Source organism: Tractidigestivibacter scatoligenes, assembly GCF_001494635.1.
GTDB classification, from domain to species: Bacteria; Actinomycetota; Coriobacteriia; order Coriobacteriales; family Atopobiaceae; genus Tractidigestivibacter; species Tractidigestivibacter scatoligenes.
This window is the reverse complement of record NZ_LOJF01000001.1, coordinates 805280-920622: the sequence shown is the minus strand read 5'-3', so window position 1 is coordinate 920622 and position 115343 is coordinate 805280. Positions and strand designations below refer to the sequence as shown.

At 62.8% G+C, this 115343-nt stretch carries 101 protein-coding genes and 2 pseudogenes (2 of these 103 running past the window's edge); 37 read left to right on the top strand and 66 right to left on the bottom strand.

The features are described from left to right. Nucleotides 1–460, bottom strand: the beginning of a protein-coding gene (gene pepT, locus AUL39_RS04050; RefSeq protein WP_059053835.1) for a peptidase T. 824 nt of this gene lie to the left of the window's left edge; only the first 460 of its 1284 coding nucleotides appear in the window; it begins with the start codon at nt 458–460; its stop codon lies beyond the left edge, outside the window. Between the two features lie 972 nt (nt 461–1432). On the opposite strand from pepT, the gene sufC reads away from it, so the two are divergent. Genes sufC through AUL39_RS04020 form a run of 6 tightly spaced genes read left to right on the top strand, consistent with a single transcriptional unit; the run spans nt 1433 to nt 6928 of the window. Then, nucleotides 1433–2203, top strand: a complete 771-nt coding sequence (gene sufC, locus AUL39_RS04045; RefSeq protein WP_059053833.1) for a Fe-S cluster assembly ATPase SufC — start codon at nt 1433–1435, stop codon at nt 2201–2203. Then, complete coding sequence (gene sufB / locus AUL39_RS04040) at nt 2200–3615, top strand: Fe-S cluster assembly protein SufB (protein WP_059053831.1); 1416 nt, start codon at nt 2200–2202, stop codon at nt 3613–3615. The genes sufC and sufB overlap by 4 nt, the downstream gene beginning before the upstream one ends. After that, complete coding sequence (locus AUL39_RS04035; protein WP_059053829.1) at nt 3615–4712, top strand: SufB/SufD family protein; 1098 nt, start codon at nt 3615–3617, stop codon at nt 4710–4712. Before sufB ends, AUL39_RS04035 begins: the two co-directional genes overlap by 1 nt. Nucleotides 4713–4720: 8 nt before the next feature. After that, nucleotides 4721–5992: an aminotransferase class V-fold PLP-dependent enzyme gene (locus tag AUL39_RS04030; RefSeq protein WP_059053827.1), complete on the top strand. Its 1272-nt coding sequence runs from the start codon at nt 4721–4723 to the stop codon at nt 5990–5992. Beyond that, entirely contained in the window at nt 5979–6476 is a 498-nt protein-coding gene (gene sufU, locus AUL39_RS04025; protein ID WP_059053825.1) for a Fe-S cluster assembly sulfur transfer protein SufU, read from the top strand. The genes AUL39_RS04030 and sufU overlap by 14 nt, the downstream gene beginning before the upstream one ends. A gap of 2 nt (nt 6477–6478) precedes the next feature. Beyond that, nucleotides 6479–6928, top strand: coding sequence for an RrF2 family transcriptional regulator (locus AUL39_RS04020; protein ID WP_032110981.1), 450 nt, complete (start codon nt 6479–6481; stop codon nt 6926–6928). Between the two features lie 362 nt (nt 6929–7290). On the opposite strand, the gene fba is transcribed toward AUL39_RS04020, so the two are convergent. After that, the gene (fba, locus tag AUL39_RS04015) at nt 7291–8163 is read right to left on the bottom strand and encodes a class II fructose-1,6-bisphosphate aldolase (protein WP_059053822.1); all 873 of its coding nucleotides are present in this window, start codon (nt 8161–8163) and stop codon (nt 7291–7293) included. Between the two features lie 275 nt (nt 8164–8438). Here fba and AUL39_RS04010 point away from each other — a divergent pair, with 275 nt between their 5' ends. Further along, nucleotides 8439–9506 carry a hypothetical protein gene (locus AUL39_RS04010; protein WP_059053820.1) on the top strand — a complete coding sequence of 356 codons (1068 nt, stop codon included), beginning with the start codon at nt 8439–8441 and terminating at the stop codon, nt 9504–9506. Nucleotides 9507–9590: 84 nt separating this feature from the next. On the opposite strand, the gene AUL39_RS04005 is transcribed toward AUL39_RS04010, so the two are convergent. From AUL39_RS04005 to AUL39_RS03985, 5 genes are all read right to left on the bottom strand, one after another. Further along, the gene (locus AUL39_RS04005; RefSeq protein ID WP_059053818.1) at nt 9591–10397 is read right to left on the bottom strand and encodes an ABC transporter ATP-binding protein; all 807 of its coding nucleotides are present in this window, start codon (nt 10395–10397) and stop codon (nt 9591–9593) included. Between the two features lie 2 nt (nt 10398–10399). Beyond that, nucleotides 10400–11482 carry an ABC transporter substrate-binding protein gene (locus AUL39_RS04000; protein ID WP_059053816.1) on the bottom strand — a complete coding sequence of 361 codons (1083 nt, stop codon included), beginning with the start codon at nt 11480–11482 and terminating at the stop codon, nt 10400–10402. Further along, nucleotides 11482–12237, bottom strand: a complete 756-nt coding sequence (locus tag AUL39_RS03995) for an ABC transporter permease (protein WP_059054131.1) — start codon at nt 12235–12237, stop codon at nt 11482–11484. Before AUL39_RS03995 ends, AUL39_RS04000 begins: the two co-directional genes overlap by 1 nt. Before the next feature lie 105 nt (nt 12238–12342). After that, entirely contained in the window at nt 12343–12681 is a 339-nt protein-coding gene (locus AUL39_RS03990) for a thiamine-binding protein (protein WP_032110984.1), read from the bottom strand. Between the two features lie 370 nt (nt 12682–13051). Continuing rightward, nucleotides 13052–16138: a CAP domain-containing protein gene (locus tag AUL39_RS03985; protein WP_160327023.1), complete on the bottom strand. Its 3087-nt coding sequence runs from the start codon at nt 16136–16138 to the stop codon at nt 13052–13054. A gap of 444 nt (nt 16139–16582) precedes the next feature. On the opposite strand from AUL39_RS03985, the gene AUL39_RS03980 reads away from it, so the two are divergent. The 3 genes from AUL39_RS03980 to AUL39_RS03970 all read left to right on the top strand — a co-directional run bounded on the left by AUL39_RS03980 (nt 16583) and on the right by AUL39_RS03970 (nt 17854). Further along, nucleotides 16583–16918: a hypothetical protein gene (locus AUL39_RS03980; protein ID WP_059053812.1), complete on the top strand. Its 336-nt coding sequence runs from the start codon at nt 16583–16585 to the stop codon at nt 16916–16918. A gap of 39 nt (nt 16919–16957) precedes the next feature. After that, nucleotides 16958–17461: a DUF4256 domain-containing protein gene (locus AUL39_RS03975; RefSeq protein WP_059053809.1), complete on the top strand. Its 504-nt coding sequence runs from the start codon at nt 16958–16960 to the stop codon at nt 17459–17461. A gap of 180 nt (nt 17462–17641) precedes the next feature. Continuing rightward, a complete protein-coding gene (locus tag AUL39_RS03970; RefSeq protein WP_059053807.1) occupies nt 17642–17854 on the top strand; it encodes a hypothetical protein in 213 nt (70 codons plus the stop codon). A gap of 42 nt (nt 17855–17896) precedes the next feature. Here the strand turns inward: AUL39_RS03970 and AUL39_RS03965 are convergent, their stop codons facing one another. The 6 genes from AUL39_RS03965 to AUL39_RS03940 form a co-directional block, all read right to left on the bottom strand. Further along, nucleotides 17897–19987 carry a DUF2075 domain-containing protein gene (locus AUL39_RS03965; protein ID WP_059053805.1) on the bottom strand — a complete coding sequence of 697 codons (2091 nt, stop codon included), beginning with the start codon at nt 19985–19987 and terminating at the stop codon, nt 17897–17899. A gap of 50 nt (nt 19988–20037) precedes the next feature. Then, nucleotides 20038–20442: a nucleotide pyrophosphohydrolase gene (locus AUL39_RS03960; protein ID WP_235810747.1), complete on the bottom strand. Its 405-nt coding sequence runs from the start codon at nt 20440–20442 to the stop codon at nt 20038–20040. A 76-nt stretch (nt 20443–20518) separates the two neighbouring features. Then, nucleotides 20519–21412 carry an AbaSI family restriction endonuclease gene (locus AUL39_RS03955; RefSeq protein ID WP_059053803.1) on the bottom strand — a complete coding sequence of 298 codons (894 nt, stop codon included), beginning with the start codon at nt 21410–21412 and terminating at the stop codon, nt 20519–20521. A gap of 104 nt (nt 21413–21516) precedes the next feature. Next, complete coding sequence (locus AUL39_RS03950) at nt 21517–21855, bottom strand: type II toxin-antitoxin system PemK/MazF family toxin (RefSeq protein ID WP_059053801.1); 339 nt, start codon at nt 21853–21855, stop codon at nt 21517–21519. Next, nucleotides 21848–22126: a type II toxin-antitoxin system RelB/DinJ family antitoxin gene (locus AUL39_RS03945; RefSeq protein WP_059053798.1), complete on the bottom strand. Its 279-nt coding sequence runs from the start codon at nt 22124–22126 to the stop codon at nt 21848–21850. Before AUL39_RS03945 ends, AUL39_RS03950 begins: the two co-directional genes overlap by 8 nt. 150 nt (nt 22127–22276) lie before the next feature. Further along, nucleotides 22277–23761, bottom strand: a complete 1485-nt coding sequence (locus AUL39_RS03940) for an aminotransferase class I/II-fold pyridoxal phosphate-dependent enzyme (RefSeq protein WP_082667250.1) — start codon at nt 23759–23761, stop codon at nt 22277–22279. A 627-nt stretch (nt 23762–24388) separates the two neighbouring features. On the opposite strand from AUL39_RS03940, the gene AUL39_RS03935 reads away from it, so the two are divergent. Then, nucleotides 24389–24745, top strand: coding sequence for a phage holin family protein (locus AUL39_RS03935; protein WP_059053796.1), 357 nt, complete (start codon nt 24389–24391; stop codon nt 24743–24745). A gap of 69 nt (nt 24746–24814) precedes the next feature. Here AUL39_RS03935 and AUL39_RS03930 read toward each other — a convergent pair whose 3' ends face one another. Then, on the bottom strand, nt 24815–25165 hold the full coding sequence (locus AUL39_RS03930) for a winged helix-turn-helix transcriptional regulator (protein WP_059053794.1): 351 nt from the start codon (nt 25163–25165) through the stop codon (nt 24815–24817). 155 nt (nt 25166–25320) lie between these two features. Between AUL39_RS03930 and AUL39_RS03925 the strand changes: the two genes are divergently transcribed. Then, nucleotides 25321–25875 carry an NADPH-dependent FMN reductase gene (locus AUL39_RS03925; RefSeq protein ID WP_059053792.1) on the top strand — a complete coding sequence of 185 codons (555 nt, stop codon included), beginning with the start codon at nt 25321–25323 and terminating at the stop codon, nt 25873–25875. A gap of 112 nt (nt 25876–25987) precedes the next feature. On the opposite strand, the gene AUL39_RS03920 is transcribed toward AUL39_RS03925, so the two are convergent. Then, nucleotides 25988–27505: an ATP-binding cassette domain-containing protein gene (locus tag AUL39_RS03920; RefSeq protein ID WP_070807542.1), complete on the bottom strand. Its 1518-nt coding sequence runs from the start codon at nt 27503–27505 to the stop codon at nt 25988–25990. Nucleotides 27506–27721: 216 nt separating this feature from the next. Continuing rightward, nucleotides 27722–28174 (bottom strand): annotated as a pseudogene (locus AUL39_RS03915) (Spy0128 family protein); the annotation flags it as partial. Between the two features lie 937 nt (nt 28175–29111). On the opposite strand from AUL39_RS03915, the gene AUL39_RS11210 reads away from it, so the two are divergent. The 6 genes from AUL39_RS11210 to AUL39_RS03885 all read left to right on the top strand — a co-directional run bounded on the left by AUL39_RS11210 (nt 29112) and on the right by AUL39_RS03885 (nt 35161). Continuing rightward, nucleotides 29112–29579 carry a LytTR family DNA-binding domain-containing protein gene (locus AUL39_RS11210; RefSeq protein WP_160327022.1) on the top strand — a complete coding sequence of 156 codons (468 nt, stop codon included), beginning with the start codon at nt 29112–29114 and terminating at the stop codon, nt 29577–29579. 350 nt (nt 29580–29929) lie between these two features. Next, nucleotides 29930–31297, top strand: a complete 1368-nt coding sequence (locus AUL39_RS03905) for a M18 family aminopeptidase (protein ID WP_059053785.1) — start codon at nt 29930–29932, stop codon at nt 31295–31297. A gap of 75 nt (nt 31298–31372) precedes the next feature. Beyond that, a complete protein-coding gene (gene bsh / locus AUL39_RS03900) occupies nt 31373–32335 on the top strand; it encodes a choloylglycine hydrolase (RefSeq protein WP_059053783.1) in 963 nt (320 codons plus the stop codon). A 551-nt stretch (nt 32336–32886) separates the two neighbouring features. Next, on the top strand, nt 32887–33447 hold the full coding sequence (locus AUL39_RS03895) for a glutathione peroxidase (RefSeq protein WP_059053781.1): 561 nt from the start codon (nt 32887–32889) through the stop codon (nt 33445–33447). Beyond that, nucleotides 33447–33992, top strand: a complete 546-nt coding sequence (locus AUL39_RS03890) for a MarR family winged helix-turn-helix transcriptional regulator (protein WP_174519238.1) — start codon at nt 33447–33449, stop codon at nt 33990–33992. The genes AUL39_RS03895 and AUL39_RS03890 overlap by 1 nt, the downstream gene beginning before the upstream one ends. Then, nucleotides 33992–35161, top strand: coding sequence for a cation diffusion facilitator family transporter (locus tag AUL39_RS03885; protein ID WP_235810746.1), 1170 nt, complete (start codon nt 33992–33994; stop codon nt 35159–35161). The genes AUL39_RS03890 and AUL39_RS03885 overlap by 1 nt, the downstream gene beginning before the upstream one ends. A gap of 63 nt (nt 35162–35224) precedes the next feature. On the opposite strand, the gene eno is transcribed toward AUL39_RS03885, so the two are convergent. The 3 genes from eno to AUL39_RS03870 form a co-directional block, all read right to left on the bottom strand. Then, complete coding sequence (gene eno, locus AUL39_RS03880) at nt 35225–36517, bottom strand: phosphopyruvate hydratase (RefSeq protein ID WP_059053779.1); 1293 nt, start codon at nt 36515–36517, stop codon at nt 35225–35227. A 454-nt stretch (nt 36518–36971) separates the two neighbouring features. Next, the gene (locus tag AUL39_RS03875; RefSeq protein ID WP_059053777.1) at nt 36972–38099 is read right to left on the bottom strand and encodes a 5-methyltetrahydropteroyltriglutamate--homocysteine S-methyltransferase; all 1128 of its coding nucleotides are present in this window, start codon (nt 38097–38099) and stop codon (nt 36972–36974) included. A 73-nt stretch (nt 38100–38172) separates the two neighbouring features. Beyond that, the gene (locus tag AUL39_RS03870; protein ID WP_059053776.1) at nt 38173–39102 is read right to left on the bottom strand and encodes a LysR family transcriptional regulator; all 930 of its coding nucleotides are present in this window, start codon (nt 39100–39102) and stop codon (nt 38173–38175) included. 738 nt (nt 39103–39840) lie between these two features. On the opposite strand from AUL39_RS03870, the gene AUL39_RS03865 reads away from it, so the two are divergent. The 3 genes from AUL39_RS03865 to AUL39_RS03855 are packed head-to-tail and all read left to right on the top strand — an operon-like array spanning nt 39841 to nt 42192. Beyond that, entirely contained in the window at nt 39841–41100 is a 1260-nt protein-coding gene (locus AUL39_RS03865) for an Nramp family divalent metal transporter (protein ID WP_059053774.1), read from the top strand. An 8-nt stretch (nt 41101–41108) separates the two neighbouring features. Further along, complete coding sequence (locus AUL39_RS11045; RefSeq protein WP_059053771.1) at nt 41109–41876, top strand: YdcF family protein; 768 nt, start codon at nt 41109–41111, stop codon at nt 41874–41876. After that, nucleotides 41851–42192, top strand: a complete 342-nt coding sequence (locus AUL39_RS03855) for a YdcF family protein (protein WP_059053770.1) — start codon at nt 41851–41853, stop codon at nt 42190–42192. Before AUL39_RS11045 ends, AUL39_RS03855 begins: the two co-directional genes overlap by 26 nt. A gap of 316 nt (nt 42193–42508) precedes the next feature. On the opposite strand, the gene AUL39_RS03850 is transcribed toward AUL39_RS03855, so the two are convergent. From AUL39_RS03850 to ahpC, 6 genes are all read right to left on the bottom strand, one after another. Beyond that, the gene (locus AUL39_RS03850) at nt 42509–43372 is read right to left on the bottom strand and encodes a class C sortase (protein WP_059053768.1); all 864 of its coding nucleotides are present in this window, start codon (nt 43370–43372) and stop codon (nt 42509–42511) included. 81 nt (nt 43373–43453) lie between these two features. Beyond that, entirely contained in the window at nt 43454–45133 is a 1680-nt protein-coding gene (locus AUL39_RS03845) for an isopeptide-forming domain-containing fimbrial protein (RefSeq protein WP_059053765.1), read from the bottom strand. 87 nt (nt 45134–45220) lie between these two features. Beyond that, nucleotides 45221–46894: an isopeptide-forming domain-containing fimbrial protein gene (locus AUL39_RS03840; protein ID WP_059053763.1), complete on the bottom strand. Its 1674-nt coding sequence runs from the start codon at nt 46892–46894 to the stop codon at nt 45221–45223. Further along, on the bottom strand, nt 46881–49565 hold the full coding sequence (locus AUL39_RS03835; protein ID WP_160327021.1) for a DUF7601 domain-containing protein: 2685 nt from the start codon (nt 49563–49565) through the stop codon (nt 46881–46883). Before AUL39_RS03835 ends, AUL39_RS03840 begins: the two co-directional genes overlap by 14 nt. 213 nt (nt 49566–49778) lie before the next feature. Next, the gene (locus tag AUL39_RS03830; RefSeq protein ID WP_059053760.1) at nt 49779–51443 is read right to left on the bottom strand and encodes an FAD-dependent oxidoreductase; all 1665 of its coding nucleotides are present in this window, start codon (nt 51441–51443) and stop codon (nt 49779–49781) included. A gap of 101 nt (nt 51444–51544) precedes the next feature. Next, on the bottom strand, nt 51545–52108 hold the full coding sequence (gene ahpC / locus AUL39_RS03825; protein ID WP_059053758.1) for an alkyl hydroperoxide reductase subunit C: 564 nt from the start codon (nt 52106–52108) through the stop codon (nt 51545–51547). 703 nt (nt 52109–52811) lie between these two features. On the opposite strand from ahpC, the gene AUL39_RS03820 reads away from it, so the two are divergent. Beyond that, nucleotides 52812–53216, top strand: coding sequence for a Fur family transcriptional regulator (locus AUL39_RS03820; RefSeq protein WP_059053756.1), 405 nt, complete (start codon nt 52812–52814; stop codon nt 53214–53216). Nucleotides 53217–53299: 83 nt separating this feature from the next. Here AUL39_RS03820 and feoB read toward each other — a convergent pair whose 3' ends face one another. The 3 genes from feoB to AUL39_RS03805 form a co-directional block, all read right to left on the bottom strand. Beyond that, nucleotides 53300–55963, bottom strand: coding sequence for a ferrous iron transporter B (gene feoB / locus AUL39_RS03815; RefSeq protein WP_059053754.1), 2664 nt, complete (start codon nt 55961–55963; stop codon nt 53300–53302). Nucleotides 55964–56173: 210 nt separating this feature from the next. After that, nucleotides 56174–56428: a FeoA family protein gene (locus AUL39_RS03810; protein WP_059053752.1), complete on the bottom strand. Its 255-nt coding sequence runs from the start codon at nt 56426–56428 to the stop codon at nt 56174–56176. Nucleotides 56429–56523: 95 nt separating this feature from the next. Beyond that, nucleotides 56524–56835, bottom strand: a complete 312-nt coding sequence (locus AUL39_RS03805; RefSeq protein ID WP_235810745.1) for a FeoA family protein — start codon at nt 56833–56835, stop codon at nt 56524–56526. A 587-nt stretch (nt 56836–57422) separates the two neighbouring features. Between AUL39_RS03805 and AUL39_RS03800 the strand changes: the two genes are divergently transcribed. Together AUL39_RS03800 and AUL39_RS03795 are read left to right on the top strand one after the other, a co-directional pair. Beyond that, complete coding sequence (locus AUL39_RS03800) at nt 57423–57707, top strand: type II toxin-antitoxin system RelB/DinJ family antitoxin (RefSeq protein ID WP_059053750.1); 285 nt, start codon at nt 57423–57425, stop codon at nt 57705–57707. Continuing rightward, complete coding sequence (locus AUL39_RS03795) at nt 57688–58065, top strand: type II toxin-antitoxin system PemK/MazF family toxin (RefSeq protein ID WP_160327020.1); 378 nt, start codon at nt 57688–57690, stop codon at nt 58063–58065. Before AUL39_RS03800 ends, AUL39_RS03795 begins: the two co-directional genes overlap by 20 nt. Before the next feature lie 221 nt (nt 58066–58286). Here the strand turns inward: AUL39_RS03795 and AUL39_RS03790 are convergent, their stop codons facing one another. The 7 genes from AUL39_RS03790 to AUL39_RS03760 all read right to left on the bottom strand — a co-directional run bounded on the left by AUL39_RS03790 (nt 58287) and on the right by AUL39_RS03760 (nt 65714). Further along, a complete protein-coding gene (locus tag AUL39_RS03790; RefSeq protein ID WP_059053746.1) occupies nt 58287–58613 on the bottom strand; it encodes an MFS transporter in 327 nt (108 codons plus the stop codon). 33 nt (nt 58614–58646) lie between these two features. Next, nucleotides 58647–61208 carry a DNA topoisomerase I gene (locus AUL39_RS03785; protein ID WP_059053744.1) on the bottom strand — a complete coding sequence of 854 codons (2562 nt, stop codon included), beginning with the start codon at nt 61206–61208 and terminating at the stop codon, nt 58647–58649. Nucleotides 61209–61252: 44 nt separating this feature from the next. Then, nucleotides 61253–62041, bottom strand: coding sequence for a twin-arginine translocase subunit TatC (gene tatC, locus AUL39_RS03780; protein WP_059053742.1), 789 nt, complete (start codon nt 62039–62041; stop codon nt 61253–61255). A 20-nt stretch (nt 62042–62061) separates the two neighbouring features. Next, a complete protein-coding gene (locus AUL39_RS11540) occupies nt 62062–62772 on the bottom strand; it encodes a Sec-independent protein translocase subunit TatA/TatB (RefSeq protein ID WP_059053740.1) in 711 nt (236 codons plus the stop codon). A gap of 67 nt (nt 62773–62839) precedes the next feature. Further along, nucleotides 62840–63160, bottom strand: coding sequence for an STAS domain-containing protein (locus AUL39_RS03770; protein ID WP_059053738.1), 321 nt, complete (start codon nt 63158–63160; stop codon nt 62840–62842). A gap of 15 nt (nt 63161–63175) precedes the next feature. Next, nucleotides 63176–64102, bottom strand: a complete 927-nt coding sequence (locus AUL39_RS03765; RefSeq protein ID WP_059053736.1) for a tetratricopeptide repeat protein — start codon at nt 64100–64102, stop codon at nt 63176–63178. A gap of 313 nt (nt 64103–64415) precedes the next feature. Further along, on the bottom strand, nt 64416–65714 hold the full coding sequence (locus tag AUL39_RS03760; protein ID WP_059053734.1) for a PLP-dependent aminotransferase family protein: 1299 nt from the start codon (nt 65712–65714) through the stop codon (nt 64416–64418). 160 nt (nt 65715–65874) lie between these two features. Here AUL39_RS03760 and AUL39_RS03755 point away from each other — a divergent pair, with 160 nt between their 5' ends. After that, the gene (locus AUL39_RS03755; RefSeq protein WP_286130292.1) at nt 65875–66180 is read left to right on the top strand and encodes a hypothetical protein; all 306 of its coding nucleotides are present in this window, start codon (nt 65875–65877) and stop codon (nt 66178–66180) included. Nucleotides 66181–66362: 182 nt separating this feature from the next. On the opposite strand, the gene AUL39_RS03750 is transcribed toward AUL39_RS03755, so the two are convergent. From AUL39_RS03750 to AUL39_RS03740, 3 genes are all read right to left on the bottom strand, one after another. Continuing rightward, nucleotides 66363–66680, bottom strand: a complete 318-nt coding sequence (locus tag AUL39_RS03750; RefSeq protein WP_059053732.1) for a glutaredoxin family protein — start codon at nt 66678–66680, stop codon at nt 66363–66365. Between the two features lie 534 nt (nt 66681–67214). Next, a complete protein-coding gene (gene aspS, locus AUL39_RS03745; protein WP_059053730.1) occupies nt 67215–68981 on the bottom strand; it encodes an aspartate--tRNA ligase in 1767 nt (588 codons plus the stop codon). Nucleotides 68982–69204: 223 nt separating this feature from the next. Further along, on the bottom strand, nt 69205–70581 hold the full coding sequence (locus AUL39_RS03740) for a CapA family protein (RefSeq protein ID WP_160327019.1): 1377 nt from the start codon (nt 70579–70581) through the stop codon (nt 69205–69207). A 215-nt stretch (nt 70582–70796) separates the two neighbouring features. On the opposite strand from AUL39_RS03740, the gene AUL39_RS03735 reads away from it, so the two are divergent. After that, on the top strand, nt 70797–71447 hold the full coding sequence (locus tag AUL39_RS03735; RefSeq protein ID WP_059053726.1) for an HAD family hydrolase: 651 nt from the start codon (nt 70797–70799) through the stop codon (nt 71445–71447). 42 nt (nt 71448–71489) lie between these two features. Here AUL39_RS03735 and AUL39_RS03730 read toward each other — a convergent pair whose 3' ends face one another. The 5 genes from AUL39_RS03730 to AUL39_RS11205 are packed head-to-tail and all read right to left on the bottom strand — an operon-like array spanning nt 71490 to nt 77961. Then, nucleotides 71490–72539: a glycosyltransferase family 2 protein gene (locus AUL39_RS03730; protein WP_059053722.1), complete on the bottom strand. Its 1050-nt coding sequence runs from the start codon at nt 72537–72539 to the stop codon at nt 71490–71492. After that, nucleotides 72536–73672, bottom strand: coding sequence for a glycosyltransferase family 2 protein (locus AUL39_RS03725; protein WP_059053720.1), 1137 nt, complete (start codon nt 73670–73672; stop codon nt 72536–72538). Before AUL39_RS03725 ends, AUL39_RS03730 begins: the two co-directional genes overlap by 4 nt. Next, nucleotides 73669–74820, bottom strand: coding sequence for a glycosyltransferase family 2 protein (locus AUL39_RS03720; RefSeq protein ID WP_059053718.1), 1152 nt, complete (start codon nt 74818–74820; stop codon nt 73669–73671). Before AUL39_RS03720 ends, AUL39_RS03725 begins: the two co-directional genes overlap by 4 nt. Nucleotides 74821–74843: 23 nt before the next feature. Continuing rightward, nucleotides 74844–75947, bottom strand: a complete 1104-nt coding sequence (locus AUL39_RS03715) for an acyltransferase family protein (RefSeq protein ID WP_059053716.1) — start codon at nt 75945–75947, stop codon at nt 74844–74846. 1 nt (nt 75948) lies between these two features. Further along, nucleotides 75949–77961 carry a DUF6541 family protein gene (locus tag AUL39_RS11205; RefSeq protein WP_160327018.1) on the bottom strand — a complete coding sequence of 671 codons (2013 nt, stop codon included), beginning with the start codon at nt 77959–77961 and terminating at the stop codon, nt 75949–75951. A 150-nt stretch (nt 77962–78111) separates the two neighbouring features. Between AUL39_RS11205 and AUL39_RS03705 the strand changes: the two genes are divergently transcribed. Continuing rightward, nucleotides 78112–80235, top strand: a complete 2124-nt coding sequence (locus AUL39_RS03705) for a DUF6541 family protein (protein WP_160327017.1) — start codon at nt 78112–78114, stop codon at nt 80233–80235. A 66-nt stretch (nt 80236–80301) separates the two neighbouring features. On the opposite strand, the gene AUL39_RS03700 is transcribed toward AUL39_RS03705, so the two are convergent. The 11 genes from AUL39_RS03700 to AUL39_RS03650 all read right to left on the bottom strand — a co-directional run bounded on the left by AUL39_RS03700 (nt 80302) and on the right by AUL39_RS03650 (nt 90249). Next, entirely contained in the window at nt 80302–81213 is a 912-nt protein-coding gene (locus tag AUL39_RS03700; RefSeq protein WP_059053710.1) for a ribokinase, read from the bottom strand. Nucleotides 81214–81274: 61 nt separating this feature from the next. Next, nucleotides 81275–82054, bottom strand: coding sequence for a type 1 glutamine amidotransferase (locus AUL39_RS03695; protein ID WP_059054115.1), 780 nt, complete (start codon nt 82052–82054; stop codon nt 81275–81277). Further along, nucleotides 82047–83396, bottom strand: coding sequence for a Mur ligase family protein (locus AUL39_RS03690; RefSeq protein ID WP_059053708.1), 1350 nt, complete (start codon nt 83394–83396; stop codon nt 82047–82049). The genes AUL39_RS03695 and AUL39_RS03690 overlap by 8 nt, the downstream gene beginning before the upstream one ends. Before the next feature lie 3 nt (nt 83397–83399). Beyond that, on the bottom strand, nt 83400–83972 hold the full coding sequence (locus AUL39_RS03685; RefSeq protein ID WP_082667209.1) for an Asp23/Gls24 family envelope stress response protein: 573 nt from the start codon (nt 83970–83972) through the stop codon (nt 83400–83402). 58 nt (nt 83973–84030) lie between these two features. Next, nucleotides 84031–84441, bottom strand: a complete 411-nt coding sequence (locus tag AUL39_RS10880) for a DUF2273 domain-containing protein (protein WP_082667208.1) — start codon at nt 84439–84441, stop codon at nt 84031–84033. 2 nt (nt 84442–84443) lie between these two features. Next, nucleotides 84444–85190, bottom strand: coding sequence for an alkaline shock response membrane anchor protein AmaP (gene amaP, locus AUL39_RS03675; RefSeq protein ID WP_059053707.1), 747 nt, complete (start codon nt 85188–85190; stop codon nt 84444–84446). Nucleotides 85191–85317: 127 nt separating this feature from the next. Next, nucleotides 85318–87285, bottom strand: a complete 1968-nt coding sequence (locus AUL39_RS03670) for a DUF4012 domain-containing protein (protein ID WP_059053705.1) — start codon at nt 87283–87285, stop codon at nt 85318–85320. Nucleotides 87286–87473: 188 nt separating this feature from the next. Then, nucleotides 87474–88076: a pentapeptide repeat-containing protein gene (locus AUL39_RS03665; RefSeq protein ID WP_059053703.1), complete on the bottom strand. Its 603-nt coding sequence runs from the start codon at nt 88074–88076 to the stop codon at nt 87474–87476. Nucleotides 88077–88082: 6 nt separating this feature from the next. Continuing rightward, nucleotides 88083–88817, bottom strand: coding sequence for an SDR family NAD(P)-dependent oxidoreductase (locus tag AUL39_RS03660; RefSeq protein ID WP_235810744.1), 735 nt, complete (start codon nt 88815–88817; stop codon nt 88083–88085). After that, on the bottom strand, nt 88814–89545 hold the full coding sequence (locus tag AUL39_RS03655; RefSeq protein WP_059053701.1) for a VUT family protein: 732 nt from the start codon (nt 89543–89545) through the stop codon (nt 88814–88816). The genes AUL39_RS03660 and AUL39_RS03655 overlap by 4 nt, the downstream gene beginning before the upstream one ends. Nucleotides 89546–89727: 182 nt before the next feature. Beyond that, nucleotides 89728–90249: a helix-turn-helix domain-containing protein gene (locus AUL39_RS03650; RefSeq protein WP_059053699.1), complete on the bottom strand. Its 522-nt coding sequence runs from the start codon at nt 90247–90249 to the stop codon at nt 89728–89730. Nucleotides 90250–90468: 219 nt separating this feature from the next. On the opposite strand from AUL39_RS03650, the gene AUL39_RS03645 reads away from it, so the two are divergent. The 5 genes from AUL39_RS03645 (at nt 90469) to AUL39_RS03625 (ending at nt 98701) form a co-directional block, all read left to right on the top strand. Further along, the gene (locus AUL39_RS03645; RefSeq protein ID WP_082667207.1) at nt 90469–92001 is read left to right on the top strand and encodes a DEAD/DEAH box helicase; all 1533 of its coding nucleotides are present in this window, start codon (nt 90469–90471) and stop codon (nt 91999–92001) included. A 423-nt stretch (nt 92002–92424) separates the two neighbouring features. Next, nucleotides 92425–93984 carry a DUF438 domain-containing protein gene (locus AUL39_RS03640; protein ID WP_059053698.1) on the top strand — a complete coding sequence of 520 codons (1560 nt, stop codon included), beginning with the start codon at nt 92425–92427 and terminating at the stop codon, nt 93982–93984. A gap of 64 nt (nt 93985–94048) precedes the next feature. After that, complete coding sequence (locus AUL39_RS03635) at nt 94049–94477, top strand: hypothetical protein (RefSeq protein ID WP_059053696.1); 429 nt, start codon at nt 94049–94051, stop codon at nt 94475–94477. A gap of 518 nt (nt 94478–94995) precedes the next feature. Further along, nucleotides 94996–97572, top strand: coding sequence for a ribonucleoside-diphosphate reductase subunit alpha (locus tag AUL39_RS03630; protein WP_059053694.1), 2577 nt, complete (start codon nt 94996–94998; stop codon nt 97570–97572). Nucleotides 97573–97642: 70 nt separating this feature from the next. After that, entirely contained in the window at nt 97643–98701 is a 1059-nt protein-coding gene (locus AUL39_RS03625) for a ribonucleotide-diphosphate reductase subunit beta (RefSeq protein WP_059053693.1), read from the top strand. A gap of 215 nt (nt 98702–98916) precedes the next feature. On the opposite strand, the gene AUL39_RS03620 is transcribed toward AUL39_RS03625, so the two are convergent. Together AUL39_RS03620 and AUL39_RS03615 are read right to left on the bottom strand one after the other, a co-directional pair. After that, on the bottom strand, nt 98917–100260 hold the full coding sequence (locus AUL39_RS03620; RefSeq protein ID WP_059053691.1) for an ATP-binding protein: 1344 nt from the start codon (nt 100258–100260) through the stop codon (nt 98917–98919). A 292-nt stretch (nt 100261–100552) separates the two neighbouring features. Next, nucleotides 100553–100828, bottom strand: coding sequence for a hypothetical protein (locus tag AUL39_RS03615; protein WP_059053688.1), 276 nt, complete (start codon nt 100826–100828; stop codon nt 100553–100555). Between the two features lie 153 nt (nt 100829–100981). Between AUL39_RS03615 and AUL39_RS03610 the strand changes: the two genes are divergently transcribed. Beyond that, complete coding sequence (locus AUL39_RS03610; protein ID WP_059053686.1) at nt 100982–101737, top strand: alpha/beta fold hydrolase; 756 nt, start codon at nt 100982–100984, stop codon at nt 101735–101737. A 24-nt stretch (nt 101738–101761) separates the two neighbouring features. On the opposite strand, the gene AUL39_RS03605 is transcribed toward AUL39_RS03610, so the two are convergent. Further along, nucleotides 101762–103009 (bottom strand): MFS transporter, encoded by a 1248-nt coding sequence (locus AUL39_RS03605; protein WP_082667206.1) that lies wholly within the window; start codon nt 103007–103009, stop codon nt 101762–101764. Between the two features lie 156 nt (nt 103010–103165). Between AUL39_RS03605 and AUL39_RS03600 the strand changes: the two genes are divergently transcribed. Continuing rightward, nucleotides 103166–103741 (top strand): DUF5714 domain-containing protein, encoded by a 576-nt coding sequence (locus AUL39_RS03600; protein ID WP_059054100.1) that lies wholly within the window; start codon nt 103166–103168, stop codon nt 103739–103741. 174 nt (nt 103742–103915) lie between these two features. Beyond that, on the top strand, nt 103916–105121 hold the full coding sequence (locus AUL39_RS03595) for an iron-containing alcohol dehydrogenase (protein WP_059053683.1): 1206 nt from the start codon (nt 103916–103918) through the stop codon (nt 105119–105121). Nucleotides 105122–105708: 587 nt separating this feature from the next. On the opposite strand, the gene AUL39_RS03590 is transcribed toward AUL39_RS03595, so the two are convergent. The 5 genes and pseudogenes from AUL39_RS03590 to AUL39_RS03565 form a co-directional block, all read right to left on the bottom strand. Beyond that, nucleotides 105709–106731 carry a hypothetical protein gene (locus tag AUL39_RS03590; protein ID WP_059053681.1) on the bottom strand — a complete coding sequence of 341 codons (1023 nt, stop codon included), beginning with the start codon at nt 106729–106731 and terminating at the stop codon, nt 105709–105711. Further along, nucleotides 106728–107285: a hypothetical protein gene (locus AUL39_RS03585; protein ID WP_059053679.1), complete on the bottom strand. Its 558-nt coding sequence runs from the start codon at nt 107283–107285 to the stop codon at nt 106728–106730. The genes AUL39_RS03590 and AUL39_RS03585 overlap by 4 nt, the downstream gene beginning before the upstream one ends. 782 nt (nt 107286–108067) lie before the next feature. Then, on the bottom strand, nt 108068–108703 hold the full coding sequence (gene fic, locus AUL39_RS03575; protein WP_059053675.1) for a protein adenylyltransferase Fic: 636 nt from the start codon (nt 108701–108703) through the stop codon (nt 108068–108070). Between the two features lie 206 nt (nt 108704–108909). After that, a pseudogene (locus AUL39_RS03570) lies at nt 108910–109239 on the bottom strand (EFR1 family ferrodoxin); the annotation flags it as partial. Between the two features lie 532 nt (nt 109240–109771). Further along, nucleotides 109772–110356, bottom strand: a complete 585-nt coding sequence (locus AUL39_RS03565) for a hypothetical protein (RefSeq protein WP_059053671.1) — start codon at nt 110354–110356, stop codon at nt 109772–109774. Nucleotides 110357–110440: 84 nt separating this feature from the next. On the opposite strand from AUL39_RS03565, the gene AUL39_RS03560 reads away from it, so the two are divergent. Next, complete coding sequence (locus AUL39_RS03560) at nt 110441–111304, top strand: hypothetical protein (RefSeq protein WP_059053669.1); 864 nt, start codon at nt 110441–110443, stop codon at nt 111302–111304. Between the two features lie 665 nt (nt 111305–111969). On the opposite strand, the gene AUL39_RS03550 is transcribed toward AUL39_RS03560, so the two are convergent. The 3 genes from AUL39_RS03550 to AUL39_RS03545 form a co-directional block, all read right to left on the bottom strand. Next, on the bottom strand, nt 111970–112905 hold the full coding sequence (locus tag AUL39_RS03550; protein WP_059053664.1) for a DUF4268 domain-containing protein: 936 nt from the start codon (nt 112903–112905) through the stop codon (nt 111970–111972). Nucleotides 112906–113065: 160 nt separating this feature from the next. Further along, complete coding sequence (locus AUL39_RS11535) at nt 113066–113188, bottom strand: hypothetical protein (RefSeq protein WP_268873217.1); 123 nt, start codon at nt 113186–113188, stop codon at nt 113066–113068. 101 nt (nt 113189–113289) lie between these two features. Further along, the gene (locus tag AUL39_RS03545; protein ID WP_059053662.1) at nt 113290–113505 is read right to left on the bottom strand and encodes a hypothetical protein; all 216 of its coding nucleotides are present in this window, start codon (nt 113503–113505) and stop codon (nt 113290–113292) included. Nucleotides 113506–113658: 153 nt separating this feature from the next. On the opposite strand from AUL39_RS03545, the gene AUL39_RS03540 reads away from it, so the two are divergent. After that, complete coding sequence (locus tag AUL39_RS03540; RefSeq protein ID WP_059053659.1) at nt 113659–114987, top strand: hypothetical protein; 1329 nt, start codon at nt 113659–113661, stop codon at nt 114985–114987. 54 nt (nt 114988–115041) lie between these two features. Here the strand turns inward: AUL39_RS03540 and AUL39_RS03535 are convergent, their stop codons facing one another. Further along, on the bottom strand, nt 115042–115343 hold the end of the coding sequence (locus AUL39_RS03535; protein ID WP_235810743.1) for a hypothetical protein. 514 nt of this gene lie beyond the right edge of the window; 302 of the gene's 816 nt are visible here — the last part of the coding sequence; its start codon lies off the right edge, out of view; it ends in the stop codon at nt 115042–115044.

Below are 115343 nucleotides of genomic sequence, written 5' to 3'. Positions count from 1 at the left end.
CCGCCTTGTCGTCTCCGCCGAGAAGCGACGTGCCGTCCGAGGTCACAAGATCCTCGCCAATGAGGTCTTTGAGCTCCGGGTTTGTGGCGGGGTCGAGGGCGACTTCGGCGCCGTCGCGGCCGCTGCCCAGGACAAGCCGTCCACCCTCGTAGCGCTTGACCTGCGGGTGGACCGGGCTGCCATATGTCTGCCACGCGGTGTCGAGGTGGCAGCAGAACGCGAGCGCGGGGCGCTTCTCGGCGCCGACGCTTGCGGGCCAGTGGGCCGTGACGTAGGCGTGCTCGTCGAGCGTGACGTCTTGGGCGCCAAGGTCACGCAGGTCAGCGGCAACAACGCGCGCCATGTCGAATTGGGCCGGGGTCGAGGGCACCGTTTGCGCGGTGCGCGGATCCGACTGCGAGGGAACCTCGCAATACCTCACGAACCTCTCGAGCACGTCACTTGTCGCCTTGCGTCCCATGCGGTGGTACCTCTCCCCTAGCGCTTACGGCAGGCCGCGGCTGCTGTGGCCGCGCGCACGCCCTTCCCGGATGACTACCCTAGCGCAATGCGTGCGGCACTTCTCGGCACACGTCTCGCGGCGCGCGATAACTGCGCCGCTGGAACGCCACGCGGCAATGGTGTCGCCGAAATGGCGCACGGCAACGATGTCGCCAAGATGCCGCACCATTTCGCCGGTTAGGAAAAATCCGAACGTTTAGGGGGGTCTAAACGTTCGGAATCCGCGACACCTCCCGCGATGCCGCGCATTCCCGACGGTTAGAAGGCCTTAACCGTTCGGAAAAATCCTAAACGGCGAAATGGCGCGGCATTGAAGAAAGAGCTGGCAACGATGCCCGGAAGGACAGGACCAAAATCTTCGCTCGGGCGAGATTCTGGCGCCCGAGGGCGCGTTACCGATGCAATCGCGTACGAAAGGGGCCTTCCGGCGCCGTTTTCTCGCCGGAGGGCGAGTTTCCGCAGCATCGGCGAGAGCTGCCGCCAGCCGTGCGTCGATAAGGGCCACCGGTCGCACGCCGGCGCGCCGAGAAGCGCCGACCGCGGCCACCCCGCCGCGCCACAAGCCGCCGACCCCTACAAAATGCCCCCTTAGCCGTAGGAATTTGTGAAACCGCCGAGAAACCCGTCCCTCACCCTTGCCTTCTATTTCCTACAAACTAGTATGAATTAGGTCGCAAGGGGTACCCTCGAATTAGGTCGCGTGGGGCACTCCCCACAGGTGGCCCAAAGCACTCTCGCGAGCAACCCAAGGCACCTTCGCGGGCAGACCAATTTGTCCCCCGCAGGCAGCCCCAGGCACCCCACGAGTGCCCAACCGCCAAACGCGACTAGGAAGGAACGCACGCGCGCCGGCTCGCCGACCCCGTGCGGTGAGAGGAAACCTGCGTCGGCAGCCAGACAGCCGCAGGCGCATTCGAGCTAGGAGAACAGCATGGCAGACACGCTTCTCGACGTGAGCGGCATCTCCGCAGGTACGGAGGACAAGCCCATCCTCCACGACGTCAACCTCAAGGTTGGCGCAGGCGAGACCCACGTCCTCATGGGCCCCAACGGCGCCGGCAAGTCGACGCTCGGCCACGTGATCATGGGCGACCCCACCTACAAGGTCACCACGGGCACCATCACTTTCGACGGTCAGGACATCACCGAGCTCTCGCCCGACAAGCGCTCGCTCGCAGGCGTCTTCCTGTCCTATCAGGCCCCCGTCGAGGTCCCCGGCGTGCCCCTCTACAGCTTCCTGCGCTCCATCTCGCAGATGCGCCCCGAGCTCAAGTGCACCGCGCGCGAGTTCCGTCGTCGCGTGGGCGCCATCGCCGACGAGCTCAACCTCGACCAGAGCTTCCTCATGCGCGAGCTCAACGTAGGCTTCTCGGGCGGCGAGAAGAAGAAGATCGAGATGCTCCAGCTGCTGCTTCTCCAGCCCAAGCTGGCAATTCTCGACGAGACGGACTCCGGCCTCGACGTCGACGCGCTGGCCACCGTCTCGCACGGCATCCAGCGCTACCGCGAGACCGTGGGTGGTGCGCTCATCATGATCACGCACAACACGCGCATCCTCGAGCGCCTCACCGTGGACCGCACGCACGTGATGGTCAAGGGCCACCTGGTTGCCGAGGGCCCCGCAAGCCTCATCGACGACATCGACAAGAACGGCTTCGAGCGCTTCGAGAGCCAGGCCGCGGGCGAGGGTGATGCAAGGTGACAAAGGAGAGGACGCAGGTCGCAGACGTCGACCGCTCCCTCTACGACTTCACCAAGTCCGAGGAGGGATACGAGCGCTACGCCGACGGCCTCACGCCGGACATCGTGCGCGCAATCTCGGCCAAGAAGGACGAGCCCCAGTGGATGCTCGACCTGCGCCTGAAGGCGCTCGACGAGTACCACCGCCGTCCCATGGCCACCAACTGGGGCCCCTCGATCGCAGGCCTTGACCTCGACCACATCTCCACGTATGTCTCGCCCAAGACCAAGCAGGCCTCGAGCTGGGACGACGTGCCGGCAGACATCAAGGACACCTTCGAGCGCCTAGGCATCCCCGAGGCGGAGCGCGAGAGCCTCGCCGGCGTGGGCGCCCAGTACGACTCGGAGATTGTCTACCACAACATGCGCGAGGAGGTCGCCAAGCAGGGCGTGGTCTACACCACGATCGAGGACGCGCTCCACGACCCCAAGTGGGAGCCCGTGGTGCACGAGTACTTTGGCACCCTCATCCCCATGACCGACCACAAGTTTGCGGCGCTCCACTACGCCGTGTGGTCGGGCGGCTCGTTTGTCTACGTGCCCGCAGACGTCAGCCTCGACTACCCGCTGCAGAGCTACTTCCGCCTCAACGCCCAGGGCGCAGGCCAGTTCGAGCACACGCTCATCATCGTTGAGCCCGGCGCCAACCTGCACTTCATCGAGGGCTGCTCGGCGCCCAAGTACTACGAGGCCAACCTCCACGCCGGCGCCGTGGAGCTCTTCGTGAAGGACGGCGCGCGCCTGCGCTACTCCACGATCGAGAACTGGTCCAAGAACATGTACAACCTCAACACCAAGCGCGCCACCGTGGGCGCAGACGCCAAGATGGAGTGGGTCTCGGGCAGCTTTGGCAGCCACGTCTCCTACCTCTACCCCACCACGATCCTCGCGGGTGACCGCTCCAGCTGCGAGTTCACCGGCATCACGTTCTCCGGCGCCACGCAGGACCTCGACACCGGCTGCAAGGTCATCCTGAATGGCCGTGACACCACCGCCTCGGTGAGCACCAAGTCCATCTCCAAGGACGGCGGCATCAATACCTTCAGGAGCTCGGTGGTTGTGGGCCGCCACGCGGACAACGCGCGCTGCACCGTGAGCTGCCAGTCGCTCATGCTCGACAACATCAGCCGTTCCGACACCATCCCGGCGATGGACGTGCGCAACCCTACCGCCTCGGTTGGCCACGAGGCCACCATCGGCCGCATCTCGGACGACACGATCCTCTACCTCATGAGCCGCGGCTGCTCCGAGCAGGAGGCGCGCACGCTCGTGGTGAACGGCTTTGCCAACCCGGTCTCGAAGGAGCTCCCCATGGAGTACGCCGTCGAGATGAACAACCTCATCAAGCTCGAGATGGAAGGGGCGATCGGCTAATGGCAGACGAGAACACCTCCGTCGTGCTCGACCGCGTGAACGAGCCCCCCGCGCAGACCTGGAACCGCCTGCGCGCCAATGACATCACGCTCACGGTGCCCAAGATCTCTCGCAAGGGCGACGTGTACTTTGCGCTCCCCCAGCTCTTCTCGCGCGTTGAGTGCGGCATGGGCGAGAAAGTCACCAACTGGGTGACCTCGCAGGCCGCCGACGCCCGCTACGTGGAGGTTCGCGCGGGCGAGAAGCGCGAGGAGCCCATCGTGGTAGCCATCGACACCGACAAAGGCGAGGTCGCGGACACCGGCGTCATGGTACGCGCGGGCGCCACGGTCTCGATCGTGGTTGCCGCGGGCGGCACGGGCGCCGCTGACACCACCTCGGCCTCGCTCCTGCGCGTGGTTGCCGAGGAGGGCGCACACGTCACGATCACCGAGGTCGTGGGCGTTGGCTCCACTCAGCAGCACCTCGAGAGCGTGGGCGTGGACGCAGACGACGACGCCCGCGTGGAGGTTCGCCAGTACGCGCTGGGCGGCGGCACCGTGGCCTTTGGCACGGCGGTCTCGCTCTCCGGCGACCGTGCACGCGCCAACATTGGGCTGCGCTACTTCGCAGACGGCAAGGACCGCCTGGACGTGAACCACGTGGTGCGCCAGCGCGGCAAGAACACCATCTCCCACGTGCGCGAGAACGGCATCCTGGACGACGCTGCTGAGAAGGCCCTGCGCGCCACCATCGACCTTGTCCACGGCGCCCGCGGCTCCAAGGGCGACGAGGCCGAGAACGTGCTGGTCTTTGGCGATGACGTGGTCAACAAGACCGTGCCCGTGATTCTCTGCGACGAGGACGACGTCCAGGGCAACCACGGCGCCACCATTGGCACCGTTGGCCCCGAGCAGATGGACTACCTGGCCGATCGCGGCCTCTCTCGCAAGGATGCCGAGGCGCTCTTCGTGCGCGCCCTCTTCGAGGACGCCATCATCAATGCGCCCGAGTCGCACGCGCACGACGTCGCCGTGCGCCAGGCCGAGCTCGTGCTGGGCGCCGAGGTGGCACACGACTTCGACGCGAGCGCGCAGCTCGCAGAAGGCGAGGAGTGAAGTCACCCATGCTGACACAAGACGAGCTCTCCACCATCGAGCAGAGCCCCTACAAGGCGGACTTCCCGCTGCTTGCAGGCAACCCTGACCTGGCCTTTCTCGACAGCGCCGCCACCGCGCAGCGCCCGGCCGCGGTTCTCGACGCGCAGCGCCGCTTCTACGAGACCATGAACGCCAACCCGCTGCGTGGCCTCTATCGCCTCTCGGTCGAGGCCACCGAGGCCATCGCGCAGACGCGCGACAAGGTCGCCACCTTTCTGGGCGCCGTCGACGAGGGCGGCAAGCCCTGCGGCAACCAGGTGGTCTTCACGAGAAACGCCAGCGAGTCCTTGAACCTTGTGGCCCGCACGCTGGGGCGCTCTGTGCTCAAGCCCGGCGACGACGTGGTCATCTCCATCATGGAGCACCACTCCAACCTCATCCCGTGGCAGCAGATCTGCCGCGAGACCGGCGCCAACCTGGTCTACCTGCGCATGGACGAGAACTACCGCATCACGCCCGAGGAGGTTGCCGCAAAGGTTGGCCCGCGCGCCAAAATCGTCTCGGTGACGCAGGTCTCCAACGTCCTGGGCGTCGAGAATGACATCCCCATGATCGCCAAGCGCGCGCACGAGATGGGCGCCTACATGGTGGTCGACGGCGCGCAGTCCGTGCCGCACGTGCGCGTAGACGTGCGCGAGCTTGGCTGCGACCTTCTCGCCTTCTCGGCACACAAGATGGGTGGCCCCATGGGCATTGGCGTGCTTTGGGGCAAGCCCGAGGTGCTCGACGCCATGCCGCCATTCCTCACCGGCGGAGAGATGATCGACTCCGTGACCGAGACGGACGCCGTCTGGGCGCCGGTGCCGCAGAAGTTCGAGGCCGGCACGCAGGACGCCGCTGGCGCGTACGCGTTTGGCGCCTGCCTGGACTACCTCAACGAGAAGGGCTTCGATGCCCTTGAGGCCCGCGAGCGCCTGCTTGCTCGCTACCTCACGGACTCGCTGGCCGCTCTCCCCTACGTGGACGTGATTGGTCCCGCCGAGGGCGAGCGCCACGTGGGATCCGTGGCCTTCAACGTGCGAGGAATCCACCCGCACGACGTGGCGTCGATCCTCGACATGAGCAACGTGTGCATCCGTGCCGGCCACCACTGCGCGCAGCCGCTTCTCGCCTACCTGGGCGTGGAGAACGGTGCCACGTGCCGTGCGAGCATCGCCTTCTACAACGACAAGTCCGACGTCGACGCCCTTGTCGACGGCCTGGGGAAGGTCTGGGAGGTCTTCCATGGACGTGACTAGCCTCTACAACGCCGAGTTCATGGACCACGTGGCCCATCCCGACTACAAGTACCAGATGGAGAATCCCACCTGCACGCACGAGGGCGTGAACCCCTCCTGCGGCGACGAGCTGAAGTTCTCCGTGCGCCTGGCGGACGATGGCACCATCGACGAGGCCGCATTCACCGGGCACGGCTGCGCCATCTCGCAGGCGTCTGCGGACATCATGAGCGACCTTATGGTGGGCAGGACCCCAGAGGAGGCCATCAAGCTGTGCGACCTCTTCGAGCGCATGGTGCGCGGCGAGGTCACCGACGAGGCCGAGCTCGAGCCGCTGGAGGACGCCGAGATGCTCAAGGACATCTCGCACATGCCGGCGCGCGTGAAGTGCGCCGAGCTTGCGTGGCGCACGCTCAAGGAGATGCTCGAGGCGCGCGAGGGCGACGGCGCGGCCGGTGCTGGCGCAGCTGGCGCGACCGCTGCCAAGGACGAGAAGGGGGCCTAGCCATGGCCGGGATGTTCTCGACAAAGGGCATGTACGCCCTGCGCGCGATGGCCGACCTCGCATCCCACGACGGGTGGGTGTCCCTGGGCGACGTCTCGAAGCGGCAGAACATCTCGCGCAAGTACCTTGAGCAGGTCATCTCTCTTATGCACAAGGCAGGCTACGTGGAGAGCCAGCGCGGGAAGGGCGGCGGCTACCGCCTCACGCGCAAGCCCGAGGAGTACACGCTGGGCGAACTCTTGCGTGCGGCCGAGGGGTCGCTTGCGCCCGTGGCCTGCCTGCAGTGCACCAACGACACGTTCTGCTCGCAGATGGACACTTGCACCACCGTGGGCGTGTGGCGCGACCTTGGCCGCGTGACCTCGGCATACCTTGACAGCAAGACCCTGGCGGACCTTCTCGAGCCCACCGACGTGAACGAAGACGCCGCCCGCCTCAACCGCGACGAATGAGACAAAGGGAGTTTCCCTTTGTCTCATTCTTCTCAGCAATGCCGCATCCCCGGCCACCTTAAACGTTCGGATTTTTCCTAAACGGCGAAATAACGCGCGTTCTCAAGGCGATTGCGGGAGACGCCACGGTACCATCACGGCCGCCACGGAGACCTGCGGCTTAGTAGCAGTCCTCAAGAGCCGCTGCCGAGAAGAACCGCAGGTAGCAGGCCTGCAGCTATTCTCGGCACTGCTATTAAGCCGCAGGTTTGCTCGGATCAGCCAGCCCCAGCACCCGCTGCGCACACAAAAAGGCCCGTCCGGACATGCCGGACGGGCCTCATCAACGCTATGCGGCGAGAAACTCTCGCAACACGTAGACGCTAGTTCCAGCCCTTGCCGTCGGAGCCAAACTCCTTGATGAGCTCCTCGGTACGAGCCTTGATGGCCTCGCGACCAGGCTTGAGGAGCTTGCGGGGATCGTAGCCCTTGCCCTCCTTGTCGAGGCCCTCCTCGATGTACTTGCGGGTAGCGGCCGCAAAGACCAGCTGCAGGTCGGTGTTGACGTTGATCTTGGAGATGCCCAGCGAGATGGCCTTCTTCACCTGGTCAACGGGGATGCCGGTGCCGCCGTGGAGGACGAGCGGCAGATCGCCCGTCTTATCCTTGATCTCCTGCAGGCGGTCGAAGGACAGGCCCTCCCAGTTGGCAGGATAGATGCCGTGAATGTTGCCAATGCCACAGGCAAGGAAGTCAACGCCCAGGTCGGCGATGGCCTTGCACTGCTCGGGGTCGGCCAGCTCGCCCTTGGCGGTAACGCCGTCCTCGGTGCCGCCAATGCCGCCGACCTCGGCCTCGACGGAGATGCCCTTGCTGTGGGCAAGCTTCACGATCTCGGCAGTGTGGGCAAGGTTGGTCTCGAAGTCCTTCTCGTGCGAGCCGTCGTACATGACGGAGGTGAAGCCGGCGTCGATGCACTCAAGAGCGGCCTCGTAGGAGCCGTGATCGAGGTGAAGGGCAACGGGCACGGTGATGTTCTTGGCCTCGACGAGGTCCTTCACCATGTCGGCGACGAGCTTGAAGGAAGTCTGCCACTTGGCGGCACCGCTGGTGCACTGGATGATGAGCGGCGACTGCAGCTCCTCGCCAGCGTCCAGAATGGAAGAAGCCCACTCGAGGTTGTTGGTGTTGAAGGCACCAATACCATAGTGGCCCTTCTCGGCGCTCTGAAGCATTGCGGTTGCATTGACGAGCATAGTGTGACCTCCATCTGTTGGAAGCTGAACGATGTGGTACTCCGACAATCATACCCGATGTGAGAACCTTCACACCCTAGAAGGGCTGCAAGAACGCTGATTCCCAAAGGCCTTACAAACCCTGCCAGGCCACCCTGCACGAGAAAGGCCGTGCTTTCAAGAAGGCTTGTCTCTTATTCGTGAGGATGGGTGCGACGCGTTGGCCGCAGCCTATACTCGGGTATCCCAAAAGTGGAGTGGCCGCGCGGGAGACGCGACCGAAGGAGGGATGGGTCTTGGCGCAGGAATCCAAGACGTATGGTAACGATAAGGATGACGAGAGGAACGAGCAGGACGAACGCGCCGGAGGCGTGTTTGGCGACCTCTCGTTTGCGCAGATACTCGCCAGCGCGCTTGCCGCAGGCGTGTCGTTCTCGCTCTCGTCGCAGATAGGCGTGGCAGGCTCGCTCATTGGAGCCATCGTGGGCGCTGCCGCGGCAACGGTGTCGTCCTCGGTGCTCAACAACCTCTTCTCGAAGTCTGCCGAGGCGATCAGGGGCGCCGTTGGCCCCGACGACAGCGGCGAGCCAGAAGCCGAGAAGCCCGCAGGCGCCTCTGCCGCAGGGCAGACAAAGCTCATGCCCCACCCGGTTGACGCAGACAAGACCGTAGCCGCCGCGCCAGCCGCGGCCGCAACCCAGAGCGCGGCGGCCGCCTCCGCCGACGACACCGAGGTCAAGTTCGCACCCTCCGGAACGCGCATCGCGCCTGCCAGCCTGCGCCGCGCCGTGCACGAGAGCCAGCGTCGCGACACAAGAAAGCGCCTCGTTGTGGCGTCCGTGATTGCTGGCGTGGCAGCCGTTCTCATCTCGGCCCTTCTCGTCAACACGCTCACCCAGGGCAAGGGCATTGGCACCACCCCCGGCCGCACGCAGGAGCCGGTAAGCACCGAGCAGACCCAGACCACCCAGGAGCAGAGCGAGGCAGAGAAGCCCGAGGAAAAGGCCCAGCCCGAGAAGACCACGGAGTCCGAGTCCGCCCAGACCACAGACACGAACTCCAACACGACAAGCGGCACCACCGACTCGACCGCAACCAACTCCGGCTCGTCGTCCTCGAGCACCGGCAACGGCAGCTCGAGCAGCACCTCCAGCTCGACTACCAGCAACAACTCCGGCACCAGCAACTCGGGCACAGGCTCCACGACCAACTCGACGGGGTCTGGCTCAGGCACCAACGGCGACTCGTCGAACAGCTCGAGTAGCAACGACGCCACCAAGAACAACAGCTCCACGTCCACCACATCTGGAACGGGCAGCTCGAACGGCTCCGGCGCCACCACAAGCAGCGCCGGCAACAAATAAGAAGCGGCCACAAGCCCCGCAACGGGAGCCTGCGGCACATCGCGTACGCGGCGCGCGGCCTCGATCGGCTGCGCGCCGCTTTTTCTATCCCAGGAGCGCGAGCACCTCTCGCTTTGCGGCGAGAAACTCCGGCGTCAGGGCAAAGTCGCCCTTTCCGGTACCGTGATCAACGCGCACCTCGCCGGCAATGTGGCTTGGCTCGCCTTCGGAGGGGCGTCCGGCCAGCACGTATACGCGGCTTGCCATAGAGACCGCCTCGTCCACGTCGTGCGTGATCACCAGCGCGGAAAGGCCCAGCTCGCGGGCCATATCGCAGAACCAGCGACGCACCTCGACGCGCGTGATGGCATCAAGCGCCGAGAAGGGCTCGTCCAGCAGCGTGACGTCTGCCCCCATGAGGTAGGTGCGCATGAACGCGGCGCGCTGGCGCATTCCGCCGGAGAGCTCGGCCGGCCACTTCTCCTCCGTGCCCGCAAGGCCAAAGCGCTCGAAGAGCGGCTCGGCCTTGGCGCGGGCCTCGGCGCGCGGGACGCCCGCCAGGAGCATGGGCAGGCACACGTTGTCGATGATGCGACGGCTGGGCAGCAGCAGGTCCTTCTGCAGCATGTAGCTCACGTGGCCGGGCGTGCCAGTAATGTCCTCGCCGTGGAGCAGCACCTGGCCGGAGAGCGGCCGCGTGAGGCCGGAGAGCGCGTGCAGGATGGTGGTCTTGCCACAGCCAGAGCGCCCCACCAGGCACACGACCTCGCCCGCAGCCACGGCAAGCGAGATCCGGTCGACGACCGTGGTCTGGCCATCCCACGAGAGCGTGAGCGATCGCGCCTCGAGCGCTGGCGCGTGGCCGGTGCCCGAGGCCGCGTTCTTCTCGGCAGCTGTAACGCCTGCGCCCAACGCTACGCCTCCAGGTACGAGAGGTCGTAGCCCTTGTTCACGTCGAGCTTGTTCTCGACCAAGTTCTGGTCGTTCAGCCACTGGTAGAACTTGGACCAGCGGTTGGCGTCGATGACGCCCCAGGCAGAGGCGTCGGCAACGTACTGGTCCTTGAGGTAGTCCTGGCTTGCGTGGACGAGGTCCGAGTCAAGCTCGGGCACGGCGTCGCAGAGGATGTCGGCGGCGTCGCTGGGATTCTCGACGCAGAACTCGTAGCCCCTCTTGGCGGCACGCAGGAAGGCCTTGACCTGGTCGGGGTTCTCCTTGGCAAAGTCGTCGTTAGCGGCGATGACCGGCGTGTAGTAGTCAAAGACGTCGTCGATCGAGATGAACGAGAAGTAGTTCACGTCGTAATTCTGGACCTTGGCGTTCTGGACAGCCCAGCCCTCGTAGACCCACACGGTGTCGAACATGTTGGCCCTGAGGCCCGAGACCTCGTCGTCCACGTTGTAGGGCACCAGGCTGATCTTGGAGTAGTCGCCGCCGTCGGCCTCGACCACGTCCTTGATGGTGGCCTGCTCGACGGGCTGGTCCCACGTGGCGTAGGTGTGGTTCTCCATGAGCTTGGGGCGCGTGATGCCGTCGGCCTGGCGGCTCATGATGCCGGAGGTGTTGTGCTGGATGATGGCGGCAACGGCAGTGTAGGGCATGGGCTGGTCGGACGAGAAGCTGTTGGCCATAACGTCCTGGTACGAGACGCCCATCTGGGCGCCGCCCGCGCCGATGAGGGCGTCCGCACCGTCCTCGGGCGGCTGGACAATCTCGACGTCCAGGCCCTCGTCGGCGAAGTAGCCCTTGGACTGGGCCACGTAGATGCCCGTGTGGTTGGTGTTGGGGGTGTAGTCAAGCACGAAGGAGATCTTGGCGAGGTCGCTGGAGCTGGAGCTGCTCGCGCTGGACGAGTCGCTCGACGCGGCGGCGTTAGACGATCCGGACTGGGACGCCTGGCCGCAGCCGGCAAGCGCCAGGGCGGCGGAGGCGGCAACGGAGCCACGGAGGAACGAGCGGCGAGAGACGCCGCCGGAAAACACGGAGTTGGAAGCCATTATCGTTTGTTCCCTTCTGCCCTCTTCCAGGGCATACAGACGCGCTGCAGCAGGTCAACAAGCTTCATGAGACCAAGCGACAGTGCAGAGATGACAATGATGACCGCGAACATGCGGTCGTACGAGAAGGACTTGCGCACGCGCGTCATGTAGACGCCCAGGCCGGAGTTGCCTCCGAGCCACTCGGCAATCACCGCGCCCACGATGGCGTAGGTCGCGCTGATGCGCAGGCCGCTGAAGAACTGGTCGGCCGCGGCGGGCAGCTTGGCGTAGCGAAAGATCTGCCAGCGCGAGGCGTTCATGGTGCGCATGAGGTCGATGACGTCGGGGTCAACCGAACGGAAGCCCGAAATCAGCGACACCGTGATGGGGAAGAACGTGGTGATCACGATGAGAATCACCTTGGGTGCCAGGCCGTAGCCAAACCACAGCACCAGAAGCGGAGCGATGGCGATGGTGGGGATGGTCTGCGAGATGGTCACGAGCGGCTGGAGGGCCAGGTAGAAGCCCTCGAAGCGGTCCATGAGCACCGCGATGGCAAAGCCGAGTGCCACGCCGATGAGAAGGCCTATGGCCGTCTCTACCAGCGTGGTTGCCGCGTGGCCCACGATGAGCGAGATATCGGCCACGAGGGCCTGGACCACCTGGACGGGCGTGGGGAGCAGGAAGTTGGGAATGATTCCCAGGTCAACGACAAGCTCCCACACCACGAGAAGGCCTACCACCGTGAGGAGCGGCGTGAGCACGCGGCGCATGCGGGATGCCCCGGCGCGCGGGGCGGGGGCGGCGTGCGGCGCGGGGGCGGCGCTGCTCGCCGGCTCGGCGGCGTTTCTCGGCGTGTCTTGCTGGCGCGACACCGGCTACGCGACCTCCTCGGCCTTCTGGGCAAACTCGGTGTCGGTGGGGTGGTACTTGCCCACCTTGTGCTCGGTGGTCATCACGTCGCCGTTGGGGCGGTAGTCGATCTTCACGTAGGTGGCCATCTTCTTGCAGCCCGCCTTGGCACCCACGAGCTGGCAGTTCTTGACAATCTCCATGCAGGTGTCGTAGTCCGCCTCGATGGCGGTCTCGAACGGGCCAACAAAGTAGTCGACGCCCGTCGAGTCGATGTAGGCGATCACCGCGTCAACCACGCGGCAGACCTCCTCGTCGGTCTGGGCGTCCATGGGCAGGAACTGTATCGCGACGGAGCAGTCCATGCACCCTCCCTTCCGGGTGCCAAAAAAGGCACCCACGTCTTCCGTAGGTGCCCGAACTGTGCGCTCTGGTCCCTACGCCGGCATTACCCGGACAGGTTCTATGGGTCGCGGCATTGGTGTCGCCTCTCAGCCGGGCCGATATCCCAGCTCCCCTTTGCGCGGTCTAGTATAGCGCCCTGCGGGATTATTTTGCCGGGCAACGGAATTCCGTTACCGGGCAGTGGGATTCCGTTGCCCGGCAAATGAATCCCATTCCGGGGCATGGCGAGAAGGTCGCAACGCATTCGCAGCCAAGAGCCGCCAGGCACAAAAAGGGGCGGGACGCTGCAATTCGCGTCCCGCCCACAGACCTCGATAGCACGCCGGTGTACTAGTCCTCGCGACGGCGGCGCCTTCCGCCGGCAAACACGGCAAGAGAGCCCACGCCGGCAACACCAAGCGGCAGATAGGGGTTCCGCTCATCGCCGGTGCTCGGGGTTCCAAGCGTCGCCATGTGCTCGGGCACATAGGTCGCACGCCCAACCCGCACGGAATTTGCCTGTCCCGCACTCGACTCGCGGGCGGCAGCTGCCTGACGGAGCTGTTCCTCAATCTGCTGCTGCAGCTCGCAGTCCGCCTTCGCGGAGGCAAGCTGGGCATCCGCCGCGTTGGCGGCCTCCTGGTCAAGCTGAATCACAGGATCAAGGGCACTGGCTTCGGTGGCAAGCCTGTACGCGTCATCGAGAAGCTGCTCGTAGCGAGAAAGAGCATCCTTCGTCGCTTGGGTAAGGCCATCGGACGCGCCATATGCGACAAGCTCATCCTTCGCGGCGAGGAGCACATCGGGGTTCGCAAGGTACTCGTCCGCGCCCAGGAGCTTGGCGAGAATGGCAGCGACATCGCCGTACTGCTCGGCCTGCCTCTCAAGGCCAGGAACCGCAGCCTCGGCGGATGCAAGGTCTGCCTCTGCCTGCTTCAGCGCAGCCTTGGCATCCGCGAGCGCCTTGTTTGCCGCATCGCGAGTGTCGGCACGAGACTTAAGGTCGGTGTAGGCGTTCTTCGCCTGCTCGAGCTTTGCATTGGCGGCACCCGCCTTCTGCTTGGCTGCGGAAGCGGCGGACTGAGCAGAGGCGAGCCTTTCGGTTGCCGCCTCATATGCGGCCTTCGCATCGGCGGACTTCTCCTGTGCCGCCGACAGGACCTCCGCCGCCTGCGTTGCCTTGGACTTTGCGACAGAAAGCGCGCTGTTCGCGGCATCCACGGCCTTCTGAGCATCCTCGATTTCTGTACCGCGCTGAATGGACGCGAGCTTCTTGGTTGCTGCGTCGACATCCGCCTGCCTTGCGGAGACGTTCGCATCGGCGGTGTCCTTTGTCTGCTTTGCCCGGTCAAACTCGGCGTTTTTCACCGTGAGCGCATCACGTGCGGCGGAGAGGGAGTCCTGCGCGGACGTCACCGCAGCATCGGCATCCGACTTCTCGCTGTTGGCGGAAGCGAGCGCCTGCTGAGCCGCAGACACCTTTGCCGCGGCATCGGACTCGTATGCCTGCTTGGCGGAAGCGTAGGCGTCCTGCGCAGATGTGGCGGCTGCCTTCTTGGCGGTGACGTTGGCGTTTGCCATGGACAGGGCAGTTGTCGCCGTGGTGACGGCAGCCTTGGCATCCGTTACGGCCTGCTTGGCGGCAGCAAGCTCATCGGCGCTCGGCGTGGTGCAGAGGGCCAGGTACTCTTGGAGCTTGGCGCGAAGGTCGCTGGTGGTGTAAAGCACGCGTTCTGAAGCATTCGCGCCATATGCATAGCCACCATAAAAGTTTTGCACAGCAACATACATTCCGTTTGCGTTTCCGGATGTGTTGCACCCAAATCCGGTGAAGTCAACTGCTCGATTTCTAATGTTGTAGTAGTGGCCGCCACCGCCCTCTGCCTCTTCATCGTCATACCAGTATTGGAACGGCTCATAAGGGTTCTTGTCAGGATCGTATCGGCCATATCCGGCCAAGTTCTCATTCGCGGCGATATACCTCGTCCGCTCCCCTAGATCCTCGTCGTAGTATTCGTAATACGCTTTCTCGCCCAAATTAACGGCATGATTATCAGTATCCACGTATGAATAGTTGGCATTAATCTCAGCAAGGGCCATGAGGATAAGGTCAACTTTCAATGCCGATGTCTTAACGCGCTCAGTGCGAATCTTGTTGCACTCGTCGATGTAGTTCAGAGCCCTAGCGAAGTTCTTCAGAGAAGTCGCATCCTCAGAGCTAATCAAATCCGTGTATGACAGGAATGTATGCCCGTTGATGTCTGTACCGGTGTACTTCGAATCGGTCAGCAGCTTGGCCGCCGTCTCGTTCCCCATCCACTTGAAGAAGCCAAGGGTGTTCTGCTCGTACTGAGCCGCATCCTCGCTTGCCTTCAGGAGCTTCTGCAGGTTTTCCTCGGCTGCAGAAAGGGTGGCATTCGCGTCAGAGAGGTTCTTCTGCGCCGCGGCCTGCTGTGCCTGCGCGTCTGCAAGCTCTGCCCTCGCGGCGTCAAACGCGCCCTGGGCCTGCTTTCCGGCGTCCGTGGTAGCGAAGTCAACGCCAGCGTTGGCCCTAGCGGCATCGAGGGCATTCTGAGCAGCGGTTACGGCATCGGCCGCCTTCTTCTGACGCTCGGTTGCCGCGTCAAGGGCGCTCTTCGCGGAGTCCACGGCACTCTGGGCATTGCCGGCGGCGGTAATGGCATTCGTGTACTTCGAGCTTGCATTGGATGCGTCGGCCTGCGCCTTGGCAAGCGCGTCATTTGCAGCGTCAAGCGCTTTCTGAGCATTGTCGATAGCTGCGGCAGTATCCGTAGCGTTCTTCTTCGCTTCGTCCAGCTTAGCGTTTGCAGAATCCAGGGCGGACTGCGCCTTCGTCACATCGGTGTCGGCAGCGTTTTTCTCGTCCTGCTTTGCCTCAACGTCTGCAGTAGCGGAATCCTGCCGTTCCTTCGCGACGTCAGCGTCAGACTGTGCTTTTTGGGCATTTGACTCGGCGTCTTTCACGGCCGCTTCAGCTTGGTCGGCGTTGTCCGCAGCCTGCTCGGCATCGCTCTTCGCCCTGCTGACGTCGGCGTTGGTTATGCCTTGGGCCGCCTCGTTTGCCGCATCGCTCTTCGCCTCGGCGTCTGCCTCGTTCTTCTCGGCGTTATTTAGCGCATTTGAGGCATCGCCAGAAGCCTTGTTGGCGGCATCCACAGCGTTTCTTGCATCGGACGCCTGCTCGGCAGAGTCGTTCCGCGCCGTCTCGGTCTTATCGACGGCCTCCTTCTGATCCTGGGCCTGCTTTGCTTTGTCGAATTCGAGCTGCGCCTGCGCTTGGTCGGCCGCCTTCTGAGCATTTTCCAGCTCGGCCTTATTGTCTGCGGCGTTCGTAGATGTAGTCGAGGGAGTGTCGCTTCCCGCCACACCATCCGCCTCTTCGGCAAGCGCTGGAGCGGCGGTTGATGTGGCTATCATCGCGGCCGCGCTGGCGGCAATAATTGAGGCTCGAAGGCCAACCCCTCGGACTTTGTTGCTTTTCGCAAGATGTTGTGCGGTGCGTTCCTTCATCAGCATCAACCTCCGACTCTTGGTTAGGTACAGAAGCCTGACCTTGCTTTCAGGTCAGGTTGATGCTGACTCCCATGTTGCTGAATTTGTTGCGCAACCTTTCTGTCCCAATGTTGAAGACCTCAAGGCGCCTTGAGCAAAGCGCGACAGCTGCCACCCAAACCGATATGGGATTTAGTTACCGCGCAACGGGATTCCGTTACCCGGTAATGGGATTCCGTTGCCCGGCAAATGAATCCCATTCCGGGGCATGGCGAGAAGGCCCAAAATGCAATCGCACCTACGCAAAGTTGAAGCATAATTGCGTCACCAGGCACGGTAACTCCACCGCACGCAAACAGGAGGTATCGCATGGACGGAAATGTGGTTCTCGGCTGCGTTGTCTGCGCTGTTGTCGGCGGCCTCGTCCTCGTGCTTGCCGTATGGCAGATGCGCACCGGCAGCGTGCGTTTCCTGCACAGCTACCACTACGTGAACGTTCCCGCCGCCGACCGCCCTGCCCTCGCGCGCGAAAGCGGTCGCTGGCTTGCCGCAACTGGCGCGTGCGTGGTGCTTCTGGGGTTCTCGCTTCTGCTGCCCAGTCCGGCGGCAGATGCTGCTGCAATTGTCCTAATAATCGCGTTGTTTGCGGCCATCATCATGACCTGCCGAGTCGTCGTGAGGCGCAATGGGTCTCTCTTTGGTTGATGCCTCAGCCCGTCTGGCCGCACTCGAATAAGGAGGCCCATGGACGCCCTCAAGGCCCGCTTCGAAAGCCACCCCGAGAGACACCCCGGCGTTACCTGGGAAGACGTCGCACGACAGCTCGACGACGCGCGCCTGCGCGCCCTTGCCTACCGCGAGGAGACGTGTGGTGAGCCGGACGTCCTCCTCTACCAAGAGCTCCTCTACGTTGCGGACTTCTCGCCCGAGTCCCCGCAACGCCGGTCCGTCTGCTACGACAGGGCCGCCCGCCTGGGCAGGAAGCGTAACCCGCCGGCAACCAGCGCCTGCGAGCTGGCGGAGTCGAATGGTCTGGAGCTTGTGGACGAGAAGATCTACCTCGCCATGCAGGAGCTGGACCCTCTCGACGCAAGGACTAGCAGCTGGATCAAGACTCCGGAAGACATGCGCGCCCAGGGCGGCGCCCTCTTTGGCAGCAGGCGATACGACCGCACGTTCATCTACTGCAACGGAGCCGACTCCTATTACGCGGCGCGCGGCTTTAGGGCGTGTTTCCCGTTGGAGTGACAGTTGCACGGCCTTCGTGGATGGTGCCATCGCGCGATTTCGGCATCCGCGGGTTGCTCGGAAGCCAGCTTGAGGCCTGCCCGATGTCTCTGCGCAACGAGATTCCTCTAAAGGGGACGGGGAACCCCTTGTCTCGTGCTATTGTTTCAGCAAGGAAAACCACGTTATGGGAGGCTCGCCGTGGGACTCGTCTTTGGCAGGAAGAAGCGCCGCAAGCGCGCCGCGTACGACCCCGACGAGTTTGTGGACACCAGGCCGAACCCGTTCCTCACGCGCGGGTTCTCCAAGGGCGGCTCATCTCGGGGCTACTGCAACGAGGGCGGCCTCTATGCCAACAACGAGAACTGGGACGACTCCCCGCGAGACAGCTGGGACGACGGCTGGGACAGGTAGCAGCCACAACCGCCGATGAGACAAAGGGACTGTCCCTTTGTCTCATGCCTGCATCTCTAGCAGGTGATGCTCGAGCGCGCCATCCACGGCAAAGAGGTACAGTCCGTGAACGCCTCGCTTGAGCAGTACGTTGAGCTCATGTCGGAGGTTCGCCTCTGGGTCCTCGCTGCCGTTAATCGCCTGCGAGTTGCAGCTCTTTGACGGATCGAACACCAGCCGCCCTTCTCGCCAGCAAACAGATGGCCCAATAATCACGCCCGCGTAGTTGAGGTCGAACCCCTGGATAGTGTAAATCGAGCCGCATTCCCCCAGCGTGTGGCCCTGCTCAGCCCAAGCCTTGCCGCGTTCGTCTGCCGCCTCTTCCTCGGTGGCAGACGTCTCGTAGTTCCACGGCATGTGGAAGTACTCCGTGTGCGGGGGCTCCTCGGCCGCAACGGATGCCCGCCCGTGCCGCATCTCGCTCACGTCCCCGTTCTTGTCCAGAGACACCCAGCCGCTCTGCTCGCGATAAATGCGAACCTCCCACACACCCGATGCCGGCTTGGACTTGCTCGAGTACGGCCAGTCATACGTTGCCAGCACGCGCGAGAGCCCGTGCGAGGTATCGTCCACAATCTCTCCCGTAGCCGGATCAAAGGTCGAAGCATGGTCCTCGATTGCCAACTTCAGGTCGTACGGCGAGTCAAAGACCTTGATCTCGTAGGGCCTATGCCCCTCACGCGGTGGGTCGTGAGGAATCGGCCCCACTCCCCGTCCGTTGGCAAAGTCATCAATCCAGCGCACGATCTCGTCGCAGGCATCAATCCGGTACTGCTGTCGCAGAAGCAGGTTCTCCACGTGGAACGGGAACCCGGACACGTCGGCGGCCCTTCTCGCGCAAAGAACCTTCCCACCCGAGAAGCGCCCGTCGGGAAAGAGTGCACACTTCATCGAGGCATCAAGCTCCTGCGACTTTCTCAGCACCTGCTCAAGGTCGTAGACGGCAACCACCACACGCGCACGACGCATGATGTCAACGAGCATGTTCCTGCTGCCCGCGTAGCCCTGGTTGCCCTGGGTGAGAAGGAGGTGGGCCTCGTCGACAAGGGCAATATCGACCGGGCTGCAGGGATAGTCCTGGCGCGCTAGGCCGTTGCCGTGCCCGGCCTCGCTATGCTTGTTGATGAAAGGCGTCGGCTTGTCCACCACCACGTTGTCCCTGTTCTGGAGGCCAAGGCGCTTCATGATGGCGTTGTAGACCGTGAGCTGCTCGTTGTGGTTCACCAGAAGGCAGGCGTTGACGGGACGGCGGGGCCCCGCGGAGACGCCGCCGGCCTCTTGGACCCCCAGCTCGTTCATGATACGCAGGAACAGATGGCTGAGAAGAACCGTCTTGCCGGTTCCTGCCATGCCTTCGACAACGATGAGCTCGCCGTTCTCGACGGGAGCGCTGGGGTCTTGCGGCTGCGACGCGGCGGCCCAGCCGTCCATGAGGTCGCGCAGTCGGCCGAGAATTGCATCTTCCGCCGCAATCTGGTCTTTGCCCAGCGCGCGAAACGGCGATGCCTTGAAGATGGCGGAGTCCCGGATGACAGACTCGGCCGGGAAGAGCTCCGGCTCGTAGTGGTTGAGCTTGCGCCACACGGCAGAGGTGATTATCGGCAGCTCAGGCTTGGTGTAGTAGTTTGCCTGCGGATTGCCACGACCGTTTGCCAAGGTCACGTGCTCTGCGCCGGAAGCGAGAAGGTAGCTTAGGAAGTTGTTCTCGAGGTCAAGGGTAAGCGACTTGTTGAAGTGGTCCTGCCCAATGACCAGCATGCGGCTGCCGGGCCGATTGAGCTGCTGCCACACCCGCTTGCCCTGCTCGGTGCGATATGTGACATCGTCGGTGTAGTGCTCCTTGGTTCGCCGCACAATGGAGTTTGTCTCGCCCACATAGAGCACGAACTCGTCGAACTCATAGCCGCTACGAGCGCGCCTGTGCTGCTTGCCGCGAATGATGTAGACAGTGGGGTAGGTCTTGAGGAGCATCCGCGCGCTGTTTGAGAGCTCGCGGCCATCAACCTCGCGCTGCACCTGATCGATGCTCTGCTCAATCTGGATGTCGTCCTCATGGAACGGAACGTCTATGACAACGGGTTGCCTGACCGACATGGGTTTCTCCCCTACCTTGCTGCATGAGACAAAGGGACAGTCCCTTTGTCTCACAGCTCCGTGTACTTTTTGGCGTTGCCGCGGCTTAGCTCGACGGGATACTTCTTGGCGTTGGCGTCGATTTTCTCGTTCACGATCTGGAGCGGGTCAAGCCCACAGGCGTCGGCCATGAACAGGCAGTATATGAGGACATCCGCCAGCTCCTCCGAGATCGTATCCAGGCGGCCGTCCGCCGAGGTGTCTGCGCCGGACCACTGGAACGCCTCGAGCAGCTCCGCCGACTCGAGGCTTATCGAAATGGCGAGGTCCTTGGGGTTGTGGAACTGGCGCCATTCTCGCTGGTCGCGAAAGGCGCGCAGCCTGTCGATTGTCTCCTGGTAGTCGTACTTGCCCATGAGCATGGCCTCCCCCACGTTTGTTGCGCCGCACCACACCGCCAACGCCGCTTCGTCCATCCCGACACTTGGCTGGTTAGAACCATTATGCGTGACAAAGCCATTGTCGCCACAGCCATCCGCCAGTGACCAGAACTTATCCCCTCAGAATGGGAAAGCTCTCAGCAATGCGGCGGTAGAGCCTATATTGTTGGCCGTTGACTTCCTTCGTTCCACGAGGTTCAAACACTCCGAGAAAGTGATAGCCGCTCACGCCAGTGATGGGATCTTTTACCATGACGAACACCACTCGAGCAGAACTATCTCCATCGCCTTCGTAGTTCTCGCCTTCACGGCCTTCACAGATTACAGATCCGTCCGGGGAGACAATGTTGAGCCAACCCTTTCTCCCCTTTCCCTCAACCGCCATCTTTGTGGGAAACCACGCCATATACGAGGGATAACTCTTACGGAATGGGCCTTGTGGCCTGAAATATGCATGCTGCTGCCCTTGATAGCCCGAGTCGAACACCTCATTGCAGACATCGCAGATAGTCCGAAATGACAGCCCATCTCCCACGGAGATTGACTGTCGACCATCCAGCTTTGTCTCATCTCCCGCGTCAGGAGACCACTCAGTAAAGTCTCCGGCGTCTTTACGCCTCTGGGCCTCACTGCGAATCTCTTCTACAGCCATATCTATCTGGGCATTTACGCTGTCATAGCCCTTGGAGATATCAATATGTAAAGCTTTGTAGCCATGATTTGCATCGATCTGATTGAGAATGTCCATCAGGTCAAGCTCGCGTGCCCTATCGGCAGCTTTTTGATTGTGATGGAATGGCTCGTCACACTCTACACCAAGGTTCACCTGCGGAAAGTACAGGTCGATGAAGTAGCCTTTGCCATCAGGCCTTGCAAGCCACTGCTGCGACACCGGCTTTAGTGTGTCATCCCCCAAGCGATTCCATACAGCGTTTACGACGTAGTTCTCATAGTCCTTACGAGTAGTGCGCGAGAGCGTTTTCGCAAGGTATGCGAGCTTGTCCATGTTTTTCCATCGTCTTCCGGTTTCGTCGGCGTATGCGTCATTCGCAGCTGCCCATACAAAGCATCAATCAATAGCCAGCAATCTGACTCTGGCACCATGAAACCCTATCGTGTGATTTCGGCAAGTATCGTTTTGATAGCAGCGATGTCAGAGTCGGCAAGGCGACCGAAGCGTCCTGCGTTGCCTAGGTATCCGGCAGGTATCTCGGCAATGCGGTCAAGGCGCGCGATGGAGGGCTTGTCGAGCCCGGCGGCCTCCCACTCTCGTATGGGGTAGTCGTGCTCAAGAGCAAGCTTGTTGCTGGAACCCGTCACCATGGCTACGAGCAACCCGTCTGGCCGCGTCGCGAGCACAATGACGGGCCGGTACTTGTAGCCATGACCCTCGGAGAAGTCAAAGCGGGCGTGCCACACTTCCCACGGTTGCGGGACATGCTCACTCATCGCCGTCGTCCCATTCCGCTGGCAGCATGGCGACGCCCTCGGTGTTCAACTCCGGTTTATAGGCTATCGCTGCGATGGCGTCGTATGAAGGCGCCTCCGGCCGCAGGTCGAACGGAAGCCCCCCAACCTCAATTGACTTAATGAGGAAAGTGTTGATTGCGTCGTTGAGACTAAGACCCCAGCGCGCATATACCTCCGTCGCACCCTTCTTCACCTCGGCGGATGTGCGCGTCTTGATCTCCGCGCGCCTTGTCACTGCTGCGGTTGCCATAGAATACCTCCTTCTTGTTGTACCCATATTGTACCCATTTTGGGTACAAACCGCAGCCGGTACATATCGCAGCCAATACCACAAGGAATTCGGTTGCACGAACCCATCAGCCCAGATGCCCTAGCCCAGGGGCCTATCCCCTGGCCTTGCCTACTGCTGGTAGTAGCTCAGGAAGTCCTCGAGCTTGTCCATCGCCTCGTGCAGCGTGTGCTTGCGCGGCAGGTAGACAATGCGGAAGTAGCCGGGCTTCTCCCAGTTGAAACCCTTGCCCGCGGTGATAAGGACGTGCTCGTCCTTGAGCAGGTCGAGCGCGAACTGGTCGTCGTCGGTGATGTGGAACTTGTCCGGGTCAAGCCTCGGGAAGATGTAAAACGCGGCCTCGGGCTTGGTCACCGTGACGCCGTCCATGTTGGAAAGCCGCTCGTAGACGTACTCGCGCTGCTCGTAGATGCGCCCGCCGGGAACGAGAAGCCCCTGGCTGCGCTGGATGCCGCCCAGGCACGTCTGCACGATGGACTGCGCTGGCACGTTGGAGCACAGGCGCATGTTCGAGAGCATGTTGATGCCGTCGATGAGGTCCTTTGCGATGCGCTTGTTGCCCGAAAGGCTCATCCAGCCAATGCGGTAGCCCGCCACCATGTGGCTCTTGGAAAGTCCGTTGAACGTGATGCAGAACAGGTCCGGTGCAAGGCTCGCGATGGAGACGTGCTGTTTGCCGTCCATCACCAGGCGGTCGTAAATCTCGTCCGCAAAGATGACCAGCTGGTTCTCGCGCGCCACGTCCACGATCTGCTCCAGCACCTCGCGCGGGTACAGGGCGCCCGTGGGGTTGTTGGGGTTAATCACGACGATGCCCTTGGTGCGCGGCGTGACCTTGCTGCGGATGTCATCGATGTCAGGGTACCAGTTGGCCTTCTCGTCGCAGATGTAGTGCACGGCGGTGCCGCCAGCCAGCGTGGCGCAGGCGGTCCACAGCGGGTAGTCCGGGCTGGGGACGAGAATCTCGTCGCCCTCGTTCATGAAGGCGTTCATCGCAAGCTGGATGAGCTCCGAGGCGCCGTTGCCGGTGTAGATGTCCTCCACGTCCACGTTGGGGATGCCCTTGAGCTGGTCGTACTGCATGATGGCCTTGCGCGCGGAGAAGAGGCCGCGGCTGTTGGAGTAGCCCTCGCACTCCGTGAGCTGGTCCTGCATGTCCTTCACGACCTCGTCCGGCGTGCGGAAGCCAAACGGCGCGGGGTTGCCAATGTTCAACTTGAGCACGTGGATGCCCTGGTCCTCCATGCGGTACGCCTCGTCCAGCACGGGCCCGCGAATGTCGTAGAGGACGTTGTCGAGCTTGGATGACTTCTTGAACTGGCGACGAGGCATGGTGGATTCCTTCTTCTTGGTGGGGGTGGATGAGACAAAGGGACTGTCCCTTTGTCTCATTTCTGGTGGCGCGGCGGCGTTATCGGTCTCGCCCGAGAGCCACTCGGCGCTCACGCCGAGGGCGGTAGCGAGAAATGCGAGCGTTGCCTTTCTCGGTTCTGTCTTGCCACTTAGGTACTGGCTGAGCTGCGACTTTCCCAGCTTGACGCCATCGGCTGCTGCCATGCGAACGAGGTCTGCCTGACGCAGGCCGCGTTCGTCCATGGCCTGGCCAAGGCGCGCCGAGAAGTCCTTGTGGTTCTGGCCTTCCACGACCTCTCCCTTCCGGGTGCCCGCTGGGCGTGGTGCGAGAAGTTCAATTTCTCTTCTCGGCCGCCAATACGTTGGACCTCAAAAGTTCAATTTCTAGAACGAGAAGTTCAATTTATTGACAGAGTAGCACTGCCCATCACGGCGTACTGCGAGAAATTGAACTTCTCAGTGTGTCCACGGTTCTTTCGGCCTCCGGGAGTCTCGCGCCGCATACCCTTTCGACCCTGCCCCGAGAACAACCGGAGAAAATCGTCCTTACGGCGCCAAAATGACGCTGGAGCGAAGGTTCTAGGGTCGTTACTGCCAAAACGTGCCCTCCGGAGAGAATATGACGCCTGAACGAGGGTTCTCGACGGGATCACGTACGAGATGGTCCCTCCGGCGCCAAAATGACGCCGGAGAGCCGCTATTGTACGCACTTGCTGCGGAAACGCGTCCTCCGGCGCCGCGGGATTAACTTGCCTGGCCATGGGATTCGTTTGCCCGGTAACGGGATCCCATTACCGGGCAACTTAATCCCGCGGCGGGCTCGGGTATCATGGAACAACCAACACCGGCCCTGGAACGCGAGGAGCAGCCATGAGAACGCTTATGTCCGTACTTGCGACCGCCATAGCGTCATTTGTCGCGGTTGCCCTTGTCCCCTCGGCGCACGTGATTGGCCAACCGCAATGGGCGGCGTACCTGGCCTTTGCTCTCATGCTCTGCGTGATGAACGCAATCGTGAAGCCCATCATTCAGATTCTCTCAATCCCAGCGACAATCCTCACGTTGGGGCTTTTCACGTTTGTGATCGACGCGCTCATGGTGTCGCTCGCGTCCAACCTCGCCTCAAGCGTCTTTGGCATGGGCGTGGTTGTCACGGGATTCTGGGGCACACTCTTTGTCGCGCTCATCGTAAGCGTAGTGAGCGGGCTTCTCGGCGCCAAGGACTAGCGCCGCGCCGGCGACCGCCGCAGTCGCCACCGCGGCTACACGCACCCGCGACGGTCACTCGCCCCGTCCCTATCGCAGCTCGACATCCCCCTTGTGCAGGTGCTCGATGTAGCCCTCGCCCCACGTCTCAATGCTCGAGAGCACCGGAACAAAGTCCTCCCCCACCTGCGTGAGCGAGTACTCCACGCGCGGCGGCACCTCCGGGAAGACCTCGCGGCGCACCAGCCCCTCTGTCTCCAGCCGCTTGAGCTGCGAGGAGAGCGTGGAGTGCGTAAGCTCGGGCATGCGGCGCTCAAGTTCGCCAAAGCGCAGCTTGCCCTCGCTGAGGTGATGGAGAATCACGATCGACCATTTGCCCTGAAGCAGCCACTGTGCGGTCACAAATGGACAGACACCAAAGTCTTTGGGTGTGCTTCGCATGCGATGCCGTCCCTTCCTGCTGGTAGCAGATGGTATCTCAACTAATACCAAGTATCGAGAAAAAACGTTATACAAACACTCACATATATTGGGTACACTGATTTTAGTACAGAGTTGCTACCAAGTCGACACACCCGACTGAACAGGAGAGAGCAATGGCAGAGAAGAACGTCCTCATCGTGGTGGGGACCCTCCGCAAGAACGGCTTCAACGAGCAGCTGGCCCAGCGCATCGAGGCGCTGCTTGAGGGCCGTGCCAACGTGAGCAGGCTCTACTACTCGGCACTGCCCCTCATGAACCAGGACCTCGAGGATCCCGAGCGCCCGGAGGTCGCAGCCGTGCGCGAGGCCGTTCGTCAGGCCGACGGCGTGTGGTTTGTGAGCCCGCAGTACAACGCCTCGTTCCCCGGCCACGTGAAGAACCTGGTCGACTGGCTGAGCAGGCCGCTCCCCGGCAAGGGTCGCGACACCGCCGTTTCCGGCGGCATGCGCGCAACCGTCTCCGGCGCGGGTGGCCGCACCGCCACCGCCGAGATGCGTGCCGCGCTCGACGCGCTTCTCGCCTTTGTGGGTGCGCAGGTCATGACCGAGAAGGAGACCGGCATCGCCCTCTCCGGCGAGTCCTGGATGTCCGGCACGCTGACCCTCTCCCCCGAAGACGAGGCCGCCCTTTCCGCCCAGGCAGAAGCCTTCCTTGAGTTCATCGCGTAAGACGCGAGAAATACGCTGCAAGCAGGCCGCCCGGCACCCCCACGTGCCGGGCGGCCACTTCTATCTTGGCAATAAGCTCAAGCGTCCCCATGTAGGGCGCCCCAAACCACGCTCAGCGCTCCACCAGAACCGCACCGCTGGTAAAGTCGTCACCACTCGCCGGCAGCAGTTCCCAGATTCTCCCGCAGCTCGACCGCACCACCCGCGCATCGTGCGAAACCAGAACCACCGCGCCAGGGAAGTCGGAGAGCAAACGCTCCAGCGCCTCAATTGAGTGCAGGTCGAGGTGATTTGTTGGCTCGTCCATCACCAAGAGCTGCGGCTTTGTGAGAACCGCCTCCGCCAGCACGAGTTTACGCAACTCACCAGGGCTTAGCTCGCCCTCCTCAAGCAGCGCATCAGGCCGAGAATTGAGCTGCGCCACAACGGAGAGTACCTGCCCCTTCTCATCGGCGGCAAGGTCCTTCAGCCGAGCGCGGGCACGCCTTGCCGCATCCACGCCAATCTCCTGAGGCACATAAAGCATGGGAACATCCTTGGGAACCGCTGCGACAAGTGCCCTGACCAGCGTCGACTTACCTGATCCATTGGGACCAACAACGCCAACATGGTCCGCCGAACCAAGGAACAGCTCCGGCACAGCAACACCCGGGGCATCTGGAACCCCACCATAGCGCACCGTCCCCCCCGGCAACCGCGCAATGACCGACCTTCTCGACCGCTCGCCAAACGAAGGAACGTTGCCGTCATAGCACCGCTCGACGTATGACGCCTGCACACGGTCGCGCTCGCCCCTAATACGTGCATCAAGTGTTGTGGCAAGATGCGTGGCGCGCCCGTCCTTGCCCGAGACAATCGCGCGGCCAATCTTCTCGCGTGCGTCATGGTCACGCGGGTCAAGGCCGCGCCTGCTCCGCAGGCCGCCCGCACGCGAGGCAGCCTCCACCCGTCGCTGGCGCTCGGCCGCCAGGCGACGCTCCTCTCGCCTCGCACGCGCCTGAGCGTCTGCGGCTGCCGCACTCTCGCGCTGCCGCTGCTCAAAGGCATGCGAGTAATTGCCAGGCCGTACGAGCACCTCTCCTCCCTCAAAGGAGACACATCTCTCCACCAACGCGTCGAGAAGGTCTCGGTCGTGCGAGATGAGAATTCCCACGCCAGAGAAGGAACGCAGCGCGAGTAGGACCGCCTTGCGCGTAGGCGCATCAAGGTGGTTTGTGGGCTCATCCAGCACCAGCACGTCCGGTCGGCTCCAGAGTGCCACCGCCACCTGAAGGCGCTTCTGCTGCCCGGAGGAGAGCTCGCCAAAGCGCCATGCCCAATCGTCGCCAATGCCCAGCGCGTCGCGCAGGCGCACGGAATCGCGGTCCCAAGCAGCGGCAAAGTCGAGAAGCCCCGCAGGAGCAAGCGCGCTGTCCTGCTCGCAGTATGCGGCGACAAGGCCTGTGGGCCCCACGCTCCCCGACGTAGGACGCAACTCGCCCGTGGCAATCCGAGCAAGCGTGGACTTGCCGCAGCCGTTGTCGCCAACCACGCCGGTCCAGCCAGTGGGCAGGCTTAAGGTAACGCCGTGAAGCACTTCACGCGGACTCCCGGCATAGCTGTAGTGGATGTTGGTAAGGTTAAGTTGCATAAAGACCTCACAGACGCAGGGCCAGCGCAACGCGCCGGCGGGTGGGCATGTACTTCTCGCCCAATGGGGCAGCGTCTAGTTGCGCAAGGTCCTCTCCCGTCTCTCGGGCGGCTTGCCAAAGGCCAGCCCGTCTTTCATACAACGTAAGGTAGCCTAAAGGAGAACCGCCCCTCTTTCAAGAGGGGCGGTTCAGGTGAATCAAATTGTTATCTAGTGCTAGTTCTGCTTCTTCTGCTTTCCAAAGCGGGCGACAAGGGCAATCGCGATAGCCGCAACGCCCAAGGCTGCGATCACCTGCATGGTACCAACAGGAGTTGCATCTGAGGTATTAGGGTTCTTTGCCACTTCAACGGGCTTCTTATAGGAGTTCGTGAAGTCAAGACCCTCTGCCTGCTCGCCGTTGTCCTTGGTAATGGTGCGTGTGTAATCGAGGCCATCAACGGTCTCGGTCACCTCATAGGTAACGGTATACACGGTCTGGTCGTAGGTATAGCCTTCGGCATCGCCCGTCTCCTCGTAACAGCGGTATACGTAGCCGGGCTTAGCGAAGCTAACCTGACCAAGCTCGACGGTTCCCTCGCCGTAGATGGTCACCACGAGCTTGCCGTTCTGGGCGCCCCCGGGAAGCGGAGCACCATCAAGCGCCTCGAAGTCAAACGTAAACGTCTGCTTTGAGGAAGGAGCATCACCGAATTCCGGCCCTTACATCTGACGACAACCAGACGGCTATATGGCAGCTTTGACATTACTCCATGCGGTTTTGTATCAGCTCTCTCCGCGCTACCCCATATCCCAAGCTCAAGCGACACGCGTTTATGTTGGAACCCGTCGCAATTCGTTAGTGGCCTGGCGCTGGCCTGAAGCGCACCTTTCGCCAGCCCGCACCCGATGTGCGAGTCCCTTGCTTTCGCTGAAGACAGACGTGCTAAGGCGGCAGCGAATAAAATGACCGAATGGATGCTTATCGAGTCTCAACAGACAAGTCATTTTGTGTTCCTGCGTTTTCGGTATTATATAATGGCTGCTTAATCATAGCGTCATTATCATTTGTGGCTTGGGCCCGTAAAGCTGCTCCATGGCTTGACGCATCAGTTGAGTACCCGGTTCTTTCTCGGCTCCATTGGTTCACGAAAAGGCTCTGTCCGTGCGGGAATTTAATCTCATCGCTTCCACGAAGGATTTTCTCCTCCAGCTATGGAAGGGAAACATGAGTGCGTGCGCGGACATGCTGGCAACCGACTTTTTCTTTGTGGGTCCTTTTGAAGGATCTCTTGGGATTGGCGCCTCCAAATTCGTCGAGCTTCGCATTAAGCTGCAGCCACTGTTCCAGCGCCTTGAGTACGAGACGCAGCGATGCGAGGTAACCTACCGCGACGCAAATACATCAATATGTTTTGTCGTTGTTTCGGTATCGAATGATGCGAAGCACGAGACCAAGCTAACCAGCGTAGCCGTATGGAAAGACACTCTCGCCGGCATCAAGCTGGCTCAACTAATCATATCCGTCCCCGTAGGCGTCAATTTCATGGATACCGACTACGGCCGCTCAATGGGATCGGCCATTGCTCTGGCTAACCTCCCAACGTGGGAGAAACGCCCGCTCGTAATGAAAGACAGCAGTGGCAGGAATCACGTGGTTGATCCCGCCCGCACAAGTTATCTTGAAGCCAGGCACCAGTACAGCATGGTTCACACGGCGCCCGAGCCCTTCAAGATGCGTGAGTCGCTAACTAGCACGCTGGGGCGCTTCCCCTCCTACTTTGTGCGCGTACATCGCAGCTACGCGGTCAATGCGCTCATGGTGTCGAGCATAGGCAGAGACGAGATAAACCTCACTAACGGCGAGCGGGTACCCATCCCTGTCAGGCAATCCACCGCCATTCGCAGCCTTATTCTCTCAACGATCTCTAACGCCCTAGGTGGACCTGCGGGCACTTCGGACGGACTGGCGAGTGCCTCGTGCGGCTCTGGCCTAGCGGTCGATGCCACGGCCGTCGACGAAGACGAGAATGGAAGGCCGGAGGGCATGTGCCAGCCGAGCAAGGGCAAAGAGACGCCCCCGAGCAATAAGTGAGCTTGCGATACCTGTGGCCGCGTACGTTGCTTCGTAGGGTTTGACGGTGGCTCCGGCCGCACGCCGGTTGGGCGGTAGGCCGGCGAGCCGCCGGTGGGGCAGCAGAGCGGCAGGCAAGCAGGCAGGCAACCTGATCTATGGCCCGAATGTACAAAAATGTCTGATAATCGCAAATATTTAGACGCCCGAACGTGGGTTTTGTACGGAGCTCCTGCGATAACGTACCCTCCGGCGCCGATTTGATGCCCGAGCAGCGACTTCGTACGGGACCGCTGCGAAAATCGCGTCCCCAGCGTCGTGCGCGCCCGCGTGCTACGCTCAACTCGCTACGACCAACAGAGAGGACGCGCATGCCAGACGAGAAGCACCCCACCGCAGAAGGCGCAACAGCCGAGGACCTTGAGACCTCGGAGCGCCTCATCGACTTCATCCATCGCTGCCCCAGCATGTTCCACACGGCGGCAACCATCAGCACCTGCCTTGACCAGGCCGGATTCACTCGCCTGCCCGAGGGCGACGCCTGGGAGGTCAAGCCCGGCGGCTCGTACTACACCACCCGCAACGGCTCCAGCGTCATCGCCTTTCGCGTGGGTGAGGACGCCCTCGACCGTGACACCTACCACTTCCAGATGACGGCGGCCCACGCGGACTCCCCCACCTACAAGGTGAAATCCGTGCCCGTGCTCGAGGGACCCGAGAAGTACCTGCGTCTTAACGTCGAGGGCTACGGCGGCATGATTGACTACACCTGGCTCGACAAGCCTCTGTCGCTCGCCGGCCGCGTCCTGGTGCGCACAGCCACGGGCATCGAGAGCCGCCTCTTCGCCCCCGACCGCGACCTGCTGCTCATTCCCAGCGTGGCCATCCACCTCAATCGCTCCGTGAACGACGGCAAGGCGTTCAACAAGGCCGTCGACCTCTGCCCGCTCTTCTCGGCCGGTCGCCTGCACGAGGAGGACTTCGACCGCATGGTTGCCGAGGGCGTGGGCGCCAGCCCCGAGGACATCCTGGCGCGCGACCTCTTCCTCGTGAACCGCGAGCGCCCGTGCGTCTGGGGCATGGCAGACGAGTTTGTCTCGTCCCCCAAGCTCGACGACCTACAGTGCGCCTTCGCGTCGCTCGAGGCGTTTGTCGCCGAGAAGAACCGCCGCTGCGTCACCGTCTTTGCGTGCTTCGACAACGAGGAGGTTGGCTCCAACACCAAGCAGGGGGCCATGTCCACGCTGCTCCACGACACGCTGGTGCGCGCCAACGCGGCGCTGGGCATGGGCGAGGAGGACTACCTGCGCGCCCTCTCGCGCTCCTTCCTTGTGAGCTGCGACAACGCCCACGCATTGCACCCCAACCACCCCGAGCTCTACGATGCCGAGAACCGCTGCCGCCTCAACGGCGGGCCGGTGGTGAAGGAGGCCGCCAACCAGAAGTACACGACCGACGCCTTTAGCCGGGCCGTCTTTGTGTCACTGTGCGAGAAGGCCGACGTGCCGCACCAGACCTTTGCCAACCGCTCGGATATGGCCGGCGGGTCCACGCTTGGCAACCTCTCGAACACGCAAGTGAGCGTTCACGCCGTGGACATTGGGCTGCCGCAGCTGGCAATGCACTCCAGCTACGAGACGGCGGGCACGCGCGACACCACGTGGACCATTCGTGCGTTACGCGAGTTCTTCTCGGCTTACCTGAGAATTACTGGTGCGGAGCGGGTAGACATGGTCTAGCAGGCACTCGTTTGGACGGTCTCGGCACTGGTCCATGCAGGCCGGGCTCGTTCCTAGGAACCAGGAGGCATTGTCATGTGCACGGCAATCAGGTTCACAGACGACAAGGGTCAGATGTACCTCGCGCGAAACCTCGACTGGAGCTGCGGGTACGGCGAGCGCGTCGTGGTGACGCCGCGCGGCTTCAAGCCCAACTCCCCGTTTGGCGCCGTTACGGGCATGCGCGAGCCCGTGATTGGCATGGGCATTGTCGAGGAGGGAATGCCGCTCTACTTTGACTGCGCCAACGCCTCTGGGCTGGGCGTGGCCGGCCTCAACTTCCCGGGCTATGCGCAGTACGCTGACGCCCCGGTTGAGGGCAAGACCAACGTTGCCGCCTACGAGTTCCCACTGTGGGTTGTGGCCAACTTCACGACCGTTGACGAGGTCGAGCGCACCCTTGATGACCTGGTGATTGTTGGCAAGCCCATCAACGATAAGTACCCCGTGTCGCTGCTGCACTGGATCATTGGCGACGCCACGAGGAGCATTGTGGTCGAGCAGACGGCCCAGGGCATGGAGGTCTATCACGACGACGTGGACGTCCTGGCCAACCAGCCTGGCTTTGCCTGGCACCGCGAGAACCTGCGCAACTACATGAACGTCTCCAACGAGCTGCCGCAGAACGTGGTGTGGGACAAGGCCGAGCTTCTCCCCTATGGCTCCGGCGCAGGCATGCGCGGGATTCCCGGTGACTACTACTCTACCTCGCGCTTTGTGCGCGTTGCGTATCTCAACTCGCACTATCCGGTGCAGTCGGGCGAGAAGGCAAACGTGAGCCGCATGTTCCACGAGCTTGAGGGCGTTGCCATGATCGACGGCGCGGCCCGCATGACCAACGGCGAGTTTGAGCGCACCGTGTACACTGGCGGCTACTCCGCGGCCACGCGCACGTACTACTTCAACACCTACGAGGACCCCGCAATTCGTAGCGTTACCATGGACGACTACGACACCGAGGGCACCGAGCTGGTGCAGGTGGCGGACCCGAGGGCGTAGCGCGGGCTTGCTTGCTGCGAGGTATGGGGTCTCGGCTATGCCGGGACCCCTCTTTTTTGGTTTTCTGGGCATCCCGCTATTCCCGGCTCGTCGTGCATCTCGGCTGCCAACTGGGCAGATGCGACGAGCCTGTGACGAGCCGGGAATAGCGGAGCTGCACCGCCGGAGGCTTGTTACCGGCGCATCGAGGTTCTCGACTGCCAACTCGGCGGACGCCGCCGGCTCGCGTCGAGCCGGTAACAACGAACGGGCTGACGCCCCTCTCGGCGGGCAGTCCCTCTCGGCGGCAACATCTTGCCGCAGGATTTCGCCATTTAGGAATTTTCCGAACGGTTAGAGGCCTCTAAACGGCGAGATTGCGCGGCATGTCAGAGATGTCGCGGATTCCGAACGGTTGGGCCCATCTCCTCTGCCATCGCAAGAAGCATCACAAATCAATTGTGTGCAATTGGTTGTACTCAATCGATTAGCGCCGCCAGCCCGCCAGTTCGCGCCATACTGAAGCCGTTACCAACAACACCGGGCCGCAACGCCCAGAGGAGGGAGCCATCATGGCATCCGAGAACACCACCAACTACCTGGACTTTTCTGTTACCGCACAGGACGGCAGCACCGTCCCTCTGAGCACCTACGCCGGCAAGGTCCTGCTCGTTGTGAACACAGCCACCGGCTGCGGCTTCACGCCCCAGTATGAGGACCTCGAGCGCATCTACGCCGCCCACAAGGACCAGGGCCTCGAGATCCTGGACTTCCCCTGCAACCAGTTTGCCGGCCAGGCGCCCGAGTCCGACGACCAGATCAACCAGTTCTGCTCGCTCAAGTTCAACACCGAGTTCCCGCGCTTCAAGAAGCTCGACGTGAACGGCGACACCGCGGACCCGCTCTTTGCCGCGCTTGCCACCGAGCGCCCCTTCCAGGGCTTTGGCAGCGGCCTCAAGGCGGCGGCGCTCGACAAGTTTGCCAAGGCCAACAACAAGAAGTTCGGCGAGAAGGCCTACATCATGTGGAACTTCACCAAGTTCCTCATCGACCGCAACGGCCACCTTGTGGCGCGCTTCGAGCCCACCACCAGCATGGACGAGGTCGAGCGCGCAATCGAGGCGCAACTCTAGTGGATGCCTCGGCATCGTCGCAGGCGTCACCGCAGGAGGCCTCCTTCACAACGGAGGGGGCCTCCCCAGCCGAGCTCCTGCGCCTAGACAACCAGCTGTGCTTTCCGCTCTACGCCTGCTCCAAGGAGGTCGTCCGCAGCTACCAGCCGCTGCTTGGTCCGCTCGGCCTCACCTACACGCAGTACCTCTGCATGATGGTCCTCTGGGAGGAGGGCGCGGCAACCGTGAGCCACCTCGGAGAGCGGCTCTACCTGGACTCGGGCACGCTTACGCCGGTCCTGAAGAAGCTCGAGAAGAGCGGCTACATCACGCGCGAGAGAAGCGTGGCGGACGCGCGCGTGCTTGAGGTACGCCTCACGCCCAAGGGCCGCGACCTTCGCGACCGCGCGGCATCCGTGCCGGTGGCCATGGCGTGCCACGTGCACCTCTCGGCAGACGAGGCCGCAGAGCTCAAGCGGCTCCTCGCAAAGGTGCTCGTCAGCGTGCGCAATGGCGAGCCGACCGGCAGCAACGCATGCGCACAGACAGAAGGAAGCGACAACTAGTGAGCAATAAGCAGGACAGAAGCGCCGAGAAGAGCCAGGCGACCGCGCCCATCCCCACCACCGAGCGCGAGAAGACCATCGTCCGTACCAGCATCCTCGGCATCGTGGCCAACGTGCTGCTCGCCGCATTCAAGGCCGTGGTGGGCGTGGTCTCTAACTCCATCGCCATCACCCTCGACGCAGTGAACAACCTCTCCGACGCGCTTTCGTCGGTCATCACGATCGTGGGCACCAAGCTCGCCGGGCGCGCGCCGGACAAGCGCCACCCCATGGGCTACGGGCGCATCGAGTACCTCACGGCCATGGTCATCTCGATCATCGTGCTCTACGCCGGCATCACCTCGGCCGTGGAATCCGTGCAGAAGATCGTCTCGCCCGAGGCGCCAGACTACTCCGCCGCCGCACTGGTGGTTGTTGCCGCCGGCGTCGTGGCCAAGGTGCTTCTCGGCCGCCATGTGCAGTCTGTTGGCAGGCGCGTGAACGCAGACTCGCTGGTGGCCTCGGGGCAGGACGCGCTCTCGGACGCCGTGCTCTCGGTGTCGACGCTGGGCGCCGCCGTGGTCTACCTGGTGTGGGGCGTCTCGCTTGAGGCCTGGGTGGGCGCCGTGATCTCGGCGTTCATCGTAAAGGCCGGCCTCGAGATGCTCTGGCAGACGCTCAGCCAGATTCTGGGCGAGCGCGTGAGCCCCGATCTTGCAGAGAAGGTCAAGAGCATCGTGGCCGAGGATGACTGCGTCCTGGGCGTCTACGACCTCTTCCTCAGCAGCTACGGACCAGAGCGCAGGGTTGGCTCGGTCCACGTGGAGGTGGCCGACACCACCACCGCCGAGGAGATCGACGAGCTCTCGCGGCGTGTGGCCGAGCGCGTCTTTGCGCGAACGGACGGCCAGGTCATCATCGCGGCAGTGGGAATCTACTCGAGAAACACCAGCAAGGACGTTGCAAGCATGCGCGAGCGTGTGCGCCGCATCGTGGCGGCGCACGACCACGTGCTGCAGTTCCACGGCTTCCACGTGGACGAGGCGCGCCACCTGCTGGAATTCGACGTTATCATCGCGTTTGAGGCGCCTGACCGTCAGGGCGAGTACCACCAGATCGTGCGCGAGGTCGAGGAGGCCTTCCCCGACTACACCGTGCGCGCCGCGCTCGACAGCGACATCGCGGACTAGAAAAAACGGCGCGGAGAGGCCACCCTCCCCGCGCCGATGAGACAAAGGGAAACTCCCTTTGTCTCATCGAGCGATGTTGTAGAAAGCGGAACCGCCGGCGTACTCGGCGGCGTCGCCCAGCTCCTCCTCGATGCGAAGCAGCTGGTTGTACTTGGCCACGCGGTCAGAGCGGGCGGGCGCACCAGTCTTAATCTGGCCGGCGTTGGTGGCAACAACCAGGTCGGCGATCGTGGTGTCCTCGGTCTCGCCCGAACGGTGCGAGACGATCGTGGTGTAGCGGGCACGCTGCGCGGTCTGCATGGCCTCGAGGGTCTCGGTGAGGGTGCCAATCTGGTTGACCTTCACGAGCAGCGCGTTTGCCGCGCCCAGCTCGATGCCGCGACGCAGGCGGGCGGTGTTGGTGACAAAGAGGTCGTCGCCAACCAGCTGCACGCGCGAGCCAAGGCGCGCCGTGAGCTGACGCCAGCCGTCCCAGTCCTCCTCGGCCAGGCCGTCCTCGATGGAGATGATGGGGTAGGACGAGACAAGCTTGTCCCAGTAGTCGACCATCTGCGCGCTGGTGAGTGTGCGGCCCTCGCCCTTGAGGACGTAGGTGCCGGTTGCGGCGTCGTAGAGCTCGCTCGTGGCGGGGTCCATGGCAAAGACGAAGTCCTCACCCGGCTTGAAGCCGGCCTTCTCGACGGCCTTCATGAGGTACTCGAAGGGCTCGGCGTTGGTCTTGAGGTTGGGGGCAAAGCCGCCCTCGTCGCCTACGCCGGTGGAGAGGCCCGCATCCTTGAGGACGCCCTTCAGGGTGTGGTAGACCTCGGCCGACCAGCGCAGCGCCGTGTGGAAGTTGGGCGCGCCGACGGGCATGATCATGAACTCCTGGAAGTCCACGTTGTTGTCGGCATGAACGCCGCCGTTCAGGATGTTCATCATGGGCGTGGGCAGCGTGTGCGCGTTGGGGCCGCCCAGGTAGGCGTAAAGCGGGAGCCCCGCGGAGGCAGCGGCCGCGCGGGCGGTTGCCAGGCTCACGCCCAGGATTGCGTTGGCGCCCAGCTTGCCCTTGTTGGGGGTGCCGTCGGCGGCGATAAGGGCCGCGTCAACGCCGCGCTGGTTGCGGGCGTCGAGGCCGAGGACGGCCTCGCGGGCCTCATTGTTCACGTGGGCAACGGCCTTCTCGACGCCCTTGCCCTGGTAGCGGGCGGCGTCGCCGTCACGAAGCTCGACGGCCTCAAACTCACCGGTAGAGGCACCGGAGGGGACGATCGCCCTGCCAAAGCTGCCGTCGGCGAGCGTGACCTCTGCCTCGACCGTGGGGTTGCCGCGGGAGTCCAGGACCTCGCGTGCGTGGACCTTCTCGATTGCGCTCATGTTGTGCCACCTTTCGTGTGGTTGCCTGTGGCGGTTTGACTGCCGCAGGTATTGTTTAGTGAAGTACGAAGTAAAAGTTACCTTTTTCTTACTTACGTGTGTATACCCGCAGCGCCCCGCCCCCATACCAGAATTGCGGATGCAGCGAAAAATAATGTTGTGAATAGAACACTGTGCCGAGAAGAACGCGCCGCCGACGCAAGAAAGGGGAACGTCGGCGGCGCCTGTTGTGCCGATGGTCCGGGGAGAGGGTCCGGGCACTACGGCGGGAGTCAACGGCTCGTGCTCCTGCGCTGCAGTCGGTGTCGCAGGTGTTAGCCTTACTTAACTCTAAGAGAAGAGTACACCATGGTTAACTTGTTGTGGTCGGGAATTTGCTAAAACTCGACTATTTTTCTCTGCGAAGGCCACGCCGCCTACCCCCGCCGTCAACGCCAAGCGCCCGCGCGCTCCCCTACCCCCAGACCTGCTCGGCCACCTCGTGCACCAGGCGGACCTTTGCCCACTGCTCGTCCTCGGTCAGCTTGTTACCAATCTCGCACGACGCAAAGCCGCACTGGGGCGAGAGGCACAGGCTCTCAAGCGGCACATACTTCTCGGCCTCGTGGATGCGCGCGACCACGGCCTCGGGATCCTCAAGCGCAGGAGACTTGGTGGTCACCAGCCCCAGCACGACCTTCTTGCCCGCCGGCACCTTTGCCAGCGGCTCAAAGCCGCCCGAGCGCGCGTCGTCAAACTCCAGGAAGAAGGCGTCGACATTCTCGCGCGCCAGAAGGAAGTCCGCCACTTCGTCGTAGCCGCCCTCGCAGGCCCACGTAGAGTGGAAGTTGCCGCGGCACACGTGCGTGTTCACCGTGAGGTCGGCGGGGCGGCCCTCCAGCGCTCGGTTGTTGACGTCGAGCAGGGCCTCCTTCACGCGCTCCAGGCCAGCGGCGTCGGTGCCAAAGAACTGCTCGGCGTGCGGGTCCACGACCATGCCCCAAGAGCAGTCGTCAAACTGCAGGTTGCGGCAGCCCGCAGCGTAGACGTCGGCGATGAACGCACGATACGCAGCAACGATGTCGTCCGCCAGCTCCTCGTCAGTCTTGTAGTAGCGGCGCGTTGCCTCCAGGTTGAAGGGCATCGCGAACTGCTCGAAGAACTGCGCCGGTGCCGGGATGGTGAGCTTGGCCACGCACTTCTCGTCCTCGAGGTCCTGCACGAAGCGGAAGTGGTCGATGAAGGGATGGCCGCCGCGGTAGACAATCTTGCCGGTGAGGTAGGTGTCATCGATCTTTGCGGCCTCGTCGTGGAAGGGCAGGCCAGTCTCGGTGGGCTTGTGCGCCACGCCGTCGAACGCCCACATAAAGTCGAGGTGCCAGGTCTCGCGACGAAACTCGCCGTCGGTGATCACGCCCAGGCCGGCGGCCTTCTCCTTTGCCACCAGGTCACGGATGCACTCGTCCTCGATGGCCGAAAGCTCTTCGGCCGAGATGCGCCCGGCCTTCCAGTCGACGCGCGCCTGCTTCAGGCGGGCGGGACGCAGGAAGCTGCCAACCACGTCAAAGCGGTGCGGGGTCTTCTTGTCATATGCGATGCTCATGGGGTTACCTTTCTCTTGCCGTTGACAAGAGCAATGGTGCCCCTTGCGAGAAGTCAAAGGAACTATCGATGTGCTATTGCCTGCCATAGCCAGAGGCTATGTACTTCGCAACGTAGGCGCTCAGGTGCTCGAGGTATCGCTCCGCCATGGGCGAGAGGGGCCGGCGCGGCTGGTGGATGTAGCCCAGCTCCATCGTGCCGCCATCCTCGAGCGGAACGGCCACGATGTTCTCGCCGTTCAGGTCCACGCTCAGGATGCCGGAGGAGATGGTGTAGCCGTCAAGACCAATGAGCAGGTTGAACAGGGTCGCGCGGTCCGTGACCACCACGGCCTTGTCCACCTGCTCGGTGATGTGGGGCTCCTCGGCAAAGTAGAACGAGTTGCGCGAGCCCTGGTCGTAGGAGAGGCGTGGGTACGGCGCCAGGTCCGCCAGCGTCACGGAGTCACGCGCGGCCAGCGGGTTGGTCCTGCTCACAAAGACGTGCTCGCGGGCCTCGAAGAGCGGCTCGAAGCGCAGCTCGGCATCGCGGATGGCGCTGGTGAGCACCTCTCGGTTGAAGTCGTTCCGGTAGAGCACGCCCAGCTCGGAACGCTGCAGGCGCACGTCCTCGATGGTGCCAAAGGTGGTTCCCTCGCGCAGGCTGAACTCGTAGCGGCTCTCGCCATGTTCGCGCACCAACTCGGCGAAGGCATTGACCACGAATGCGTAGTGCTGGCTCGAGACGCCAAAGACGCGGCGCGGCGGCATGCCGTGCTTGTACTGGGCCTCGAGGAGGTCGGCCTGCTCGACCACCTGCCGCGCGTACGAGAGGAACCGCGTGCCGTCCTCCGTAGGCACGACGCCCTTGCTGGAGCGCTCGAAAATCGTGATCCCCATCTCGGATTCGAGCTCTGAGATGGCCTTGGAGAGCGACGGCTGGGCAATGAAGAGTCGCTGCGACGCGGCGGTGATCGATCCGGCCGTGGCGACCTCGACCACGTAGCGAAGCTGCTGCAGTGTCATGGCGGTGCTCCCCTCCCCCTGGCCGGCGACTTTGGCTCGGCGCACGTCGACCGATGGTACCTGACGAGCGCGCTGCAAAGGGGCACGGCCAGTCCTCGGCGGAAAGAGCACATGTTTCTGGAAGCGGGGTCACGGCAGGTACAACAGCGCCAAGCAAAGGGGACGGGCCCAGCCAGGGGTTATGCCACCGGACTGGGCCCGCGCGAGGAGGGGTCATTGGTCGTGTTGTTCGAGAACAAGGGTAGCCGGCGGAGATATTGCGGGCGGAAGCAACCATTAGCCGCGCTGGCAGATGTTGTTAGGGCATTGTTCGGCTGCGGCGAATGGCTGTCGCGTGCACCGAAACCCCCTTCGTTACACTAATTTTCGGTTTGTTGCGCCGAAGTGGCCTTCGTTACACGTTGTTTTGAGAACCTCCCAAGTAGGAGGTTGCCCCCACATACAATATGTAGTGCGTATTTTGAATCATATAGCAAGATGTATGAGCCAATACTCAGATCCCCGACAAAACCTAGTGCAACGAAGGCCACTTCGGCGCAGAATTCCCAAATTTTATGTAACCAAGGGCAGTTCGATGCACTTTGGGGACGCCGCGCTTCCCTTTGCCCTCAAAAGTCACCCCTCAAAATTCCCACCGCATGACTACCGCGCCGCAAATGAGAGCATAATGGTATCTGATACTAATAATAGCAACGCGCCGCACGCGGTCGGCGCACCTCGATGCACGTGGAGGAAACTATGGACATTCGTGAGGAGATGACCAGGCAATTTGGCGCCGAGAAGACCGGCGGCCACGGGGGCCTCGAGATTCTCAAGCACATTGGCCCCGGCTTGCTGGTGACGGTGGGCTTCATCGACCCAGGCAACTGGGCATCGAACATGGCGGCGGGCTCGCAGTTTGGCTACGGGTTGCTGTGGGTAGTGACGCTTTCGACCCTGATGCTCATCCTGCTGCAGCACAACGCCGCCCACCTGGGTATTGCCACCGGCGAATGTCTTGCCGAGGCAACGCATAAGCACTTCCCGCGCTGGCTGGGCACCGCCATTCTCGCCACCGCGTACGCGGCCACCGTCGCCACCGCGATGGCCGAGGTCCTTGGCGGCGCCATCGCACTCCAAATGCTCTTTGGGCTGCCCGTCCGCGTGGGCAGCGTCATTGTGGGCGCCTTCTCGGTTGCCATGCTGGCCACCAACTCATACAAGCGCATCGAGCGCTGGATCATCGCGTTTGTCTCGCTCATTGGCCTGGCCTTCCTTGCCGAGCTTGCGCTGGTGAACGTTGACTGGCCGCAGGCCGCGGTCTCGTGGGTCACGCCGAGCTTCCCCGTCGGCTCCGCGGCCATCGTGATGAGCGTGCTGGGCGCCGTGGTCATGCCACACAACCTGTTCCTGCACTCCGAGGTTATCCAGAGCGTTCACTACGAGCAGCAGGGCGAGAAGGTCATCCGCGAACGCCTGCGCTATGAGCTCTTCGACACGCTCTTCTCGATGGGCGTTGGCTGGGCGATAAACTCCGCCATGGTGATTCTGGCGGCCACGACGTTCTTCACGCGCGGCGTTGTGGTGGACGACCTCGCGACCGCGGCGGCGACGCTCTCCCCCATCCTGGGCTCGGCGGCGACGGTCATCTTTGCCGTGGCGCTGCTGCTGGCGGGCCTCTCGTCCTCCGTCACGGCGGGCATGGCGTCGGGCACCATCAGCGCGGGCATGTTTGGCGAGGAGTACGACATCCACGACCGCCACTCCTCCGTGGGCGTGGCGCTGTGCATGGGCCTGGCAACGCTGGCGTGCCTGCTGGTGGAGAACACCTTCCAGGGGCTGGTCCTCTCGCAGGCGCTGCTCTCACTGCAGCTGCCCATCACGATCTTCACGCAGATTCGCCTCACGAGCTCGAAGCGCGTCATGGGCCGCTACGCCAACTCGCGCCTCGCCAACGCATTGCTGCTGGCAACGGGTATCGTGGTTACCGCAATAAACGTGATATCTCTCGCAGGATAGGAGCCACCGTGGAAGCCTTCGCCCTTGCCGCCGTCTGCCTTGCTGTCGCAGGGCAGCTCTGGTTTTGGCGCCTTCACACGCACGAGCAGCGCAGCCTTTGGTATGGGCTGTCGTTCCTCGTTGCCGTGGGGACGGCCGTCATGGCCATCGAGGTAACCCTCCTGCAGGCGTTCTCGCTCGAGAGTCACCCCGTTGCCGAGCAGATAAACCTTGTGGTCATTGGCGTCATGGCTGTGGCACTCCTGGCGTTTCCCGTTGCGCTGGTGGTGACGCTCGTTGCCTCGGGGGTGCGGCTCATCCGACGCGAGGGCACAAACCCGCGCAACATGCTCTCACTGGGGCTGGGCATCCTCATGGTTGCCTACGTGATCGTTTGGCCGCAGGTGCGCAGCGCCCTTACCAGCGTGCCCGTGCTCGGTCGCGTGCTCGACCTGGTCTTTGGCTTTGCGGCGATACTCCTGGGCATCGCCGGCGTGGCGTTCACGCTCTATACCGTGAGCGGCCTGGTGGCGCAAATCCCCCACCGATACCGCCGCTACCAGCGGATTGTTGTGCTTGGCTCCGGCCTCATGCCCGACGGCTCGGTAACCCCGCTCCTAGCTCACCGCGTTGAGCGCGGCGTGGAGATGTGGCGAAGGAACCCCGGCTCCAAGTTGCTCATGTCGGGTGGCCAGGGCGCAGACGAGGCGCAGCCAGAATCCCACGCCATGCGCGCGTACGCCGAATCGCGCGTACGCCGAATCGCTCGGCGTGCCGTCAGAGGCGATTCTCGTTGAGGACAAGTCCACAAACACGCAGGAGAACCTGAAGCATTGCGCTCGGCTGCTTGCCGAGAAGGACGGAGGCAACGCCGGCCGCATCCTTGTTGTGACCGACGACTACCACGTCTTCCGGGCGCTGCTCATCACCCGCGAGCTGGGCATTCCCGCGGATGGCGTTGGCGCGCACGTACGCCTGTACTTCTCGCTCAACGCGCTGGTGCGCGAGTGGGTGGCGTACGTTTCGCTGCGCCGGAACTTCTACACCAAGCTCACCATCGCGCTGCTGGTGGTCTACCTGGTGGCAAGCGGATTCAATGCGGCGTTAGCGTAGCGGCGCAGGATGCACAAAAACGTTCTATCGAACGGAATTTAGCGTGTCCCTGCACAAAAGTGCTCTATCGAACGGCGCCTCTCTGGACTTGTCATCAAGGATCAAACTTTATTTTCAACAAGGTGCATATTTTCATTAAACTATGCAATGTAGTGCATATGTAGTTGAAGAATTGATGAATCACCACTTAAGGCACCGTTCGATAGGGCATTTTCATGCAGCAGCGGCGAAAACGATGTTCGATAGGACGTTTTCATGCAGCAGCGGCGGTAACCCCGCTCTGCAGAAAAGGCACTGCAGGGCGGTGGGCCACACCCTATCCCTTTTGGTGCCGCTTGCGCGCATGGTGCACCACCACGTCCACGGCAACGCCGACTAGCGCCACGGCTACCACCACAACTGCCCACTCGCGCGCACCCCAGTGGCGCTCAGTGACGGAGGCCTGCTCCTCCGCCTCCTCGGGAACATAGTCCGTGCGCTCGCAGTGGACCAGCAGCCTGTGGTCGTTCACGCCATACGGCGTGCAGGTGACCAGCGTGAGCAAGTCCTCGCCCGGCACAACCTCAAGTGACGAGGTCTCATCTGGCCACACGACCTCGGAGGAGGTAACGCGATACGCGTACACGTCGACCATGGTGTGAATCAGCACCAGGTCACCGGGCTCAAGCTGCCGGATATCGTCGAACATGCGGAGGTTTCGCATGCCGGAGTGAGCCGTAATCACGCAGTGAGTCGACTCCCCGCCCACGGGAAGGCTCGTGCCCTCAAGATGCCCAACGCCAGCCATAAGCGCAGCATCACCCGTGCCATGGTATATAGGCATGCTCACGTCGATGGAGGGAATCTCGACCCAGCTCATCATGGGGTCGCGGTCATAGGTTAGCTGCCCGTTGTAATCAACGATCTGCGAGGCGTCCATATCCGGCTCCTCGCCGGCAAGCACCTTGTTGTACGCGTTGGCCTGGTCGAGATACCACTGCTTCTCTTCGGCTGGCATCGAGTCGACACGCGACGACACCTCAGAGATGGTCGCTCCCACGCCGTACTCCTCGAGCATGTCGACCACCCACGGCCACACCATGAGGCCCACGCCGACAAGGATCAGCAGCAGCGTGATGAGACGGTCTGCCCATCGCGGCAGCCGGCGTCGCTTCCCGTTGTGCTTGGCATGCGTGCCCACGCGCGCCTCCCTACTAGATGGGCCCCGCACGCGGCGGGGCCCACGACTAACCTACCCTAGCACCTTGCTATTGCAGACGCGCTACTCCGCGTTGTCCTCGGAGTTCTTGCGGGAGCGCACGAGATGCGTGATGCCCAGTGCGAGAACGGCGCCGCCAGCGATCCAGGTAATGGTCACGCCCGCCTGGCCAGTAAGGGGCAGAGACATGCCCGGCTTATCCTTAACCGTAACGGTGACCAATCCGTTAGTATCGGTGCTCGCGTCGGCAGCTGTGGAGTTAGAGGAACTCGCTTCTACCTTGGTGAGTGCGCCCGCGGTGTCATACGTCGCCCTGATCTCGAAGTCGAAGCTCGCGACCGTGTTGTAGCTGCTCGGCGCCTGGGTCTCGACTACCGTGTACTTTCCCACGTCGAGACCAGATACGGAGATGTTGCCGGTGCTGTCCGTCGTGAATTCGTAGGCGGAATCGCCCAGCGAACCATCGGCCTGCACGTACTTCGTGCCGGCGCCTTCATCGGGGGTCGTCGCCTGAATGGTGAACTTGGCACCCGCAAGCTTCGTGGACTGCTTGGAGCTGTCGACCTTGACCAGGTTGAGCTTGAAAGTGTAGTCGCGCACGCTCGACGGAGTGGAGTAGCCCTTGCTGTCGGTGCCGGGGTTGTTGGAGTAGGTGAGCATGACGCTGTTGTCGTTATAGCCGTTCGCCACCACGGCGTTCGAATTGAGGGCAGCGCTGTAGGTCACGTACACCTTGGTAGTGCCGTTCACCGGAATCGCCGTACCAGATGCATCCTTGAGGCTCTTCAAGTCGGTGAACTCAACCCCAAGCACACTCGTGTTGTCGGTGTTGGTCGTGAGCGTCGTCGTGTAGTTCGTGTGGATGCCGTCCGTCGTCGTGACCGTCGCCGGGACCATGTAGCTTGTGCCATCGGTCTCCACCGTAACCGCAACGGTTGAGCTATCGGCGGTAAGCCCAGCCGAAAGGGTATCGGTGAACTTGTAGTAGTAGGTGGTGTAGCTGGGGATGGGGTCGGCAACCGAACCAATCAGGCGGTACTGCAGGCTCTGCCCCACCTGAGAATCGGCAACGTTGGACCAATTGGCGCCCGTCGCATCGTTCTTCACTTGCTTGGTCACCGTAGGAAGGGTGGTCTTGGGTGAGACGGTAAGGGCACCGCCGCCGACCACCGCATAGATGGGAGCGGAACCAACCTGGTTCGTGCCAGTGTCGGTGGAAGTCGTGTTAGTGAGGAAAAGCCAATAGCCGGTAGAGAGGTCCTGCGCAACACCGATGGTCAGCTCCGTCGGAGTGAGGTTCGTATCTTCGCGCAGGGCGTTGGCGATGTTGGAGTAGAGCTTGTTGCTCTCGATGATCGTGCTCGTGCCGGAACTGCCCTCTGCGGGCAGGTGGGTGCTCAGGTAATCAGCCGCGTCCTGAGCCGTCGTTCCCGCATAGCTACTGTCAAGCGCCTTGATCTGCTCCACGACCACCTTACCGACTTCCTCACTTGCCCAAGTGATGTTCGAGGCGGTCTTCGAGGTCCCGTTGTCCACCACGTCGGCCTTGAAAATCTGATAGCCAAGCGTAGTCGTTGCGTCGGACTTGTTGTTGGCGTTCTGCAAGATGGTCACGCTGCCATTGGCGGAGGTGGTTGTCGTGTCGTCCGCAAATGCGGCGACCGGCACCACAACCGGGCCCAACGCCATCGCAAGCGCCAGACCAGCAGTTGCTGCCATGCGTGCGATGTTGTGCTTTCTCATTGTCTTTCCTCTCTAACCTGCGGGCGCTTTGCCCAGGTCACATAAGCTTTTTTCGTCTCCCTCTACAAGCCGTAGTGGCTTCCGGCATCAGGACCGGCGCTTTGGGTCTCCCTTCCTTCGCCGGATTGCAAACACGATCAGTGCCACACCGACCACTGCAAGGCAGATGGCAGGCAGGTACGACGTTGAGTCCCCGGTGAAGGGGAAGGAACCACCGAGCGTTTGCAGGATGTCCTTGACCTCGCTCGGAACGGTTACCGCGCCGTTCAGCACCGAGACATCGGCCTCCCCCGAGTCCTTGTCAAAGCTGTCCGCCCTCAAGGGGGATTCGGCAGAAAGGCGCTCATCATTGGTCGAACGGATAATCTGGGGATCAAGCCCCACCGTCAGCGTGATGGAAGGCATGCCCGAGAAGGACTCGTAGCCCTCGGGCGCCTGGACCTCCTCAACCGCGAAGGTGCCGGAATCGACGCCAGCAACCGCGATGGCCCCGTTCTGGTCCGTGGTCACGGTGGCGTCGTCCGTGGTCCAGACGCCATCCTGCGTGAGGTGACGGCCGCGATCGTCGGTCACGCGCAGTACCGCGCCAGCCAGGGCAAACTCGCTCGTAGCGTCACGCTTGACCAGGTTGAGGTCCCACGTGTAGGCAATGGCCTCGTCCTCCTGCGTCTCGGTCAGCATCTTCGAGTACGGCGTGCTTGGATAGCGAAGCGTCACCGTGTTGGGGTTACCATGCGCCGCTCCGCGATCGGCGTCCTGCGCAAGTGGCGCGTCATAGACCACGCAGACCTCAAGGCCCTGGTCGGCGTAGACGCTGTGGTTGGAGGCAGAGACGATAAGGTCCTTCACGGCAACATCAAAGGTTGAGCCATTCTCACCCGCGGCGTAGGTGGTTGCGTATTCCTTCTCGTCCAGCTCGACCCACCCGTCGCCGGGCTCGGTCCCCTGCGCCCACGTCGAGACGCCCGCGGGGGCAATGTACACGTGCACATTGCTGGGCCGCTCAAGGCCCGCGGATAGCACGTCATGGAAGGTGATCGAGTATGCCTTGTAGGCGGAGTTGGGCGAGAGGTTCATGGGCACGGTGGCAAAAAGGCGCCAGTCAAGCTCGTCTCCCACGGTGGCGTCGGCCTGCTTCTGCCAGCTGTTGGACGAGTCCTCCAGCACGTGCTTCTCGACCGAGGGAACCGAGGTCTTGGTGGTTGCGGTTACGTCCGCGCCGCCCACGGCAACGAGAATCGCCGCAGTGCCGGACTGGCCCGTACCCACGGAGTCGCTATTGGCGTTGAGAAGCCAGTAGCCCGCCGGGAGCGTAGCCTGCGTACCTGCGGTAACGCTCGCCGTAGGCGTGCTACCTGCAAGCGTACGCGCAATGGCGGCGGGCACAGAGGAGGCAGTTGGCGCCAAGGCCGCGTCGCTCTCGACGTTCTCGTTTAGCCAGTCGGCGGCATCCTGGGCGGTGGCGCCGCTGTAGGAGGGGTCGGCAGACTTGATGGCGGAGGTGACGGCCTTCTCGGCGGCGTCGCTAGCCCACGAGACGTTAGCAAGGATCTTGTGGCCACTCACGGCATCGCTCACGTCTGCCGAAAAGAGCTGGTAGGCGTCAAGCGCGGTGGACGCGCTCTCGGTTGCAGTGACGGTGAGATGCCCGGTCTGCTCGGCAAGCGCGCGGGCGGGCGAGCAGAGCGCAAGCACGGCGACGGCCAGGCAGCTGGCAAGGCAGGTCGCAATGGCGCGCGAGAGGGTCTTAGTCACGGCCATCGCCACCCTTCCCTGCCGCGTGGCGACGGGCGTGCATCCAGAGCGCCGCTGCGACAAGCGCACCCAAGCCAATCGCATAGGTTGCGCCAAAGCCCGCGCCTCCGGAGAGCGGAAGCGTCGTCATGCCGCGCGTGTTGGTGAAGCTTGCCCGTGCCGTTTCGCCCTTGGCGATTGTGCCCGTGGCGTTCTCGGACGTAGTGGCGTACTTGTCGTTAGACTCCTCGATCACCTCGTAAGTGGCACCGGCGGGTAGGGCGCTCGCGGTCTTGGTTTCGCCGTCTTTGAGCGTGAAGGTGGCCTGGCCGTTGGAGAAGAGCATGTCGCCGTACTGGCCGGTAAGAGTGGCGCCCGAACCGCCGAGCTTCACCGTGAAGGTGAATGCCTGGGTAGAGCCCACCTCGCCCTTTACGTGTTTTGTCACGGAGAGGGAGCCTTCCTGCACGGCGTTGGTCACGGCGACCGTGGCGTCGGCGGTAAGTGCGCCCGTGGCAGCGGTGGTGCTGCCGTTGTAGGCCACGTCGTAGAGCAGCGCGTCTTCAGCGGTGCTCGTGACCTCCTCTACCGTGTAGGTGGTGCCCGAGGGGATGCCAGCAATCGTCACCTGCTGGCCAGCGCTGAGCTGAACCGAGCCCGTACCGTTGGCGTCGAGCGTGATCGTGCCGCTAGCAGGGACCGTGGCGCTGGAGCCGTCGACCGCTCCGCCTGTGTAGGAGTAGGTGCCCGAAAGCGGGTTGCCGGAGGCGTCCTTCAGCGTGATGCGCATGGTGAACTGCTGAGAGGTGCTTGCGGCCTGGCCCGAGACGGTCTTGCTCAGCGTGAGCTTGTAGAGGCGCGTGTTGGTGAAGGCAGCCGTGGCGGCGGTGCCGTCGCTTGGCACCGTGCCCGCAAGCGTGCTGGACGACGCCGCGTAGTCGCTATTCGACGTTTCAGTGACCGTGTAGCCCGTGCCGCCCGGCAGGTACTTTGCCGTGGCGCTCTGGCCGCCCTTAAGCGTGATGGTGGCCACGCCGTTGGTGAAGGTCATGTCGCCGTAGGTGCCGTTGATGCTCGTGTTGTCCAACGCGACCGTGAAGGTGAAGTCGGTCTGAGAGTTCGTCTCGCCTTCGACGGTCTTGGACACGGTAAGGTCACCGTCGGAGGCGGGGGCTGCCTCGAGTGATGCCTTGACAGTCTTTTGCTTGATGACTGCACCAATCATGTGCTGGAAGCTCTTGCCATCGGGCGCGGTATAGGTCTCCGGGTCTGGAGAGTACTGGCGCGTCTCCTCAATCCAGGTGAGAGCGTCGCTAGCAGTCACGGTGACGCTGCTGGTGGGTTTCGTCGACGACACGAGGTAGAACTGCTCTCCCGCTGACACTGTCGACACAGCCGTCGCAGTCCCAAGCGCATCGGAGTAGGCAGTAACGCCGGACGGGAGGGTGAGCGCGTATTCGCCGTTGTAGTTTGCGCCTTCGCTGAGGGTAAGGACTCCCGTGCACCAAGTTTTCGTGGCGGGATCGTAGGTGAACTTCGCATCCGAGGAGGTAATGCTTATCTGCGAGTCCTGCGGCTCCTGGCGGAGAAGCCTGCTGTAGTCAGCGTTGTCGAGAAGCGTTGCCGTAAGCGGGGTCACCGAGACGGCAGCTTCCCTGGTCATATCGTTATTAGGGACTCCATAGCTGGCGAGGGTAACCCAGATGGCATTCTGCGTGGCGTCATATGCGCCCTGCTCGGTAACGTAGTAGTCCGACGCCTGCGAGGCATACGTCACGAACGGATCCTCGCTATTGATGAGGGCATAAACCGCCTTGTAAAACTTTGTCGCAATGATGTCGTTGTACGTTAGGCCAGACGCAGTGGTCCCCCCTGTAAAGTACAGGGAAAAGACTTGCTGCATGAATTCAACGAGCTTCTGATAATTCTCGGAGCTTGAATCCTTGCTGTTCTCATAGGTAAAAACGGTGTCCCCGAGGATAGTTGGATAATCGCTCCTCAGGTTGTCTGGTGCCTGCAGGGCATCATTGAATTCCTGGAGCGTTGCTCTTGGTGTACCAAAAACGACCTTGTAAAGGTTAAGCCCGTTATAGTTATAGCCCGCATAGAGGATTGCCTCCAGTTTGTGCATGCAGGCTTCGTACTCCTCTTTCGAGGTAAAGCTTGCCTCGGTGAGATAGCCTTGCGTGTAATCTGGAACAGTGGGTATTTCATTCGTCGCATGCGGCCAGTGGGCCTGGTTGTTCATGCAATAAAGGATGATCCTGGTGCTCGACGTGTCATTGGGCGTGCTGTACACCGAGTGGATGCCCGTGGTGGTGTCGTAGTAGATCTTCTCGGTCACCGTCGCGTCCGTGGACGCAGCCGCAACAGCGGTGGCCTCGTCGGCCTGAAGCGTTGCGAGAAGCCCCTGGGCGCCGCTTGGTTCGGAAGAAGAGGCCGCTCCGTTTGAGAGAAGCGTCGTGGCAGTTGTAGCTGAGTCTTCGCTGGCGCTGCTCGCACTGGACTCGCTCGCGCCCGCATCCGAGCCAGTGGGCCTGCCTGTCTCTCCCGTTGTTAACGTGGTGCCGGTCGCGCTGGACGCGCCTGTCTCGGTAGTTGAAGAACTAGTACTCGTCGAGGCTTCAGCTGCTGCTGTACTGTCAGCAAATGCCCCAACAGGTAAGCACAGCGCCAACACGAGCCCCACGATTGCCATAATGAAAAGCGCAGGTACATAGGCTCGTTTTGTTCTTCTCATTTAGGCTCCGTTAAGGTATCTATGTTACGCATTTGGTAGCAATACAATTTTGTATTGCAATATAAGGCAATAACATCCTAAGGGGCTCACAAAATCGCGCGATTTCCAGTCGACGCATAAAATGTTGGCGTCCCGCGATTGCGAGACGCCAGCGCAACTACGTCAAACCGGCTAGCCCACTAGGGCAAGGATCTCTGAAAGCCCCTTCTTGCCAAAGCTCACGCGCTCGCCCGTGCCGTCATCAATCACGAGGCACGGCACGCTCATCACGTCGTAGCGCTCGCGCAGCTCTGGGAAGCGGTTGACGTCGTAAACGTTGGCCGTAACCAGCGGGTTGTCCGCCGCCATGCGCTGGCACGCCACCACCACGTCCGGGCACATGGTGCACGAGAGCCCCACCAGCACGCGCAGGCTCACCGGGCGCGCAATGTCTGCGATGCCCTGGCGGTCGGCGTCCGCGATGGGCTGGCCGGGACCCGAGGCGTTGTAGAGCCCCAGCACAAAGGACGTGAACTCGTGGCCGCCGGGAACGCCGTGGAAGGCAAGGCCAGAAGGCGTGCCATCAGCCCGCACAACCTCAACAAAGGGCAGCTCGGCGGGGTCATCGACAGAGGCGTCCGCCTCCTCCACGCGGAGCAGCTCCGTCTGCGCTGCCAGCGCGTCCATATAGGAGCGCAGCTCGGCCGAGACTTCGCCGCCATCGAGGTGCAGGCGCAGCACCAGCGGGTTCTGCATGCGCGAGAAGACCGCCTGGAGCTGGGCCGCCATCGCGTCGTCAATGGGAGAGCCGGGCGTCGAGGCAGGTGCGGCGACCGCCGTAGACGCGGGCTTCTCAGCGACGTCACGCGTGCGGCTGGCAGGTTGCTTGGGCATGATGCCAGTGCGCTCGCGCGCTGCCTTGAGATAGCGCTCCATCTCGGTTGCCGTTGCCGCGCCCTCTCCCACGGCGGTGGCAACCTGGCGCAGGCGCTTCTGGCACACGTCACCCGCGGCAAAGAGGCCGTCGACGCTCGTCATCTGGCGATCGTCCGTGATCACGTAGCCCTGCGGGTCAAGCTCGGCCACGCCCGCCACCAGCGAGGTTGCCGGCGCGTAGCCCACAAAGACAAAGACGCCCACCGGGCCGCCGTCTGCCGAGGAGAACTCGTGCTCCTCGCCCGTGGCGCGGTCAAGCCAGCGGACGCCCCGCACCACGGAGTCGCCCTCCACGGCCAGAAGCTGCGCGTTTGTCCGCACGGTGATCTTCTCGTTGGCATAGGCCGCGTCAGCCGTGGCCTTTGCGCAGGTGAAGTCATCCGTGTAGACCAGGATGGTCACATGCGAGGCGTACGTGGTGAGAAAGACTGCCTCCTCTGCCGCGGCAAAGCCGCCGCCCACCACGAAGACCTCGCGACCGGTGAAGAACTCGCCGTCGCAGGTGGCGCAGTACGCCACGCCGTGGCCGCGGAAGTCCTCCTCGCCCTCGAAGCCGGCGCTTCTCGGCGAGGCGCCGGTGGCGAGAAGAACCGCCAGGCAGCGGATGTCGCCGCGCGAGGTGTGCACCACCTTGACGTCTGCCGCAAGGTCGAGCGATTCCACGGTTGCAAGCAGCATCTCGGCGCCAAAGGCCTCCGCCTGACGGCGCATGGTATCCGTGAGCTGCTCGCCGCTTGCCGTGAGCACGCCAGGGTAGTTCACGACCTCGGAGGTGATGGTGATCTGGCCACCAAAGTGCTCGCGCTCGACCACCAGCACGCGGTAGCGCGCGCGGGCCAGGTAGAGCGCGGCCGTGAGCCCGGCCGGGCCGCCGCCAATCACCACCGCGTCGTATACGTTGTCGATGTTGTTCTCGCTCATGTGCCTAACCTCCTCCGCCGCGCGCGGCGAATCATGGATGGAGCCCGCCGAGCCAGTGCGGCGGGCTCCGGAATGTGTCTGGGCTCTGCTCCCCCGTGTGATTAGAGCTGGCCGACGAGGTCAAGCGAGGGCTTGAGGGTCTCGGCGCCCGGCTGCCACTTGGCTGGGCACACCTGGTCGCCGTGCTCGCGCACGAACTTGGCTGCCTGGACAAGACGCAGGAGCTCCTCGGCGTTGCGGCCGATTCCGCCAGCGGTGACCTCATAGACCTGGATCTTGCCGTCGGGATCGACAATGAAGGCGCCGCGCTCCGCAAGGCCATCGGCGGGAATCAGGACTTCGAAGTCCTCGGCCAAGACGTGGGCGGGGTCAGCGAGCATGGGGTAGGTCACCTTGGAGATGCGCTCGGACTCGTCGTGCCAGGCCTTGTGCACAAAGTGGGTGTCGCAGGACACGGAGTAGACCTCGCAGCCCTCGGCCTTGAACGCGTCGTAGTTCTCGGCCAGCTCCTCGAGCTCGGTGGGGCACACAAAGGTGAAGTCCGCGGGATAGAAGAAGAACAGGGCCCACTTGCCCAGGACGTCAGCCTTGGTGACAGTCTTGAACTCGCCGTTCCGGAATGCCTGGACGGTAAAATCGCCGATTTCCTTGTTGATGAGGGACATGTGACGCTCCTTCTCTGTGATGGTGGTTGTCTGCGTACCCCTATTGGTACTGGGACTTATTATCAACAGTTGATAAAGGATTGCAAGCGGAAATTTCGACTTTTTCGGGGGCGGTATACCTCCACTCCCCCTCCCCCTCGTGTTCTTTAGCGGTATTTGAGAATCGTGTTTCCTGCCAACTGGGCAAATGCAACGGCCGATTCCCAGAAACCGCTAAAGAACGGTGGGCGGAGGAAATTGCGGATGCACGGGGCTAGGGGGATACGGGGGCGCTGCACCAAAATCGGCACTTCTCAGTACTTTTTTCGGTTACTCTTGGTATCACCTCACTGGTCGCTTTTCCCTACCTGCGTCTCCGTAAATAGTTCGGCCCATGTACTCGGCAACTCGCGGTAAAAGTACTGAATAGTCTCGTTTTTGGTGCAGCAGGGTCCCGCACAAGAGAGCTTGGACCTCTTTTGCTCTCGCTCCTCGCCATGCTTTAGCGGTATTTGAGAACCACGCTACTTGCCAACTGGGCAAACGCGGCGGCCGATTCCCAGAAACCGCTAAAGAACGGGAGGGATGCGAGCGGGATAAGAGCTCAGAGCCGTCGGCGACACGTAACTCTCGCGTAGTCGCGCTAAATGGGATATAGTCCTAATATTGTTTGGGTAACATCACCGTGTAAGCCAAAGCCACGCACGGAGAGCGGGAGCACGTCATGGAGAGAAGAAACACGCGCCAGCGCCAGCTGGTGCTCGAGGCAGTGCAGGAGCTGTGCGACCACCCTACCGCCGACGAGATATACCTTCGCGTCCGCGAGCAGGACGACCACATCAGCCGTGGAACCGTTTATCGCAACTTGCACCTGCTCGCAGACACCGGAGAAATCCTCTCGGTGAAGACGCCGGGTGGCGAGCGCTTTGACCGCCGCATGGACCACCACGCGCACCTGGTGTGCTCGGAGTGCGGGACCGTGATCGACGTCCCTATGCCCAAGCAGGACGACTTCTGCCGCCAAATCGAGCGCTCAACCGGCTATGCCAGCGTCTCTACCAGCACCATCCTCACCGGCGTGTGTCCCGCGTGCCAGGAGCGTCTGCGTAAGGCTGCGGGGGCCGAGTAGAGGTAACAGAACGACGGCCCTCCCCCACGGTTTGGTGGGAAAGGGCCGTCCGGAACGTCGCCTACGTGAGTGGTTCCTCGCGACTAGGCGACGGGCTCCTCGGCCAGGTTGTCGAGGATGTGCTCGTCCTTCTCGTCCCACTTGGGCATGGGACGGAAGAGCTGGAACAGCATAAGGGCGAGCAGGACAAAGGCAACCACGGTCCAGAAGCCAAAGTTCCCAAAGACAAAGAGCTCGTAGAGCTGGTTGATGAGAAGGCCAACAACCCAGCCAAAGCCGCACTCGAAGCCAATGGCGAACCAGAACCACTTGGGGTCGTCCATCTGGCGACGGATGGTGCCCATGGCGGCAAAGCACGGCGCGCAGAGCATGTTGAAGGCGACAAACGCGCACATGGCACCAACGTGGAGCGTGCCGGCGATGGTGAACATGTTGGCGAAGCCCTGCCACATGGAGACGGAGTTCTCGGTGGCGTCACCAAGCCCGTACAGGACGCCAAAGGTGGAGACCAGGTTCTCCTTGGCGATGAGGGCCGAGATGGTGGACGCGGTGGCCTGCCAGTTGCCAAAGCCGAGGGGCATGAAGATAAAGCTCAGCGCGCCGCCAATGCCGGCGAGGATCGAGTAGTCCATGTACGTCTCGGGCGCACCGTCCATGGCCTGCAGGAAGCCGAAGGAGCCGTCGCCGCCCTCCCAGCCGGCCAGGCCAAAGTTGGAGAGCACCCAGATGCCCACGGCGGCCGCAAAGATGATCGTGCCGGCCTTCTTGACGTAGGCCGCGACGCGCTCCCACACGTGCAGCGCCCAGCTCTTGATGGACGGCATGTGGTAGTCAGGAAGCTCCATCACGAACGGGACGGGCTCGCCGGCGAAGCGCTTGGTCTTCTTGAGCATCACGGCCGAGATGATGATGGCGGCAATGCCCATGAGGTAGAACATCGGGGCAACCCACCACATGCTGGAGCCGCCGGCAAGGACGCCCATGACCAGCGCGATGATGGGGAGCTTAGCCGAGCAGGGAATCATGGTGGTGAGCATGGCGGTCATGCGGCGGTCGTGCTCGTTCTCGATGGTCTTGGTGGCAAGCACGCCGGGGACACCGCAGCCGGAGGACACGATCATGGGGATGAAGGACTTGCCGGAGAGGCCAAAGCGACGGAAGACGCGGTCCATGACGAAGGCCACGCGGCTCATGTAGCCGCAGTCCTCAAGGAAGCAGAGCATGACAAAGAGGACGAAGATCTGCGGGATGAAGCCCAGGACCGAGCCCACGCCGCCGATGATGCCGTCCACCACAAGCGAGATCACCACGTTGGAGGTGCCGGCGTCGGTGAGCCAGCCGGTCACGGCGTTGGGGATGGAGTCCACAAAGCCGTCGTAGTCGTGCTGGTCGGGCTCGGGGGAGTCAACGGCAGTGGCGAAGTCAGCGGCCGTGACCGTGGGGAGGACGTCCAGCTCCTGGCCCTCGGCAAGCACGGGGTTGCCGTCCTCGTCGAGCGTGGTGATGACGTTGCCCTCCGTGTCGAGGTAGTTGCCATCGGCGTCGGTGACGGGGACGTCCGTGGCCACAACCCCGGCCTTCTCGGCGGCATCCTCGAACTCGGTGATGGTAGCCTCGTCGTCTGCAGTCTGTGGGTCCGCGTCGATGGCGTCCTGCACGCCGTCGGTGTCGACGCCGGCCTCCTCGGCCGCGGCAATATAGCCGGAGATCTGGTCGGTGTAGTGGGCGTCCTGCCAGGCCTCGTCGGCCTCCTCAAAGGCAGCCTGGCCGCTGCTGCTCACAAAGAAGCCGTCGGAGAAGAGCTGGTCATTCACCCAGTCCGTGGCGGGCGTGCCCACGGCGACAAGGGCCACCCAGTACACGCCGATCATGATGGCAATGAAGATGGGCAGGCCAAGCACGCGGTTGGTGACCACGCGGTCGATCTTCTCGGAGACGGTGAGCTTGCCCGGCGCCTTGACCACGCACGCGTCCATGACCGTGGCGATCCACTCGTAGCGCTCGGAGGTGATGATGGACTCGGAGTCGTCATCGCGGTCCCGCTCGATGGCCTCGATGACCTTCTCCATGTCCTCGAGCTGCTGCTTGGAGAGGTTGAGGGGCTCGATGGCGGCGGAGTCGCGCTCGAAGACCTTGATGGAGTACCAGCGGAGAAGGTCGGGCGCGCAGGAGCCGGTAATGGTGTTGGCAATGGTCTGGAGCGCGTCCTCGACCTCGGGCGAGAAGCACTTCACGCCCTGGGCCACCTTGTTGGCACGACCCGAGTCGACGGCGGTGCCCACCAGCGCATCAAGGTTCTTGGAGCGCAGCGCCGAGACCTCAACCACGGGCACGCCGAGCATCTTAGAGAGGCGCTTGGAGTCGATCTTCTCGCCGCGCTGCTCGAGCAGGTCGCACATGTTGAGACCCACGACCACGGGGCGGCCGGTCTCGAGGATCTGCGTGGTGAGGTAGAGGTTGCGCTCGATGTTGGTGACGTCCACGAGGTCGATGATGGCGCTCGGGCGACCGGAGATGATGAAGTCGCGCGAGACGACCTCCTCCGGCGAGTAGGGGGAGAGCGAGTAGATGCCCGGAAGGTCCGTGAAGAGCACGTCGGCGTCCTTCTTCCAGACGGCCTCCTTCTTCTCCACGGTGACGCCCGGCCAGTTGCCCACGTAGCCGTTCGAGCCGGTGAGCTCGTTGAACAGCGTGGTCTTGCCGCAGTTGGGGTTGCCAGCCAGGGCTATGTCGATCTTCTCTGCCATGCCTTGCCTTTCCTGGTTGAGTGTGTGCGGGCTGCGGTGCGCGAGAGGGACGGTATGCGGGCGACGCGGCGGACGGCGTGCGGGCGACGCGATGCGGCGGTGAGTTTCTCTCGGCTAACTGTTACCCGCGTGGTGCTAATTGTTAGTTTTGGTTAACTTGCTAGGCCAAAACATGGGGGCCTGTGCCCCCGGTACTCTCAACGCTGCCTGTTATGCGACGCCCTGGGCAGCTGCCTTCGCCACGTCCGTGACCTCGACGCAGGAGGCCTCGTCCTTGCGCAGCGACAGCTCGTAGCCGCGCACGGTGACCTCGATGGGATCGCCCAGGGGCGCAACTTTGCGCACGTAGATGTGCGTGCCCTTGGTGATGCCCATGTCCATGATTCGACGTTTGATGGCGCCCGTGCCACTGAGCTTCGAGACCGTGCAGGTCTCCCCCACGCGCACGTCCTTGAGACTTGCCATGCTCTCCCTTTCTTTGTGTCGCGGGCGACAAGCGCACCCGCGGCGGTTGATAGACGGTTGCGATTGCGGACCGGCGTGCGGCGCCGGCGCCGGTGCTAGTACGTGACGATGCGCATGGCCATGTCGCGGCCGATGCCAAAGGTGGAGCCCTTGACGCTTACCACCACGTCACCGTTCACGCGCGAGACGACCTTGACCTCGGCGCCCTCGACGAAGCCCATCTCAGAGAGGTGCTGGCGCAGCGTGGCGCCGCCGCGCACCTTAAGGACGCGGATCGTCTCGCCTTCGCTCACCATTGCCAGGGGGAGCTGGGCGCCCCTCCCGGTGGTCGCTGCCTCCACGCGCGCACCCGCCCGGCTGGCGGGGTTGCTGCCTGTCATTGCGGCATCAGCCTCCATGGTCGACATCGCAACTCCCTTCTCGGCTCTCCGCGGCTTTCTCGGCTGTCCGTAGCCGTCCCGGTTGGCCATCGCCTTCCCGGCTGGCCATCACCTTCCCGGCTGGCCGCACGAGTTGTCCATAGCTAACTCACAAGTAGTATATGGTTAACTTGCTGCGAATTGCCCGAAAAGTCAACTCTTTTTAACTATTGCTACAAAAGTGCAGGTAGGATGTCTGTAATGTGTTTGTTTCTAGCCCATTCGGACGGGAATGTGCGAGAAGCGACACACATTGCAGCGAGAGCAGCGAGGCGTTGGAGCTTCTCGACAGCTCCTTCATGCGGATGCCGCACATTCCGAACGGTTAGGCACCTCTAAATGGCGAGATTGCGCGGCATCGCAGCAATGCCGCGTATTCCGAACGGTTAGACCCCCTTAAACGTTCGGAAATTTCCTAACCGGCGAAATCACGCGGCATTGCCGAGAAGGACTGCAGAGCTCTGCCTTCCATCTATATCCCCTGAACATCATCTATTGCCATAGGTGGTTAATATAGACGTCCGCAGGACAGGGTATAAACTAGTACTAAACTAGGTCCAGCATTGGAGGATTCCATGGCTTCAAGGACGGCAGAAGTTAAGTCGTACGTCGAGCCTCAGATCAAGTCGGAGGCATCAGAGGTCTACGCCCGCTGGGGAATGAGCCTCTCGGACGCCGTTAATACATTCCTGATTAAATCGATTGAGGTGGGCGGACTCCCCTTCGACATGCGTCCCGAGCCCAGGCCCGTCTACAAGGCCTCCACGGTATTGCCGGCAGATCCGGCCTACGGCTCCAGCGTCCTACCCGATGATATGGACAATGAGGAGGACGGCATCTATGACAGGCTCGTCGGATAGTGCCATAAGGACGAGCAGACTGGATCCGCGCCCCTGGGAGATCTGGCTCGCTTACGTGCGTTTCGCTGACCATCCAGACGTAGGAAAGGTGCGCCCAATCGTCATTATCGACGAGCGCGTCTCTGCCGTCGTGGCTGCAAAGGTCACAAGCGCGGTTCCTCAGGAGCGCTACTTGTACTGCGAGCTCGCCGACTGGCAGGTCGAGGGCCTGTTGCGCCCGTCGCGTGCCCAGGTTGTGCCGCTCTTCCAGGTTTCACGCGCCGACGTGCTTCGCGATACTCCCCTGGGAACGCTCACGGAGCGGGACCGTGTGGCGCTGCAAGCAGCACTCAACGCGGCAGATGGACAGGGACTATAGGCAGTCTGCGACCCCCCGCATTTTCCGATTGGTTAGGCCCCTCTAAACGATCGAATTGTGCAGGCTATTTGAGAGAGCAGCGCCATTTCCGAGAAGGACAGCGACCCCGCGGAGCAGCGGCATTTCTCGGCACAGCTGCACCCACAAAGAATAACCCGCCGTCGGGCAAAGTGCCCAACGGCGGGTCGTCGCAACAATCGCAAGAGCCGAGTGCCAATAACCTACGCCTCGAACTCCATGTCCTTGCTCTCCTTGATGAGCAGCAGCGCGACAAGCGCAACCACGGACATCGCGAGAAGGTACCAGCCCACGCCCTGGATGCCAAACGCAAGCACCAGCGCAATCGCGATGGTAGGCGCAAACGCGCCGCCCAGGATCGACGAGAGGTTGTATGCCAGGCCGGAGCCAGAGTAGCGCACGTTTGCCGGGAAGAGCTCGGGCAGGTAGGCGCCACACGGCCCAAACAGGCCGCCCATCAGGCAGAAGCCAACAGCGAGGAAGGCAAACACGCTGGCCGCGTTCTGCGTCGCAAGGAGCTGCGGCGCCAACAAGGCGAAAGGTGACCGCTACCCCGACCTCCGCTACGCCTTCTTGCGCCGAGAGGTGCTCGCGCCACTACGCCCCGCGGCCCCGCTTCGCCCCGCGGCCTTGCTGCGCCCTGCGGCCCCGCGCACACCGCGCGCACCGCGCGTGCTGGCGGCGGCCTTCTTCTCCCTGCTCGGGCAGTCCATGTTCACACAGATGCGCCACGGCCCGCGCTGCGTCACCACCTCGACGATGGGTGCACCGCATTCCGGGCAGGTCTCGCCCGTGGCGTGCAGCTCGCCGCGCTGCGGCAGGGGGTAGCTCGTACCGCACTCGTCGTAGTTAGTGCAGCGAATGAAGCGCTTTCCGCTCTTCTCGGACTTGTGCGCCACCAGGTCGCCGTGACGACCGGCCGCCTTGCACGCCGCGCACTCCCCCACCACGATGTCGGGCTCGCGGTTGGTGGGGCACGCCGGATTGATGCACGTCTCGTACGGACGGTTGCGGAACGGATGCACCTTCACGCGCGGCGCACCGCACTCCGGGCACACGCCCGCCTCGCCCTCGATGGGCTCGATACGGCCCTTGGGCAGCGGGTACGTCACGTCGCAGTCCGGCCAGCCCATGCAGCCGGCAAAGCTCCCGCGCGTCTTGGCAGACGTCTTCACCACCAGGTCGCGTCCGCACTTGGGGCACACGCCAATCTTGGCGTCAGCGGTCACGGCGTCGGCGATGGCCTCGGAGAGGTCGTCCTTGTGGTCGATGAGACCGTCCATCATGCCGGCGAGAAGCGCGCGCGAGTGGTCGACGACCTGCGCCTGGGTATCCACGCCCTCGGCAACCTTGGTCATGTCACCCTCGAGCTCGGCGGTCATCTCGGGCGTGGTGATGCGCGGCGCGTAGCTGGTAAGCGCGTCGATAATGGCCATCCCCAGCTTGCTGGGCTCGGCGGGATCGTTCTTGAGGTACTTCACGTCGTAGAGGCGCTGGATGATCGAGGCGCGCGTGGACTTGGTACCCAGCCCGCGCTTCTCCATCTCCTGGATGAGCTTGCCCTGGCTGTAGCGCGCGGGCGGCTCGGTCTGCTTGGCGTCCAGGGCCATGGAGGTCACATCGCACACATCGCCCTCGTTGAGCTCAGGCAGCTGGTCGTCCTTCTTGAGACCGTAAGGGTAAATAGCACGGAACCCCGGCACAGCCAGCACGTTGCCAGTGGCAACAAAGGGCTCGCCGGCAACGTCCAGCTCGACCTTGGTGCCCTCGATGGTTGCCGGCCCCATGAGCGTGGCCAGGAAGCGGCGCGCAATGAGGTTGTAGAGCTTCCACTCCGCCGGCTGCAAGTTGTCCGGGTTGGCGGCGCCGGTGGGATAGATGGGCGGGTGGTCGGTGGTCTCCTGCTTGCCACGCGTGGCATGGAGCGTCCCCTGGCCGAGAAGCGCCTTGCATGTGGGCGCAAACTGCGGCACCGAGGAGAGCGTGCGCACGCACTCGCGCAGGTCGAGCGACGACGGGTAGACGGTGTTGTCCACGCGCGGGTACGAGATGAGGCCGTCCATGTAGAGCGACTCGGCCAGGCGCATGGCGCGCGCGGGCGAGATGCCCTCGGCCGCCGCGGCTGCCTGCATGGACGTGGTATTGAAGGGCACTGGCGGGTTCACGCGGCGGCTCTTGCGCGTGACCGCGCGCACCGTGGCGGTCTTCGCGTCGCGCACGTGGCCATAGGCCTTCTCGGCAGCGTCATGATCGGTGAAGCGCGCGGTGGCGTGCGTGATGCGGAATGGGTCGGAGTCCGCGTGAGTGGCCTCGCCCGAGAGGACCCAGTAGTCCTCGGGCACAAAGGCCATGCGCTCGCGCTCGCGCTCAACCACCAGGGCAAGCGTGGGCGTCTGCACGCGACCGGCCGAGCGCGTGTTGCCCAGGCCGCCAAAGCGCACGCAGGTGAGGTAGCGCGTGAGCACGGCGCCCCAAATGAGGTCGATGTGCTGGCGGCTCTCGCCCGCGTCTGCAAGGTCCTGGTCGAGCGCCACCAGGTTGTCGAACGCGTGATCTATCTCGGCCTTGGTGAAGGCGGAGTAGCGTGCGCGAGAGACATTCACGTCTGGCGCCACCGAGAGGATCTGCTTGAGCGCATCAGAGCCAATGAGCTCGCCCTCGCGGTCGAAGTCCGTGCCGATAATGACTGAATCCGCCTTCTTGGCAAGGTTCTTGAGCGAGCGGATGATCTCCTTCTCGGCGGGGAGCTTCTCGATGGGCGCCCACACCAGGTACGGCAGGCTCGGGATCTTCCAACCCTTGATGTCCACGCCGTCGGCCAGGAAGGGCTTGCGCTTGGTGGCAAAGGGCGGACGAGCAAGGCCGTCAGGCACATCTGCCGGCAGGTGCTCGCCCTCGGCGGTGAGGCCGTACCAGCCCTCCTGTGGGTCAAACTTGAGCTCGGGAGGGAAGTCCGGCTGCATGATGTGGCCGCGCAGGCCTATGGTCACCCAGTCCTCCCCGCCCTTCCTAAAGCGGTAGATGGGCGTGTTGTAGACCTTGTCCGCCTTGGGCTTGCCGGACTCGGAGAGGAGCCTGGCAATCTGCTGGGCGGCATCGTTCTTCTCGGTGACGACAAGGATCAAAGATCATTACCTCGCTTGCTTCGTGACGGCAGAGTCCCCCTAGTTTAAAGCTTGTCGAGCTCTGCGTTCTCGTAGTCCTCGCGAGACCACTTGAGGGCCTGCTTGCCGTCGCGCGCCACAATGACGTTGCGGGCAATTGCCAGGGCAATCTCGTACAGACCAATAAGCGCGGCAAACATGAGGAGCATGGTCACGGGCGAGGCGTCGGGCGTGACGACAGCCGAGAGGACCATGAGGCCAACGTAGATGTAGCGCCACTGGGCACGGAAGGTCTTGTACGGCACGATGTGCAGGATCGAGAGGTAGAAGATCACCAGCGGCAGCTCGAAGGCGATGCCAAAGCCAATCTCAAGCAGCATGTAGATGTTGAGGTAGTCCTCGGCGTCGGCCATGTTCTGGGCGAACTCGAAGGACTGGTCGAGAAGCCAGCCAAACGCGGCGGGCTGGATCACGTAATAGCAGAAGATCATGCCGATAAAGAACAGGGCGACAAGGGCTGCCACCGTGGGGACGACCCACTTGCGCTCCTTGGGCTTAAGCGCTGGCAGGATGAAGGCCATGATCTCCCAGATGATGATAGGGGTGCAGATGATCATCGAGAAGAACATGGCGACCTTGAAGCGGATGGTGAAGCCGCCGAGTGCGGTGAGGACGTAGAGGTCGCCGCCGCGCATTGCCTCCTTGATCTGGTCGATCATGAGGTCGATGAGGGTGGGGGTGGCAAAGTAGACGATGACCGCCACCGTGAGGAGCGAGACCACGATGATGGTGAGCCTGCGACGAAGCTCGCCGAGGTGGTCCATGATGGGCATGCGTGCTGGTCCAATAGGCATGGTGGTATGGGAGCGGGGCGCTAGGCCTGCTGCTCGCCGCCCTCCTCTCCGTCTGTAGCGGTAACGGTGTCGCTAGGCGCGGGGGCCGCGGGGGTGTCGCTGTCAGCGGCGTCGGCCGCGGGTGCGTCGGTCTCGGGTGCAGGCGCGTCGGTCTTCTCGGCCTCGGCGGCTTCTTGCTCGCGACGGCGCTTGGGGCTCATCGCGTAGAGGTCCGCGGCCGTCGTGGGCTTGGGCTTCTCGTCTGCGGCCTTGGGTGCCTCGGCCGGCGCGGGCGCGCTTGCTTCCCCGGCTGCTGCTGGCTTCTCGGCTGCGGGCACGGCATCGGCGTCGGCGTCGCTGTCGGCGTCGGCGCTGGCCTCGGGGGCCTTCTCGGCGGCTGCGGCGTCTGCCTTGGCCTTCTCGGCCGCGGCACGCTCGGCCTCAAGGCGCTTCTTGCGCTCGGCGAACGTCTCGGTCTTGGGGGTGGACTTGGAGGAGCCGGAGCCCTCGATGTCTGCGTCCTCCTCCTCACTGCGCTTGCGGTTGGGCTTCTTGGGCGTGTCGCTCATGGCCTCGGTCGCGGGATCCACGATCTCGGTCTGAACCACCTGTGTGAAGCCCTCCTGGGCGTTTCTGAACTGCCGCAGTGCGCGGCCGATGGTGCGACCCATCCCGGGCAGCTTGTCAGGCCCAAAGATGAGGAACGCGAAGAGCAGGATGAGAGCGAGCTCTGACTCTCCAATTCCAAACACGGTCGGTTTCCTCCAGCGTGGATCGAATTCCTGCAGTCTCCCGCAGCGTGCGGGCTTTCTGGAAGCGCTACTGCTGCGCCCCGGTGACGTTAAGGTCGGCGCCCACGCCAAGAAGCGAGAGGACGCGCGCCACGTTTCTCTGCGGGCGCTCCACCGAGAGGGAGCGGCCCAGGTCCTTGGCACGGTGCGCCGCGCCAACCAGGACGCCGATGCCCGTAGAGTCGATGTAGGGCACGTCGGCCAGGTCGATTGCGAGCATTCCCTCGCCAGAGGAGAGCTGCTCGTCCAGGACGTCGCGAAGCGCGGAGGCATTGGAGACGTCGACTTCGCCGGAGACCGCCACGCGGCAGCCCCCTTCAGTGGATGTGGTTGAGATGTTGATGCTCATAGGGGTTCCTCTTCCTTAAAGTCCGGTTCCAGAGAGGTTGTTCAGCGTGTCCGTAAGGCCCTTCGCCCCGGTCTCGCCAGTAGACGAGGACGTGGTGGAGGTGCTGGTGCTTGTCGTGGTAGACGTGGTGCTCGACGAGGACTCAAGCGCGGAGAGGCGCTGGGTGGCGTAGGACTTCGCGCCGTACTCGTCGTTGGGGTCGTTGTCGATGGCGGCCTGGTAGGAGGCCTTGGCGGCGTCCTTGTCGCCGGAGTACTCCTGGACCATGCCAAGGTTTGCCCAGGCGGGGGCATAGGTGGGCGAGTTCTGCGTGAGCGTCTCGAGGTCTGACTGCGCCTCGCTCCTCTCGCCCTCATAGAGCTTGCAGAGGGCAATGTCCACGCGCACGGCGTCGGAGTCCTTGAGGTCGAGGTACTGCTGGTAGTAGTCAATGGCTTTCTCGAGCAGCTCGTTGCCGTGGGTAGTGTCATCGTCCGAGGATGACGTCGAGAGGACCGAGGCACCCCAGCGCATGTAGTTGCGGCCAAGGTTGAGCAGGGTCGCGAGGTTGGTGTTGTCCGAGGAGAGCTTGGACTCAAGCTCTGAGACGGTGTCTTGGTACTTGGCGTCTACGGCAGCCACGCCCGTGGCAGAGCTGGAGTTGCTGGAGCTGTCGCTCGACGAGTCAGAGCTGCTGTCGCTGGAGCTGCTGTCCGAGCTGGAGTCCTGAGAGCTTTGCTGCTCGGCCTGCTGGTTGTTGGAGAATGCTGTGGAGAGCGTGGGCATCATGAGCGAGACAACCATAAGCACGGCAAAGATGATGATGACGACCTTGGCAGGCGTGGAGAGGTTGTTCGAGGACGTGGGCTGGCCCTTCTTGGCCGTGGAGCCCTTGCCCTTAGCTGAGGACGCACCTGTCGATGCACCCTTCTTGGTTGCCTTGTTGCTTGGCTTCTTCGACATGCCCGAACGATCCCTCCGTGTCCTTATGCGTCTGGCCAGCCCAGGGGCTGGGCCACGCCTCGTGCACTGGCGCCACTGGCGGCGCCACCGTTTGTGACTCTTTAATGTATGCCACATCCGGCCCGCCCTCGCGGGCGATATGTGCGCATCCCGATTCTACAGAACTCCGCGAATCCGTTGGTGTGGGCCAAACGCTAGTCCCATGCTAGGCATCGGCCTCCCGAACGAAAAATACATTCTGGAGGCCGCTGCCATACAAGCATTGTATATGTCCTTGCTTTTCGCCCGCTTGTGGCGAGAGGGACCAGCTATCCTACCCCTGCTGGCCCTCGCGCTCCGCCTTGGCAAGGCGCGCCGAGACGAGCTTCACGGCCACCACAAAGACATCGAGCGCGGCGCCGAGGTCCTCGAGCGAGGGGTACGTGGGCGCAATGCGGATGTTGGTGTCCTCCGGGTCGCGACCGTAGGGCCAGGTGGCGCCTGCGGGCGTGAGCTTCACGCCAAGGTCTGCCGCCAGCCCGACGATGGCCTTCGCGGAGCCCTTGGGGCCGTCGAACGAGACGAAGTAGCCGCCGTGGGGGTTGCTCCAGGTGGCGCAGTCGAGCCCGTCGAGGCCGGCGTGGAGCTTCTCCTGCACCAGCTCAAAGCGCGGACGCACGATCTGGGCGTGCTTCTCCATGTGGACCTTGATGCCATCGAGGTCCTTGAGGAAGCGCACGTGCGCGAGCTGCGAGACCTTCTCGGGCGAGACGCGCATCACCGAGAAGGCCGCACGGATCTCGGCCATGTCGGCGGAGCTGGCGGTGACAAACGCGATGCCCGAGCTGGGGAACGTCACCTTTGCCGTTGAGCCAAACTCGTAGACCATGTCGGACTTGCCGGCCTCTGCTAGCGCGTCGAAGATGTTGAGCAGGTGGTCGCCCTCGCCCTCGAAGGTGTGCACCACGTAGGCGTTGTCCCAGAAGATGCGGAAGTCGGGTGCGGCGGGCGTGAGCGCAGCGAACTTGCGGACAACGTCGTCAGAGTAGGTGACGCCGGTGGGGTTGGCGTACTTGGGGACGCACCAGATGCCCTTGACCGCGGGGTCATTCTCGACCAGGCGCTTGACCATGGCCATGTCCGGGCCGTCCTCGAGCATGGGAACGGGGATGTTCTCGATGCCGTAGTGAGCCGTGACCTTGAAGTGGCGGTCGTAGCCGGGCGAGGGGCAGAGGAACTTGACCTTGCCCTGCTGGCTCCAGGGCTTGTTGCCGCCGATACCGTGCGTGAAGGCGTTGCAGACCAGGTCGTGCATCAGGTTGAGGCTCGACGAGCCGTTCACGATCACGTTCTTGGGGTCGACGCCCAGGATCTGCGCGGCAAGGGCGCGCGCGGAGGGCAGGCCGTCGGGGGCACCGTAGTTGTCAACGGCCACGCCCTGGTCGTCCATCTCGGTGGAAGAGTTGAGGACGTCGAGCATGGGGTGAGAGAGCGCGGTCTGCTCGGGGCTGGGCTTGCCGCGCGCCATGTCGAGCTTGAGGCCCAGCGAGCGGAGACGCTCGGCCTCGGCCTCGAGGCGCGTGATTTCCTGTGCGAGTTCCTGGTCTGACATGAGCTCATATGCGGTGGGCATGGCCCCTCCTCGTGACGGCTGCATGGACGGATGCGGTTGTGGTTGTGCTGCGCCCAGAACGCGTTCTGGGCTGCCGACGCGCGGCAGTTGGCGCGCAGCGGCGAGAAAGAAGTATAGCGCGACGCCCTGTAGGCGTGATGCAGCTGGTACCATGGGTTTCATGATGAGAAACACAGACACACACGAGCACCGCACCGCCCGCAGCGTCACGCACGGGGGGCTGCGCGCGCCGGAGTACGGCGAGCTGCAGCAGCTGGTGAACGAGCTCTACTACCACAACATGTCCGGGTCGGTCAGCAAGATCGACGTACTCACGCGTGCCGAGATCGACGACCTGTGCGATGACCTCATGGAGGTCGTCGACCTTCTCCCCGCGGGAAAGTACAAGCGCGGGAGGCTGTGCGACCAGCTCAACAGCATCGTGACTGCCCACGGCTGGGGCAACGTCTACGGCACGGTTGAGTGAGACAAAGGGAGTTTCCCTTTGTCTCACTCCGAGCGCCGCAATCGCCGGAAGGCCGCGTTTGATGCAATCTGCAACAAAACCCGTGTTCCGGCGATAAAAAGTCGCCGGAGAGACCCGTTTGGATAAACTTTCCTCCATTTGGGCCCTTCCGGCGACGAAACGCAGCCGTATGTGGCGCAACACTAGAATGAGCAGCCGCCACCAATGGTGCACGAGGCGCCTGCGACGGGAGCGTCGCCCTTCTCGCCAGCAGCCGTTGCTGAGAACTCCTTGCCCAGGTAAGCGATGATGTCGTCCGACTCGTACATGGCCTTGCCGTCGATGAAGAGGCACGGCACCTGGCGCTTGCCGCCAACCTCGACCAGGCGCTCGCGGTCCGCGTCGGACTCGTCAATGTTGTGAAGCGGCAGCTCAATGCCGTTGGCATCCATGAAGGCAAGCACCTTGTGGCAGTAGGGGCAGCCGTTCTTGATGTAAAGCTCGAGGTTCTTCTCGGCCATGGCTCTCCTTCCAGAGGGGGTCTCGTGTGACTCTGACCTGCATGTACCCGTAGGGGGCCAGGTCCAGCCCATATGATATAGGACGAGAAGCAAATCTCCACACGCTTATGCACGGTCGGCTCTCCCGACGGCACCGCTCGGCGCTCTCGGCACCGGTCGGCGTCGCCCACGCCGCGGAGCCGAGCCACGCGCAAGCAAACTTCCGGTTGGCAGCAGTTTTGGTTCAATCCCTTATACATCACCACGCGGGGCGCAAATCGCTGACCTACGGTTTATCAAACGTTGAACCGCTAGATACTCAGGGGTACCGCGAAAACCGTAGCCCAACCGTCAATCTGCGCCAACGGACCCTCTCCGGCGGGCCCGGTGCCACCGCGCCGGGACAAGGTGCGCGCCCCAACAGGGGTTTCCGACGGGATTCCGCACGGGAAGCGCCCTCCGGCGCCAAAATGGCGCCGGAGGGCGGCCTCCATAGGCAATAGCTGCGAAATTGCACCTTCACGCGTCATCCGAGACGCGCGAGAAGCACTCCCCCTACAAAAGCCTCAGCGAGACCTCCTTGAGCTGCGCGCCCGTAACCTCAGAGGGCGCCGCGCTCATGAGGTCGGAGCCGCTCGCCGTCTTGGGGAACGCCATGACCTCGCGGATGTTGTCCGCGCCCGCAAGCAGCATGCACACGCGGTCCAGGCCCAGCGCAAAGCCGCCCATGGGAGGCGCACCAAACTCGAGGGCGTTCATGAGGAAGCCAAACTGCGCCTGTGCGCGCTCGGGCGTGAAGCCCAGCTTCTCCAGGACCTTCTCCTGCAGCTTGGCGTTGTGGATACGCATGCCGCCACCGCCGGCCTCGTAGCCGTCCATGACAAAGTCGTAGGTGTGCGAGCCAATGGCCAGAGGATCAGTGTCGAGAAGGTCGATCTGGTCCTCGTTGGGCTGGGTGAAGGGCTGGTGCTCGGAGTCCAGGCACTTGCGGTCCTCGTCCCAGTGGAACAGCGGGAAGTTCACGACCCACAGGAAGTCGTGGCCCTCGCGCGGCAGCTCAAGCTCGTTGGCCATGTGGTTGCGCATGCCGCCCAGAATCTCGTCGGCGTGCAGGCGGCTCTCCACGGCAAACATCACCAGGTCGCCAGGCTCGACGTCCATCTCCGCACGAAGTGCGGCCATCTCCTCGTCCGAGAAGAACTTGACGATGGGGCTGGTCACCGAGCCGTCCTCACGGAAGGCGATGTAGGCCAGGCCCTTGGCGCCAAACTCGGCGGCAACGTCGGCCAGGCGGTCGATGCGCGCACGGGGCCACTTGCCGGCGCCCTTGGCGTTGATGGCCTTGACGAACTGGCCCTCGGTTGCCGCGGCGGTGGCAAAGAGCTTGAACTTGGAAGCCGAGAAGATCGGCGTCACGTCATGGAGCTCCATGCCATAGCGGGTATCGGGCTTGTCGGTGCCGTAGGTGTCCATGGCGTCCCAGTACTCGATGCGGCGGAGCGGCAACTCAAGCTTCACGCCCATCTTGCCAAAGGCCTCGGCCAGCACGTGCTCGAGCGCGCCCATCACGTCGTCCTGCGTGACGAAGCTCATCTCGACGTCCACCTGGGTAAACTCGGGCTGACGGTCCTTGCGCAGGTCCTCGTCGCGGAAGCACTTGGCCACCTGGTAGTAGCGCTCGACGCCGCCCACCATGAGGAGCTCCTTCAGGAGCTGCGGGGACTGCGGCAGCGCATAGAAGTGACCCGGCTGCATGCGGCTGGGAACCAGGAAGTCGCGGGCACCCTCGGGCGTGGACTTGAAGAGCGAGGGGGTCTCGACCTCCATGAAGTCAGAGCCGTGGAAGGCCTCGCGCAGGGCAAAGGTGAAGTCGCTGCGCAGCTTGAGGTTGGACGTCATCTTGGGACGGCGCAGGTCGAGGTAGCGGTAGCGCAGGCGCACGTCCTCGGCGGTGTCGACGTGGTCCTCAATCTGGAACGGGGGCGTCTTGGAAGTGTTGAGCACCACGATCTTGGTCACGTAGACCTCGATGGCACCCGTGGCCAGCTTGTCGTTGTTCTGGCCCTCAGGGCGCTCGCGCACGGTGCCGCTCACCATGATGGGCCACTCGGAGCGGATGGTCTCTGCCTCGTGGAACGTGGCCTCGTCGCAGACCTCGGGGTCAAACTCGAGCTGGGTCACGCCGGCACGGTCGCGAAGGTCGACAAAGATCAGGCCACCGTGGTCGCGGCGGTGCCAGACCCAGCCGGTGAGCGTGACCTCCTCGCCGATGTTCGACTCGCGCAGCTCGCCGCAGGTGTGCGTATGCATGCTATAGGACATGTGGTTCCTCTCGTCTCTTCCGCCCCGTGCCGTGCGGACGGACCAACAGATGACGGCGCGCCGACGTAGACCGCGGCGGCACGCGCAATTGGCCATAGTAAACCAAACGCGCGCGGCCACTGACCAACATATGCAACAGCAACCGCACATTAACGGAAAGCCCGCATCGCGGGGCGTATCGGCGGCGTGGCGGCACGGCGGCGTGGCGGCACCTGGCGCCACCCTACAGCGTGACGAGAAGCTCGCTCTTCTCGCGGTTGTACGCACTGCCCAAGACGTCCGCGCAGAGCTCCTGCGCCCACTCGGACGTCACCGAGGGAAACTTGCTTGTGGCAGCAAGCTTGTCTGTGTAGTCCGCCAGGAAGTAGGTAGTCTCGTTGGCAGGGTCGATGTGCGTGACCAGCGGCTTCATGGCATAGGACGCCACGCGGCACGCGCCCGTGGCATCTCGCTCCAACGTCACACGAGCCATGCCACCAATCATGTTCTGCGGTGCGTCCATGCCGCTCACAAAGTTGCCCACCGACCAGTAGCAGACCATGGTGTGGCCGTCTGTGCCGGTCATGGTCTCGACAGGCCCCATCACGTGCGGGTGGTTGCCCAAGACCACATCGACGCCGCACTCGAGGAATATGCTCGCCCAGCGCTCCTGCTCGCCGTCTGGCCCGGTGACGTTCTCGGTGCCCCAGTGCGGACACACAACCACCATGTCCGCCTCCTCGCGGGCACGCCGGCAGTCCTCGCGCACGCGGGTCTCGTCCAACAGGGCAACGGCACCTTTGGGGTCCTCGTAGCCGTTAAGGCCATAGGTGTAATTGAGAACCGCCACGCGAAAGCCGTCCTTCTCGTACACGTAAATGTCGTTTGAGGCCGCAGGCTCATCCGCCAGCGGGTCCGTGCACCCAATCACCGCCACCTCGGGATGAGCCGTGCGCCAGAACTCCAGCTCGGAGTGGATGCCGTCATAGCCCCTGTCCATGGTGTGGTTTGTGGCGCGCAGCACCACGTCAAAGCCCGCGGCAACCTCGGCATCGCCAACCTCCTGCGGCCCGTTGAAGACGGGGTAGCCAGAAAGCCCCAGCGCGGTGCCTCCCAGGATGGTCTCCTGGTCGACAATGGCAAGGTCACAGGCGGCAACTTCGTCGCTCACGTTGGCAAAGAGGTGCGAGAAGTCATACGAGCCGTCCGCCATGCGTCCGGAGTTGTAGACCGACGGGTGAAGAAGGACGTCGCCTACCATGCAGATGTCGATGGTCGTGGGTGTAGCGGCCGTGGCTGCCCCGGCACCGGCGTCATCCGTAGCCGGCTCTGCAACAGCGGGCTCTTCAGAGCCAGAGGGGCCCTCACTCCACACCGGCGTCCTCACGATCCAGGCACCGTAAGCAAAGCCGCAGACAATCGCGATGGCCGCAAGGACAAACAGCGTAAGCCGCAGGCCGTGGTTCTTGTCGCTGCTGCCGGTGGAGCGATCGACGTAGTCATAGCTGGTCTGGCGAGAGGGACGACGGTATACCGGCAGCGGAGCCACGGCCAGTTGCGGGGTCTCCTCTGCTTCATCTGGGGCCGTGCGGGCCTCGTCCTGCGTGGGCTTCTCGGACACGTCCATCACTCCTTGGCGCCATGCCTGGCTCGAGCCGCGCGCAGCAGGACGGCGCGGCTGGGGTTTGCGTGACGTTGCAGCCAAGGCGAGACGTGCGCGCGCATTTGCGTGTACGCTCGTTTGGCTAGCCAACGACCATGATACGCAAGCGCGCCCGTCACACATGCCCACACGGGCAATGGCTCTGTCAGCGGACGCAGTGGGAGTGATGTGGGATGTCTTATCAGACCGCGATATTCGACCTTGACGGGACGCTGCTCAATACCCTGGACGACCTCTACAACGCCGTCAACCACTCGCTCGTCGCGTACGACCTGCCAAAACGCAGCCTCGCCGAGGTGCGTCTCTTCACCGGCAACGGCATTCGGCGCCTCATCGACCTCTCGGTGCCCGAGGGGACGCCCTCCCACCTCACCGACCAGGTCTTTGACGAGTTCAAGACCTACTACGACGCGCACAAGCTCGATACCACGCGTCCCTACACTGGCATGGCCGAGGTCATCGACGACCTTCGCGCTGCAGGCGTGGCCTGCGCCGTAGTCTCCAACAAGGCGGACTTTGCCGTGCAGGGCATCATCGACCACTTCTACCCCGGCAAGTTCGACTACGTGATGGGCGAGCGCGCGGGGATCAGGCGCAAGCCCAACCGCGACATGATCGACGTGATCCTGCGCGATCTGGGGAGAAGCGCGGACGGCATGGTCTACGTGGGCGACTCCGAGGTCGACATCGAGACGGCCAAGAACTGCGGCTGCCCGTGCCTATCCTGCTCGTGGGGCTTCCGCGACAGGGAGTGGCTCGTGGAGCACGGTGCGACCACCATTGTGGACACGCCCGCCCAGCTTGAGGCCAAGATCCTGGCGTAAGGATAGCGTAGGCGCGACGGCACCGCGGCAGCCCCGCGGCGTCTAGCGGCGGAAACGCCGCTCCAGGCGAAGCATGAAGTCAGCGTGCTTGTGCTCCTGGTAGTACGCAACGGCCAGGGCGCGACGGGCGGCAGCCCCCATGCCCTTGGGTGCAAGCGTCGCCTTCGTGACCATTGCGCGAGTCGTCGCGAGCACATCCATCGAAGAGAGTGTCTTCTCGTCCCAAAACGAGAGGAGCACGGAGCGCATGGCCGCAGCAATCTTGCGGTACCCGGCATCGTCCTGACGGATGGCCTCGCGCATCACAAACTCCATGATGAACTCAATGAGGTTCTCGTCATCCATCCCCATGAAGCCGCCGCGCTGCCAGTCCTTGAGAATGTGGTCGACAATGTTCACGTGCTCGAGCATCTTGGCTGTGACATCTGCATTCATGCGTGCCATGAGCGAGCCCTCGCGGGCAACGCGGTACTCGTAGAGCTTCTCGGAAGAGAGCGCCGTACGAGAAGCGCGCGGGTAGATGGCAAAGTCGAAGACTTGGTCCTCGCCAAAGCGCACGTCTTCCTCAAAGCGGATGCCTTTCTCGACAAGGAAGTCTCGACGGCAGGCAGTGCGCCACGAGAAGGGCCTTGAGGCCTCGTGGAACATGAGCCCCGAGTCATAGCCCTCGAAGACCGCATCACGAGGAGAGAGCACAAACTCCAGCCATTGGTCGCGGGTCTCTGGCGGATTGAGGGTAGAGCCAAAGGTGAGGACGTCGGCGCCGGTCTGGTCGAGAAGGCGCACCATCTCGGCGCACGCGTTGGGATGAAAGCGGTCGTCCGAGTCGAGGAAGCACACGTACTCGGTGGTTGCTGCGTCGATGCCAGCGTTTCTCGCCGAGGAGAGCCCGCCATTAGGCTTGTCTATCACCCGCACGCGAGGGTCGCGCTGCTCCCACTTGGCAAGCACCGCACGCGATCCGTCGGTAGAGCCGTCGTTCACGCAGATGATGTCAATGTCGGCAAGAGACTGGTCCGCAAGCGAACCAAGGCACTCGTCGAGATAACCCTCTACGTTGTAGACGGGCACTAACACAGAGATGCGGCTCACAGCGCTGCTCCCTCCTGATTGGTACGACGCGCGGAATGGCCGCGCGCCTTGAACTGAAGCGCCTTCGTGAGCAGGGGCATCCCGCCCAGCACGAGGTAGCGAGCAACGCTCCCCGCCGGTCCGGTCTGTGCCTTGCGAGAGCGCACGAAGCGCTTGGGGTCCGCAATGAGCGCATCAAGGTCGGCGGCGGCACCGGGCTCGAAGAGCGTGCGATCGACGCGACCCTTTGCCACGTCGTCCGCCATCTCGCAGGAGATACGCTCCACAAACTGAGGGCGCAAGCTTTCATCAAGCCGGTCGTAGTTCCAGAGGTAGCTATCGAGCTTCATGCGCTCGAGGATGCCCGTAAGGTGCGTGGCCTCCGCACCCGAGAAGTGCTCATCCACAAACTCGGCCATAGACTGGTACTCGTCACATACGCAGAAGGCCTTAGCGCTCGACTTCACAGACGAGGCCTCGTTGTCTTGGCGGTAGCACAGCACGCAGTCGGCAATGAAGGTCGCACGCTCGGCAGCCGCCCACACCTTGAAGTTGAAGCCAGCATCCTGGTACGAGGCACCAGGCGTCTCAAGAAAGCGAATGCCGTTCTCCTCGAGGAAAGAGCGACGGTAGACGCCCGACCAGATGGACGGCTTGCGGAAGAAGATCGCCATGTCGTCATCCCTGCGCGGGCAGATGGTCCTCCCTACCAGCGGCGCATCGACAACCGAGAAGGGCACGCGACGCTCGCTGGGGCTTGACCAGTACAGCCAGAAATTGCCCTTCGCAACGTCTGCGTCCGCGGCCTCGGCGGCAAAGACGAGAAGCTCAAGCGCCTGCGGGTCAAAGAAGTCATCGGACTCGAGAATGGCAACATAACGACCGCGCGCACGGTCGAGGCCCATGTTCATAGAGGCCCCGTAGCCGGAGTTCTCCTTGCTCACCAGGGAAAAGCGCTCGTCCCTGTCGACAAACCCACGCACGATGTTGGCCGAGGCGTCCGCGGAGCCGTCGTCCACGCAGATGGCCTCGAAGTCGTCGAAGGTCTGGGCAACAAGGGACGAGAGGCACTTCTCGAGGAAGCGCGCGGCATTGTAGATGGGCACGATGACAGAGACGGCCGGCGTCGCGTCCAGGCTCACTGCGCCGCTCACTTGGATGCCTTGTCACGCAGGACTCGCAGGAGGTAGCGAGGCCCGCCGGCCTCCCAGTAGGTGCGCACGGTCTGCGCGCGGTCGGGGCTTGTCTCGCTTGCAAAGTGCGCCGCAAAGTAGGCGGGCTCGTTCATGATGTCCGCCACCTCATCTATCTCCCAGGGCTCGAAGTAGCGGAAGCGATCCTGGTCGTCACCCGAGGGCCGCAGCGTACCATCGAAGTAGCCGCGCGGAATGGCGCCGCGCTCCACCTCTTCGCGCATTTCTGCCGTATAGCGCTCGAGGAAGGTGGGACGAAGGTCTGGCGTAAGGCGGCCGTAGTTCCAACGGTAGTTGAGGAACTTCACGTGCGCGCGAATGGGGTCGAGGGCGGCCTTGAGGTCGGGGCGGTCCTCATCAAGGAAACGGCGCATCTCGGCGTGCTCGTCGCAGGTGCAGAAGACCTTGCCCTTGGAGTTGACCGAGGACTTCTCGTTGTCCTGTCGATAGTGGACAAAGGCGCGACCGGAGTAGGCAATGCGATGCGCGCACGCAAGCACCTTGAAGGTGAAGCTGGAGTCCTGGTAGGAGGCACCGGGCGTGGGAAGGAAGCGAATGTGGTTCTCCTCTAGGAAGCCCCTCAGGTAGAGGGCGCTCCAGATGGACGCCTTTGACCAGAAGACCTCTGGGTAGTCCACGGGCGCATGGGGGCCCATCTCGATCATCTCGGGAGATGCAAGCGGGAAGTAGAGATTGTGGCGGAAGGAGTGATTTTCGGTGGGCTTGGACCAATAGAGCCAGAAGTTGCACTTGAAGACCTCGAGCGAGGCGCGCTCGGCCTGCTCGACCATGTACTCAAGGCCGTCAGGCTCCATGAAGTCATCGGACTCAAGGATGGCCACGTACTTGCCACGGGCGGCGTCAAGGCCACGGTTCATGGAGTCGCCGTAGCCGCTGTTCTCCTTGTCCACCAGGTGGAAGCGAGGGTCGCGATTCATGAAGGAGCGGATGATCGCGGGCGAAGAGTCGGTGGAGCCATCGTTAATGCAGATAACCTCAATGTCCTTAAGGGTCTGGGCGGCAAGAGACGAGAGGCACTGCTCGAGGTAGGTCTCGACGTTGTAGATGGGGACCAGCACCGAGACGAGGGGCTGATGGATGTCGCTCACGATAAACCTCCGAAAGTCTTACGTTACGCATCCCCGCGAGCGCGGAAACGACTGACGATCCTGTCGAGAAGGGCCTGGCAGGGCTTCACGAGAACCGTGTCGAGAACCACGGCAACCCCAAGGGACAGAAGGACCACCAAGACAATCACAAGAGGATAGAACGCTAAAGAGACCATACCGCAGCCTCCTGGGATGCGGTGTGCAATGGGCATCAAAATCATCAGGTGAACCAAATACACCGTGAATGAGTGACGCGCCACGAAGGAGATGACCGAACCGAGGCGCCCGTCGAGGGAGCCGCGCGCGGCAAGGCGCCTGCCCAAAGAGAGAAGACCAATGTAGATGCCAAATGAAAGCAGCATATAGAGGGGAGAGTTGTCAAAGGCTCCGGTGCGCCATCCCTGGAGTACCAGATAGGTCGTCGCTATCCACGAGAGCGGGGCCACAACCGCCAGCGCCCTCCGGGCACGTCTGCCAGAGAGAAGCTCCTCGATGCTGGGACCAAGACAGAACGGAAAGACAAAGCCCGAGAAGAGGAAGTCCCAGGAGAAGTCAACGCCCGCGTTGTTGCAGACAAAGAGCACCGCAAACCAGGCAAGTCCAATGCCCAGGAACGCCTTGGCGCGCTTGGGAGATAGGTGTGCGAACGCAGGAGCGAGGAAGGGGGCCGCAAGCAGCAGCTTGGCAAGCGAGAAGATAAACCAGTACTCGATGCCAGAGTACTGTCCCAGGCTCCCACGAACGAAGTAGCCCACCACGTGGCGCAGCGAGACCGGGTCTGCACGCAGGTCGTAAAGGGCGCGGACAAAGAAGATCACCAGCGCCGGGAGAATAACGCCACGGAACTTCTTGAGGTAGAAGTCACCAAGCTTGCCCTCGGGAACATCGCGCAGGTTGAAGCGGCCAGAGAGCAGGAAGAAGAGGGCATTGGCGGTGAAGAACAGCGATTGGCCCGCCACCTCGGTAATCACACCGGCACGCACAGAGGTGTCCACCACCATGAGGGAGTGCACCGCCACCACAAAGACCATGGCGACGACGCGGACAAGGTCGTACTCGGGGAGGCGTCGCGATGACGCCTTGCCGGCAGCGGGAACAGCCGCAGCCGTGGTCTGAGATGCTGCCACACTAGTCCCCAATCTTGTACAGGCGCATGTCGCCGCGGGCGAGAACAACCGTGAATCCGGGGGTATCGTCCGTAATGTCCTCGATTCCGTTCCACTGCTCGTAGTAATACGACCAGAGGCGCGGGCGATCGTTTCCCTGCCCTTGGTCAAGTACGAGCACGTACGTAGCGCCAATCGACGAGACTGCATCGCGAACGTCCTGCCGCGTGGCGTATTCGCTGAGGTGATGGCGAATGAGGAGACTCTCCTCGGTCTCGTTGGGAGTGCCGTCGAAGAACGCAAATGCGTGGTAGTAGATCTTCGCATCGAGGAGCGGATAGAGGAAGGCGCTGCCATCGTTTGGCTCGTTTATCACCAGGGAGCCCTCTGGGATCATCGCAAGTGCCTCTTTGGAGAATTCCATCTCGCCTGCGTCGAGAAGAACATTGTCAAGGCCACTCTGACCTTCAACAGTTGCCCCAAGGCTTGCGAAAGCAGTAGGACCCTCGGTAGAGGCAACGGGGAGATACGAGGGGAAGGTCACAACAAGGCCGGCGGCAACCGCCACTGTCAGAGGGACGGCAGAGCGTTTGGTACGTCCAAGCACATTTGCCAGCTTCTCGCCCAGCCACGAGAGACCAAGGGCTGCAAGCGGAATTGCCGCAAGGCAGAGATTTGCCGCAATGCGATGCGGATCTGCATACCAGAACCCGCAGGTAACGCGCTTGAGCGTGCCTTCCGTCGCCACATCTATCACAAAGCACGCTGCAATGAATGCCCAGGAGACCGAAAGCCACCAGTAATCACGCGAACGGTCTAGCATGGCGCAGACAACGCCCACAATCACTATGGCCGCAAGCACCCACTGAGCCGGATGGCCGTTCATGCCCAGCGAAAGGGCGGCAAGCCCTCCTCCGCGAAGCCCTAGGGTAGCTGGCCAGTTAAAGGTCACAACCTTGTGGAGCATGGGGAGCTTGTAGCAGCCAATCCAAATGCATCCAACGGCAAAAAACGCCAGGACGCCCGCAACCAGTGGCGAGGGTGCACGCCGTCCCGCCTCGCGCGCATCTTTCGCAGCCCTCATGGCTGCCCACACAAGATACGCCGCAAGCAGCGCCGCCATCGTGAAGACGCCGTTTGGCTGGGCAAATGCCTCGGCTATGCAGGCAGCAAAAAAGACGAGGAGCATACGCACGCGCACGCCTTTCTCGCTGGCAGGACGCATGAGGGCAACAAATGCGCCAACGCCAAGCGGTACCAGGGCGTTTGTGAGCAGATTGGGGTAGAGCGGCCCCCAGGTGAGAAAGTCCCACGGATAGCAGGCAAAGGCAGGGGCGACGAAGGCGCCGGCAACAACAACGGAGTCCTTCCCCGGAAAGAGACGTCGCAGAAGGAAGAATACCGAGACAGGGAAAACCACGCCCGCCAGCGTAGCGTTGACCACGTTCACGGAAAGGGTCACAGGCACAGAGAAGGTCTGGGCGACAAGGGCGCACAGGTCATGCCAGGCGCTGGGATAGAACCCGCCCTGCGAGACCATGGGCATTGCCTCTCCAGGGACGTAGTAGAAACTCGAGAATGACGAAAAGTTGCCAGTGGAGAGATAGGTCCTTATAGCGGCAAGGTGAAAGCCGTTGTCGTAGGACTGGAGGAAGGCCTGCGGATCTCCCAGATTGCGGACAAACACCAGGCAGCATATGCTTCCACCCAAAACGCCGTAGGCAACGAGGACGCTCCAGGCAGGAACGCTGTGGCCACAGACCAAAAGGCGGCCCGTCTCGGATAACGTCTGCCCTTTGACTTGTCCGGCCGCCTTCCGCCTGCGCACCGCGGCGACCGCATAGGCAATCACTCCAAACGCGAGTGCCGGCACAACAAGCGTGAGGAGCGAAGCCGAGAGGCCAATGTGCGGCAGAATCACTGCATTCAGCGAGATAAGAGCCACTCCGTAGATGGGGGCGCAGGCAACAGCATCCTCAAGGCGAAGTCCCAGGGCGCAAAACGCAAACGCACCCGGCAGATAGAGGATAGCCACCATTAACAAGCATGCAAGGAAGAACAAGGGCCACATGAGGGCGCCGCTCCCATCCCCTCCTCGTGGGAGGACAACAAAAGGGGCGGGCGGTATGCCAGCCCAGCAGGTAGTCTATCATGCACCACGTTATTGCGTTCCGTATGCATCCTCATGGACTACGATGGGAGGGTTGAACTCGCGGGACATCCCGCGCGCGTCCACCCTCGAGCGAAGCGGACAAAACAGGATATGTGGCTCTCCTTCTACCTCACGGTGTTTGTGACACTGCTCTTCCTGGACGTGCCAGGGTACCTGCTTGGCCGCACCTTGGGACTCCCCCGCATGACGGCCCTTCTCGCAGCAGCACCGCTTGGCATGGCGGTCATATGCGTTATGGGCCAGGTACTTTCCATGGCAAAGGTCCCGGCAACGCCAGCCATGATGGTGGGGCTGCCCTCCGCACTGCTGCTTGTGGCAACACTTCTCCGCAACCGCTTCTTCCCCGGGGCACGTGACGGCGCACCAGCCGTGCACCCCGCCCTCGTAGCCCTTTTCCTTGTGGCAGGACTAGCCGCAGGCTACGTCTTTCTCGCGGGGATACTCCCCTCCCCCAACGCCTTTCACCAGGATTACGACTCGGTGCACCACATCAATTCCATCCGCGCGATGATGGACTCGCTCTCGATGTCGCCGCTCGACGGCAGTTCCTACTCCACGGAGTCCGACGCACTTGTGGCCGTTCAGCCAACCGGCTACTACCCTTCGGGCTGGCACGTGCTGTGCGCTACCGTTGCCCTTACCACCAATGCGAGCGTGACCAGCACGATAAACGCGGTGAACCTTGCCCTTATGGCCGTGGTCTACCCGCTCTCCATGCTGCTTCTCCTTTCGACCATCTTCCCGGGGCGCACGCGCGTGGTGGCCCTTGGGACCGCCGCGTCGCTTACGCTCACCATCTTCCCCTGGGGCATCTGCAACTGGGGGCCCGTCTACCCCAACATTGCCGCGTTTGCCATGCTGCCCGCCCTCTGCACCCTCTTTATGCGTGCCTTTATGCAGGGCGGCAGCCGCCGCGCGGCAGCGAGCCACCTCGCCGCCTGGTTTCTTGCAACCTGTGGCGCGGTGCTTCTCCACCCCAATGTGGTCTTCTCGATAGCAGTCTTCCTGGCACCGTGGATTGTTGCCCAGCTTGGCAGCTCCAGCCTCCGCATAAGGCTTGGCTCGCGGGCAACCATTGGACCGCGTGCGCTCGCCACGCTCTTTGCCGTCTTCTTCGTAATCGTCTGGGTTGGCGCCACAAAGATCCCCGCCTTCGCCGACCTCGTGAGCTACCACTGGGACTCGTTCGCCGAGGGCGACGGTGCCATAGCCAACGTCTTGCACCTGAGCTACATGCGTGGCATGTGGCCCGCACCCGACGCCGAGCAGCTCTTTCCCGCGGCGATTCTGCTGGTAGGCGGGGTGCTTCTTATCTCTCGCCGAGACACGCGCTGGATTGTGGTGCCTTACGCCATTGCCGCCTACATGATGTACGTGGCCTGCTGCTCGACGGATGACGCCTTTAGGTCCGTCCTCATTGGGTACTGGTACTCGGACCCCTACCGTATTGGATCTTTGGCAACGATCTTCTCGGTGCCGCTCATCTCGTACGGGCTGGATGCCATGGCCGAGGGTGCGTGCAGGCTCGTGCGCCTGACGACGGCGCGCAACTGGCGCGCGCTTCCAGCGGTCGCAGCGCTTGTCGTGGCTGCGGCCTACGTGCCGCTTGCGCTCTTCTACCCTGGCCAGGCCCGCAACGGCTTTAGCTACGAGAAGAGCAGCCCCTGGGCCACCTACGTAAGCTACGCCTACCGCGCCTACTCCCACGACGCGCCGCTCACCTACCAGGAGACGGACTTCATGGAGAGCGTCCACCGCCTGGTGGGTGACGAGCTTGTCATCAACCAGCCCTTCGACGGCAGCGTCTTGGGGTATGGCGTCACGGGACTGCGCTGCTACTACCGCTACTACTCGGGTTACGGTTCGAGCAGCGAGACCTGGCAGAGTCGCGTGATTCGTCAGAGGCTCTACAACATTGCGGATGACCCGCAGGTGCAGCAGGCCGTGGAGTCCGTGGGGGCGCGCTACGTGCTGGTCATGAGCACCGACGAGCGCAACAACACCTTCGTGAAGGGCACCTACGACGCCGCCAAGTGGCGAGGCATCAACTACATTACCGACGACACGCCTGGCTTCGAGCTGGTCCTCGAGGAGAACGGCTACAAGCTCTACCGCATCACCGCAACGGAGAAATGAGACAAAGGGACAGTCCCCCTGTCTCATCGATGACTTTGAATGAGACAAAGGGAAACTCCCTTTGTCTCACGCGAGCAGCCGCTCGACCTCAGCGAGGGTGGGGATAGAACGCTGGGCACCCTCGCGGGTGGTTGCCAGGGCACCGGCCACCGAGGCCCAGCGCATGGCGTCGATGATATCGAGCCCATGGGAGAGCTGGGCCGCAAGGGCACCGAGGTACGTGTCACCAGCGGCGGTGGTGTCCACCGCGTCCACCTGATAGGGCTCCATGCGGTACATGTCGTCAGCGATAAGCGCGACCGACCCGCGCGACCCTAGTGTGATGACCGTGGTTGCCACCCCACGCGCCGAGAAGGCCATGAGCGCGCGCATGCAGCCCTTCTCGGTCTCGGGAGAGATGTCTGTGAGTGCCTGGCACTCGGTCTCGTTGACGCAGAGAAGGTCAATCGACTGGTAGATGTCCGAGGAGAGCGGCGCCGCCGGTGCTGCGTTCAAGATGGTGTAGAGGCCAGACTCGCGTGCGTAGGCGATGGCATCCACAGTGGCGTCCATGTCGCACTCGAGCTGCGTGAGGAAGATGTCGCCCGGCTCCGCGATGTCATCGATGACAGAGCAGACCACGTCGGCATGGGTGGTGGCGTTGGCGCCCGGGTCCACCACAATGCGGTTGTCACCCTGCGCACGAAGGATGGTGGCCGTGCCTGTGGGCACGTCCTTCAGGGCGCGCACGCGCTCGCAGAGGACGTCCGCCTCCACAAGCGACTGCACCAGGCGCGTGCCAAAGACGTCCTTGCCCACGGCGCCCACCATGTGCGTGATGGCACCCATGCGCGCAGAGGCCATGGCCTGGTTGGCGCCCTTGCCGCCGGGACTTGCAAGAAAGCCCTGGCCGATGATGGTCTCGCCGGCCTCGGGGACGCGGGGACAGCTCACCGAGAGGTCCATGTTGAGCGACCCAAAGACGATGACCTTCGACATGCGTCCTCCATCCCTCTTGCTGCGCGGCGGCCCGCAGGTCACGCGGGCAATTCGCGACGCGTTAGCTCTCCTGGACCTCTCCCGCCATGAGTCGATGGTACATGACCTGGTTGGCGGCAAGCTCCTCGGTATCGTCGAGCGGCTCAAGCTCTGTCGTACCGTACTTGCGCTCCATCGAACGGGCTATGAGGTAGTCCGCGACGCCGGGGTTCTTGGGCAGGAGCGGCCCGTGGACGTAGGTGCCCACCACATTCTTGTAGAGCACGCCCTCGTAGCCCGTGACGCCGTCATTGCCGTGACCGTAGAGCACGCGTCCCAGCGGGGTAACACCCTCGCCCAGGTGCGTGCGGCCGGCGTGGTTCTCATAGCCCACGATGGGCTGCGGCGAGATGGAGCTCTCCACAACGATGTTGCCAATGAGGCGCGGGTCACCGTGGTCGGTGTAGAGGTCCACAAGCGAGAGGCCCTCCACGCGCTCGTCTGCCATGAGGTAGCTCGAGCCCAACAGCTGGTAGCCGCCGCACACGGCCGCAAGCACGCCGCCGTCCTCCACAAAGGCCCTAATCTCTGCCTGCTCGGCCAGGAGCTTGTCGCACACAATGCGCTGCTCGCGGTCTGAGCCGCCGCCAATGAAGGCGATGTCCACGCCCGAGAAGGACGGCGTATCGTCTACGTGGACCTCCATTACGTCCGGCGTGATGCCCCGCCACTCCATACGGCGGCGCAGGCACAGGATGTTGCCGGAGTCGCCGTAGAGGTTCAGGAGCTCCGGGTAGAGGTGGGCAATGCGCAGCGTGCGGCCGCCCCTGTGGGTGGTGTTCTCTGTGGCCTGGCTAGTCATGGCGCTCACCCATCCCCTCGAGCTCGGCCTTGGCTGGCCACAGCGCGGAGTAGTTGCACAGCACGTAGAGGGGCCTGTCCAACGGCACCGAGCCAAGGCGCCCCAGCACCTCGCCCACGGTAGACGCCACTGGCGCCTTGATGCCCACGTACTTCATGCGCACCTGCACGTCGTTTGCGCGATGGCCGCCCGCAAAGGCGAGAAGGTCCTTCTCGGAGAGCAGCCGCTCGAAGTCGACGTCCCAAATCCAGGAGATGTCCTTGCCGTCGTTGAAGTCGTCGTTAATCACAAAGAAGACGGCCTTGGGGCGGGTGTCCGTCTGAAGCAGCGAGATGTTCTGGTTGAAGCCCGTGGGGTTCTTGGCCAGGTTGAGCACCACCTCGCGCCCACCCACCGTGAAGTGCTGCAGGCGGCCGTTCTCGGGGTGGTAGCCGTCGAGCGCCGCCTGGAACGAGGCCGCATCTACGCCGGCGAGGTGCGCCGCCGCGGCGGCCGCAAGCAGGTTGTAGACCATGTACACGCCGCCAAAGCTCGCCGAGACGTGCGCCGTGCCTCCCTCGGGAAAGGCCACGCCAAAGGCCACACCGTGGGCGTCCACGCGCACGCCGGTGGCAACAAAGTCGAGCTTGGGGCGCTCGAAATCGCCGTTGGGACAGCGGAAGGCGCCCAACTGGGCGTAGGCGCGGTAGTCGTAGGCAAGCTCGGCTCCGCACACCTGGCAGAAGCGTGCCTCGGGCACGCGGTCGGGCGGCAGATGGAGATCCTCCCCTATGCCAAAGGCCAGGACCTTGGTGCCCGCCTTCTTCGCGCGGAGCGCCACGCCCACAGAAAGTGGGTCGTCTCCGCACACCACAAGCGTGGTCGCGGGCGAGGCCGCAAGCGCAGCGACGATGGTGTCCTGCACGTGGTCTATCTCGCCCGCGCGATCGAGCTGGTCGCGGAAGAGGTTGAGAAGCACCAGGTAGCGGGGCTGCAGCTGCGGCAGGATGTGGATGGTCGAGAGCTCGTCTGCCTCCATGACCGCCCAGTCCGCACCGCTGCCGGGAAGCAGCGCAGCGGCAACGCCGGCCGCCATGTTGGCGCCCGCGCGGTTGCACAAAACTGTGCGGCCCGAACGCTCGATGGCATTGGCCAGCACGTTGTTGGTGGTTGTCTTGCCGTTGGTGCCGCATACCACAATGGCGCCCTCAGAGAGCTTGGGCGCCAGGTGCGCTATGGCGTTGGGGTCTACCGCCAGAGCTACCCTACCGGGCATCTGCGAGGCGTTGCGATGGAGCACGCGTCGCAGCCCCCAGGACGTAAGGCGCCCCAGGCCAACGGCGCAGCTGTTACGAACCCCCATGCGCTACGCCTTCCCGCCGCGCTCGGCGGCTGCCGGAGCCTTGGTTTCAGCGGCATCCGCGGCGGGTGCGGCCTCCTCGGCATCCTTTTCGGCCTCGACGCTGCGCTTGTACTCCTCGGGCGTAAGCACGTCCTCGATGCGCAGGTTGACGCCCGCAACCTCCAGGCCCGTCATGCCCGTGACCTGTTTCACGATGGCCTTCTTGACGTCCTCGAAGACCTGCGGCGCGTAGGCGCCGTACTCGATAAGCACCGAGACGTTCACCTTGACGGCGCTCTCGGGCGTGACCTCGACCGAGACGCCCTTCGTGGTGTCGGAGGCGCCAAACGCGTCCTGCACGCGGTTGAGCCAGCTGCCCTTCATGCCCACCACGCCGGGTACGTCGCGCATGGCGATGGCAACGATCTTCTCGATGACGCCGTTGGAGAACGTGAGGGAGTCCTCGGAATCAGAGTCCTCCGCAATGTCGATGTCCTGGCCCTGGATGGGCTCGGGCTGGACGGCTGATGCCGTGCTGGCTACAATGCCGGCCTCAACCGGGGCCTCGGCCTCCCGCTTGCTGTTCTCGGTGTCCATGCTCGCTCCTCTTGATATGGGCTGATGCTTGCGATGTTACGATGCGCGGTCCCAAGTCCTAGCGGCCGTCACGGTCCCTAAAGAGCTTGCCCAGGGTCCGCAGAATCTTGGGGTCGCCGTCTGCCTGCTGGCCAATGGCCACGCCAATGAGCACGAGAATCACCAGCAGGAGGGTGCGCCAGAAGCCGATAGCTGCCATCACAATGGCAACGAGGAAGCCGCAGACGCCGCCCAAGAAGGCGTTCTCGTGACCGGGGAAGGTCCTGCTCACCCAGGCAGAGGCCTTGCCAACCCCGTTCTGGGAGTCCGCAACGCCGTCACCTGCGGCGTCCCCATGCGGCGCACCCGTAGGTGACGGGCTTTGCTCAGCACTTCTCGGCGTTGATTCTTCGTCCTTCTCGACCTGGTGGACCTGCGGCTCTTCTGCCTCGACCTTCGCCCGAGGCGCCTTGGTGAACTCGTCGCTCATGGCTAGGCCTCCCCGCTCTGGTCGTGGTTGTCATCGTCTGCGGTTGCAGCGCCTCCATCGTGCCCCGTACCCATGGGAACCGTAATGGCACCATAGGACGCCGTCTGCGGCACGGACGCTGTGATCTCCTCGTCATAGGGCTCCGCCTGATAGTCCGTCGCAGGGAGGTCAACGGTAGTCGACACCGCCTGCGATGAGGTGGGCACACTCACGTCGCCCGCCGCCGGCGAAGCCGTGGGCTCCTTGGGCTCCACGAACTCTAGGCTCACGTCCTCGAGCTTGTCACCGCACACGGCAGTAAGGCCCTGGACCAGCTCCTCGTGGAGCTGCGTGCCCTTTTGCACCACGTCTACGCTCTCGTGCGGCAGCACGCGAACGTGCACGCGCACGTGCCCGCGCTTTTTGGCACTCACGTAGACGCGGTCGGCTGAGCAGGTGCCGTCGGCCTCGACCACATGCGTGGCCTGCGACGCGATGGCGTCGCGCGAGACGGAAATGGTGCCTCCGTCGACCGTGGTCACCTCAACGGTGCGCACCCGGCGCGAGAAAATCGAGCGAAAGAGCAAGATGAGCAGGCCAACCACCGTGATGAGGAGCAGCACCTCCACCACGGTGTAGTACTCCGGCAGCGAGAAGAGCGCCGAAGCCTGGGCCGTCCAGGGACCCAGCCACGTGAGCGCGAACGCGGCCAGGCACAGAAGTCCTGACAGCGAGAAGACGAACATGCAGAAGCGCTTGAACCCACCCATGCGCAACTCCCCTGTCGAGCGCCGTCCCGACGGCATGACCGTCGGCCTGACAAAGAAGAGCATACCCCTTTGGCGCGACACTAATTAGGCTGCCAGATTGCGGGCCGTTGCCCGCAGGAGCGCAACCTTAGTCCGTGAACGTACGTGCCGTGGGTGTCTGGCGCACCTGGAGCGCGCTTGCCCCGGCAGCAGTTGTCACCTGGTACTCGATGGTCGCCGTCTCGCCAGGCTTGGTGCTCACGCCAAAGTAGTGCCCATCGAGCCCTTCGAGCTGCCCATTGGAGCCGCGATTGTCAAGACCAGAGACGGTTCCACCTGCCGGACCAAGAACTATCACGAGAGAGACCATGTCGCCTGCACCAGAGGTCATGTCGGAGCCACCGGTAATGTATGCCGGCGCAGATGCCGCCTCCTCATCGGTCATGCGGTTGGTGATGGTGGTGGTCACGTCATACGTGGTGGTGCCGTCGCTGTTCTGGTTTGCCGCCCCAACGGTGGTGCGCAGGTCCATGTACCAGTCCATCTTTGCCCAGGTGTTGTCGTTCACGTAGACGCCAAGCACGGGCTGGGTCGGGTCGCTGCCAAGCTCGCCCGCAACCCCCAGCTCCTTCATGGCGGCCTCTTCCGTGTCGTCCGCCATCCACGCCTGGAGGCGACGATCCTCGCCAGACTGGCGGATGAGCTTTGCGAGGTCATCCAGCCCCACCGAGCCCAGAGAGGTCATGAGCTGGTTAAAGCAGAGGCCTGCCACCTCGGCAAACATCGCGTCCTGCTTTGCACCCTCGGGATACTTCCAGTAGATGTCCGAGAGCAGCACCTGTGCCGCGTTGGTGCCGTCGACGGCGGTTCCGTCGGACGCCACCACGCCGCCGGTAAGCGCAAGGAGGTTCTGCAGGAACACAGGATCGACTGCGATAACGCCCTCCACCTGCTGGTCGCTGTGGTACTGGTTCCAGCCCTCGGCAAGATAGGCGCCAGCGTGGGTAAAGTCCGGCGTGAAGTTTGACCAGGAGGCAGCAATTGCCGGTGCGTCGCCGAGAAGGGCGCGCTCCTCGTCGGTGATGTTGATGTTGACGTCAAAGCCATCGCTCAGAGAGGCCGATTCGCCCAGGCTAATAGCCCCGTCCGAAACGGTGACGGGGATGCGAGCGCCAGCTAGGCCGCCCGTGGCCCTCAGCTCGGAGTTGTTCTGCGCCACAATGAGGTAGGTGCGCGTGGTTCCGTTCGCACCGAGAAGCCCGGGCAGGCTGGGTGCAATCTTGTTGGCCGTCTGAGCAGCCTCGTCCGCGGTCGAGAGAAGGTCCTGGGCCTTCTCCACGTAGTTATTTACTTGTGCGATGGAGCCCGACTGGATGTCGTTTGCGCGCTGCAAGCAGTCAGAGATTGTGGGCGAGACATTGGATAGCGCATCTACAAGGCTCTGGATGGCGTCCACGTCCACCTTGCCGTCAGAGAGCAGCGAGGACATGGAGACCCCCGAGAGACTCTGTGACATGGGCACAAGGACCTTGGAGCCCATGTCATCCGCAATGCTCGCAAGCTGCTGCGCGTTCTTTACATCCTGGCCAACAACGGGCAGGGTGGAGGCAACGCCCCAAAGAGCGCCGCTGGTCTCCTGGTGCATGTCCGCCGCTGCGCTGGCAAACGAGTTGGCATTGGCGAGCAGCATGTCACCGTCACCGGAGGTGAGATTCTCCTTCATGGAGGAGGCAGCTGAGGTGATTTGTTTGGCATCAGCCTCTACCGCCTGGGCCGAGCGGTAGAGGAGGAAGCCGCACGCGCCAACAACGGCAACAAGCGCGAGAACAATCACGAGCACCACGCGGCCGGGGTGATGAGACTTCTTGCCGCGATTGGGCTGGTTGTGGTCGTCTAGGTACACGTTCATCTGCGACAGGGGCTCGAAGGGCGTGGTCACCTGGTTCTCCACGAAGCCATGCTGCTGGTCAGCGTCAGAGAACTGCTCGTCAGAGGACTGATAGGTGTCCTCAAAGCCCGAGGTATCGCCTGCGGAGGGGCGGCTGAACTGCTCGTCTCCTGCGTCCTTAGGATTATCTGGCTTTGCGAAGTGCGCACCGCGTGGGCTCTCTGCCATACTGTCCCCAATACGAAAGCCGACCGCGTGCTGGGCCGGCGAGCCACCTTTTGCTGCTTTTGCCTGCTCGACATTCTCGCATGCGATTTTAAGATACGCGTGTCACGCGCCGGCAAGGGCGCCAGCTGGCAAGGTCCAGACAACGGGCATGTGAGACAAAGGGGGGTTCCTTTGTCTCATGCTTTGTCTTATCGCAGCTTTACTCCAAGCAAGCCCGCGAGGTCGGGCAGCTGGTCGATACCCACGGTGGCGTCGCGCAGCTCGCGAAACGTGTCGCTCATGCGGATGCCCGCGATGTTGCAGCTGGTAAGGTCGACGCCCGCAAGGCGCGTCTGGAAGATCTCTGCGCGCGTGAGGTCGCAGCCCTCGAGGAGCAGCCGGCTGCGCAGGCGAAGCTGCGAGAGGGACGCCTCGCGCAGGTTGCAATTGGTAAACGAGACGCGCTCGAGCTTTGACTCGGCAAGGCCCACGTACGAGAGGTTGCAGCCCGTGAAGCGCGTGCGCACCAAGACGGACTTGTGGAGGTCGGCGCCAACCAGGCGGCACTCGGACGCCCGCGAGTCTCGCCAGAAGCCGGTATTGCCAGCAATGTTGCCCAGGTCGCAGCCCGTGAGCGTGCAGCGCTCGAAGCTAGGGCGCTCCATGCGCGCAGACGCAAGAACGCAGCCGTCAAACGTGCAGTCCTCAAACTCCACGTGGCCCAGGTTCTCTCCCGAGAGGTCCTCCCCCACAAACACGCAGCCGCGAACATCCCCGTCACCCTGGGCTATGGCTTCGAGCAACTCGCTCATAGTCTTCTACTCCTCGGGCCACACGAAGTCGAAGCTTCCGGCCTCGCCGCCATCGATGAGGAGGTTCTGCCCCGTCATGAAGCGGTTAGTCACACCAACGAAGTAGATCCACTCCGCAATCTCCTCGGGCGTCGCCCAGCGGCGCAGCGGCGTGAGGGACATGATGCGCTCCCAGAGCACGGGGTCGTCCATCACGGGACGGTTGAGCTCGGTCAAGACGCCGCCGGGATCCACGCTGTTGCAGGTGGCCTGCGGTGCCAGGCGCTGAGCGAGATTCTTGGCGTAGGCAAGCACGCCACCCTTCGAAGCGGCATACTCGGGGAACTCCGCGCCCGTGTGGCCGCTCGAGGAGCCCACCAGCACAACGGCGCGCACCTGCGACGCAGGCGCGCGACCTCCCGGCGCAAATGCGTAGCGCTCGCACACGTTGATGGCACCCTTGAGGTTGACGTCGATGTCCGCCCCGCTGTCCTGCACGCCCGCGTTGCTCACGATGACCTGCGGCGCAAGGTCTGCCGGCAGCGCTTCTCGGCCCCGCACGTCGGCAACAAAATGCTGGTAACGCGGATGCTCAATCGAAGCTGGAAGCACGTCGAGCCCCCACACGCGATGCCCGCGCGCAAGGAAGAGCTCCGCCGTTCCCCGGCCGATGCCGCGCGACGTGCCTGTGACCAGCACGTCCAGCGAACGTCCCCCAGCGTCAAGCGGCAATGAGACAAAGGGAGTGTCCCCTTGTCTCATCTCGTGGCCTCCGCGGCATGCAGGCGCAGGTAGTCCTCGCCCACGTCCTCGCGCTCCCAGCTGCGAACCACGCGGAAGCCCACCGGCGAGAGGAACACCTCGCATGCAAGCTCAACGAGCGCGCCTGTGAGCGAGCACATGACCACCTGCGCCCAGGTCCAGCCAAAGAAGGTGTGGCTCACGATGGTGGCAAAGACAAAGTTGTCCACAAACTGGCCCACCATCGTGCTCACGTAGGAGCGCAGCGCAAAGGTCCCAAAGGTGTTCTTCTTGAGCCTACGGCCAATCCCCTCGTTGAGCAGCGAGTTCGCGACAGACGAGCAGAGCATGGAGACGGTCGAGCCAAACACCACGTACCAGGTGCCGCCAAAGGTGGCGTTGAGCGCGTCATTCACCTGGATGCTGTCCGTGCTGTAGTAGGCTCCCCACATGCCGGGCGTGAGGCTCATGAGCCAGAAGAGCAGGCACACGGCCAGGTTGATGACCTCGGCGAGAACGCTCACCTTAATGGAAGCGTTGGCTCCAAAGCGCTTGCAGATCATGTCCATGCAGAGGAAGCTCACCCAGCTCACGGTGATGCCGCAATCGAGCGCCAGCCATGGGAGCGACACCAGCTCCTTGTTCGCGAGGAGGTTCATCACGATGACGCTCACCACAAAGAGCGTAACGGTACCACTGGGGATGTTTCTGAGGAGGACCTTGTAGTCCTCAAGGGTTCGCTTGAGCATGCGCTGTCTCCCGGTTTTGGATCAGCAAGCAGGTTTTACCTGGGACTGCTTGGAGGGCCGCCCGTGCGGCCGGAAAACATACTAGCGCAGGAACCGTAGTTGCCGCTTGGTGAAAATCAAGCCACCTTCTCGGGAACCGAAAGCGCGTGCGCCATCGCGCGAGGCGCCCGCGTACGGATTCGCTACCTCCCGAGAGGCCCATACGAGCCCGTCAGACGCTTCCGGCGTCGCAGCTGCGCGACAAAGTTCGCGAGCACCACCAGCACGCCCGCCGCCGCACACGCGTAGCTCACGGGCACCAGCCAGAAGTCCTCGTGCAGCATGCCGCTCGCGTCCACGTAGCTCACCGAGATCTCGGCCACCACGGCCAGCACCGCCGCGACCACGATGAGCACCGCTCCCACGATGGACATCGTGAGGCTCATGCGCATCCACCTGCCCTCGCTGCCGTCACGGATGAGCTTGTCGGCCATGTCGTTCTGCTCGCCAGTCTTACGTGTCATGTCTTCTCCTCCCAGGATGAGTTCGTCAAGGGAGACGCCGAACGTCTGGGAGATGGCGATGACCACTTCGATGTCGGGCAGGTTGCGGCCGTTCTCCCAATTGGAGACCGCCTGCCGCGTCACCCCAAGGCGCGACGCGAACTGCTCCTGCGTAAGGCCCGCGCCCGTGCGCACGGCCTTGACCCTCTCGCCAAATTCCATCGGTTCCTCTCCCCTCCTGGGCCCAGCATCACCCGGGCGAAGACCCCACACAAGAAAGCATAGCTTGCATGGGCAAAAACGGCACGACAGCAGAACTGTCGTGCCGTCTACCTGGTGTTTTTGTATGTGCTGTGCTCGAAGATGGTGACTCGATGTGCACGCGGGGAATCGCGTAAGCTAGTCCCTCGCACGTTTTCCCGTTGTTAGGAGCACCACTTCATGGCCAAGCGCCGCAGCACCACCGCATCAACCACCATCACTGCCGAGAAGGACCTCCCCACCCGCTTTGAGGATCTCGGCCTCTCCAACCGCGCCCTTGCCGCCGTGAGCGACATGGGCTATGAGGCACCAACGCCAGTCCAGGCTGCCTCAATTCCCGCCGTTCTCGCAGGTACCGACGTCATGGCCGCCGCACAGACCGGCACCGGCAAGACGGCCGCCTTCCTGCTTCCCGCACTCGACCGCCTGGGCCACGCGCGCCACGGGCAAGGGCCGCTCATGCTTGTGGTCACGCCCACGCGCGAGCTTGCCGCCCAGATCGAGGAGGTCGCAAACGCCATATGCGCACGCACGGGGCACACGGCAACGGTCCTCGTAGGCGGTGTCTCTTACGAGCCGCAGCGCACCGCACTCCGCAAGGGGTGTGACCTGGTGGTTGCCACGCCGGGGCGCCTTATCGACCTCATCAACTCGGGCGACTGCAACCTCTCGCAGGTAGAGACCCTGGTTCTGGACGAGGCGGACCGCATGCTCGACATGGGCTTCCTGCCCGACATGCGCCGCATCGTGGCCAAGACGCCCGCCTCGCGCCAGACCTTGCTCTTCTCGGCAACGCTCTCCGACGACGTGCTGGACAACACCAAGTCGCTGGTCAACAACCCCGTACGCATCGAGATTGCGCACAAGGGCACAGCCGCCGAGACGATTGACCAGTATGTTCTGCCCATCTCGCATGAGGCCAAGAACGACGCCCTCATCGAGATTCTGCATCGCGAGGGCGCAGAGCGCGTGATTGTCTTTGTGCGCGGCAAGCACCGCGCCGACGCCGTCTGCCGGCGCCTTCGCAAGGCCGGCATCGAGTGCGCCCCCATCCACGGCAACCGCAACCAGAACCAGCGTGCCAGCGCGCTGAGGCGCTTTGCCGACGGCGAGGTTGGCGTGCTGGTAGCCACCGATATCCTGGCACGCGGCATCGACATCCCCAACGTGTCGTATGTGGTCAATCTCGACGTGCCCTCGGACGCCGAGGACTACATTCACCGCATTGGACGCACCGGACGCGCGGGCGAATATGGCTGGGCGCTCACCTTCGCCACGCCCGAGGAGGAGTTCGACCTTCGCGACATCGAGCGGCTCATGGGCAAGAACATCCCTGTGTACCCGCGTGCGCAGGGCATCGCCCTAGGCGAGAAGCCGCTGGTACTTGACCCCGGTCGCACGCCAACGGACCGTCTTCCCGGCAAGAAGGAGCGCAAGAAGCTCGTAGACGAGCGACGCGAGGAGCGCATGGCACGCACCGCAGAGATTGTGGCGAGCCGCTCCCAGCGCAAGGCGCAGCCGCAGCGTGCGACCAGCAAGAGCATTCCAGCAGCAGCCGCCATTCCGCCCGAGAAGCCCAAGGCGGGCCGTCGTCGCAGCAAAACCGCATCCCGGCAGCGCACTCAGGCGAAGAGACCCGAAGCCGCTGGCAGGGCAGGCAGGCCACAGGGCCGACGCCACCCCGGCGACCATGGCGGCATGGCGCGTCGCTAGGTCTATTGGCGACGGTTGGGCCACCGCACTGCATCGAACAGCCCTTCGTTACACGAAAATGCTCTCCGCTGCGCCGAACTGCCCTTCGTTACACGCAACTTTTTGAGATTTCAAAGTATCGACTCTTGGATGGCACAATATGTTGTGTCATCCAATTTTTTCGCACACAACATGCATTATCTGTACTTCACCTAATGCCTAAACTACGTGTAACGAAGGGCAGTTCGGCGCACGGAACGCGAAAAATGTGCAACGAAGGCCCTTTCGATGCAGCGTAATTATTATAGAAGTTGTGACCACAACAGTTTGCTGCTCCTTACTCTCATATGCTGGCCCCGACAAACGGCGCTAGTCCGCGAAACACCACCACCCGCGGCACGGCGCACCAGGCCCTACGGCCTGGCCAAGAGACCAGGAGCAGCCATGAGCAAGATACTTGACCTCAACAAGAGCGTTCACGACCTCGCCGAGGAATTCCCCGAGTTCACCCAGGTCATGGTGAGCCTCGGCTTTACGGATATTGCCAAGCCCGCCGCACTCAACACGGTTGGCCGCGTGATGACCGTTCCGCGCGGGTGCTCCATCAAGGGCATCAGCCTGGACGACGCCGTGAAGGCATTCGAAGCCGCCGGCTTCACGGTCGAGGGCGCAGGCGCCAGCCAGGACGCGCCCGCCACCGAAGCCGCGCCCAAGGCAGACGCCACCATCAACCAGCAGGCAGACACCCCTCTCGGCACCAAGGTCGAAGGCCTCGACGAGGCCGGCCGCGCAAAGCTCCTCGAGAGCTACATCGCGCGCCTCTCGTCCGGCGAGTCGCTCGAGGATGTGCGCGCGGACTTTGTCGCGAATTTCAGCGACGTGGACGCCGGCGAGATTGCCCGCGCCGAGCAGGGCCTCATTGAGGGCGGCGCGAAGATCGACGACGTCCAGCGCCTCTGCGACGTCCACTCCGCGCTCTTCCACGGCACCACCCGCGAGGAAAAGATCGCCAACGCCGAGGAGGCGGTGATGGGCTCGCTCACGCAGGGCGCGGGTGACCTCAACACGAGGTTCCTCACCAACCTCCCCGGCCACCCCATGCACGTCTTCTCCCTCGAGAACCAGGCCATCTCCGAGCAGATCGCCCGCACGCGCGCGGCGCTGGGTACCCCCGACGCCATGGATGAGCTGCGCACCCTCTCCCAGCTGGGCGTCCACTATGCCAAGAAGGGCGACCTCCTCTACCCCGTCCTCAAGGTCCGCCACGGCTACTCCGGCCCCTCCGACGTCATGTGGGGCGTCGACGACGAGATCCGCGCCGAGCTGCGCGCGCTTCTCGGCGCCAAGGAGCAGGACGCGGCCTGGCTCGAGCGTGCCGAGAAGGTCCTCACCCGCGCCGACGAGATGGTCTACAAGGAGGCAAACATCCTGCTGCCCCTGTGCGCTCAGAACTTCTCGGGCGACGAGTGGCTCCAGATGTACGCCGACCTCAAGGGCTATGACCTGTGCCTCATTGATGATGCCGGCACCTGGGGCGCGGGTGAGGAGTACTGCCAGCAGCGCGCGGCGGCAGCCGAGAAGGGCACGGACAACCAGGACCAGGCTGATGCCGCGGGCGCGGTGCAGCTGCCCACCGGCCGCCTGACCCCCGCCCAGCTCGACGCGATGCTCAACACCATCCCGCTGGAGATCACCTTCGTCGACGACACCGATATCAACCGCTACTGGAACGACGACGGTGAGAAGAAGCTCTTCAAGCGCCCGTCTTCGGCGCTGGACCGCGAGGTCTGGAGCTGCCACCCGCCCAAGATCCAGGAGATGGTGCGCCATGTGATCGCCACGCTCAAGAGCGGTGAGCAGGACTCCGTCGACATCTGGATGGAGAAGGAGGGCGAGCCCGTGCTGGTGCGCTACATGGCCGTGCGCGACCGCGAGGGTTCTTACGTTGGCACCATGGAGGTGGTCCAGCGCATGGGGTTCGCGCGAGACCACTTCAAGGCATAGGCGTCGCGGGTTTTCCGCGCGTCACAAGATAAAACATCGAACCGTAAGATTAAAGGAGCAGCACATGAACGAGATCCAGAACGAGCTCGCCGGGGCCACCGTCGCTCTTGGCGCAACCATCACCGCCGCCATGGACGACGCACCTGGCTTTGTCCCCTGTGGAACTCCCGCGCAGGTGGTTCTCGACGCGCTCAGCGCCGCCAGCGTGGCCGAGCCCGAGGCCAACCTGGAGCAGCGCGTCGCGCAGGTGCGCGGCTTCGTCGAGCACGTCTCCGGTCACCGCGGAGTGCCTGCCCACGTCGGAACGGACGTCGCGGCCCTCTCCCCTACCGGCAAGCAGCTTCTCGACGCGCTGTTTGGCTTTGCTGCCAGCGCAAACGCCGAGACCCTTTCGCCGGAGGACACCTCTTGGCTCTATCGCTCGCTGGCGGCCCTCGAGACCGGCGATGACGAGAAGGTCGGCGCGCAGCTCGCCGCAGCCCCGCGCGCGTAGCCGCAGACACCTTACTTGCAATATAGCGGCGCCCAGGCTAGTTCTGGGCGCCGCTTCTCGTGAAATAGCCATCCTGGCCGAATCGCGCATCTCCTAGAGTTGGCTCCTGCTGGCGTACGCGCCGGAGCACTCGCATGCAGAAAATAGGGATCCGGCGCGTGGTTTCCGCGAAACACAAAGACTACGTTGAAGCGGGATACCGGGCTGACGCATAAAAAGGTCCTATCGGACGGGATTTTCGATCTTGCTGCATCCCGTTCGATAAGGCATTTTTGTACATGCAAAAGAACACCGACATTCATCGATCCCATTCGTTCATCCACTAACCACTGCATATTGTGTTGTCGAACAAACTAACCACAACCACTGGCATTTATTGTCACTAATCTGATAGCATATATTCCCGACGGCTGGACGGCCGACCAACCGCGAGCAAAGCGGAGACACCACGCATTCAGCGCGCCGCCCGTCGCCCAGCTCACGCACACGCGGCACCCGCGCCGCAGATCGGGGATCACATGCAGGTAACCAAGCGAGACGGCCGCATCGAGGCCTACGACAGACAGAAAATCGCCCGCGCCATGGGCAAAGCACTCGCCGAGACGGCAGACCCCGTTGCCAGCGACGCGTCCGCGTTGGAGGCGCTCCTCGCACGCGTGGAGCAAGCCCTCGTCGCAACGGGCGCAACGGAGGTCGAGCAAATCCAGGACCTGGTAGAGCGCACGCTCATGGAAACCGGCCACTACGACGCCGCTAAGGCCTACATCCTCTACCGCCATCGCCGCGCGGAGCTGCGCGCAGCCCGCCGCTCCATCTGCGCGCTGGCGCTCGCCGAGCCCGCAGGCACCGGCGCCAGCCAGCCCGCCGGCGCATCCGGCGCTGCCCGCGACTTGGACGCCGTTCTCGCCAAGATCTCGCGCGACTTTGACCCCACCACCTACCCCCTCTCTGCGCTCGCAGCCAAGTTCCAGGGCTTCGCCAAGCCCTCGATGTCCGCCGACGACCGAGAAAATGCGCTGGTACGCGCCGCCGTCGAGCTCACGACACCAGAGGCTCCCGCCTGGGGCCTCATCGCCGGTCGCCTCCTCTCCTTTGTCGCCCAGCGTCGCCTTGCCAAGGAGGAGCAAGCCCGCGGCCTGACCAGCCTCTACGACAAGATCCGCTACCTCACCGACCAGGGCCTCTACGGCAGCTACATTCTTGAGAACTACTCGCGCGAGGAGATCGGCCAGGCCATGTCCTGGCTCGACCCCACGCGCGACGAGCTGCTTGACTACCCCGGCCTTGACCTGCTGCTCAAGCGCTACGTGATATGCAGCCACGACCACGTGCCCCTGGAGTCCCCGCAGGAGATGTTCATGGGCATCGCGCTGCACCTCGCCCTGCGCGAACGCCCGGAGGCACGCATGGAGTGGGTGCGCCGCTTCTACGACATGCTCAGCCGGCTCGAGGTCACCATGGCCACGCCCACCATGTCGAACGCGCGAAAGCCGCACCACCAGCTCTCGAGCTGCTTCATCGACACCGTCCCCGACAGCCTCGAGGGCATCTACCGTAGCGTGGACAACTTTGCCATGGTCTCGAAGTTTGGCGGCGGCATGGGCATGTACCTCGGAAAAGTCCGCGCCAAGGGCGGAAGCATCCGCGGTTTCGAGGGCGCTGCCGGCGGCGTGGTGCGCTGGATCCGCGTGATCAACGACACTGCTGTGGCCGTGGACCAGCTCGGCGTGCGCGCAGGCGCCGTGGCCGTCTACCTGGACGCCTGGCACCGCGATCTGCCAGAGTTCCTGCAACTACGCACCAACAACGGCGACGACCGCATGAAGGCGCACGACGTCTTCCCGGCCGTCTGCTACCCGGACCTGTTCTGGCGCATGGCCGAGCAGGACCTCGACCAGCCCTGGCACCTCATGTGCCCTCACGACATCCTCACGGTGAAGGGCTACGCGCTGGAGGACTACTTTGGCGAGGAGTGGGAGCGCCGCTACCTCGAGTGCGTTTCCGATCCGCGTATCCCCAAACGTACCGTCACGGTGAAGGACGTCGTGCGCCTGGTGCTGCGCAGCGCCGTCGAGACGGGCACGCCGTTCGCGTTCATGCGCGACACCGTGAACCGCGCGAACCCCAACCCGCACGCAGGGATGATCTACTGCTCCAACCTCTGTACCGAGATTGCCCAGAACACAAGCGAGATCCAGAGCGTCTCGCAGGAGGTCGTGACCAAAGACGGCGACACCGTGGTGGTGACCACCACGCGCCCCGGCGACTTTGTGGTATGCAACCTCGCGAGCCTCTCGCTGGGCCGCCTGCCCGTCGAGGACGACGCTCGCCTTGCTCGCACCGTACAGACTGCCGTGCGTGCCCTGGACAACGTGATCGACCTCAACTTCTACGCCCTCCCCTACGCCAAGGTCACCAACAGGCGCTACCGCTCGGTTGGCCTGGGCGTCTCGGGCTACCACCACATGCTGGCCAAGCGCGGCATCATGTGGGAGAGCGAGGAGCACCTGCACTTTGCCGATGACGTCTTCGAGCGCATCAACCGCCACGCCATCGAGGCCTCCTGCCAGCTGGCCGAGGAGCGCGGCGCGTACGAGAAGTTCGAGGGCTCGGACTGGCAGACAGGAGCATACTTCGAGAAGCGCGGCTACACGTCGCCCGCGTGGCGTGAGCTCGCAAGCCGCGTGGCCGCTCACGGCATGCGCAATGCGTACCTGCTCGCCGTGGCCCCCACCAGCTCGACCTCAATCGTTGCCGGCACCACGGCCGGGCTCGACCCCGTGATGCGCAAGTTCTTCCTCGAGGAGAAGAAGGGCTCCATGCTGCCGCGCGTGGCACCCGAGCTCTCGCACCAGACCTGGTGGTACTACAAGCCGGCGCACATGATCGACCAGACGTGGAGCATGCGCGCCGCGGGCGTGCGACAGCGCCACATTGACCAGGCGCAGTCGGTAAACCTCTACATCACCAACGAGTACACCATGCGGCAGGTGCTCGACCTCTACCTCGAAGCCTGGCGCGACGGCGTCAAGACCGTCTACTACGTGCGCAGCAAGTCGCTCGAGGTCGAGGAGTGCGAGAGCTGCTCCAGCTAGCGGCCCCGCCTGAGTCACGCCCCCCGATCCGCCGCCCCCGCAGCACCCCATCCACATCAGAAAGGCAACCATGCAGCAAGCTGACAACACGCGCCTCTCGCCCAAGGCGCTCTTCAACCCCAACGGCGACACCGACGTGCGCGCACGGCGCCTCATCGGCGGCAACACCACCAACCTCAACGACTTCAACAACGTGAAGTACTCCTGGACCACGAACTGGTATCGCCAGGCTATGAACAACTTTTGGATCCCCGAGGAGATTAACCTCTCGCAGGACGTGAAAGACTACCCCAACCTCCTGCCCGCCGAGCGCACCGCGTACGACAAGATCCTCTCGTTTCTCGTCTTCTTGGACTCGCTGCAGACGGCCAACCTGCCCAGCATCGGCGAGTTCATCACCGCAAACGAGGTCAACCTGTGCCTGCACATCCAGACCTTCCAAGAGTGCGTGCACTCACAGAGCTACTCGTACATGCTTGACACCATCTGCAGCCCCGAGCAGCGCAACGACATCCTCTACCAGTGGAAGACCGACGAGCACCTGTTGGCGAGAAACACGTTCATCGGCAACCTCTACAACGAGTTCCAGGAACGCCAAGACGCGCCGACCCTCCTGCGCGTGATGATGGCGAACTTCATTCTCGAGGGCGTGTACTTCTACTCGGGGTTCATGTTCTTCTACAACCTGGCGCGCAACGGCAAGATGCCCGGAAGCGCGCAGGAGATCCGCTACATCAACCGCGACGAGAACACCCACCTGTGGCTGTTCCGCAACATGATCTTGGAGCTACAGCGAGAGGAACCGCAGCTCTTCTCGCCCAAGGCCGTCGACGACCTGCAGCAGATGCTCGAGGAGGGTGTACGCCAGGAGGTCGCGTGGGGCCAGTACGTGATTGGCGACGAGATTCCCGGCCTCACGGGGCAGCAGGTGAGCGACTACATCCACTACCTGGGCAACCTTCGCTGGAGCTCGCTGGGGATGGGGCAACTCTACCCGGAGTTTGCCGAGGAACCGGCAGACATGGCCTGGGTCTCGCAGTACAGCAACGCCAACATGGTGAAGACGGACTTCTTCGAGGCGTGCTCGACCGCGTACGCAAAGTCAACGGCCCTGGTAGACGACCTGTAGGGGCGCGGACGATTGCGGGGCACCGCCGCGCGGCCGTGCTTCTCGCCGGCCGGGGCGGGCGGATGCCCCGCTGCCACGCACGACCGCGCTTCTCGCCGATACACATTCGTACCCGAATCTGTGACGCGCCCAGGTCGATACACATTCGGACAACGAATGTGTATCGACCTCCGGCACGAAAAGCGCGTCTCACGCCACCGCCGCGACTGTCTTCCTCACAACGCGTCAGGAAGCACGTCGGCAGCAAAGAGAGGCAGATTTACGAGCCATCCCTCGTCCTTGTAGCCGCGCAGAGAAAGCCGCTGGCACCTCTCTATCCCAAATTCCTTGGAGAACTTGGCAAGACTCCTGCTGCGCACGTTGTCGTCGGACTTCACCTCAAGCGGAATCACTTTTCCCTGACATTCGTAGACAAAGTCCACCTCGGCCTTATCCGTCCTTCCGTCAGCGGACCAGTAATACGGAACGCAAGAATTGCTCGCCACAAGCTGCTGACACACGTACTGCTCGGCATAGGCACCCTTGCCTTGGGCGTAGAGGGAATCACCTCGCACAATAACGTCCTGGTCAAGGCCATAGGCAGCACCTAGAAGACCCACGTCGAGAAGGAACAGCTTGAAGGAGCGGTCTTCGAAGTACGTAAGAAGCGGGATGCCAGGCCGAGAAACCCTTGGCACCCTTGTGACCAAGCCAGCATCGACAAGCCAGGAGACCGCATCCCTGTACTCTCGTCCCCTACCACCCGCCTTGACCTTAGAATACGCGAACTTATTGATGCCAGTCTCGCGCGAAATCTGTGTGGGAACGGAGCGCCAGACCTCTCGAATTCGCTCGGAATCCGCCGGAGCCGAGACGTGCTTCGAATAATCGAACTCATAGTCACGAAGCAATCTTTTCTGCACCTTACGCGATTCACCAAGAAGGCGCGTGTCGATATATGCCTGCACCGCCTCTGGCATGCCGCCGATGTAGAGATAGAGCTTGAGCAAATCCTCGTACTTCTCGCCAAGCGCACTTGCCAGGTCGAGCGAATCCCTTCCGAGTAGCTGGGAAAGTCGTGGCTCGCCCATTGCTTCCACGAATTCTTTGAAGGTCATGGGATGCATGTCGAGGTAGTCGACCTTGCCAACCGGCCACGAAATCCGCTGGGCATCCTCCTGCTGCGAGGAGAGCCTGCTCATGGCGACGCCCAGGAGAGACCCCGCTGCAACAACGGGAATGTCTGGGCGCAATTCGCAGAACTGCTTGAGAGACGCAATGGCACGCGGGCACTCTTGAATCTCGTCGAAGAACACGAGGGTACGCCCGTTGGAGGCATCGGTTCCGGTATATGCCGAGATCGCCGTGAGAAGACGAGCAGGATCAAGCGATCCTGCAAACACGTTCTTCATTACCTCGTTGTCAAGAAACGTCACGTGCGCGACGGCATCAAAGTGCTCGCGACCAAACTCCAGGACAAGCCAGGTCTTTCCCACCTGTCGCGCGCCAGTCACAACAAGCGGCTTGCGTTTTGGAGACTTTGCCCACCGCTCAAGATCGCTCATTGCCGCACGCTTCATAACGATGCCCCCCGAAAAAGAATCTGTGATGACGTAACGGTCTGGTAGTGTGGGATACGTCTCATACTCTATCGCAAACAGACGGTATTGGCGATTTGCGATATCGGATACAGCCATAATTGGCTATTTGCGAAATCTTAAACGTCAATTTTTGGCTGTCTGCGAAACTTCATGCTATCAAGACGTCACTGATCGGTCCCCAGCTGAGAAAAGCAGGCGACCCCTCCTCCGGAGCCGCCCGCCAATAAAGACCGCCGTCGCTGCAGCGCCTATTGCCGTCGCTGCACTCCGCCTATAGGTTGTGCTTCTTCAACTTCTGCTCGAAGATCCCGTTCACGATCTGGCTCAGCTGCTCGCGCGCGTCAGCCGGCAGCTCGCCCTCCTGCGCCGCGATGGCGTAGAGGTCCGGATGCTCAAGCTCGATCTTCTCGAACGTCTTGCTCAGCGCGTGCTTGCGCACGAAGAACGGAATCCGCTTCACGCTCTCCTCGGGCACCAGCGCCAGAATCTTCTCGTTAGCGGCCTTGCTGCTCGACGAGCCAATCGGTCCGACTTCCTGCTCTGCCATGATTTCTCCCTTCTCGAAGTGACCGGAGCCATTCTATCCGCACGAGGCAAACGCTATACCGCAGCTCGCAATTCCACGGCGGCTCCACGCGCGAGGGGGAGCAGCGCGCGTGCTCCGTTACCATGGGGGCAGCAAAACAAGCAGAGGAGACCCATGTCAAACGAGAACCACGCAAAGGCAAAGACGCACGTCAAGCTCCGTCGCGTAGCGCTGGGGCTGCTCGCGGTGCTCGCAATCGTCGTGGTCGCCTTTCTCGCCTACGCAAGCACCTACTCACGGGCAACCACGCGTGCGGAGGCTGCGCTCGCGGGAAGCGACTCCGTCCGCGTGACAGCAACCGCAAACGGTTACCTCTTTGATGGGCCTGGCACAGAGGACGCGCTGGTGTTCTATCCCGGCGGCAAGGTCCAGTGCGAGGCCTACGCAGCCCAGTTAGAAAGCATCGCCGAGAAGGGAACGGACGTGTTTCTCGTGCGTATGCCGCTCAACTTTGCGTTTCTCGACATGAACGCCGCAGACTCAATCATTGGCAGCAACGAGTACCACTACAGCCACTGGTACGTGGGCGGTCACTCCCTTGGCGGCGCGATGGCCGCCGTCTACGCCGCCGACCACACCAGCGAGCTTGACGGGCTGGTGGTTCTCGCCGCGTACCCCACCAAGTGCCTGCGCGCGCCGGGCTTTAGGATGCTGAGCGTCTACGGCTCCGAGGACGGCGAGGTAGACAAGCTGCAATCCCATGCCGACCTGCGGCCGGACGACTACGCGGAGCTTGTGATCGAGGGCGGCAACCACGCCCAGTTTGGCGACTACGGCGCGCAGGACGGCGACGGAGTTGCCACGATAAGCGTCGAGGAGCAGCAGGGGCTCACCGCAAACGCCGTTGCCGCGTTCACGCAGGGCGAGTAGGGCCAAGCAGGGCGCCAGTCTCCCCTATCGCCTTGCCCGACCCTCCAGCACCAGCATCACGGCGCCGAGCAGCACAATCGCCACGCCACTGATGCCAAACCACGCGCTCACGCCAAGGACCTCCGCAACGGGTGAAGCAACGGCAAGGCCAATGGGCGTCGAGATCATCGAGACAATCTGGAACGCCGAGAAGGCCCGGCCAAGCTTCTCGGGCGCGATGCTCTTCTGCATGTACGCCACGATTGGCACGTCGTAGCAGGTCGCGGTTGCCCCCATCGCGCCGCAGAGAACAACGAACGCCACCCAGCCGCCAAAGCTCCGGGGCAGCAGCCCCGAGGCAAGGCAGGTCGCGCCCAGAGCCACCGTTGCCCAGAACGACGCGCGAACCTCGTTCTTGAGGTTGGCCTTCGCCACCGCGATGCCCGCCACCAGCATCCCCAGCGCCCAGCTCATCTCGACGAGGCTCCCCTCGAAGGCCCCAAGCCCAAAGAAGTCGCTGGTCATGAGCGGATAGAAGGACGAGAGCGGCATGAAGAACACCATGAACACGAGAAGGGAGACTATGACCTGCGTGAGCACGCGGTCCTCCCAGAAGACCGAGAGGCCATCGCGCAGCTCGCGGACGGGGTGGAGCTTGGGGCGCTCCCCCTCCGCACGATGGTCGGGCACGGGGACAATGCCCAGCGTGACGGCGGCAGCCACCGCACCAACGAGGTCCGTCACCAGGATGAGCGCCAGCGGGAGCGCCGCAAAGAGCGCACCGCCAACAACGGGGCCAAGAATATAGGAGGCGCTGCTTATGGCCTGCGCCATGCCGCCGGCCTCAACAAGGGACTCGGCGGGCACGACCTGCGGTACCATCGCCTGCATCGCGGGAGCCTGGAACGAGGCCGCTGCCGCACGGGCGGCGAGAAGCGCAATCACTGCGGCGACCGAGACGCCCCACGAGCCCATTGCCAGCGCAAACGCCGTCGCCATGATGCCCGCGGCAAGGTCCGCCGCGATGCAGACGCGCTTTCGGTTGTGGCGGTCTGCCACGATTCCGGCCGCAGGCGAGAGGATCGCGCCGGGTAGGAACGCCGCGAGGCCCGCAAGTCCCATCGCAGCGGGCGACGCCGTTTCCTGCGCAAGGAACCAGACCAGCGCAAACTGCACCGCCGAGCTTCCCACCTGCGAGACTGCCTGACCCGCTAGGATGGTGTAGTAGCGGCGCCGCCACGCGGGGTTAGGGCGCACGGCCTCCTGCGGGCTCTTGGTTTCCTGGTCATCCACGTCGAGGCTCCGTCCTTCTCGCCAGAACGAAAATGGGGCGAGACTATAGCACGCGCGGGCGAGGGTGTCTAGGGACCGTCACTCGCACCAGGTGGTGCGCACCGCTGCCGCAGGGGTACCATGAAGCCGTTTTGCAACGCAACGCTGGGAGGACGCATGGGCGAGCTCACACTGGAGGAACGCGGACAGAGGATTGTCGACGCCTGCCTGGGCGAGAGGAGCGCGAGCCCCTACGAGGTCTTCCGCAATGTCGCACGCAGGGACTTCGTGCGCATGCACGGACCCGAGCACCACGTTCTCGACGGCGCGGCCGTGCTCACCGCGTACCGCAACGCCGGCGGGGAGGTCGACCTTCCCTCGGCGCTTGCCGAGCTCATGTCGCGCGGCCTGCAGATGCCCGGCGCCATGTGTGGCCGTTGGGGGGTGTGCGGCGCCACGGCATCCGTTGGCGCAGCGCTCTCGATCCTTGAGGGGACCGGCCCGCTCACGAGCGACGACTCGTGGGGCAGCCACATGGTGTACACGTCCCGCGCGCTCGAGGCCCTCTCGCGCATCGGCGGGCCGCGTTGCTGCAAGCGCGACGCGTACGTCTCGCTGGAAACCGCCGTCGACTACATACGCGAGCGCTTTGGCGTTTGCCTCGAGAAGGACGACGTCCGCTGCGAGTTCCACCAGCAGAACGCCCAGTGCCTGGGCGAGCGGTGCCCGTTCTTCCCCACAAGCAGGGGCTAGCGCAGACCTGGGGGGCGACAGCCTGGCTCGCCCGCCCGGCTCGCCCAAAGCACACGCAAGGCCGACAAGTCCTTCTGCAGCGCCTGCCCGCAGCCCGCCAAGTAACCGCCTTAACTCGTCCATAATGGGCTCAACAACATTCGGGGCACGCACCCCGCCAGCGGAAGGCGAATCATGAACGACTTCATTTTCCAGTCCCCCACGCGCTTTGTGTTTGGCCGCGGCTATGCCGACAAGATTGGCGAGGAGGTCGCCGCGCTTGGAGCCAAGCGCGTCCTCCTGGTGTACGGCGGAGGCTCAGTGGTACGCACAGGGCTTCTCGCCCGTGTGACCTCCTCGCTCGAGGCCGCCGGCGTCGCCCACGTGGAGCTCCTGGGCGTCCGCCCCAACCCCGAGGTTGGCCTGGTACGCAGGGGCATCGAGCTTGCGCGTGCCGAGAAGGTCGACCTCGTCCTGGCAGTGGGCGGCGGCTCCGTGATCGACTGCTCCAAGGCAATCGCGTTTGGCACGCCCTACCAGGGCGACGTTTGGGACTTCTTCTCGAAGAAGGCAAGCATCGGCGCGTGCCTGCCCGTTGCGTGCGTGCTCACCATTCCCGCCGCGGGCTCCGAGGCCTCGGCCTCCTGCGTCATCAGCAACGACGAGCTCAACCTCAAGCGCGGCGTCAACGGCGACGTGTTCCGCCCGCGCGTGGCGATCCTCGACCCCGAGGTCACCTTCACGCTGCCGCAGTACCAGACGGCGGCCGGCGCGGTGGACATCATCTGCCACATCTGCGAGCGCTTCTTCAGCGCGGCCGGCCCCGTCCCCGTGACGGACAACATCGCGTGCGGCATCATTCGCGCGGTGATCGACGCCGCGAACACCGTGGCCGAGAAGCCCGATGACTATGACGCCCGCGCCACCATCATGTGGTCCGGCACGCTCGCCCACAACGACCTCTGCGGGTGCGGCCGCGCATCCGCGCCCGAGAAGCGCGCCGGCGGCTGGGAGAGTCACGGCCTTGAGCACGAGATTTCCGCGCACCGCCCCGAGGTCACGCACGGCGCTGGGCTGGCCGTGATTCTCCCCGCCTGGATGCGCTACGTCTGGCGCGCAGACCGCGAGCGCTTCCTGGCGTTTGCGCAGGGCGTCTTTGACGTGGAACCGGTGGACGAGACGGACGAGGCCACCGAAGACGCCATCACCTACGCCATCGACGAATTGCAGCGCTTCTTCGTTGGCCTGGGCATGCCGCGGACGCTCGCTGACCTTGGCCTTGCGCCGGAGGAGGTCGACGGCTGGCTGGAGACCCTGCGCCAGAACAAGGGCGACCGCTTCGGCGAGCTTAGGCCGCTGACCATGGACGATGCGCGCGCAATCTACCTCTCGGCGTTCTAGCGCGTGCTGGGCGAGGTCGGAGCCGGAGGCGAGGTTCTCCTCCGGCTCCGACGCGCCTCGACAAGCAGCCGGACCCTGCCGGGGCAAATTAGGGACATTTTTTGGGTTGTGACCGAGCCAAATCGAGCGCTCCGAGCTGGCAACGACGTCATGTCCCAGGGCTCTGCCCAAAATTTGCGGTTGCCGGTCAAAATTCGGGGTTTCCCTTAGTATCACCCCGGAAGTGCCATTTCCCTACCTGCGGCTCTGTAAAATGTTAGAGGTTTCGTACTCGGCGATTCGCCCAAGAAGGACCGGCAACCGCAAATATTAGGCACAGGGAGGCGCAGCAACGGGCAATGGTACGAGATGGGCGCCCGAAGCCCCGCCCATCAAGCATTCCGTGTGAGAAATCTTCGCCATCATGGCAGCCCGTCGACCCACACGCAATGCCCCCGCAGAGAATAGCTCTCTTTCTTAAAAGGCAGTCGCATTTGCCCAGTTGGCGGGAAGTCGAGTTAAGAAAAAGAGCTATTCTCCGCGGGGGCACCGGGCATGGGGGCACAACGCGGGACACAGCGGGCTCGCAGCCCGCTGTGTCCCCGGTGCTACTGGAACAGCCGAATGTCATCGACGAGAAGCGCGAGGTACGGCCGCGAGTCGATGCGAACCTCTCCGCCTACCAGATAGAGCGCGAACCTTCCGTCGTAGTCAAAGGTCCTGATGTGCGAGAAATCCAGCGCACCAGTGGCGCAAGCAGAGATCGCAGCCTCGCTTTTGACCTCGCCGCCCTCGTTGTCGAGGTTCAGTTTAATGGTCTGGAGCACCTGGTCAATGATGCACTTATGCCCTTTGACATCGAGAAACTCCAGCCCCTCAAGCTCGCGGAACTCCTTGGACAGCCTCAGAGAGAGATTGGGGCACATGAAGGAATCGTGGTCGTCGAGGGGGCGAGTCTGGGCACTGTCGGCACGTTTTGCCTGGTCAAGCGTGTTTGTCCACATTTCCGAGAAGGACCCTCCCCTCGGCGAACGAACAAGCACGACGCTGTCACCCTCCTTGGTCTGTAGACTCACCGCGTGATGCTGCCCGTCCTTGTAGTAAAGGGGCTTCACCTGCTGCCGCATCTTGCGGCTAAGGCGTTGGTCCGGGTCGTACGCCTCAAAATAGGTGACGCATACGTCCTCATCTCCCCAGGGCTCCTCTTCGCAGACTCCAAACGGCACAAGGAACGAGAACTTGCGGTACAGCATGCAATAGAAGAGGAGCGAGGTCATGCCCGGAGAAGGCTCCGACCAGTCGAGCTGGTCGAGAACCTCGCTCGATTGGCCAAAGCGGCGCCTGACCTCGGTTTCTATCTCTCTTCTTGCCCGGTTGCTCTTTGGTCCGGAATACGCATAGAAGTGGTCTCTGGGCAGCGCATCCCTCCCAAGCTCGCTGGTATTGAGTGCCCTGACCAGCTCGTTTGCGCCTCCAAGCGGGTTCAGCGGACTACCATCGCAAAGCGTTTCCAGCATGTTGTCCCAGCAGATCTGCATGGTGGCGCACCACGCAGCAGACCCACGAACCGCCTGCACGTCCGACGCAACGACCTCAATGCCCCTGTTCGTATTGCCACCTGAACTCGTCATTCGCGGTCCCCCTTCCCGTTACCGTGCGCAAACGCAACCTCTTCCCCATCCCACGCAAGCGGCAGCCCCGCATCCGCGACGGCACGCAGGAGCTCGGCCATCTCGCGCGGAGCAGCGTTGTCCCCACAACAATCGAAGTACCGACTCACCGCACACACCGTCATATCCCAGCTGTAGCCATCAAGCACGAGCTCCTTGGGCTCAAACGGCTCCGTCCAGGTGTCCGCATGGGTTGTCAGCACCGCGGACAAGAGCTTCTCAGCAGCCGCACCCTTAAGAGTCCGGCGCTGGTCAACCGTGCAATCGGCGCTTCGGACAATCACGTCCACGGCCACGTTCCGCCTCCAGATCACGATGACCGGGCGCTCGCCAATACAGAAAAACGAGTGGGAGACCAACACGAGAAAGTCGAACCCCTCGAGCAGCGTCCGCCTGTCCGCCGGACCAACCTCCGTGGGTCTCTCGGCCTGCAGCGCCAGGTACTCCTCACGCTCGGGCTCGGGGAAGCCAAACTGGTACCAAGTCTCGCCATCGCGCGCGTCATTCTCCGCCATGCCGACCGCCCTCCTCAATCCCAGGATCCGTAAGAGGTCGAGACATTCTTGCTGCCGCACTTGGGACACTCCGTAGAAGCAAAGCCTTCGCAACGGGCGGATAGCTTTCCCTCGCTCATGGGAGGCATGCACTCTCCAGCCTGCAGCGATTCTCCGCACGAGGGGCATTTGTCGGGGATGGCGTGATACTCAAGCCACCCATTGCTTCCGTCCTCGATCTGCAATGAGGTACCCAAAACCACCCCTCCGCAGAAGGGGCACTCGTAGTAAGAATTCTCTCGCAGAACCGACCATCCCTCGGGGATGCCGTTTCCAAGTAGAGCCTTAAGAGCTGGCCCGAAGTCACCACACTTGGATTGCTCTACCGCATCCGCTGGATTGAAGTCAGAGAAACCCCCGCCGCAAAAGAAGCTCTCACCGGCACCGCAGTCTCTGCAACGCCACTCGAACAAGCAGCCCATACCCCGCGCCCTCCTCACCGCTAGATGACGAAGAACCCAACTGGCTGTATTATTTATCGCCCACACGACATTAATAAAGGCACCTGAAACGCAGGACGGACGCGGGAAGCAATAGCACCAGGTTCGTTGTACTGGGAAGATGCCAGACACCCCCAAACGAGAAGGCCACCCCCGACGCCGTCCGCATCGCGGAGTTTAGCTCCTTTTCTTAACTCGACTCCCCGCCAACTGGGCAAATGCAGAGTCCGTTTAAGAAAAAGGAGCTATTCTCCGCGGACCGAGTACGCGCACGGCACACAAGGCGGCACGAGAACCCCAACCTCACCGCACGACTCCCGAGGCCCCGTCGGAGCCCAGATCCTCGGCCCGATAAGCGTCATAGCCCTCGTAGGCGTACGAGGCGTCGACGCTGCGGACGAGAAGCGCGACGCTGCGCAGGTCGTCCGAGAGCGCCTGCCCGAGAAGCGCCTTAATCTCGAGGTCGCGCACGGGACTGCAATCCATTGCGAGCAGATAGTCTTCACGCCCAATGCGACTCCAGTCGACCGTGCGGCCAAGCTCGCGACGGAACATGTGGTCAAGCCATATGCGCTCCGAGCGCCCGTTGCCCTCGCGGAAGGGATGGGCAATGTTCATCTCGACGTACTTCTCGACAATCTGGTCAAAGTTTTCTTGCGGCATAGTCTCGATTGACCTGATAGCAGACTCAAGATAGATTGCAGAGGCAAATCGGAAGTTGCCCTTCGCTAGGTTCACCGTGCGAATCCTGCCCGCAAAGTCGTAGATATCACCAAAAAGGGCCACGTGGATGGTCTTGAGCGCGGAGAAGGTACCCGGAACAAGTGTGTCCAGCGTCCCATCGCGGTAGAGGGCGAGAGCGGCCAGCTTCGACACGCGCTCCTCCTCATGGGCGAGTTCTACCTCGTCGGAGGCGTCGAGCTTGTTCTTGAGCGTCATGGCGCCGCCTCGCACGAGTACGACCGGTATTAGGGCGTCCGGCTAAAAGCCCGGCAGTTGCAGCTGCCGGAACACAGGACTCCCAGATGCTAAATGCAGTGCTGGTACATCATATTCTAGCGAAGGGCGTGCAGAACAATAGACAACCCCCTACCGCGCGTCGGCGTACTTCCTGAGCTCATCCCCGCGCGGTAAAGCGCCCCGAATCACACCCTCGTTCCCGGGTGCCGGTACTGGCCGTGCTCGCGGGTCCTGTCGTCGTATTGGATGGCGAACTTGGGGCAGCGGTGCAGACAGCCCAGGCACATGATGCAGCGCTCCTTCACCCAGACGGGCCGCCCATCCCTCATCTCGATGGCCTTGTCGGGGCACTTCCTCGCGCAGAGACCGCAGCCAATGCAGGTATCGTCCAGCGTGAAGTGGGACGTCTTGCGCATCTTCTCGTACTCGGGAAGGGCAACTCGCGACGTGAAGTAGGGCATGGCGTGCCTTGTGAAGTTGCCATGCTCGCGCCGCTCGATCCGCCCGATGACCTCGCAGACCTCCTCGCTTCACGCGCCCCCACATTCTAAGGCGCCGCGGAGTTGAGGCGGGACGGATACTTCTCTCGTCACATTCTATGCGGGGGCTGGCGTGGGCGAGAGACCCTAGGGACGTTGCGATGCGAGCGGCCCTCCCCTACCGCGCGCCGGCGTACTTCCTGAGCTCACCGCGCACGATCTGGTCCATAGTCTCCCGACTGAAGGTCTAGCCCTGTTGCGCCGTCAGCTTGGGCGATAACGCCTCTTCGGGCCGTTCTTGGCCCCGATGTGCTCCAGCAAGCCCTCGTTGAGCAATGCCTTGATGTATCGCAGCGCCGTCTTGGTCGACGTGCCAGAAGCCTTGGCGACCTCGCAGTTACACGCGACCCTCAACCTACTTAGGAACTCTGGAAGGTATGACTTCCTAAGTTCCCAAGTAGCTTCCAAAGCCGTGCCTGACTCGCATAGCGTCACCACTCTGCGCAGCTACGGCCCGAGGTCCACAGCATCCAGTACATCCCGCTCGCCAACACGGGACAACTGGGCGTCAATCGTGGCGCGCGAGCGTGGCCATGTCCTCGGGGCTCACGAGCCATTGCTTCAAAGGGTGAGCATACGCAACGTCATCCCGATCGAAAATCGCAAGGGATGTCTCCGAGAGCTCGGCACGATACCAGTTCCCGAAGGACTTCGAGGGATTGTCGAATGCCTCTCTGCTTATGATGCGGGGCGTGAGGAGTGGGTTGCCACAGGCGTACTCGGCATCAAAGAACTCGTAGTCGGGCGCCTCGCCTCGGTCGGCCTTCTCCGTAAGGTACTCGTCAACCTCGTCAAAGAAAAGCTCCTCGTTGTAGAGCACACCACGGTGGGCATCAGGCCCAACGGGTGGCGTACCACTGCTGACTCTTCTCATGAAGCGTGTAACGTATTTGCGGTCGTCATCGAGAATGATGAGCCGGTCGCACTCCTTGCAGTGCCAAACTTCTGATTTCTCGCCGGCGCGGCACTCGAGGCTGAAGAACGCTTGGCTATCGGCCAGCTCGTCCATGAGCGAGTCCGCCACAAAGAGCCACACGCTGTCGAGGTCGTTCTGACGAACGTCGTTGCCACAGGGGCATCCTATGCGCGACATCGCATCTTCCTCCCCTCGCCTCACGTATCAACAGTGCATTCTACCAGCCTCTTTCCCCACACCGGGGCCAATGAGAGAATGTGGATGGATGACGCACCGAAACGAACGGGGGCGAGAGGGACGGGCCAGTACTACATCTGGGCAAACCCGGACAAGCGTGAGTACATAGACGACGAGCCGTTCGGGGACTCCGGCTTCACACTGGGGTGCTCCACAGCGGTCGCGCAGCCGATGACAGACGCAGCGTGCACGATGATTGCGGGTCCTTGGCATGGCGACACGGTCATCTACGTCGGCGACTACTGGACCGAAGACTCCTTCGACGACGAGCGCTCGCGCAGGCTGTTCGCGAAGTTCGACGGCTACCCTTATGAGGACATACTAAGCCGCTTCGAGAACGTGACGGGGCACTTCGATGAGGCCAGGGGCCACAGTTGTAGTGATTACCTTCATTCCGAGGAGCGAGGCGACATATTCGACGAGGAATATACCGGGCCGTTCGACCTGCGCGTGCGGAGCTGGCACTTCGCGGTGAACCGCACGAGGCACGAGTTCGTGGACAGAAGACAGGGACCTATCTCCAATGTGTACCGCTGGCACGGGAGATACGAGTTCGGGCGCATCGACCCCACCGTGCTTCTCTACGCAATGGGGCCAGTCGATGACGAATGGGGTGGCAGGTGGTGCAGCGATCTGGTGGACATGAGTGACAACGCGCCCGAGCAGGACTACCGCGACGTAACCGAGGAAGCTTCCGCGAGCTGGCTGCTGGGACCCACAATCGTGGCAGATGACAGTATGGTGGAGCGGGCGCTCGCGAGCGACGAGTTCCATGCCGCGCTTGCCGCGCGAGGCTCCAGCAATCAGTTGGAGGACGGCAAGGACATTCCAGAGGCTCTTGAGGTTTTGGCGTCGCTGCTCGGGGCGAGCCATGCCGAATGGCGGTGACAGCACGCACGACTCCTCGCAAGACCATTCCCTCTCCAAGTCTGTCTTCGGAGGCAGACGAGGGCCAAAACGGAGCAAGTCGAATCGACTAGGGGGCAACACCCTTATAACTGAAGCAAGGAAGGTTCCGTCAGGTACTCTGACCTGCGAATAAAGGAGCAGAACGGAGTGAGCGGGGAGCTGGGGCTGCGCATTTGAGCTCTAGTGCATCGATTCCTGCGTTTGACACTACCCCTGCCACTCGTTGTCAGGACGTACGGCGCTGGTGTCCTACATGGTGTCTTACAAACAGAACGTATGGCCTCCCCCACTGCCCGCTCATCAACGGGGCGATTCGGGTGAGATACGAATATTCCTCTCCGCACGACGTTCGACCAGGATAGGGCGACGGGTGCGTGCCGACCCCGTTCGGCAAGGTCCCCACGAGCACCGCGCGAAGTTGTATGGGAAGAGCTCAGCCGCATCGGCAGCTTGGAATGCGCAAGATTGTGATAGCCCCGTTCGATGCCCGCTGGCCCATGAGGAGCTCAGACTGGAGGAGTTCGGGCGCGACCGCGACGGGACCTGGGCGGACGAGATTCCCGATAGGAACGATCACAGCGTCGACATGGTGAGGTACACCATGATGGACGACGTCCTGCGCGGTGCGTGCGAAGCCTAGAACGTTACAGACCGAGCTCGTCGATGACCTCGCGCATGGCGAGAGCCCATCCTAGCTGCTGCTTTATATAGCCAGGCCAGGATTTTTCATTACCCTTTATTTTGCAATTCTCCTTAAAGAAGCGAAGGCCCGAGGCCTTCTTGGCTTCGTACGGTTCCGCTTTGAGGTCAAGGCGGTCCTCGAATGTCGAAGCGTTCTCGATTGCCTTACGGCCTATCGCCTTGTCGCCTGGTACACAGAATTCAACACCAATTTTGTTCCTCTGTGTGTTTATGAGCAGAGCGATGTGATATGCAGAAGACCCGCAGCTAAGGTCCGACCAATGCTGCGCAGCCGGCTTGTGCGGGCGAAAAGCCTTGAGGAATTCAGGCGACTTCTCCGCAATGTCGTTGTACATAGTCCAATAAGAGAGCTTGATACGTTCAGTATCATTGAGCCCCTCGCTAAGCTTAATTGTCCTAGCCCATTCGTTCGGCTGCTCCACGACGTTGAAGCGTGGCGCGGGAAGTGAGCTCCCAATGGACAAAAGCTCAATTTCCACGAGGAAGAAACCGAGGTTGTCGTCAGTGCGTTCGTTCAGCCACTCGATAGCTTTACGATGCTCATCCCGCGCATGTTTCACGACCCAGATGACAACGTCTGCACCCTTACCCGCGGCGTAGGTGATTATCTTTCCCAGATGGTCGTGGTTGGTCTCCTCAAGCTGGTTTTCGATGATGACTGTTCGCCCTGTTCCGCTCTCTCTCGCAAGGATGTCGGCATTGAATGACCCCACTGAGGACTCCGTCTCGACAAGCTCAAGTTCCATGCCAACGGAGAGCCCAAGTGAATTCAGGTTCTCATCTTCCGACAGCCACTTCGTGAAGTCATGGGCTTCGTGCGGCCAAACCGTACGCAGGTCTACCTCATCCAGTTTGCCAAGGTTGTACTTCTTGTTCATTCGCGCTGTCCGCCATTCCCGTTATTCTCCGATTACTCGATTTTCACTTTCACGAGCTCTTCCTTCAAGAGGAAGAGCTCCATCGCTTTATGAGATATCACGTTGGTCGTGGATGCATCGAGATCGTCACTAACCAGTCCCACCAATGAGTGGCGCCGCCTTACCAAGGTTGAAGACTTCCCTGCTCGTCAAACTTGGCAACGACGCGGAAGCCCATGTGCTGGTTGACCTTCGTGAGGGTCACCCGAGAAATCTTCTCGATGGCGATGCTGGCAGCTTTCACCCACCGTTTTAAACACAACTGCGACGATATCGCTGACGAGGGCAACTCCGCAGTAGTCTGTACCTGGTTGGACTTCACGTTGCGCCAGCCGGGGCGGGCGATTAGACAACCATGCGCACCTGCGCGTAAGCAACACTGGGGAGGTTCGCTGGGAGGGCGGCGGGCAAGACGCCGAGTCCCGTGACGAGGCCAGCCGCGATGCACTTAGCTATCTGCCAGCACACATGGTTGGATTGCGCGTCGAGCGCCTGAACCATCTTCTTCTGGCCGAGAACTTCCCTGTTCTGCTCGCCGTTCTTGACGTCATTGCTCACCACGAACACCTCCTCTGAGTAACTCGGAAAGAGCTTCGTAGCTCGACTGAGATACGTCAATTCAAACGACAACGTGACCAGATTAATTCGCACTTGCGACGATGAAAAACGAAAGGGAGCAGGCATGCATGACGGCATCGGAGGGAGACATACCGGATGTCGGAGTACGTGAGGTCGTACCTGCGCGAAGCGGGATACTCGACGAGGGCGCTGGAGGAGATGGAGCCCCACGTTAGGGAGTGGGACTCGTGGATGCGGGCCGTCGGGGAGTTCTACGACTATCGTGACACCGATGGGTTCGGGCGGGTGTACCAGGTGCATCGGCGCACGATCATGCCGGCCATGCGGGTGTGCCGGGAGTGGGGGTCTCTGCTCCTGGACGAGAAGACCGTCGTGGCCTGCGAGAGCCGGGAGTGCGCCGACTGGCTCGGCTCGTTCTTCTCGTCCACGAACTTCTGGGGAAGGGCGCAGGAGACCGTCGTGCGAGCGTTCGGCCTGGGGACCGGGGCTTTCGCCGTGTGGCTCGACGTGGGGCGGCGCCTGGTGCGCGTGCGTCACTACGACGCGCGCATGGTGGTGCCGCTGTCGTGGGACGCGGAGGGCGTGAGGGAGTGCGCGTTCGTAACGAGGTGCTTCTCGCGCGGCGCGCTTCTCGACCAGCTGCAGATGCACGTACTCGGACCCGCTGGCACTTATCACATAAGGACTGTTTGCTTCGACAAGGACGGGCGCGAGGTCAGCGTGCCGAACGTGGCGCCCGAGGTGGAGACGGGATCCTTATTCCCCACCTTCGGCATCGTGCGGCCGGCGGTGCCGAACACGAGGGTGGACTTCTCGCCCTACGGCCAGTCGGTGTTCGCGGACGCGGTGGACGCAGTGCAGTCGGTGGACCTCGCCTACGACGCGCTCATCAACGAGGTTGACGCGGGCAAGATGCGCGTGTCCCTCTCCGACGTGATGTTCGACCAGGACAGGGCCGCCGACGGCAGGCGGGTGCCCATCCCCTTCGGCAAGGGCGACTGCACGGTGTTCAGGAAGGTCATGTCGACCGAGGACACGATCCAGGAGTTCGCGCCCGCGCTGCGCACCGAGGCGCAGGGGAAGGCGTTCCGCCTGGCGCTGCAGGTGCTGGGCGACCTCTGCGGCCTGGGGACGAACTACTTCGACCTGGACAACGTCGGCTACGTGAAGACGGCCACGGAGGTCTCGAGCGACAACTCGGCCCTCATGAGGAACATCCGCAAGAACGAGAGCGCGCTCCAGGGCGCGCTCGCGGACGTCTCGTGCGCTGTGCTCTCGTGCGGCAGGCTCATGGGCGCCAAACTGCCTGACAAGGGCGACGTGTCGGTGATCTTTGACGACAGCATCGTCCAGGACACGGCTTCGGAGAATCGGCAGAACATGGCCGAGGTGGCCACAGGTCTCATGACGCGCGAGGAGTATCGGGCTCGATGGCATGGGAAGATGAAGGACGGCAACGATTAGAACGCTTCTTCAACCACTCAAACAGCCCTGCAATAATGAAACCGAACCTACACGTCATGGCTGATAGCCGGCCAGAAACGACGACAGCATCGACTCGAACTTCTCGGGCGGTATGGTGGGCTTGTCATCGTAGACGTCGATATGGTTGCAGGCGCGTATGCCCGCAATGGCACGTTCCATGTCTATCGACTCGTCGAACGCGACGATTTCATCCGTGGCCTTAGAGAACGCCTGATAGTCATCTTGGATGTCAACCAATTCCCATCCCGGCCAAAAGCGCTGGAAGTACTCTGACGGCCTGTCCTCGTCCACGTACCAGTACGTGAGGGTTCTACCGTCGCAGTCGATGAGAGCGG

What these genes read in the sequence shown, in the direction of transcription:
- AUL39_RS03980 (WP_059053812.1), top strand. Translation starts at nt 16,583, where the DNA reads ATGGACGGAAATGTGGTTCTCGGCTGCGTTGTCTGCGCTGTTGTCGGC.
- eno (WP_059053779.1), bottom strand. Translation starts at nt 36,517, where the DNA reads ATGAGCGCAATCGAGAAGGTCCACGCACGCGAGGTCCTGGACTCCCGC.
- sufU (WP_059053825.1), top strand. Translation starts at nt 5,979, where the DNA reads ATGGACGTGACTAGCCTCTACAACGCCGAGTTCATGGACCACGTGGCC.
- AUL39_RS03540 (WP_059053659.1), top strand. Translation starts at nt 113,659, where the DNA reads ATGTCGGAGTACGTGAGGTCGTACCTGCGCGAAGCGGGATACTCGACG.
- AUL39_RS04000 (WP_059053816.1), bottom strand. Translation starts at nt 11,482, where the DNA reads ATGGCTTCCAACTCCGTGTTTTCCGGCGGCGTCTCTCGCCGCTCGTTC.
- AUL39_RS03955 (WP_059053803.1), bottom strand. Translation starts at nt 21,412, where the DNA reads ATGGACAAGCTCGCATACCTTGCGAAAACGCTCTCGCGCACTACTCGT.
- AUL39_RS03600 (WP_059054100.1), top strand. Translation starts at nt 103,166, where the DNA reads ATGGGCGAGCTCACACTGGAGGAACGCGGACAGAGGATTGTCGACGCC.
- AUL39_RS03590 (WP_059053681.1), bottom strand. Translation starts at nt 106,731, where the DNA reads ATGACGAGTTCAGGTGGCAATACGAACAGGGGCATTGAGGTCGTTGCG.
- amaP (WP_059053707.1), bottom strand. Translation starts at nt 85,190, where the DNA reads ATGGGTGGGTTCAAGCGCTTCTGCATGTTCGTCTTCTCGCTGTCAGGA.
- AUL39_RS03925 (WP_059053792.1), top strand. Translation starts at nt 25,321, where the DNA reads ATGGCAGAGAAGAACGTCCTCATCGTGGTGGGGACCCTCCGCAAGAAC.
- AUL39_RS03650 (WP_059053699.1), bottom strand. Translation starts at nt 90,249, where the DNA reads ATGGAATTTGGCGAGAGGGTCAAGGCCGTGCGCACGGGCGCGGGCCTT.
- AUL39_RS03560 (WP_059053669.1), top strand. Translation starts at nt 110,441, where the DNA reads ATGGATGACGCACCGAAACGAACGGGGGCGAGAGGGACGGGCCAGTAC.
- AUL39_RS03595 (WP_059053683.1), top strand. Translation starts at nt 103,916, where the DNA reads ATGAACGACTTCATTTTCCAGTCCCCCACGCGCTTTGTGTTTGGCCGC.
- AUL39_RS03665 (WP_059053703.1), bottom strand. Translation starts at nt 88,076, where the DNA reads ATGAGCGAGTTGCTCGAAGCCATAGCCCAGGGTGACGGGGATGTTCGC.
- AUL39_RS03655 (WP_059053701.1), bottom strand. Translation starts at nt 89,545, where the DNA reads ATGCTCAAGCGAACCCTTGAGGACTACAAGGTCCTCCTCAGAAACATC.
- AUL39_RS03985 (WP_160327023.1), bottom strand. Translation starts at nt 16,138, where the DNA reads ATGATAGCCACATCAACCGCCGCTCCAGCGCTTGCCGAAGAGGCGGAT.
- AUL39_RS03835 (WP_160327021.1), bottom strand. Translation starts at nt 49,565, where the DNA reads ATGGCAATCGTGGGGCTCGTGTTGGCGCTGTGCTTACCTGTTGGGGCA.
- AUL39_RS03865 (WP_059053774.1), top strand. Translation starts at nt 39,841, where the DNA reads ATGGACATTCGTGAGGAGATGACCAGGCAATTTGGCGCCGAGAAGACC.
- AUL39_RS03660 (WP_235810744.1), bottom strand. Translation starts at nt 88,817, where the DNA reads ATGAGACAAGGGGACACTCCCTTTGTCTCATTGCCGCTTGACGCTGGG.
- AUL39_RS03585 (WP_059053679.1), bottom strand. Translation starts at nt 107,285, where the DNA reads ATGGCGGAGAATGACGCGCGCGATGGCGAGACTTGGTACCAGTTTGGC.
- AUL39_RS03810 (WP_059053752.1), bottom strand. Translation starts at nt 56,428, where the DNA reads ATGGCAAGTCTCAAGGACGTGCGCGTGGGGGAGACCTGCACGGTCTCG.
- AUL39_RS03965 (WP_059053805.1), bottom strand. Translation starts at nt 19,987, where the DNA reads ATGTCGGTCAGGCAACCCGTTGTCATAGACGTTCCGTTCCATGAGGAC.
- AUL39_RS03770 (WP_059053738.1), bottom strand. Translation starts at nt 63,160, where the DNA reads ATGAGCATCAACATCTCAACCACATCCACTGAAGGGGGCTGCCGCGTG.
- AUL39_RS03640 (WP_059053698.1), top strand. Translation starts at nt 92,425, where the DNA reads ATGAGCAAGATACTTGACCTCAACAAGAGCGTTCACGACCTCGCCGAG.
- tatC (WP_059053742.1), bottom strand. Translation starts at nt 62,041, where the DNA reads ATGCCTATTGGACCAGCACGCATGCCCATCATGGACCACCTCGGCGAG.
- AUL39_RS03690 (WP_059053708.1), bottom strand. Translation starts at nt 83,396, where the DNA reads ATGGGGGTTCGTAACAGCTGCGCCGTTGGCCTGGGGCGCCTTACGTCC.
- AUL39_RS03670 (WP_059053705.1), bottom strand. Translation starts at nt 87,285, where the DNA reads ATGGCAGAGAGCCCACGCGGTGCGCACTTCGCAAAGCCAGATAATCCT.
- AUL39_RS03830 (WP_059053760.1), bottom strand. Translation starts at nt 51,443, where the DNA reads ATGAGCGAGAACAACATCGACAACGTATACGACGCGGTGGTGATTGGC.
- bsh (WP_059053783.1), top strand. Translation starts at nt 31,373, where the DNA reads ATGTGCACGGCAATCAGGTTCACAGACGACAAGGGTCAGATGTACCTC.
- AUL39_RS03820 (WP_059053756.1), top strand. Translation starts at nt 52,812, where the DNA reads ATGGAGAGAAGAAACACGCGCCAGCGCCAGCTGGTGCTCGAGGCAGTG.
- AUL39_RS11210 (WP_160327022.1), top strand. Translation starts at nt 29,112, where the DNA reads ATGAAAGACAGCAGTGGCAGGAATCACGTGGTTGATCCCGCCCGCACA.
- AUL39_RS03705 (WP_160327017.1), top strand. Translation starts at nt 78,112, where the DNA reads ATGGACTACGATGGGAGGGTTGAACTCGCGGGACATCCCGCGCGCGTC.
- AUL39_RS03840 (WP_059053763.1), bottom strand. Translation starts at nt 46,894, where the DNA reads ATGGCCGTGACTAAGACCCTCTCGCGCGCCATTGCGACCTGCCTTGCC.
- AUL39_RS03750 (WP_059053732.1), bottom strand. Translation starts at nt 66,680, where the DNA reads ATGGCCGAGAAGAACCTCGAGCTTTACATCAAGAACGGCTGCCCCTAC.
- AUL39_RS04020 (WP_032110981.1), top strand. Translation starts at nt 6,479, where the DNA reads ATGGCCGGGATGTTCTCGACAAAGGGCATGTACGCCCTGCGCGCGATG.
- AUL39_RS03875 (WP_059053777.1), bottom strand. Translation starts at nt 38,099, where the DNA reads ATGAGCATCGCATATGACAAGAAGACCCCGCACCGCTTTGACGTGGTT.
- AUL39_RS03755 (WP_286130292.1), top strand. Translation starts at nt 65,875, where the DNA reads ATGATGAGAAACACAGACACACACGAGCACCGCACCGCCCGCAGCGTC.
- AUL39_RS03870 (WP_059053776.1), bottom strand. Translation starts at nt 39,102, where the DNA reads ATGACACTGCAGCAGCTTCGCTACGTGGTCGAGGTCGCCACGGCCGGA.
- AUL39_RS03630 (WP_059053694.1), top strand. Translation starts at nt 94,996, where the DNA reads ATGCAGGTAACCAAGCGAGACGGCCGCATCGAGGCCTACGACAGACAG.
- AUL39_RS03700 (WP_059053710.1), bottom strand. Translation starts at nt 81,213, where the DNA reads ATGTCGAAGGTCATCGTCTTTGGGTCGCTCAACATGGACCTCTCGGTG.
- AUL39_RS04035 (WP_059053829.1), top strand. Translation starts at nt 3,615, where the DNA reads ATGGCAGACGAGAACACCTCCGTCGTGCTCGACCGCGTGAACGAGCCC.
- fic (WP_059053675.1), bottom strand. Translation starts at nt 108,703, where the DNA reads ATGACGCTCAAGAACAAGCTCGACGCCTCCGACGAGGTAGAACTCGCC.
- feoB (WP_059053754.1), bottom strand. Translation starts at nt 55,963, where the DNA reads ATGGCAGAGAAGATCGACATAGCCCTGGCTGGCAACCCCAACTGCGGC.
- AUL39_RS03945 (WP_059053798.1), bottom strand. Translation starts at nt 22,126, where the DNA reads ATGGCAACCGCAGCAGTGACAAGGCGCGCGGAGATCAAGACGCGCACA.
- AUL39_RS03565 (WP_059053671.1), bottom strand. Translation starts at nt 110,356, where the DNA reads ATGTCGCGCATAGGATGCCCCTGTGGCAACGACGTTCGTCAGAACGAC.
- AUL39_RS03615 (WP_059053688.1), bottom strand. Translation starts at nt 100,828, where the DNA reads ATGGCAGAGCAGGAAGTCGGACCGATTGGCTCGTCGAGCAGCAAGGCC.
- AUL39_RS04030 (WP_059053827.1), top strand. Translation starts at nt 4,721, where the DNA reads ATGCTGACACAAGACGAGCTCTCCACCATCGAGCAGAGCCCCTACAAG.
- aspS (WP_059053730.1), bottom strand. Translation starts at nt 68,981, where the DNA reads ATGTCCTATAGCATGCATACGCACACCTGCGGCGAGCTGCGCGAGTCG.
- AUL39_RS03765 (WP_059053736.1), bottom strand. Translation starts at nt 64,102, where the DNA reads ATGTCGAAGAAGCCAAGCAACAAGGCAACCAAGAAGGGTGCATCGACA.
- AUL39_RS03795 (WP_160327020.1), top strand. Translation starts at nt 57,688, where the DNA reads ATGACAGGCTCGTCGGATAGTGCCATAAGGACGAGCAGACTGGATCCG.
- AUL39_RS03800 (WP_059053750.1), top strand. Translation starts at nt 57,423, where the DNA reads ATGGCTTCAAGGACGGCAGAAGTTAAGTCGTACGTCGAGCCTCAGATC.
- ahpC (WP_059053758.1), bottom strand. Translation starts at nt 52,108, where the DNA reads ATGTCCCTCATCAACAAGGAAATCGGCGATTTTACCGTCCAGGCATTC.
- AUL39_RS03695 (WP_059054115.1), bottom strand. Translation starts at nt 82,054, where the DNA reads ATGACTAGCCAGGCCACAGAGAACACCACCCACAGGGGCGGCCGCACG.
- AUL39_RS03895 (WP_059053781.1), top strand. Translation starts at nt 32,887, where the DNA reads ATGGCATCCGAGAACACCACCAACTACCTGGACTTTTCTGTTACCGCA.
- AUL39_RS03760 (WP_059053734.1), bottom strand. Translation starts at nt 65,714, where the DNA reads ATGCCCACCGCATATGAGCTCATGTCAGACCAGGAACTCGCACAGGAA.
- AUL39_RS03935 (WP_059053796.1), top strand. Translation starts at nt 24,389, where the DNA reads ATGAGAACGCTTATGTCCGTACTTGCGACCGCCATAGCGTCATTTGTC.
- AUL39_RS03990 (WP_032110984.1), bottom strand. Translation starts at nt 12,681, where the DNA reads ATGGACTGCTCCGTCGCGATACAGTTCCTGCCCATGGACGCCCAGACC.
- AUL39_RS03960 (WP_235810747.1), bottom strand. Translation starts at nt 20,442, where the DNA reads ATGGACGAAGCGGCGTTGGCGGTGTGGTGCGGCGCAACAAACGTGGGG.
- AUL39_RS10880 (WP_082667208.1), bottom strand. Translation starts at nt 84,441, where the DNA reads ATGAGCGACGAGTTCACCAAGGCGCCTCGGGCGAAGGTCGAGGCAGAA.
- AUL39_RS03625 (WP_059053693.1), top strand. Translation starts at nt 97,643, where the DNA reads ATGCAGCAAGCTGACAACACGCGCCTCTCGCCCAAGGCGCTCTTCAAC.
- AUL39_RS03920 (WP_070807542.1), bottom strand. Translation starts at nt 27,505, where the DNA reads ATGCAACTTAACCTTACCAACATCCACTACAGCTATGCCGGGAGTCCG.
- AUL39_RS03635 (WP_059053696.1), top strand. Translation starts at nt 94,049, where the DNA reads ATGAACGAGATCCAGAACGAGCTCGCCGGGGCCACCGTCGCTCTTGGC.
- fba (WP_059053822.1), bottom strand. Translation starts at nt 8,163, where the DNA reads ATGCTCGTCAATGCAACCGCAATGCTTCAGAGCGCCGAGAAGGGCCAC.
- AUL39_RS03620 (WP_059053691.1), bottom strand. Translation starts at nt 100,260, where the DNA reads ATGAAGCGTGCGGCAATGAGCGATCTTGAGCGGTGGGCAAAGTCTCCA.
- AUL39_RS03905 (WP_059053785.1), top strand. Translation starts at nt 29,930, where the DNA reads ATGCCAGACGAGAAGCACCCCACCGCAGAAGGCGCAACAGCCGAGGAC.
- AUL39_RS03805 (WP_235810745.1), bottom strand. Translation starts at nt 56,835, where the DNA reads ATGTCGACCATGGAGGCTGATGCCGCAATGACAGGCAGCAACCCCGCC.
- AUL39_RS03950 (WP_059053801.1), bottom strand. Translation starts at nt 21,855, where the DNA reads ATGAGTGAGCATGTCCCGCAACCGTGGGAAGTGTGGCACGCCCGCTTT.
- sufC (WP_059053833.1), top strand. Translation starts at nt 1,433, where the DNA reads ATGGCAGACACGCTTCTCGACGTGAGCGGCATCTCCGCAGGTACGGAG.
- AUL39_RS03645 (WP_082667207.1), top strand. Translation starts at nt 90,469, where the DNA reads ATGGCCAAGCGCCGCAGCACCACCGCATCAACCACCATCACTGCCGAG.
- AUL39_RS03930 (WP_059053794.1), bottom strand. Translation starts at nt 25,165, where the DNA reads ATGCGAAGCACACCCAAAGACTTTGGTGTCTGTCCATTTGTGACCGCA.
- AUL39_RS03845 (WP_059053765.1), bottom strand. Translation starts at nt 45,133, where the DNA reads ATGAGAAAGCACAACATCGCACGCATGGCAGCAACTGCTGGTCTGGCG.
- AUL39_RS03685 (WP_082667209.1), bottom strand. Translation starts at nt 83,972, where the DNA reads ATGGACACCGAGAACAGCAAGCGGGAGGCCGAGGCCCCGGTTGAGGCC.
- AUL39_RS03940 (WP_082667250.1), bottom strand. Translation starts at nt 23,761, where the DNA reads ATGGACGAACGCGGCCTGCGTCAGGCAGACCTCGTTCGCATGGCAGCA.
- AUL39_RS03550 (WP_059053664.1), bottom strand. Translation starts at nt 112,905, where the DNA reads ATGAACAAGAAGTACAACCTTGGCAAACTGGATGAGGTAGACCTGCGT.
- AUL39_RS03610 (WP_059053686.1), top strand. Translation starts at nt 100,982, where the DNA reads ATGTCAAACGAGAACCACGCAAAGGCAAAGACGCACGTCAAGCTCCGT.
- AUL39_RS03735 (WP_059053726.1), top strand. Translation starts at nt 70,797, where the DNA reads ATGTCTTATCAGACCGCGATATTCGACCTTGACGGGACGCTGCTCAAT.
- AUL39_RS03995 (WP_059054131.1), bottom strand. Translation starts at nt 12,237, where the DNA reads ATGCGCCGCGTGCTCACGCCGCTCCTCACGGTGGTAGGCCTTCTCGTG.
- AUL39_RS03975 (WP_059053809.1), top strand. Translation starts at nt 16,958, where the DNA reads ATGGACGCCCTCAAGGCCCGCTTCGAAAGCCACCCCGAGAGACACCCC.